Below are 96,628 nucleotides of genomic sequence, written 5' to 3'. Positions count from 1 at the left end.
AAACGGAATGGATACCAGAGATCGGCTATCCCGATGTCGCTGCGGCGAAGCGATCTGTCACTGATTATATGATCGGTTACTACAGCAGCCTCAGGCCGCACAAGCATAACGATGGGATACCGCCGAACTTGGCAGAAAAGAACTACTGGAATGCTCAAAGCTCGGTGGCCAAAAACACTTGACCACTACACACGCTTGATTTCAGATGATCGACCGTAAACGCGTGCAAAAAATTCGGTGCAAGGGATGAGCAGATGTTTGCCATCTGGGAGGTCAAATTCAATCAGGTACGATTTGTGTTTTCTGTCCAGCGGTAAATAGCTTGCCTCATGAAAGGAGGTATAGAGGCTGCGCCCTGCTTTGTGCAAGTCGTCTAAGGAGACAATCCGCCAGCCGCCCGGAGAGAACGAAACAGGGAATGTTTTCTCCTCAAATGCGATGCGGGAGTTGCTCACGCCCTTTTCCCAGACGGAGCCGATTCTCAATAGTCCGACATGCGTTAAGACCGTCGTTCGCTTAATCACGTCTCCTAATTTGTTCTCCTGATCAATAGGTCTTAAAAATACATAAATTTTAGGGACGCTTTGTGAGCGGATATTTTTGAAGATAGGCCCGTACCACCAAACGACCAAGCGCTCAGTTTCGTCTTTAAGGGTGCCATCTTGAAAGCTAAAGGTTCTGGATTGTTTGAGAGAAACGGTCACAAGGGCGTGCTCTATGTAAACTCAACATAGAGATTGTCGCAGCAATTATTGTTTAGTCGCAACAATTGTTGAAAATGACAGCCACCGCCCACCAGCGCGACCCCACTGGCCGTGTGGTGCGGGGCGCGGAATGGCCGCTGCCCCCAGCGCTCCATGATCGGCAGACCACATACCGAGCGCACCGCCGCGACTTCCAGCGCCTCACCTTCGCCCAGTGGTGGCAAGATGCCGGACAGGCGACTGGCCAGCATCGTCTTGCCGGTGCCCGGCGGACCAGCAAATAGCAGGTTGTGGCCGCCGGCCGCGGCGATCTCCAATGCCCTGCGTGCCTGATGCTGGCCACGCACCTCACTCAGGTCGGGCTCCGGCAGGCGCGCCTGGGGAATGATCGAACACACATGCGGCGTGAGGCGCTCGCGCCCCAGCAGGTGAGCCACCAGCTCCAGCAGATGGCCCACCGCCAGTACTTCCAACTCCTCGGCGAGTGCCGCCTCGTCGGCATTGCCGCGCGGCACCACCAGCGTCCGCCCCGCCTTGCGACAGCAGAGCGCGGCTGGCAGCACACCAGTGACGGCACGGATGCTGCCATCCAGCGCCAGCTCGCCGAGGCACTCCATCGCTGCCACGGCCTCTTCCGGTATCTGCCCTGAGGCGACCAGAATCCCCAGCGCGATGGGCAGATCGAAGCGTCCGCCTTCCTTGGGGAGGTCCGCTGGCGCCAGATTGAGGGTGATGCGCCGCGCCGGAAACTCGAACCCGGCATTGAGCAGCGCACTGCGCACCCGCTCGCGACTCTCCTTCACCGCCGCTTCCGGCAAGCCGACGATGGACAGCCCCGGCAAGCCGTTGGAAAGGTGTACCTCCACCTGAACTTCCGGTGCCTCGAGACCAAGTGACGCGCGCGTGCGCAACATTGCCAATGACATGAGCCTTCCCTGCGTGATGCCGCCTCTCAGTTGCACGGCGCAATCGGAGCAGGCACTGGCCTGCCATGAGCACGAAGGCACACACCGCTGCCAACCCTCCCAGCATGGCAAACCTCATACTCCCCAGAAGGCGAGCGCCTCAACGCTCGGGCGCTCGACAATTGCCGCAAGGCTTCGCATACCCCCACGACACTGCCATGCGCCGCCTGGAAATCGTGTTCAGGTGACGATTCTGTTGCCTATAACGTAAATTTCTTTACGCCTCAGGCTCACGCAATTACTGGATACGTAACAAACAGACAGGCTGTGGATAATATTACATAATCATTGCGTGTGGACATTTTTTGAGCGCTCAAAACTTCATCATTCAAGGCACTGATACCATCGATGATCAAGCGAGCCAACGTCGGACCAGGACGCCCATAGCCCGATCTCAACCCACAAACACCAACCAACAGAAATTAAACCCAATAACTGCAGGCAGGGTGCTTGGACGATCGACTCAGTCGAGTGTTGAAAGCCATGTCAGAGATCAGATTGAGCCAGAGGAGCTCATGAGGCGCCTGGCGGAGAGGAATCAGAGAAGGCGCATGCGCTGCGTTCGAGGACTTTGCACGAGCATCGCGTCGTTGATGCCCGGGGATTGGCGCCTGAGGGCCTGGCGCTGGGTGACGGCTTACTGCTGCCTGGAGATTGAGAGCGTCTGGTGCCCTGCATCTGTGACTGCGGCTGCCATTTCAGCTTCACCCACCGCGACGCGCCCGGGGGCTGACGATGTGGGTCACTTGCCGGCATGACACTTACGCTGCCAGCATTGCCGACAAACGCTCGCGGCGAGTTAAAAGTAGCGATTTTGGCAGCATTTTCCACGCAAAAGCGCCTGTTTTGGCGCATTTCAGCGCCACCATTCGTCACATGGGCAAGGTGTGAGACCAGCTCGAGACCTGCCTGCACCAAGAAAGTGCTCATACAGGGGCGATAGCGCCCTCGAGAGAGCCACAAGAGTGCCGCCGGACGGGGACTGCTGTATATTTGATCGGTTGTCCCGGCCTCGCCGGGATGACCGCCAAGCTGTCTCACGGAACGCCGCCGATGCGCGGCAGAGAATCGTCCAACCCACGGAAAGGGCCAGCCATTCAGGACGACTTCGGCTTGTTTCAGGAGCACTACCCATGCAAGACATGCTTGCCCCGCTGGCATCCCTGGCGGATGTGATCGGCATGCTAGGCACCACTCTGGTCGTCGGCGCCTTCTTCCTGCTGCAGATCGGCAGACTCGATGCCCGCAGCCTGACCTACAACCTGATGAATCTGAGCGGGGCGATCCTGCTGTTGATCAGCCTGTGCATCAATTTCAACCTCGCCAGCTTCGTGATCGAGATCTTCTGGATCATCGCCTCAGTGGTAGGTCTGGTGCGCTGGATGCTGGGCACTCGCCCCCAGACAGCCTGAGGCCGCCCCTCAGAATCAGCGGCGCCCATGACGCAAAAAACCGCCACGCCCCGAAAGGGCGTGGCGGTTTTGGTTCAGCCGTCACCTGACGGAATCAGGCGTCGCGCTGGCGCTCGATTTCCGCGGCGTGACTGGCGGCTTCACGCTTCGCTACCGCGGCTTCCCCCTCGTCATCCACTGGCGTGGCGGGCTCGGCAGCCGGTGCATTGGCCGCTACCAGCCCCTGCTTCTCCAGCAGTGCCTCGAGGGCGATGACCTGCTTTTCCAGCGACTCGACGCGGCTGCGCGTACGCGTCAGCACATCCATCATGATGTCGAAGTCTTCACGCGAGACCAGTTCCATGCGGTCGAAGGCACCGCGCATCACCCCTTGCACGGACTTCTGCAGCTCTTCCGGGCCATGCGAGGCATCCTGCAGGCGCTCACCGATCTGCTGGGCCATACGCCCGATGACGTCATTCTTGAACATGCTGCACCTCAGCCGTTGCGGGCCGGCGGCCGCGTCGTGCGGACTGCCGGTCAGAAAATGATGACACCCCTGTACATGGGGCCGTCGTGTCCTGCTGCAAGGATACGCAACCCTGGAGTCGGGTGCATGCCCCGCATCGTCCTGCACCAGACAATCCTCATCGGCAGGCACACACCTGCACCACATTAGCACTTGCCCCCACACCCAAAGGCGCAGAAACAGCACCATTACGGTGCATGCCAGGTGACCTTCGGATTCAGCCATCTTTGCACGGGCCGAAAGACTGTCAGCCATCCTGCGATAACCAGATGAGTTACAAGGATTTTCAGCCGCATGGCACATCTCGTGCGATGCACTTGTCAGGAACAGGCCGCCAGCTCATCTAACTGGCCATGCTTAACAAGAATGATCATTCCGGTAGCGAACGGGGGCAGCACATGAAACTGATCACCGCCATCATCAAACCCTTCAAGTTGGACGACGTGCGAGAAGCACTGGCCGACAACGGCGTGCAGGGGATTACCGTCACCGAAGTGAAGGGCTTCGGACGTCAGAAGGGGCACACCGAGCTGTATCGCGGTGCCGAGTACGTCGTCGACTTCCTTCCCAAGGTCAAGATTGAAGTGGCTGTCGATGACAGCAGTGTGGAATCGGTACTGGACGCCATCACCCAGGCGGCCAACAGCGGCAAGATCGGCGACGGCAAGCTGTTCGTCACTCCGCTGGACGATGTCATCCGTATCCGCACCGGTGAACGCGGCGCCGACGCTGTCTGAGCCCCGCGCACAATAACAAGGAGAACCCCGCATGAACGAGATCATCGAGGTCAAGTACGCACTTGATACCTTCTACTTCCTGGTATGTGGCGCCCTGGTGCTATGGATGGCAGCCGGCTTTGCCATGCTCGAGGCCGGTCTGGTCCGCGCCAAGAACACCACCGAGATCCTGACCAAGAACGTGGCGCTGTTCGCCATCGCCTGCACCATGTACATGGTCGTCGGTTACCACATCATGTACTCGAGCGCCGAAGGCGGCTTCCTGCCGAGCCTGGGCTTCCTGATCGGTGCCGAGAATACCGCTGAGGAAGCGCTCGCTTCCGGTGGCGACATCTACTACAGCGCACGTTCCGACTTCTTCTTCCAGGTGGTGTTCGTGGCTACCGCCATGTCCATCGTCTCCGGTGCGGTCGCCGAGCGCATGAAGCTGTGGGCCTTCCTGGCCTTCGCCGTGGTCATGACCGGCGTCATCTATCCGGTGCAGGGTTACTGGACCTGGGGTGGCGGCTTCCTGAGCGCAGCGGGCTTCAGCGACTTCGCCGGCTCCGGCATCGTGCACATGGCCGGCGCTTCCGCCGCACTGGCAGGCGTGCTGCTGCTGGGTGCTCGCAAGGGCAAGTACGGCAAGAATGGCGAGATCAATGCCATCCCGGGCGCCAACCTGCCGCTGGCCACGCTGGGTACCTTCATCCTGTGGCTGGGATGGTTGGGCTTCAACGGCGGCTCCGAGCTGGTGCTGTCCAACATCGATGAGGCCAACGCGGTCGCTCAGGTCTTCGTCAACACCAATGCCGCTGCCTGTGGTGGTGTCATCGCCGCGCTGATCCTCGCCCGTCTGTGGTTCCGCAAGGCTGACCTGACCATGGCCCTCAACGGCGCACTGGCTGGCCTGGTCGCCATCACTGCGGGTCCGCTGGCACCGAGCGTCGGTGCTGCCACCCTGATCGGTGCCGTCGGCGGTCTGCTGGTCGTGTTCTCCATCGTCGGTCTCGACAAGCTGAAGATCGATGATCCGGTCGGCGCCATCTCCGTGCACGGTGTGGTCGGTCTCTGGGGTCTGCTGGCCGTGCCGCTGACCAATGACGATGCCACCTTCTCCGCACAGCTGCTGGGCGCCGCCTCCATCTTCGCCTGGGTGTTCATCGCAAGCTTCGTGGTGTGGCTGATCATCAAGGCCATCATGGGGATTCGCGTCAGCGAGGAAGAAGAGTACGAAGGTGTGGATCTGGCCGAATGTGGTATGGAGGCCTATCCGGAATTCACCTCCAGCCGCAAGTAAGCCTGGACGCGACAGCACCTGCAGCATCAAGACTCCCGCCACCTGGCGGGAGTCTTTTTTCCTGACTGGATAAGCGGTGTATGCTTGAGTCAGAGACCGGCGTGACGAGCAGGCCTCGTTACCCGCACCATCACCCAAGGAGAGACACGATGAAACTGGTCACTGCCATCATCAAGCCATTCAAGCTCGACGACGTGCGCGAATCCCTGTCGGAGATTGGCGTGCAGGGTATCACCGTGACCGAGGTCAAGGGATTCGGCCGCCAGAAGGGCCACACCGAGCTGTATCGGGGTGCCGAGTACGTGGTCGACTTCCTTCCCAAGGTGAAGCTGGAAGTTGCGGTGGATGACGCCATGATCGATTCCGTGATCGAGGCGATCACCAATGTCGCCAACACCGGCAAGATCGGCGACGGCAAGATCTTCGTCTCGCCGCTGGAGCAGGTCATTCGCATCCGTACCGGCGAGACCGGCAAGGACGCCGTCTGAGCCTCTGGCGCAAGCCCCTGGCACTGACGTGCTGCCCCGACGGGTGACATGAGCACACAAAAAAACCGCAGGCCATCGGCCTGCGGTTTTTTCGTTTCAGCACTTGCCGTTCATGCGTGATGCTCGCGGATCATGCTCTGCTGAGCCTCACTGCTCGACAAGCTTACTTCTCGACGAAGGCACGCTCGATCACGTAGTCACCCGGCACGCCCATCTTCGGCGAGATGGCGAAGCCGCGCGCATCCAGCATGGCGCTGATGTCGTCGAGCATCGCCGGGCTGCCACAGATCATGGCGCGGTCACGCTTCGGGTCCAGCGGCGGCAGACCGATATCCTCGAACAGCTTGCCGTTCTCGACCAGATCCGTGATGCGGCCCTGGTTGCGGAACTCCTCGCGCGTCACGGTCGGGTAGTAGATCAGCTTCTCGGCGATCTCTTCGCCCAGATACTCGTGCTTGGGCAGCTCTTCCGCGATCATGTCGGCATAGGCCAGCTCGGAGACATGGCGCACGCCGTGCATCAGGATGATCTTGTCATAGCGCTCATAGGTTTCCGGATCCTGGATGACGCTCAGGAACGGCGCCAGACCGGTGCCGGTGGAGAACAGGTAAAGGTTCTCGCCCGGCAGCAGGTCATCCAGTACCAGCGTGCCTGTCGGCTTGCGAGAGACCATGATCTGGTCGCCCGGCTGCAGGTGCTGCAGGCGTGAGGTCAGCGGGCCGTCCTGCACCTTGATGGAGAAGAACTCGAGGTGCTCCTCGTAGTTCGGGCTGGCGATCGAGTAGGCGCGCATCAGCGGCTTGCCTTCGACTTCCAGGCCGATCATCACGAACTGGCCGTTCTTGAAGCGCAGGCTGTCTTCACGCTGAGTGCGAAAGCTGAACAGCGAATCGTTCCAGTGATGGACGTCGATGACTTCGGTTGTGGTCAGACTGCTCACCTGATGGCCTCCCGGGGCGTGGCCCCTCGAATTCGATATTCTCTATTGGCATAAACAAATAACAGCTTATGACCCAATGAACTATGCAGCGATTGTAGTCACTGCAGGGTTATGCGTTAAATGGTTTATCTGGATATAGGTTATCTAGTTTACCAATATTGGTTGCGAATGAATCGCATTTCAACCTTGATCGTGCAGGGTCCGCCCGCTCTGACGGCGAATCCTGCGTTGCGTTCACTTTCGCCTCCTCATCTCTGCCCCTTCACTGCAGCATGCCCCAGGAGGTCGAATGCGCTACAGCCTTCGCCAGCTGGCCGTCTTCGTGGCGGTCGCGCGGCATGACAATGTCTCGCTGGCCGCCGACAGTCTGGCCATGTCGCAATCAGCGGCCAGTACGGCACTGGCCGAGCTGGAGCGTCAGTTCGATTGCCGGCTGTTCGATCGCCATGGCAAGCGCCTGCGGCTCAATGGTCTGGGGCGTGAGCTGCTGCCCAAGGCAATCGCGCTGCTGGACCAGGCCGAGGAACTGGAGCAGCTGCTCGGTCAGCAGGACGCCACCGGCTCGCTGGAGATCGGCGCGACGCTGACCATCGGCAACTATCTGGCGCCTCAGATCATCGGTGACTTTCTGCATCATCACCCCGCCAGTCGCGTCGAGCTGCACGTGCACAACACCCATCAGCTGATCGACAAGCTGGTGCACTTCGAACTGGACATCGGGCTGGTGGAAGGCGAGGTGGAGCATCCGCTGCTGGAGGCGACCCACTGGGTCAGTGATCGGCTGAGCATCTTCTGTGCGCCGTCACACCCGCTGGCACAGGGCGAGGTCACGCTTGAGCGCCTGCTGGCGGCACGCTGGATCATGCGCGAGCGTGGCTCCGGCACACGCGGCACCTTCGAGCAGGCATTGCGCCCACATCTGGACGGGCCTTCGACCAGCGTTTCCCAGCGCCTCGACATCATGCTGGAGCTGGAACATACCGAAGCCATCAAGCGTGCCGTGGAAGCGGGGCTCGGCATCGGCTGCATCTCGCGCCTCGCGCTGAGAGATGCCTTTCGGCGCGGCAGCCTCGTCGAGCTGCCCACTCCATGGCTGGAGCTGACCCGCGCCTACCGCTTCGTCCACCATCGTGATCGCTTCATCACCCAGGCGATGCGCGAATTCGTCGCCGGTTGCCGCAACCTGAGCGGCAGCGCCTCACGCAGTGACGAGATCATCCTGCCGCAGGTACCGTGATTCGCACATGCACGGCCTTCAGCAACCGAGCCTGCTGACACTACCACCTCACGTCATGAGGCTCACAACAATAGTGACTGCTCACACACAGACGCCGCCAGCGTTTCCGCTGGCGGCGTCCTGGTCTCTGGATGACGGGGGAGTGATCAGTGAGTCAGGCCGGTGAAACGTGCCTTGATCTCATCAGCGCTCTCGTGGGAGAGGTCCTTGTCGACGGTTTCCGTCACCAGCTTGGCAACCGGCTTGTCGAGCTTGTCGCGCAGCGCCCCCAGGAACTTGGGAGCAGCGGCGATGATCAGCTGATCGAACTTGCCGTCATTGGCCGTCTGCTTGAGGTATTGCGCGACTTCCTTGGCGAAGAAGTCCTGATGCTTGTCAGAGGTCGCGCCATCATCGCCAGTCTGATGCAGGCTGCCGTGCCCGCCGCTGGATTCACCCTTGCCACCGGTTCTCAGGTCACCGGTATGCTGGCGGCTTTCAGGATGTACGAGGCTTTCCACTTCGGTGACCTTGCCAGCGGCACGGGCAAAGATACGTGCACGTGCGGCGTCGGCAGCAACGATGTAAGTAACCATTTACACACTCCCTGTCTCTCGTGAGGCGTCGTTGATGAAGAATGACGATCATCGCTTCGCTTTCAATTGACTACATGCTGGCACCCTTGCGCACATTCAACCCTTGCCGCTCATTTCCCGCACACTGCCCCGCCAGCCCGCCCCCTGAAGGTCGACAGGCAAGCAGATAACCAAAAACGCCAGGGCCGCCCCGAAGGGCGGCCCTGGCGTCTGATGCCTGTCACTGGCGACTAACAGGCTCGCATGCTGACGGCCTTACCAGGCTTGCCAATCCAGCTCCTCCGATGCGACGGGGCTGGCAGCGCGGGGACGGGAGCCCTGTGCGGACAGGGTGCCTGCGCTGCGCGGCGCCATTGCGGGCGGCTGTGCAGGGCCATCCAGACGGAAGCGGCCCACCATCTCGGCCAGACGCGCCGACTGCTCGGAGAGCGCATCCGCTGCCGCGGCAGATTCCTCCACCAGCGCCGCATTCTGCTGTGTCACCTGGTCCAGCTCGGCCACGGCGCTGGAGACCTGTCCGACACCGTGATTCTGCTCCTGGGTGGCATGGCTGATCTCGCCGATCACCTCACTGACACGCATGACGCTGGCGACGATCTCGTTCATGGTGCTGCCGGCCACCCTGACCTGTTCGGCACCATTGCGCGTGCGCTCATTGGCGGAGCTGATCAGCGTGGCGATTTCCCGCGAGGCCTCGGAAGAGCGCTGGGCGAGGGTACGTACCTCACCGGCCACCACCGCGAAGCCACGCCCCTGCTCGCCGGCGCGGGCCGCCTCGACGGAGGCATTCAATGCCAGCAGGTTGGTCTGGAAGGCGATGGAGTCCATGACACTGACGATCTCGGTGATCTTGCGCGAGTCGTCATCGATGCCCTGCATGGTGGTGACGACCTCTCCGATCACCTCACCCCCGCGACGCGCGACCTCACTGGCCGACTTGGCCAGCCCGTCAGCTTCATGTGCGGAGTCCGCGGACTGGGCGACGGTGCCGGAAATCTGCTCCATCGAGGCCGAGGTTTCCTGCAGATTGGCCGCCGCCTGCTCGGTACGTGACGACAGATCCTGACTGCCCTGGCTGATCTCGGCGGCGGCGGTCTGTACCGCGCCGCTGGCGAGGCGAATCTCGCTGAGCACGCCATTGAGGGTCGAGACGAAGCGATTGAAGGCATTGCCGATCTCGGCGACTTCATCACGCCCGCTGACCTGAATGCGCCGCGTGAGATCGCCCTCGCCCGCGGCGATATCCACCAGTGCATCACGCACCAGCGCCAGGCCGCGCAGACTGCGGCTGGCGATCCACGACATCACGGCGGCCGCCCCCAGCAACACCAGCAGCGTCATGGCCAGCGTGGTCCACAGCTGGGCATAAAGCGGTGCATCCGAGTCGGCCACATCCAGGGCCAGCGCCAGACGCCAGCCGGTATCTCCCAGCCCTGCCGAATCCAGCTCGGCACTGAACATGCGGTAGTCACGCTGCTGGATATCGACCACCAGTGCCGACTGGCCGGCGGCCACCAGGCGATTGCTGCTGGCCAGGGTCTCGGGCGTCAGCGCCGATGCGAGTGAACTCATCGGCTTGAGCACCAGGGCATCATCCGGGTGGGCGATCAGCGTGCCGGTATCGTCGATCAGGAAGGCGAAGCTGTTGGGCGTCGGCGAGAGTTCGGCGACCGTGCGGGTGATGAACGCCAGCGGCAGATCACCACTGACCACGGCGACCAGCCGTGAGCCGCGATAGACCGGCGCCGCCACGCTGATTTCCAGTTCGCCACTGGTGGCACCGACATAGGGCGCCGTGATGACGGGCTTGCCGGTCGCCACCGCCGCCTGATACCAGCCACGTTGGCGCGGGTCATAACCTGCCCGCCCCGGGCGCCCATCGAAGTAGCGGAAACGACCATCCGGGAAGCCGACATAGGTCTTGCTGAAGTCGCCCTGCTTCATCGCCTGGGTCAAGGCGGCATCGGGGAAGTTCTCGAGGCTACTGGCCGCGATGCCGCTCACCGCATTGATATGCACGCTGAACCACTGACTCAGCTGGGCGGCGTTCGATCTCAGCAACTGTTGCTGGTAGTCGCTCTCATCGGCATGCGTATTGCGGAACGTGGTCCAGGCATTCAGGCTGCTGACGACCACCAGCGCCACCAGCACTATCGCCACACAGGCTAACGTGATGCGCGCACGTAACGAGGCAAACATCGCCACTCCTTGGTTCAAATCCATCGGGAAGGGGGCCGGGGGCCGCCAGCGCAGAGCACGGCGGTCTGCCCCTCGGTGGCAAGGCATGCAGGCATGCGGTGTACCGGCGTCATCATCGGTACGTGCCGCCCTCTGTATCGGCATGCCCGGCCTTTCCTTTACCCCGCCAGCCGCATGCAACGCTCCTCCATCGTTGCCGGAACCGACACTGGCGTCGCGACTCCCGGACATGACGTCGATGGCGAAGTGCGTGCTAACATCCGCCCAACGCGGGGTGCCGCCTGCCCGTCTGCCACCGCTCCCCTCATCCTGTGGTCTTTTCTCGGAGAAGTTTCGATGCGCAATCTGCTCCTGATGCGCCGCCCGCTGCCCCGGCGCGTGCTGGTCACCGCTCACCTGATGCTGCAGCTGGGATTGCTGGCGGCTGCCTGCGGCTGGACGCTGCAGCACTTGACGCCCATCGGGCCTGACAACTCGCTGGTCGCGCAGTGGCCGGTACTGGCACAGGGTGTCGGCGGCTTCCTGCTGGCCTTCGTGATGACGCGCCTGCTGTTCGAGTTGCTGATGGCGCCGCATCACCTGCTGAGCATTCGCGGGGCCAATCACACCCTGGATGCCGCGGCGCTGGTGACGCGCTCCATCTCGCGCCGCCCGGCGGTGCACGACAATGACGACAGCTGGGTCGGCAAGCCGCGCAGCGTCACCTGGCCGCGCGAAGGCGAAGAAGCCCCCGCTGCCACAGCGGCGGCAACGACATCTGCCGATACACCTGCCGCTGCATCGCCCAAGGCCGCGGCCAAGCCGCAGGAGCCAAGCCTGGGCAGCGATGAAGAGCTGCCAGACACCAGCAGCAGCGAAGTACGCCGCACCGAGCCCAGCCTCTAAACGAGCCTCTTTATCCAGAGGTGCGAGATGACAGTGAGCGCCCACTGACTTCCTTTCGGCTCACACACGAAAACGCCCCGCGTGATGGAAATCACGCGGGGCGTTTTCTTTTTACGGCTTATAGCATCCGATCGGTCCGTGGCCTCAATGCCCCAGAATCTGGCTGAGGAACAGCTGGGTCCGCTCGGACTGCGGGTTGTTGAAGAACGGCTCCGGCGCGTTCTCTTCAATGATCTGGCCCTGATCCATGAAGATGACGCGGTCGGCGACGGTCTTGGCGAAGCCCATCTCGTGGGTCACGCACAGCATGGTCATGCCTTCATTGGCCAGTTCGACCATGACATCCAGCACTTCCTTGATCATCTCCGGGTCCAGCGCCGAGGTCGGCTCATCGAACAGCATCACCTCCGGGCTCAGACACAGCGAGCGCGCGATCGCGACACGCTGCTGCTGGCCACCGGACAGCTGACCGGGGAACTTGTGGGCCTGATCAGCGATGCGCACGCGCTCCAGGTACTTCATGGCTTCGGCTTCCGCCTCGCGGCGCGGCCGCTTCTGCACCCAGATCGGCGCCAGACAGCAGTTCTCGAGCACCGTCAGGTGCGGGAACAGGTTGAAGTGCTGGAACACCATGCCGACGTTGCGACGGATCGCCTCGATCTGCTTGATGTCCTGGGTCAGCGGCATGCCGTTGACCACGATATCGCCTTCCTGATGCTCCTCGAGATGATTGATGCAGCGGATCATCGTCGACTTGCCGGACCCCGAAGGGCCACAGATGACGATACGTTCGCCCTTGCGCACGCTCAGGTTGATGTCGCGCAGCACGTGGAAGTCGCCGTACCACTTGTTGAGGCCCTTGAGCTCGATCATCGGGCGCTCATCGGCGCCGGTGTTGCCCTGCGAGGCGGATGTTGTCGTTGTCATGATGAAGATTCCTTGGCGCCGTGATCAGCGCTTCTTGTGACCGGTATGCAGCAGGCGCTCGAGATACTGGCTGTAGCGCGACATGCTGAAGCAGAAGACCCAGAAGACCAGCGCCACGAAGGCGTAGCCCTCGATGGAGTAGCCCAGCCATTTGGGGTCGGCGAGACCGGCCTGCACGATGGCGAGCAGATCGAAGAGCCCGATGATCAGTACCAGCGAGGTGTCCTTGAACAGGGCGATGAAGGTATTCACGATGCCGGGAATCATCAGCTTGAGCGCCTGGGGCAGCACGATCAGCCCCATGTTGCGCCAGTAGCCCAGCCCCAGCGCCATGCCGGCCTCGGTCTGTCCCTTCGGGATCGCCTGCAGGCCACCACGCACCACTTCCGCCATGTAGGCACTCTGGAACAGGGTGATGCCGATCAGCGCGCGCACCAGCTTGTCGAGATTGACCTCACCGGGCACGAACAGCGGCAGCATCACCGAGGCCATGAACAGCACCGTGATGAGCGGCACGCCGCGCCAGAACTCGATGAACACCACACAGATGCTTTTCACGATCGGCATCTCGGAGCGACGCCCCAGCGCCAGCAGGATCCCCAGCGGCAGTGCCGCCACGATACCCACCACCGCCAGCACCAGTGTCAGCATCAGGCCGCCCCACTCGTGGGTACCGACGATCTCGAGGCCGAAGCTGCCGCCATGCAGCAGGAAGTAGGCGATGAAGGGGAACACCGCCAGGCTGACGATGGCGACCCAGCCCTTGGCCGGCAGCTTCGGAATCGCCAGCCAGGCGATCAGAGCCGCAAAGACGGCGAAGACGATATCGACCCGCCAGGTTTCCTCACTCGGGTAGAAGCCGTAGATGAACTGATCGAGACGCGCACTGATGAATACCCAGCAGGCGCCCTCCCCCGTGCAGTCCTCTCGTGAGGTGCCGCTCCAGCTGGCATCGATCAGCGCCCATTGCAGGCTGGGCACCACCAGCAGATAGACCAGATACAGCGCGAACAGCGTGAACAGCGTATTGATCGGTCCGGCGAACAGATTGCTGCGCAACCAGGCCACCGCGCCGATGCTGTCGCTCGGCGCCGGACGGGAATCGATCATCTTCTCGGTGACCCGTGACAGGGTCTTTTCAATCGACATGGGCAGACCCTCAGCGCTCGACCAACGCCATGCGGGCGTTGAACCAGTTCATGAACATGGAGACCAGCAGACTGATGGTCAGATAGACCAGCATCGTCATGGCGATCACCTCGATGGCCTGACCGGTCTGGTTGAGCGTGGTACCCGCGAAGACCGAGACCAGATCGGGATAGCCGATGGCCGTGGCCAGCGACGAGTTCTTGATCAGGTTCAGGTACTGGCTGGTCAGCGGCGGGATGATGACGCGCAGCGCCTGCGGCACCACCACCAGACGCAGTGTCATGCCACCGGACAGCGACAGCGCCCGTGACGCTTCGGTCTGGCCGTGCGGTACCGCTTCGATGCCGGAACGCACGATCTCGGCGATGAAGGCAGCGGTATAGACCGACAACGCGACCCACAGGGCGAGGAACTCGGGGACGACCGTGATACCGCCACGGAAGTTGAAGCCCTTGAGTTCCGGCAGCTCCCAGCTCAGCGGCATGCCCATCGCGAAGTAGGCCAGCAGCGGCGCCACGATGATCAGGCCGAGCGAGATCCAGCCCGCCGGCAGGCGCTGTCCGGTACGTGCCTGACGCTGGCGGTTCCAGTAGCTGAAGATGCCGCTGGCGACGACGGCCAGCACGAACACGGCAATCACCACCGAGAAACCGCTGGAGGTGATGGGCGCCGGCACGAACAGGCCGCGAACATTGAGGAAGAACGCCTCGCCCAGCGACAGCGAGCCACGCGGACTCGGCAGGGTTCTCAGGACGGCGAAATACCAGAAGAAGATCTGCAGCAGCAGCGGGATATTGCGGAAGACTTCGATATAGACCGCCGCCAGTCGTGAGATCAGCCAGTTGGGGGACAGGCGCGCGACCCCCATGACGAAGCCGATCACGGTCGCGGCGATGACACCCAGTGCGGATATCAACAAGGTATTGAGCAGGCCGACGATGAAGGTATCGCCATAGGTGGATTGCTCGGAATAGTCGATCAGGCTCTGCAGGATGCCAAAGCCTGCGGTGTTGTCCAGAAAGGCAAAGCCGGTGGTGATGCCACGGCTTTCGAGGTTGGTCAGGGTATTGCTGACGATGATCGCCAACACACCGAACACGCCTGCCAGCATCAATAGCTGGAAGATCAGTGCCCGCTTGGCCGGGTCACGCCAGAATGGCGGCTTGACCGTGGCCGGCGGGCGAGAAGCAGGTTGTGTCATACAGGCAATCTCCGCCGGAAAGCTATGCGACTTCCGCCTGCCGTCCTATCGAACGGCAGATCAGTTATCTCTCGGCACTCGATGAATGGGTCACGAGGAACAGGCTGGGCCTCACAGGCCGGGGCTCATGTGGGGCCTCTTGTTGCCGGGCCCCACATGACGCTGGCCAGAGGAAGTGGAGCAAGACGCTCACTTCCCCTGGCCAGCGTCCTTGCTCAGCCTGTCATGAGGGGCAAGGCCCACCCGCAGTACAGGGCGAGCCCGCGCATCAGCGAACCGGCGGGGCGTACTGGACGCCGCCATCGGTCCACAGTGCGTTCAAGCCGCGCTCGATACCCAGTGCGGAGCCGGTACCGACGTTGCGCTCGAACATCTGGCCGTAGTTACCGACCTGCTTGATGACCTGGTAGGCCCAGTCAGCCGGCAGCCCCATGGCTTCCCCGTAGTTGCCATCGGCACCGACCAGGCGCGCGACGTTCGGGTTGGTGTCCGACTTCTTCTCTTCGATGTTGTCGGAGCTCAGCCCCATCTCTTCGGCGTTGATCTGGGCGAACAGGGTCCATTTGACGATGTTGAACCACTGGTCATCACCCTGACGGACGACGGGGCCCAGCGGTTCCTTGGAGATGACTTCCGGCAACACCATCGCGGAGGCCGGATCGGAGAGCTTGATACGCAGCGCGTAGAGCTGGGATTGGTCGGAGGTCAGGACGTCACAACGACCGGCTTCGAAGCCCTTGACGGTCTGGTCGGAGGTATCGAAGACGACCGGCTCGAAGGACATGTCGTTCATGCGGAAATAGTCCGCCAGGTTGAGCTCGGTGGTGGTACCGGACTGGATGCAGACGGCTGCCCCGTCCAGCTCCTTGGCACTGGAGACGCCCAGGTCCTTGCTTACCATGAAGCCCTGGCCGTCGTAATAGTTCACGCCAGCGAAGTTGAGGCCCAGTGAGGTGTCACGGGTCGCCGTCCAGGTGGTGTTGCGGGACAGGACATCAATCTCGCCGGACTGCAGCGCGGTGAAACGCTCCTTGGCCGTCAGCGGTACATAGCGCACCTTGCTGGCATCGCCCAGCACGGCTGCCGCGACGCCGCGGCAGACGTCGACATCAAGGCCCTGCCAGTTACCGGCGTCATCCGGTGCCGAGAAGCCCGGCAAGCCGGTGCTGACGCCACACTGGACAAAGCCCTTTTCCTTGACGCTATCCAGGGTCGCGGCACTGGCGCCTGTCGCCATGGAGGCGGCCAGGACAGCGGCGCTAGCGATCAGCAGTGGCTTCTTGTTGTTATGCATCGTGATTCCCTCGCGAAAGTCTGGAGTCCGCTCGATCAGCCTCGAGTCAGAAGTGGTGCAATGCATTGCATGGCACCTATCGACAATAGCAAGCCGCGTTCCAATTTCCGCCTATCGCGTGATCCGCTGCGTTCAACGCTGAAAAAAGCGCTAAAACCCAGTGTTATAGGCCAAAGCCTCGGGGTGGGGCGGCGGATCATTCCGCGCGATTGCCGCGCAGTTAGGCTCATGGCGAGACCAGTTCGCCTCATATCGGTGCAAAATAAAAACGGCCGTTTCATTGCGAAACGGCCGTTGGCGGTGCAGCGATGTGGCGCGAGTGGCAGATTGCGACCAATGTCTCGGTCTGACTGACTCAACGCTTGTTCATCCCATCAGGCACGTTTTCGTGCCTGATGGGGCTTGCTTGCCACCGCAAGGTGCATGCAGATCACTTCTCCAGCAGGCGCTGCATGAAGGGCGGCAGCACCAGGGCAGCGCGATGGCCTTCGACGGTATAGAAGTCACGCGCGAAGGTGGCGGCAGCAGCATCTTCCTCGCGGAAGGACTTCACGTCACAGCCCTTGCCCGCCAGGGTGCAGCTCCACCAGCCGGACGGATACACCGGCTGCGGGAACGGCAGGGTCGCGACGCTATCAAAGCCCGCTTCGCCCATGTCGTTGCGCAGGTCCTTGATGATGGAATCGGTGTGATAGAGCGGGGACTCGCTCTGCTGCACCATCAGGCCGCCCTGCTTGAGGATACGATGGCAGCGCTTGAGGAAGTCGGTCTTGAACAGACCTTCCGCCGGGCCGACCGGGTCGGTGGAATCGACGATCAGCACGTCGATGCTCTCATCCGGGCAGTTGTCGACCCACTTGACGCCATCCTCGAACAGCAGCTCGGCGCGCGGGTCGTCATTGGACTCGACCAGCGCCGGGAAGAATTGCTCGGAGGCACGCGTGACCGCCGGATCGATATCGATCTGGGTGACCTTCTCCACGCCCGGGTGCTTGAGCACCTCACGCAGGGTGCCGCAATCGCCACCGCCGATGATGACGACACGCTTGGGGTCTGCATGAGCGAACAGCGCCGGATGCGACATCATCTCGTGATAGAGGAAGTTGTCACGGTCAGTCAGCATCACGCAGCCGTCCAGCACCATCAGGTTGCCGTAGGTCTCGGTGGCATAGACTTCGAGGTGCTGATAAGGAGTCTGCTCGTCATGCAGCTTGTGGCTGACCTTGAGCGAGAAGGCGCTGCCGTGGCGATCGAAGATTTCGGTAAACCAGGAGCCATCGAGACGTTCGGTCATGGGGGACCCTCGCATTGGATATCACAGACGGGATATCAAGGTATGGATAGAGACGGCACGATGGCCATCGGAAATTGCGCCAATCAGCACTGCGCCAGCGTCAGGCCGGCAGTTCACGGTCCGCATGACGACCACGCAGCGTGATGTCGTGATACGCGACATGCCGGGCAAGCGCCAACATGGCGCAGGCGCTGCACCATAGCCAAAGACGGGCGGAGTGGAAAGTGTTGATGCATGACAATTTCAGACAGGCCGCGTATCGATGACACACGGCCCGGGGGAGAGGCTCAGCGAGAGGCCGGCCCGAGGCGGACCAGATGCAGAATCAGTCGGACACACTGGAACACTCCCAGCCCGATGAGGATGCCGGCGAGGTCCGCCAGCGCATCCAGCACCTCAGCGCCGCGATAGGGAATCGCCAGCTGCAGACATTCGATGGCGACGCCCAGCAGCAGCAGGACCGGCAGGATGATCAGGCTGGTCAAGCCCGCCAGCCGTGTGGTCAGCGCCAGCAACGCGAAGGCGGAGAAATGCTGCAGCTTGTCCCAGGGAAAGGTCTGCTCCGGATGCGGCACGCCCGGGGAGAGCGTGCCGAACAGGATCAGCAACAGGCACAGCAGCGCCACGAATGCCCAACCGCGGCGCGGGATGAGACGCTGCTCGACCGGCGTCATGCTGACTCCCCCGCTGGCCGGCACCCTGCTGCTTGCCGCCTTCTATAGGCAGCAACAGGGGTGGCAGCAGAGAAGACCATGACGGGCTCTCCCATCAGCCGCGGGCAACCGGTGTCGCATTGGCGGCGTCATCCTGATGGTAGGCCGGGCTCAGCTCGTGCAGCGCGTCCATCAGGGCATTGACGTTACCCGGGTCGGTGAACTGGCTGATGCCGTGACCGAGGTTGAAGATGTGGCCCGGGCCCTGGCCGTAGCTGTCGAGGATACGCCCGACTTCGGCACGAATGGCGGCCGGCGTGCCGAACAGCGCATTCGGGTCCAGGTTGCCCTGCAGGGCCACACGATGGCCGACACGCTCACGCGCATTGGACATCTCGGTGGTCCAGTCGAGGCCGACGGCATCACAGCCGGTGGCGGCGATGTGTTCGAGCCATTGGCCACCATTCTTGGTGAACAGGATCACCGGTACACGGTTGCCTTCGCTGTCCGGCTTGAGGCCAGCGACGATCTGCTCCATGTAGCGCAGCGAGAACTCGAGATAGGCCGGCGTGGACAGGGTGCCGCCCCAGGTATCGAAGATCTGCACCGCCTGAGCACCCGCGGTAATCTGGGCGTTCAGGTAGTCGGTGACGGCCTGCGCCAGGGTGTCGAGCAACTGATGCATGGCTTCCGGATTGGAATACATCAGGCCTTTCACGTGACGGAAGTCCTTGCTGGAACCGCCCTCGACCATATAAGTGGCCAATGTCCACGGGCTGCCGGAGAAACCGATCAGCGGCACGCGGCCGTTCAGCTCACGGCGGATGGTGGACACGGCACGCATGACGTAATCGAGATCACGCTCGACATTCGGCACGCTCAGCGCCGCGATTTCCTCGGCAGTCCGCACTGTCTTGCGGAATTTCGGGCCTTCGCCAGTCTCGAAGTAAAGGCCCAGCCCCATGGCATCCGGGATGGTCAGGATGTCGGAGAACAGGATGGCGGCATCCAGCGGGAAGCGTTCCAGCGGCTGCAGCGTCACCTCGCAGGCACGCGCGGTGTCCATGCACAGGTCCATGAAGCCACCGGCCTGACCGCGGACTTCGCGATATTCCGGCAGATAGCGGCCAGCCTGGCGCATCATCCAGACGGGAGTACGGTCGACCGGCTGACGGGCCAGCGCGCGCAGGAAGCGATCATTCTTCAAGGTCATCGGAATCACACATCAGCTCGGGGAATGTCTCGGCATTCTATCAGAGCCTGAGAAAAATCCCGCCCATCGTGGTGATGCAACAAATGCATTGGCAAATCGCCCCGCCTTTATAGTTCCTTTGCTGGCGTCATCCGACCATTGTGGTGGTGGCGGCAACAACGCTTTTCCATACAGAGCGATGAGTCATCGGCCACAGACTGGTAAACTCGCCACATGACTGCATGCTGGCCGCCGGTATCTCGAGCGACTCATCGAGACATTGCCGGACCACCGCATGCCCGCGCTTTTTCAGCCCGGCGATTGTCCGGGCGTTCGAGGTGAACAGTGACCATTCGATTCATCGCCGCCTCGCGGCTGCCAACGCCCTGGGCGACCTTCACCATGCACGGTTTCGAGGATGAGACCACCGGCAAGGACCACATCGCCCTGACCCTGGGTGACATCGATGACGGCGCGCCGGTGCTGGGCCGCGTGCATTCCGAGTGCCTGACCGGCGACGCCCTCTTCTCGATGCGCTGTGACTGCGGCTATCAGCTGCAGGAAGCGCTCAAGCGCATTGCCGCCGAAGGTCGCGGCGTGCTGCTCTATCTGCGTCAGGAAGGCCGCGGCATCGGCCTGCTCAACAAGATTCGCGCCTATGAGCTGCAGGATGGCGGTGCCGATACCGTCGAAGCCAATGAGCGCCTAGGCTTCGGGGCTGACATGCGCCGCTACGATATCTGTGTGCCGATGCTGGAGCATCTCGGCGTCAGCACTCTCAAGCTGATGACCAACAACCCGCGCAAGGTCGATGCCCTGACGCGTGATGGTGTCACCATCAGTGAGCGCCAGCCGATCACCACCGGCCTGAATCCGCACAACGAGCACTATCTCTCGACCAAGGCGGGCAAGCTGGGCCACATGATGGCACTGGATGATTTCACCCAGGCAAGCGACGTGGATATCGAGCGCAGCGAGTAGCCGCGCGCAGGGGGGCCCTGATGGGTTCCCCCTTCCTTTATAGGCAAATTGACTGGCTGGCACAGCGAGCGTGACATGACGACGTCACCCGCCAGAGAGTAGGCTGGAGTCGAACCCGCGCCGGAGACATCGTCATGCGCAAAGACTCAACGGCTGCATCATCACAGCCTTCTTCATCGCAACCTCAGTCATCACAGCCTTCGTCAACACGGCCCGCCTCGACACCTCCTCAGGCATCACCCTCTTCCAGCGCATCGCCTGCCGATGACGCAGATTCACGCGACACCGCCGCGACGCCTGCTCTCTATACCCGGCTGGAGGAATGGCTGCACAGCGCCAGCCACGGCATCGGCGCCGTCATGGGCCTCGTCGGCATGATCGTGCTGATCGTGATGGCCAGCCTAGCCGCCGAAGTCGACCCCTGGAAGATCGTCAGCGTCAGCCTCTACGGCCTGACCCTGGTGGTGCTGTATGCGGCCTCGACGCTCTATCACGGTATCCGTCATCCGCGCCTGAAATATGCCTTCCAGCTGCTGGATCACTGCGCCATCTATCTACTGATCGCCGGCACCTATACGCCCTTCCTGCTGGTCAATCTTCGCGGCCCGACCGGCTGGACGCTGTTCGCCATCATCTGGTCGCTCGCGCTGGGCGGCATCTTCCTCAAGCTGCGCTGGCCTGAACGCTTCAGCGCCCTGCGCGTGAGCGTCTATCTGCTGATGGGCTGGTTGATCGTGTTCGCCTCGCCGATGCTGGTCGAGAAGCTCTCCGAGACAGGGCTCATCCTGCTGGTCGCCGGCGGCATCACCTATACCCTGGGCGTGATCTTCTTTCTGATGACGCGCCTGCGCTATCACCACGCCATCTGGCACCTGTTCGTGCTTGGCGGCAGTACCTGCCACTTCTTCGCCATCTATACCGCAGTGCTGCCGTATTCCGTATGACGTGATCGGGGCCGCCACGCTGGCCGGCGCTCTTGAGCACACCGGCTTGAGAACACGGCACTGAGAACAAGGAACTGAGAACACCGGCAAGCCACCTCAAAAAAGCGGGAAGGGTCGTCATGACCCTTCCCGCTTTTTTTTCGCGATTTTTTTGGCGCTTCAGGGCTCGTCTCTCACAGGGCTATCTCCCTGAGGGGCGAAGACCGGCAAGCGATACCGGGTACCGCGCCCGACACCGTAACTTTCCAGTACCTGCTTGGCGGTCAGGTCGGCGAGATCGCGGGCGGCGGTAGGGTCGGATGTGTCGACCAGGGCGCGATATTCGGCGCGCCCCACGCCCTCTTCGTCATCTCGCTCCAACAATGTCAGTACCAGCTCGCGCTGGCGGGCATTCAGCGGCGTACGCGCGTGCTCCAGCCACAGACGCTCGGCGCGCTGGACGCGCTGATAATGGAAGGCCGTCCGACGACCGGCGTCGCGCAGTCGCAAAAGCCACCACTCGGCCCAGACATTCATGTCACCGGGCGCTGCATCCTCCACCTCACCATTGAGCGCGCGGTCCAGCTGCGGCGGCAGCGGATGTCCACTGGCCGAAGTCTGAGGCTTGCCGAGATAACGCTGCTCCAGCTCGCGCAATTCATCCTGATGCTCGAGCACCACCGAGAACAGCGCCTGGCGGCGCCAGCAGAGTTGCTCCAGCGCTTCCGGCTCCCAGCGCTCGGCGACCTTGCCGACAAACTCGCCCTGCTGCTGCAACGCGGCCAGGGCATCGATTCGTGTCAGCCAGCGCATCAGCAGCAAGCGCCCGATCAAGCCGTTGCCCAAGGCCAGCGGTGCGAGCGCCTGCCAGTGCGCATGCAGCTGCAGGGCATTCAACACCCCTGAGTTATCCACATCCGGTTCTTCCGTCGCCAGACGCTGCCAGAAGACATCCAGCTCCCGGTCCAGCGCATCGGGATTCTCCGCCGGGGCGCGATAGCGCAAGCGCTTGAGACCGTAACGACCGCTGACCGCTTCGTAGCGCGCCTCGCGCCATGCACCGAGTGGCTGACCACTGCTGCGCGGCAGGAAAGGCCCCAGACGCCGATGCCACTCGAGCACCTGTTGGCGGGTCAGCGGCTGGAATGCCGTGCGCACGACTTCCAGCGTCACATCCACGAAGACGTCGGCGCCAGGCGCGGGCCCGCGCGGTGACTCCTGATGGCCGGACTCCAGCCCCAGCGCCTGATACAGCGCATCACGCAACGCCGCCCGCCCGAGCACCACGCCAGACAGCTGGGCACTGGCTTCCATCTCTTCGCTGAGGAGCGTCGCCTCGAGACGCAGGCGTTGTCGGGGATAGAGATTCTGTCCCTGAGCGACTAGCGGCGACATCACCGCCTGGGTCGCCGCCAACTGCCCCATCAAGGGCATGACCTCCAACCGCCCCCGTGGCCAGTCAGGCTGCTGCCAGATCCACATAAGTTGTTATTCCCATTGAGGTTTTCAACAACATCTTATCAAAAAGATCCGCAATAAACCACATATCGAATCAATTAATGATGCGCAAAGCAGGCAGGATGCGATCATCGCTCTCAATTTGATCAACATCATGTCATGAAAATCTAATAAACCTCTCAACCCCATGATTTTCATCGGATATGTCGCCACTCACATCGCATGAGTGCTGCCCTCGCCCTCATCACGATCAAAGCTTGACCACTATGACGAAAACAACCAATTACCGAATCAATAATAGATACGCAAAAGATTCAACAGCGCATCATTCTCCACCGGATGCCTGAAACCCGCCCTCGATCGAGGGCCTGCCTCGCGCCGCCCTGCCTCGAACTGACCTGCCTCGAACTGACCTGCCTCGAACTGACCTGCCTCGAACTGACCTGCCTCGAACTGACCTGCCTCGAACTGACCTGTCTCGAACTGGCCTGCCTCTAACCGACCTGAGTCAGCCCGCCACCAGCAGCCTGGGACGCGCCCCAGACAGTTGACGCCGCTGAACGAGCAGGGCGCCCCCTCAACCTCGTCAGGCGTCCTGCAAGCGCCTCTAAGGCCCAGAAACGCAAAAGGCGCCATCCTGATATCAGGATGGCGCCTCGTGGCGTGTGCGCGCTCTCAGAGCGCTCTCATGGCTTCACTACAGATATGCAGGACAGGTCAGCCCGTCAGCGTGGCCTGTGGCGGCGTTCGATGACGTTTCCGGCAACAGGGCTCAGTGTTGCTGACGCTCCTCGGCGGCCTGTTGCTCGCGCTGGCGGGCCCGCTCGCAGGCAGGACGCGCTCGCACCTCTTCGCCCCATTGCTCAAGCACGGTAGGCAGAGGTTGCCCGGCCATCTGCGCCCAGCTGAGGGTCTGGGCGAGGAAGATATCGGCGACACTGAATTCATCGGCCACCAGCCAGCCCTGGCCACCGAAGCGGCGCTGAAGTGCCTTGAGAGCACGCTGGAATTCCCATTGGGCTGTCTGCTTGATGGCATCACAGCGTTGGTCCTCCGGCAGGGCGAAGGTGTGCTTGGCCAATGTCCACAGCGGCTGCTCAAGCTCGGTGGTCAGGAAACTGAGCCATTGATCCATCTGTGCCTGCCCGGCCAGCGATTGTGGCAGCAGGCGCCCTTCTCGCGCCGCCAGGTAGCGACAGATGGCACTGGACTCGAACAGGGCCAGCTCACCATCCACCAGGGCTGGTGCCTTGCCATCGGGATGAATGGCCAGATATTCAAGGCTGTGCCCCTCACCGGTCTTCAGATCCAGACTATGAATCCGGTAATCGAGCCCCAGTTCCTCGAGCGTCCAGGCGACCCGCAGCGAGCGGGAATTCGGATAGCTGTAGAGAGTCAACATGGTCGGGCGCACTCCGTGGCGTTGCGGTGGTGACTGGCGCAGGTGAAGGCTTTCGCGCCAGCCAGGCCCTGGCTGCTTGAGCAGAGGGCTTGATGGTCATCCAGCATGGGCGGGAAGTCGCGGAGTTTCCATGCATCCTTCGCCGTCTCGCCGCAGGCAGTCACGCAACGAAAAACGCCTGTGGACAACTCGAACTCTCGAGTCATCCACAGGCGTTTCGGTATTGCATGTCGCCAGGATCAGCTGCCGAGGCGAGTCTCGATACTGGCGCGGATGCCGGCGGCATCCAGACCGCAATCACGCAGCAGCTCGACCGGCTTGCCATGCTCGACGAAGCCATCCGGCAGCCCCAGCAGCAACATGGGTTGAGCCAGTCCCGCGTTCAGGTAGAGCTCGGCCACGCCGGCTCCCGCGCCACCCGCGATGGCATTCTCTTCGACGGTCACGACCAGGTCGTGCTCCGCGGCGATCTCGAGCAGTGCCTCGCGGTCCAGCGGCTTGATGGAGCGCAGATTGAAGTGGGTCGCGTCCAGCGCCTCGGCGACCTCGGCCACCGGCATGTTCATGCTGCCCACGGCGACGATGGCGACACGCACCTCGGGGCTGCCACTGATACGACGACGATATTCCCCCTGACCGATCGCCATTGGCGTCAGGTCGGCATCGGTGGCCACCCCCGGCCCGGTACCACGCGGATAGCGCACCGCGGCCGGCCCGGGGTGGGCCAGCGCCGCGCTCAGCATGCCACGGCACTCGGCTTCATCGGCCGGCGCCATCAGCACCAGCTCCGGCACGCAGCGCAGGAACGACATGTCCAGGCTACCGTGATGCGTCGGGCCGTCTTCGCCGACCAGACCGGCGCGGTCGATGGCAAAGGTCACGTCCAGTTTCTGCACCGCGACATCGTGGATCAGCTGATCATAGCCACGCTGCAGGAAAGTGGAATAGATCGCCACCACCGGCTTCATGCCTTCACAGGCCATGCCCGCTGCCACTGTCACCGCGTGCTGCTCCGCGATGGCGACATCGTAGTAGCGATCAGGATATTCCTTCGAGAAGCGCACCAGATCCGAGCCTTCCCGCATGGCCGGCGTGATGCCGATGACGCGCGCATCCGCGGCGGCGGCATCACACAGCCAGTTGCCGAAGACACTGCAGTATTTCTGCGGCTTGGGAGCCGGCGCGTCGGTGACGGCAGGCGCCTGCTCGGCTGCCTGAGGCGCTGCCTTCTCGAGCTTGGTGATGGCGTGATAGCCGATCGGATCACGCTCCGCCGGCAGGAAGCCCTTGCCCTTGCGCGTCACCACATGCAGGAACTGCGGGCCATCCAGATCACGCATGTTGCGCAACGTCTGCACCAGCGCCGGCAGGTCATGGCCGTCGATGGGGCCGATGTAGTTGAAGCCCATCTCCTCGAACAGCGTCGCCGGGCTGATGAAGCCCTTCATGTGCTCTTCGGTACGCTTGGCAAGCTCCAGCGCACCCGGCAAGGGCGACAGCAGTCGCTTGCCGTTGGCGCGCATCTGGGTATACGGCTTGCTGGCCAGAATACGTGCCAGATAGCTTGCCAGGCCGCCGACGTTCTCGGAGATCGACATCTCGTTGTCGTTGAGCACGACCAGCATATTGGCCTTCACGTGCCCGGCATGCGCCAGTGCCTCGAACGCCATGCCAGCCGTCAGAGCACCATCGCCGATCACCGCACAGGCGCGCCGTGACTCACCCGCCGTGCGGGCGCCGAGCGCCATGCCCAGCGCCGCACTGATCGAGGTGCTGGAATGGCCCACCCCGAAGGTGTCGAAATCGCTCTCGGCACGCTTGGGGAAGGCAGACAGGCCGTTGTACTGGCGCATGCTGTACATGGCTTCACGACGGCCGGTCAGAATCTTGTGCGGATAGGCCTGATGACCCACGTCCCACACCAGACGGTCATGGGGCGTTTCCAGCGCATGATGGAGGGCCACGGTCAGCTCGACCACACCGAGCCCGGCACCGAAGTGCCCGCCGGTACAGCCGACGCTGTAAAGCAGGTAGGCGCGCAGTTCGTCAGCCAATTGGCGCAGCTGTGCCGCGCTCATGGCGCGCAGCGCTTGAGGTGTCTCGACCGCATCGAGCAGTGGCGTCGCGGGGCGCGCCTGAGGTATCTCGTCAAACAGCTTCATAGGCGTCAGGAATCAGTGGTCTCGCTCGATCATGTAGCGCGCCAGCACCGCGAGTGGCTCTGCGGCCTCTCCCAACGGTGCCAGGGCATCCAGGGCCTCTTGCAGTAGCTGACCTGCTCGCTCTTGAGCACCTTCGAGTCCAAGCAGCGAGGGATAGGTCGGCTTGTCGCGCGCAGCGTCAGCACCGGCCGTCTTGCCAAGCGTTGCGGTGTCGCCCGTCACGTCCAGGATGTCATCCTGGATCTGGAAGGCCAGGCCGATAGCCGAAGCGTAGCGCTCCAGGGCAGCAAGACGCGAATCCTGCTCGTCGACTGCCACCAATCCGCCCAGACGGACCGCGGCGCGAATCAGAGCGCCGGTCTTGTAGGCATGCATGCGTGACAGCGCCTCTACCTCGCGGAACTGGCCGACCGCCTCGAGATCCAGCGCCTGACCGGCCACCATGCCGCGCCGCCCGGAGGCCTCGGCCAGGGTACGCACCAGGGCAGGTGTCCGTACATGGCCGGTCGTCGCCATCACTTCGAAGGAGAGCGTCAGCAGGGCATCGCCCGCGAGAATGGCGGTCGCCTCATCGAAGGCGCGATGCACGGTGGGACGGCCGCGCCGCAGGTCGTCATCGTCCATGGCCGGCAGGTCATCATGGACCAGCGAATAGGCATGCACCAATTCGAGCGCCGCTGCCGCCGCGTCCAGCGCAGCGCGGTCAGCGGCCTCTTCATCGCAGCCCAGGGCACGACCCACCGCATACAGCAGCACGGGGCGCAGACGCTTGCCGCCACCCAGCACGCTGTAGCGCATGGCGTCCTCGAGACGCTCACTCACCGCCGCACTGCCGGGAGTCAACAACGCCTCAAGCACGGCCTCACTGCGCGCCTGTCCAGAGCGGATCAGCTCGCTGGCCTGCGATGCAGTCGGCGTGACTTGCGTATTCAATCCACCTGACATCACCAGTCCTTCTCCTCGTCCGCTTCACCCGCCATGCTGCCTGCGGCATCGGGCGCCGTAAACGCCGTGGGCGTCAGCGCTCCCTCCGGGCCTTCCACCAATGCCTGCAAGCGCAACTCGGCGCTGTCGAGCCGCTGCTGCGCCTCGCGCGCCAGGCTCACGCCCTCTTCAAAAGCGCCCAGTGACGCTTCCAGCGACATGTCGCCAGCCTCGAGCCGCGTCACCAACCCTTCAAGACGGGCCAGGGTGGCGGCGAAATCCTGTGGCACTTCCTTTTCGGCCATGGGTGCTCTCGCTCATCCGACCGGGCGGGCCCGGTGTCTCTGTGTGGAGCGCCAGTATAACCCGAAGGGCTTCACGACGCTGCCCACCCCCTGCGCACGAAGGAAGAGTCACATCAAACGGCTGTGCTGTGAATTTTTCATGCCCGGCACGCGGACATTTCATCCGGAGGCCCCGTCTGCTGTGATATTCTTTGCTCCCCTGTTGACAGCACGCCCCGCTGTTTCTCTGGCATTTTCTTGAGGTGTGACACGCCAGCAGGTCATGAAAAAGACCAAACGAACAGAAACGCCGGCATGACCGGCGAGAGGGTTGATCCGACAATGGCCAAGACGTCCCTGGACAAGAGCAAGATCAAGATTCTATTGCTCGAGGGTGTCCACCAATCCGCCGTGGATAATTTCCTCAACGCGGGTTACACCAACATCGAACTGCTTCAGACCTCGCTGGCCGAGGAAGAACTGATCGAGAAGATCCGCGATGTGCACTTCATCGGCATTCGTTCCCGCACTCAGCTCAACGAGCGCGTGATCTCCGCTGCCGAGAAGCTCACCGCCATCGGCTGCTTCTGTATCGGCACCAACCAGGTCGACCTGGAAGCCGCACTGAAGCGCGGTATTCCCGTGTTCAACGCACCCTACTCCAACACTCGCTCGGTCGCCGAGCTGGTACTGGCCGAAGCCATCATGCTGATGCGCGGCGTGCCGGAGAAGAGCGCCAAGGCACATCGTGGCCAGTGGATGAAATCCGCCAAGAACAGCCATGAAGTCCGCGGCAAGACGCTGGGCATCGTGGGCTACGGCAGCATCGGTTCCCAGCTGTCCGTGCTCAGCGAATCCCTGGGCCTGGACGTCATCTACTACGATGCCGTCACCAAGCTCGGCATGGGCAATGCCCGTCAGGTGGCAAGCCTGGAAGAGCTGCTGGCGCGCGCTGACATCGTCACCCTGCATGTGCCGGAAATCCCCTCCACCAAGTGGATGATGGGCAAGCAGCAGTTCGCATTGATGAAGCAGAACAGCGTCTTCATCAATGCGGCACGCGGCACCACCGTTGTCATCGAAGACCTGGCCGAAGCCCTCTCCAGCGGCAAGCTGCTGGGCGCCGCCATTGACGTCTTCCCGGTAGAGCCGAAAGGCAACGGCGAAGAGTTCGTGTCTCCGCTGCGCGAGTTCGACAATGTCATCCTGACGCCGCACGTCGGTGGCTCCACCATGGAAGCCCAGGAAAACATCGGTGTCGAAGTCGCCGAGAAGCTGGTGACCTACTCCGACAACGGTACCACCATCGGCTCGGTCAACTTCCCGGAAGTCGCCCTGCCGGCGCACCCGGAAAAGCACCGTCTGCTGCATATCCACGACAACGTCCCGGGCGTGCTGTCACGCATCAACCAGGTGCTGTCCGAGGAAGGCATCAACATCTCTGGCCAGTACCTGCAGACCAACAACACGGTCGGCTATGTGGTCATCGATGTCGACAAGGCCTACGGCAAGAAAGCGCTCGAAGCGCTCAAGACCGTCGACCATACCCTGCGTATCCGGACTCTCTACTCGGAAGCTGATTTCGAGAACTGAGTCCGTGCTCTGCTTCATGGCCGTGGAGCAGAGGGCAGGCAAATGAAAACGCCGCAGCCAGAAATGGCTGCGGCGTTTTTTGTTCCGGATTACCGAGCGCGTTGCTCGCCGCGCATTGCTTCCCACTCCCCTCTGACATGCCTCTGTCATGCCTCAGCCGGTTTCCCATAGACTGGCAATGCCGGGCCAAGACCAAGGGCGTGTTTCACGTGGAACATCTTGATTCCTCGTAAAACACCCTCTGAATCAGATAGTTGAGAACAGGCACCCAGTTGAAACTTCTTCTCTCAGCGCTCTGACAATGGCGTGCCAGCGACGGCCCAGTTTTCCGGCTCCACTTCCTGCAGCACCACCCAGACGGACTGCTCACGCACACCCAACACGCGAGCCGTCTCGCGCGTCAACGCCTCCACCAGCTCCCGCTTCTGTTCCTGTGTCTTGCCAGTCAGAAATTCCGCACGAATCATCGGCATGGTTTTCTCTCCTTGTTGTTCAAATCTCTATTTTCTGCATGCCAGATCAGCCTGGCCAGCCGCCTTGCTCGCTATTGCCACAGCCGCTTTAAGGCGCTGTGGCCAATGGGCTCTCGCACATCGCTCCTGAAGCCATTGTTCCACGTGAAACATCTGCCGGCAGCAAAGAGCGCAGCCCAGCGATGTCACTCTGCGCCATAGGCTGGTAAAGAAATTGGCTGCTTTACGATAAAGCAGCCAATTTCTCTCCATACGTCATCCAAAAAATCGCTTGGCTATCAGTCTATTGGCGCGCTTTAGCCAAATATCTCAAGCATCATGTTCCACGTGAAACTCTGCTTAGGCGTAGCAGGAATCACCCAGCAGCACCTCTTCGACGCGACCGTTCAACAGCATGCCAAGCAGCGGCGTGTTATGGCCGGCACTGACCAGCGTCTCGCTTGAGACACGCCATTCCTGTTCCATATCGATCACCGCCAGATCACAATACTCGCCCACTTCCAGCATGCCGCCCTTGAGTCCGAAGCGTCTGGCACTGAACGTCAATGTCTCGATCAGGCGAGGCAGGCTGAGCAGCTCGGCCTCCACCAGCGCCAGCCCCAGCGGCAGCATGGTTTCCAGGCTGGTCATGCCGGGCTCGGATACTGCAAAGGGTGCGCTCTTGGCTGCGGCTTCATGGGGCAGATGATCACTGACGATGGCGTCGATGGTGCCATCGACCACACCGGCCCGCAGTGCATCACGGTCTGCCGCGCTGCGCAGTGGCGGCTCCAGATGGAAGTTGGCGTTGAAGCCTTCCAGCTGCTCATCGGTCCAGTGCAGTTGCGCCATCGACACATCCGCGCTGATATCCAGCCCTCTGGCCTTGGCATCACGTACCAGCTCGACGGCCCGTGCACTGGAGAGCAGCGACACATGCGCCCGTACGCCGGTCTGCTCGATCAACAGCAGCCACTGGGTCAGGGCGACCGTTTCGGCAGATTCCGGAATGCCGGCCAATCCGAGACGCGAGGCAATGGCGCCCTCATGGGCGCAGCCCTGCCCGGCCAAGGCGGCCTCCTGGGCCTGGAACACGACGGTGATATCAAAGGTCCGCGCGTACTCCAGACAGCGTCGCAGTACGCCGAGATCGCGTATCGGCTGGCGCAGGTTGGTCAGTGCCACACAGCCTGCGGACTTGAGCGCGGCCATATTGGCGAGCAGATCACCTTCCAGCCCCTGCGTCAGTGCCCCCAGCGGCGCAAGGCGCACCCCCGCCACATCACGCGCGCGGTCCAGCAGCGTACGAATATGCGAGGCGCTGTCGAGCACCGGGCTGGTGTCGGGCCGCGGCAGGATGGTCGCGTAGCCACCCGCCAGTGCGGCAGCCGACTCACTGACCAGGCTGCCCTTGTAGCGCGGGCCCGGGTCACGCAGGTGCGCGCCAAGATCGATGAAGGCCGGCGTGACCAGCTTGCCCGCCAGGTCATCGCGCTGCTCGGCGCTGAAGTCCGCCGGCGCTTCGCCGATCGCGATCAGGCGACCGCCGTCGAGGTGGAGGTCGTACTGGCCATCGCGGCCGTTGGTCGGGTCGATCACCCGTGCATTGATCAGGCTGCGTTTCATGCGCCAGCTCCTCGTGAACGTTCACCCCTGCGCTCGGCGCGCGCCTTCATCTGTCCGGAGACCGCCATCGACAGCACCGCCATGCGCACCGCGATACCGTTGGTGACCTGATCGAGTATCAGAGAACGCGGGCCATCCGCGACGGCGGATTCGATCTCGACACCGCGGTTGATCGGCCCCGGATGCATCACCACGGCATCAGGATGCGCGTGTGCCAGGCTTTCGCGGGTCAGACCATAGCGGCGGTAGTATTCCGATTCCGAGGGCAGCAGTGCGCCATCCATGCGCTCCTTCTGCAGGCGCAGCATGATGACGACATCGACATCCTTCAGCCCTGCTGCCAGCTCAGTGAAGACCTGGCAGCCCAGCGTCTCGACCCCGATAGGCAGCAACGTCTGCGGTGCGACCACCCGCACCTCCGCTGCGCCTAGCGTATTGAGCGCCTGAATCTGCGAGCGAGCGACGCGTGAATGCAGGATGTCACCGACGATCGCGACGCGCAGATTGGCGAACTCGCCCTTGTGGCGGCGGATGGTCAGCATGTCGAGCATCGCCTGGGTCGGGTGCGCATGGCGACCGTCACCGGCATTGATGATCGCCACATGCGGCGTGATCTGGCTGGCGATGAAGTGCGCCGCACCGGAGTCGCCATGACGCACCACGAAAGCATCCGCCTGCATGGCCTCGAGATTGACCAGGGTATCCATCAGCGACTCGCCCTTGGCGGCCGACGAGGTCTTGATGTCCAGATTGAGCACATCCGCCGACAGGCGCTTGGCGGCCAGCTCGAAGGTGGCACGCGTGCGGGTCGAGTTCTCGAAGAACAGGTTGGCCACCGTGCGCCCGCGCAGCAACGGCACCTTCTTGACCTCGGCATCGCCGATACCACGGAAGTGATCGGCGGTGTCGAGAATCTCGGTCAGTACGCTGCGCGGCAGGCCTTCGATATCCAGAAAGTGGCGCAGCCGGCCCTGCTCATCCAGCTGGACCTGTGCCGGCGAGGCAGCCCGCACATCCGCACTGGCCTGCGAGAGATCAAACAGGTTCATGCCGTCACCTCGCCGGTATCGACCAGTGTCAGGCGCAGGTTGTCGGGGCCTTCCAACTTGATGCGCTTGCCGGGCGCCAGCGCCAGGTTGGCGCCCAGGGCGTCCGGCTGCACCGGCAGCTCACGCCCCGGCAGCTCTACCAGGCAGGCCAGCAGCACGCGGCGCGGACGGCCATAATCGAACAGCTCATTGAGCGCCGCGCGCACGGTACGTCCGCTCATCAGCACGTCGTCCACCAGCAGCAGATCGCGATTCTCGATATCCGGCAGCTGTGACCCCTGGCCGCCATCCGGCAGGCCCTTGTGGCCGAAGTCGTCGCGCCAGAAACCGATATCCAGTGTCGCGAGGGGCTCTTCCAGCCCCAGCCGCTCACGCACTGCCTGGGCGACCCAGACACCGCCGGTATGAATGCCGACCGGAATCAGACGTTCACGATCGAGTTCACGGCGCTCGAACAGCAATTCGAGCTCCTCGGTCATGGCCTCGAGCAGTGCCTCGACCTCTGGCAGTGCCTCATGTTCTTCGTGCATCTCAGACTCTTGCATGGATATCGCTTCCTATCTTCCCTGCCGGATGGCGGCAAACAGACAAAAAAAACCCGCTTCCGGAAAGGAAGCGGGTGGAGTATTCAGTAACCGACAAGGTCGCCCTCGCCTCGCTGGCTTGCAAACCAGCTCTCGAGAATCAGCTGAGCGGCGAGGCCGTCCACGCCATCATCGCGATAATTGCCGCGGTGGCCTCGCTCGCGCGCCAAGCCCTTGGCCGCCTTGGTGGAGCCACGCTCGTCCCACATTTCCAGCGGCTTGCCGTAGCGGCCATACAGGCGCTTGCCGAACTTGCGGGCTCGGCTGCACATCAGTGTCTCGCTGCCGTCCAGCTCGAGTGGCAGGCCGACCACGAACAGGTCGGGCTGCCATTCCTCGATCAGGCGATTGACGACATTCCAGTCCGGAATGCCGTCCCGCACATGCAGCGGCACCAGGGGCGTCGCGGTGCCGAGCATCTCGGTGCCCACCGCTACGCCGATGCGGCGCGTGCCGAAATCGAACGCCAGCGCCGTACGGCTGACTTGCCGCTCAGCCATGCCCGATCTCCCGCGACATCAGATTCATGTCGACGCCCAGCTTGCTGGCAGCCGCTTCGAGACGGGACTCGCTGTCGGCATCGAAGAGGATGCCGCTGTCGCCTTCGACGATCAGCCAGCTGTTTTCCTTCAGCTCGTTGGTGAGCTGGTCCGGCTCCCAGCCAGCGCAGCCGAGGCAGACCATGAAATCATCAGGGCCTTTGTTGCCGGCTATCGCCTTCAGGATGTCCAACGAGGTGGTCAGCGCCAGCTCGTCGGTCACCTGCAGGCTGGAATCCCACTCGCTGGCCTTGCCGCGATGCAGGATGAAGCCGCGGTCCTTGTGGACGGGACCACCGTAATAGACCACCTCATCGAGGCGTTCACAGCTGTCGGCAGCGATCTCGAGCTGCTCGAACAGACCGCGCATGGTCAGCTTGATCGGCTTGTTGACGATGACACCGAGGGTGCCCTTGTCATCATGATCACAGAGGTAACTGAGCGAGCCGGAAAAATTGTCATCATCGAGATGCGGCATCGCCAGCAGGAAATAGTCTCGCAGACTTTGCATGGTCCTCCCGAGGCGTCAGGGCGCGCCAGAATCGTTGCCGGGGCCGAATCGCCAGATGCGGGTGATGGTCAGCTGGCTCATCCCCTTGAGACTTTCATCAAAGGGCGCATAAGGAGCCGCGCCGTAGACCGTATCCAGAGCCGCCTGGTCGAGTTCAGCATGTCCCGAGGATTGTAACACTTCCGCGAACTCAAGCTGACCGCTGGGCAGCACGACGGCGCGAATCCGCAGCTCGCCGCTCAGATGAGCAGGCGCCGGATAGTGCTGATTGCCGAACGCTTGCACCGTGCCGGTCCAGTCATTGATATAGCGCGCGCGGGCCGAGGCACGCGCCGCCTTGCGTGAGGCGGTGTCACCCACCACCTCACGCGACTGGCCGGAGGCCTGGATTCGCTGAACGTCCTGCTCGCTGGCCTGCTGTTCGTTGTCCGGCGTATCCGGCAGCAGTTCGGATCGCGTCACCTGCTGTGACGACGCCTGCTGGGTCGCGATGACCTCGGGGATGCGCTCCGGCAGTACCAGTGCCTGCGTGGCCGGAGCCTGGGCTTCCGCCACGGCCGGCTCGCTGGCCTCGGACGCACTCTGCTCGCCCGGCTGCGGTGGCGCCTGATTGACTGGCCCGGCCTGCACCGCCGCCTCGCGCCCGCTGCCACTGGCCTGCTGGTCCTGCTCGGCCACCACCTGCGAGTCGACGGCAGTGGTGCTGGCCTGACTGACCAGCGTCACATCGAGCATCACCGGCTTGGGCATCGGCGGCACCTCGGGCGGCGTCAGCAGGCCGCTGCCCAGCAACCACCAGCCGATGACGGCATGGACGGCCAGTGCCGCCCCCCATGCCACCACACGGCGATGCACCCGCGTCACCGGAACATAGGTGATCGGGTCGGTGACGCTATGATTGCCTGCCCACCATTCGACGGGTGCTGCCATACCCCACTCCCTGTCCACGGAACCTCATTGGCAGCTTCGGCTTCCCTGCCGTTTACTGCGAATCCATCGCGGGTCAGCCAACTGGTGCCGACCTCATCGCGATGTTGATCAGGCGGGCGTCTGCGCCGCCAGACGCGCTTCGATGGCATCCATCAACAGACCGGCGATATCAGTGCCACGCTGGGTATCGATCTCGCGCACGCAGGTCGGGCTGGTGACGTTGATCTCGGTGATGTAGTCGCCGATCACGTCCAGGCCGACGAACATCAGCCCCAATGATTTCACCACCGGCTTGACCTGCTCGATCAGCCAGTAATCGCGGTCGGTCAGCTCACGCGATTCGCCACGTCCGCCAGCCGCCAGGTTGCCGCGCGTCTCGCCGGCGCTCGGGATGCGCGCCAGGCCGAACGGCACCGGCTCGCCATCCACCAGCAGAATGCGCGTATCGCCGGCACTGATTTCCGGCACATAACGCTGGGCCATGATCTGACGGGTGCCCCGCAGCGTCAGCTGCTCGATCACCGAGCCGAGATTGCGGCCATCTTCGGCGACGTGGAAGATGCCACTGCCACCCATGCCATCCAGCGGCTTGAAGATCACGTTGCCATGCTCGGCGTGGAAGGCGCGCAGCACCTTGTCGTTGGCCGACACGGTGGTCGGCGGGATGCACTGCGGGAACTGCTGAGCGAAGAGCTTCTCGTTGCAGGTCTGCAGCGCGGCCGTCGGATTGACCACCAGCACGCCTTCCCGCTCGGCAAAGCCCAGCAGATGAACGGCATTCAGGAAGTGTTCGTCGACGGGCGGATCCTTGCGCATCAGGATCACGTCAAGCTCGGCCAGCGGAGTCGCGACGACCTCGCCCAGCTGATAGAAGTTGTCCGGGTCGTGGTAGACCTCCAGATCACGCATCCGGCCCATGGCGCGACCATTCTCGAGATAGAGGTCTTCCTGCTCGAGATAGTGCAGCGACCAGCCACGCTGGCTGGCGGCCCACAACATGGCCAGAGTGGTGTCCTTCTTGTAGGCGACGCTGGACATCGGGTCCATCACCACGCCGATCTTGAGCTTGCGAGCAGTCATTGAGGCAACCTTGTGACGACACTGCCAGCCCGGAACGCGGCCGGCAGCGGGGATAACGGAGACTCCCGTCGCAACATGACACCATGGCGCGGGAGCGATGGGACAAGTATGCAGCAGCGCCGTGCTGCTCACCACTGGCGAAACGCCCTTGCCGGCTCACGCTGTGTTGCCGGCAGATCAACAATTCCGCTCGGGTGCCAGATGATGGGAGATCAGCGCGGCAGGTCACCAAATCGCTGCTGCAGCAAGGTCAGCGCCACCACTGGCGCCGTCTCGGTGCGCAGGATACGCGGCCCCAGGCCGAGCACTTCACAACCGGCGGCGGCGGCTTCTGCCACCTCTTCCTGCGTGAAGCCGCCTTCCGGGCCGATCAGCAGGCTGGCACGGGTCACGCCGCCCTCGGCCTCGGCCACGTTCAGCGCCTCGGCGCCGCCCGGCTGCAGAATCAGGCGCAGCGGCTCATCACGCTCGGCCAGCCACTGCGTCATCGCCACCGGGGCATGCACGACCGGCACGACACTTCTTCCGCACTGCTCGCAGGCGCTGGCCGCCACGCCCTGCCAGTGCGCCAGCTTCTTGTCGGCGCGCTCGCCCTTGAGCTTGACGTCGCCACGCGCGGTATAGAGTGGCGTGATGGCAGCCACGCCCATCTCACAGGCCTTCTGAATGGCGTAATCCATGCGATCGCCCTTGGAGATCGCTTGCCCAAGATGCACCGCCAGCGGCGCCTCGCGGTCATTGGGCACCGCCTCGATCACCTGCACGCTGACGCCCTTGCGGGTCACCTCCTCCAGCAGCACGCGCACCTCCTGCCCCCGGCCATCGAACAGCTGCGCCTCACTGCCGACCTTGGCGCGCAGCACCAGCCCGAGGTGGCGTGCAGGCCCCTCGGGGAGCGCGAAGGACGCCCCGGCGCTGACATTGAGATCAAGATCGGGGCAGTGCAGACGGATGGCCATGGACGGGGTCTCGCGGACTAAGAAGCAATGAAAGTGAACCGCGATGAGTCGATGCAGCATCGCAGGCAAGGCGGCGGCCATTGTCGCCCAAAAACGCAGCGACGGGCCACTGGGGCCCGTCGCTGGTCGTACCTGTCATGTGGCCAATCAAGGCCGGCTCACTGATCAGTGAGCGGTCGCCTCGGCGGTGCCCTGGGCTTCACGCTGCTTGCGCTGCGCGTACATGGCCTCGAAGTTGACCGGAGCCAGCATCAGCGGAGGGAAGCTGCCACGGTTGACCAGGTTGTCGATGGCTTCACGCGCATACGGGAACAGCACGTTCGGGCAGAAGGCGCCCAGGGTGTGGTCCAGCTGCTCGGCAGACAGGCCAGCGATACGGAACAGGCCAGCCTGCTCGACTTCCGCCAGGAAGGCAGTGGTCTTGTCTTCGCCATTGGTGACCTGAGCGGTGACCTTGATGGAGACTTCGAACAGCTCCTCACCGACCTGCTGGTGCTCGGTATCCAGCTCCAGCGCGACCTTCGGCTGGAACGGCTGGGAGAAGACCGCCGGGGAATTCGGGGCTTCGAAGGACACGTCCTTCACGTAGATGCGCTGCAGGGCAAACTGGAGCTGATCCTGAGCCTGTTCTGCGCCTGCTGCAGCCTGTGCGTTCTGTTCTTCAGCCATGAGACATATCCTTGAGGGTTCGGAGATTTATTCTTGGTTGCGAGCCGGCCTCCAGCAGACCCGCAAACTTGCCCAGCCAGCGGGGCAATGACAGCTGGCAGACACGCGACACGCGAGTCCGCGACTCAGCGAGTCACGACCGGCAGGCTGTCGGCTTCCCACTGGCCCATGCCGCCCTTGAGCTTGACGGCCTGCTTGAAGCCATCCTTCTCGAGGCGCGCCACCAGCGGTCCCGCCGTCTGGCCGTGCTTGCAGACGATGATCACCGGGCGTTCCTTGTACTTGGCCAGCGGAGTGGTCTCGCTGGTCAGCTGACTGCTGGGAACGTTGACGGCACCGGCGATATGACCGGCCTTGAATTCCTTGCTGTCGCGGATGTCGATGAAGACACCCTCTTCGCGATTGACCAGTCGCGTGGCCTCGCTGACGCTGACGCCGTGGTTGCCACGCATGGTTTCCATGACAATGAGGGCGACCAGCAGGGCGACGAAGGCGCCGACCAGCAAGGGATGATTCTGCGCGAACTGAAGCAGCTGTTCGATCATGAGACGGGCTAACTCCGCTGTGACGTGCATGCCGACGCGTACGCGGCAAAGGAAATAGACCGCTACCTGAGGTAACGGAGCCAGCATTATACATGACAGGCCCAAGCATGAATGCCGCTGCATGGCATCAAAAAGGCGTAGCCGGGCGATGCGCCGGCCGCTGTCAGCTCAGCCGGGTCGGGGCGATCAACCGATAGCGCAACCCAATCCCGGCGATACACTTGCGGCACTTGCACTCGGCACCTTACCACCCCTCTAATAGAGGGCAGAACGAGCAGGTAGTTTTATCACTACATGCCGTATCCGCCGAGGGTTCTGCCCCACGGATGCGCCACAGCATGGCCGCAGGACATGACAGCTGCATGATGCGTCACCCGTCGAACATCATCCTGTCATCCCGGCCCCTGCTCACCCCAGATCATTCGTCATCACAGCGAGGAAGTCATGGCAGCTCAAGCACAAGGTCCGCGTCCCGTCGCCCTAATCATCCTGGACGGCTACGGTCACAGCGAAGAGGAGAAGGACAACGCCATCCTCGCCGCCGACACGCCGGTGATGGACCGCCTGCGTCGTGAATATCCCAGCGAACTGATTCACACCGATGGTGGCTTCGTCGGCCTGCCGGACGGCCAGATGGGCAACTCCGAAGTCGGCCACATGAACCTCGGTGCCGGTCGCATCGTCTATCAGGACTTCACGCGCATCACCAAGGCGGTGCGTGAGAATGCCCTCAAGGACAATGACATCCTGACCGCGCCCATCGATGCCGCCGTCAAGGCCGGGCGTGCCGTGCACCTGATCGGCCTGCTGTCTCCGGGTGGCGTCCACTCCCACGAAGACCACACCCTGGCCATGGCTGACCTGGCCGCCGAGCGGGGCGCCAAGCGCATCTATATCCACGCCATCACCGATGGCCGCGACACCGCGCCCAAGAGCGCCGAGGCCTCCATCGCGCGTGCCGATGAGCACCTCGCGGGCCTGGGCCTGGAAGACGGGCGTGTCGCCACGCTGGTCGGTCGCTACTTCGCACTGGACCGCGACAACCGCTGGGACCGCGTCGAGCAGGCCTACCGCCTGATCGCCAACGGCGAAGCCGAGCATGAAGCCGCCACCGGGGTCGCCGGTCTGGCTGCCGCCTACGAGCGCGACGAGACCGATGAATTCGTCACCGCCACCCGCATCGGCGATTCCGTCGCCATGCAGGAAGGCGATGCGGCCATCTTCATGAACTTCCGCGCTGACCGTGCCCGCGAGCTGACCCGCGCCTTCGTCGAGCCGGACTTCGCAGGCTTCGAGCGTACGCCGCCCAAGCTGGCCCACGACGGCCTGGTGATGATGACCCAGTACGCCGCCGACATCCCGGCGCCGGCAGCCTTCCCGCCGTCCGAACTGCACAACACCCTGGGCGAGGTCGTGTCCGACCGTGGCCTGACCCAGCTGCGCATCGCCGAGACCGAGAAGTACGCGCACGTCACCTTCTTCTTCTCCGGTGGCCGCGAGGAGGAATACCCCGGCGAGACGCGCATCCTCGTGCCCTCCCCGCAGGACGTGAAGACCTACGACGAGAAGCCGGAAATGAGCGCAGGGGAAGTCACCGACAAGCTGGTGGAAGCCATCGAGTCCGGCGGCTACGACCTCATCGTCTGCAACTACGCCAACGGCGACATGGTCGGCCACACCGGCAAGTTCGACGCCGCCGTCCAGGCCGTCGAGTTCCTCGACAAGTGCGTGGCACGCGTGGTCGAGGCGCTGGAGAAGGTCGGAGGCGAATGCCTGATCACCGCCGACCACGGTAACGCCGAGCAGATGGTGCACCCGGAAACCGGCAATCCGCAGACCGCGCACACCACCTTCGAGGTGCCGCTGATCTACGTGACGCAGCGCGATGCCAAGCTGGCCGCCGACGGGCGACTGTGCGATCTCGCCCCGACCCTGCTGACCATGATGGGCCAGTCGGTGCCGGAAGAGATGGATGGCAAGGTGCTGGTCGATTATGCCGAGGCCTGATAGCAGGCTGCATGGCGCACCCTTCGGTGCGTCGTGCCTCTCGCCCTGCCCGAGCAAGCCGCTCGGGCAGGGCGACCGCCCCCGAATCTTCAAGCGCCGGAGCCGAGTCTCCGGCGTTGTGCTGTCTGCCTGGCTGCTGAGTCTCGCCCCGCTGGCACTCGGCCCCGTGGTGGTGGCGACCGCGCAGGCCGCTGACGACACCGCCACCCTGACCCAGAAGAAGCAGGCCTCCCAGGAAGACCTCAAGCGCCTCAAGCGCGAGATCCAGGCGATGCAGGGCGAGCTCAAGGCCACGGCAGCGCGGCGCAGCGACACGCGCAACGGGCTGGAGAAGATCGAGCGCCAGCTCAACGCCACGCGCCAGCAGACCGGCAAGCTCGAGGATGAGCGCGATGACATCAAGCAGCAGCTGGTGGCACTGACGCGCAAGCGTGTAGCCCTCAGTCAGCAGCAGACGGCCCAGAAGGCGGCGGTCGCCGAAGAGATGGCCGCCCTCTATCGCCTCGGTCGTCAGCCTGAACTGAAATTGCTGCTCAATCAGGATGATCCCGCACGTCTTGAGCGCCTGCAGGTCTACCTGAACCATCTGAGCGAATCACGGCGTGCGGCGCTGGAGCGCCTGGCCGAGCTGAACCAGTCACTGGCCGACACCCGCGCACAACTGCTGGCCCGCCAGACACGCCTGGATGATGTGCAGGCAGGACTCAAGCGGCAGGCCAGTCAGCTGATCGCGCAACAGAATGAACGCGCCGCCCTGCTGCGCAAGCTGGATGCACGCTATGCCAGCCATGAGGCGAAGATCGCCGAACTGGACCAGGACCGCGCACATGCCAATCAGCTGATCCAGACCCTCGAGAAGCGCCTCAAGTCGATCAAGAGCGCGCCGCCACCCAAGACCCGCATCACGCGTGCGATGGGCAAGATGGATTGGCCGGCGCCGGGCAAGGTGATCTCCGCCTATGGGCGTGGCGAGGGCGTCAACCGTGATGGCGTGTTGATTCGCGCGACTCAGGGCACCGCCATCACGGCGCCGCACGCCGGTCGCGTGGTCTTCGCGGACTGGATGCGTGGCTATGGCAACCTGCTGATACTCGACCACGGTGACAACGTGCTGACGCTCTACGCCCACCTGGCAAGCTTCAGCGTGGGCCCGGGCGACAGCCTGTCACGCGGCCAGCAGCTGGGCAGTGTCGGCAGCAGCGGCGGGCGTGATGGCCCGGCGCTCTATTTCGAAGTGCGCCGCAGCGGTCAGCCGACAGACCCGAGTCGCTGGCTCTCGCGCCGCTGAAGTGCCTGGCAGCGGCACCTCGCGCATGGTCTGATTGTCAGTCAGCGCTGAACGCCACCGCTAGCCAGCGGGCTAGTCGCCAGGCACTCGCGCGGGATATGCTCGCAGTAGCCTGTGACTGCGAGCATGCTGGGCGGTGTTCCCCCCTGCCATGCCTCGACATCCGGCCCCGGCGCTCAGCGCATTTCGGTACCAGTCGAGTCAGTATCCGTCGAGAAGGAAATCGCATGTCTGCAATGTCGCCGTTCCGTCCTGCCCCGCGCCGCCTGCGTCAGCTGGCGGTCAGCGTGCCGCTGAGCCTTGCCCTGCTGGGCGGCGGACTGCCGGCCAGTGCAGAAGATGTCATCTCGCCATCCGACAGCGCTCAGGATGCCCGTCAGGGCACGGACCTGCCGCTGGATGAGCTGCGCACCTTCGCCGAGGTCTTCGAGCGCATCAAGCGCACCTACGTCGATCAGGTCGATGACCGCACGCTGCTCAAGAATGCCATGCGCGGCATGCTCGAAGGGCTGGACCCGCACTCCGCCTATCTGGATCAGGAAGACTGGCAGGACCTGCGCGAGAATACCGATGGCGAGTTTGGCGGCATCGGTATCGAGGTCGGCACCGGCGACGATGGCCAGCTGACCGTCATCGCCCCCATCGACGACACCCCGGCGGCGCGCGCGGGCCTGCAACCGCGAGACGTCATCCTCAAGATCGACAATACACCGCTGGACGGCCTGTCGATGTCGGAGTCGGTCAAGTTGATGCGCGGTGAGGCAGGCTCTCGCATTCGGCTGCTGATTCTGTCCGAGGGCGCCGACATGCCGCGCGAAGTGGTGCTGGAGCGGGCCATCATCAAGAGCAGCAGCGTCAGTCAGCGCCTGCTGGACCCGGGCTATGGCTATCTGCGCATCAGCCAGTTCCAGAGCGCGACCGGTGACGAGGCCCACACGGCGCTGGCCAGACTGCGGGAAGACAATGATGGCGAGCCGCTCAAGGGGCTGGTGCTGGATCTGCGCAACAACCCCGGCGGGCTTCTCTCGGCCGCCGTCGAGATCAGTGACCTGTTCCTGTCCAGCGGCCGCATCGTCTACACCGAAGGCCGCCTGCCCGACAGCGAGCTGTCCTTCTCGGCCAAGCCCGATACCCCGGCGGGCGATACCCCGCTGGTGGTGCTGATCAATGGCGGCACGGCCTCGGCCGCGGAAATCGTGTCCGGCGCGCTGCAGGATCAACACCGCGCCATCATCATGGGCACCGACAGCTTCGGCAAGGGCTCGGTCCAGACGGTGATGCCGCTGGGCAATGGCGATGGGCTCAAGCTGACCACCGCGCTCTACTTCACGCCCAGCGGCCGTTCGATCCAGGCCGAGGGCATTCGCCCGGATGTCGAGGTCGTGCGAGGCCGCCTCGAGCGCGACACGCGACGTGACTTCAGTGTGCGCGAGGCAGATCTCGACGGGCGCCTCGACAATGCCAACGCCGCCAGCGAGTCCGCCAGCAGCAAGGCGCCCGACAGCCCGGTGGTGGCGGAAAGCGACTACCAGCTGGGTGAGGCGCTCAATCTGCTCAAGGGCATGAACGTGCTGGGGCGCAGTGCGGCACTCAAGGCCACCGTGCCCACAAGCGACGAGTAAGCATCATGCCATGATCGCCAGATCATCAGGCCACAACGACAAGGCCCCGCCAGATGGCGGGGCCTTGTCGTTGCAGGGGGCATGACATGCGCACTTGCATGGAGGCATATAGCGGTATGTGTGACAGCGGTCGGCCATCCTGTGACCACCTGTGCCCAAGCCATGATAGTAGGCGCTCACATACCCGATGGCGCAGGAATTACACCAACTTCACTCTTGTTACGGCTTGCAGCTGGCGGGCAACTCACCCCGCTGCCCCATCGCCTGACGCATCAGGATACGCTTCAACTCGCCCTGGCCGTCGACGAAACCAAGCCCGAAGTTGCGCAGCAGACGCACGCCCGGCTGACGGCTGCCGAACAACAGGCGGAAGCCATCCATCATCTTGAGCATCATGGCATTGTCGCTGCGACGCCGACGGCGATAGCGCGCCAGCCAGCGCTCGTCGCCAAGCGCCACCCCGCGGCGATGTCCTGCCAGCAGCTCGTCTGCCAACACCGCCACATCCATCAAGCCCAGATTGACGCCCTGGCCTGCCAGCGGATGAATGGCATGCGCAGCATCCCCCACCAGCGCCAGCCCCGGCAGCACATAGTCTTCGGCGTGGCGCTGATGCAGCGGGAAACTGAATCGCTCACTCGCCCATTCGATGGCGCCGAGCTGACCTTCAAAGGCGTCTTCCAGCTCACTACAGAATGCCGCCGGTGACAGTGCCAGCAGGCGCTCGGCCTCCTCTGGCGTGGTCGACCACACGATGGAGCAATGCCGCTCTGCAGCCGAGGCTCCCTCAGCCGGCTGAGCCAGGGCGTCATTGACGGCCAGCGGCAGGAAGGCCAGCGGCCCGGTCGGCAGGAAGCGCTGACGCGCGACGGCCTGATGCGCGAGTTCGGTGCGCACCGTGGCCACCAGCGCGACCTGCCCGGTGTCGTGTTCCCGCGTGACGATCCCGGCCAGCTCGCGCAGCCGTGAGCGCGCACCATCCGCCGCGACCACCAGCGCCGCGGTGACTGTCCGGCCATCGGTCAGCGTCAGGCTGGTCGCTTCCGCCGCATCGAGTTGGTAAGCATTCACTACCGATGTAGCACCTGAGCGTGGCAGTGCCATGCCTGCCACACGCGCCCCGAAGCAGCGCGTGATCGCCGGGCAGGCATCGATGGCCTGCTCCAGCGCGGCGAGCGTGACCCGGTTCTCGACGATATGCCCCAGCACCGGCACGCCGCTGTCCTCGGCGCTGAACTGGATCTCGCCATTGCCCTCCGCGTCCCACACCTGCATGCCGGTATAGGGCATCAGGCGACTGGCGGCGATCGTCGGCCACACGCCCAGACCGCTCAACAGCTGCTGAGAGACCGGCGTCAATGCACTCACCCGTGGCTCGGGGGCGCTATCTGGCTGCCAGCGGGTCGTGGACTCACGCCCCTCGACCAGCATGACCCGCAGTCCCGCCTGCCCCAGCAGCAGTGCCAGGGTGGCACCGACGATACCGGCACCGACGATGGCGACATCGGCGTCATGTGCGCTACCTGCTGATCGACCGTCCTTCATGCCTGCTCCCTGTCTCGAAGTTCTGTCTCGTAGTTCTGTCTCCGTGGCCTGATCTCGAAGACCAATCTCGTGCCCTGATTTCGAAGCCCCGTCGCGTGGCTCGACACCAAGGCGCTGTCAGTGAGGCCCTGTCAGTGACGCCCTGTCAGTGACGCCCTGCCTGCGAGGCTCTGCCCACGAGCCAAGTCAGCGAGCCAAGTCAGCGAGTGTTTACCAACCTCAGCGCTCAATGCCCATCGAGCGCCTGGCCAACAGGCGCTTGAGCGGCGAGACCAGATTGAGCCCGATCAGGCCCGCTGCTCGTGCATGCCCCAGCCAGCGACTCTCGACCCCGAACAGGCGGATCAAGCCATCGCTGAACAGCACCACATTGTCGCGATCCGCGCCGCGCCGCTCCTCGAAGTCACTCAGCACGCTGGTGGCCCCCGGCGACTCGCCACGCGTCATACCCGCCTCGATGGCCGCGACCAGGTCGGTCACGCCGCGCAGCGCCAGATTGAAGCCCTGCCCTGCCACCGGGTGCAGGGCGTGGGCGGCGTTGCCGAGCACCGCAAGGCCGGGGCGCGTGCCTTCGCTGGCACGCACCAACGACAGCGGATAGGCGTGGCGTTGCCCGACGCGGCGAAAGCGTCCGGCGCGTTCACCGAAGGCGCGCTGCAGCGCCTGCAGGAAGTCGCTGTCGGGCAGCGTCATCAGGCTTTCCGTGTCAGCGGGGGAGCGCGTCCACACCAGCTCCATGCGCTTGCCGGCCAGCGGCAGCAGCGCCATCGGGCCTTCACTGGTGAAGCGCTCGTAGGCGACTCCCTGGTGAGGCTGGCTCATCTCCACCGTGGCGATCAAGGCATGCTGCTCATAGTCCTGCGCCGCACTGTGGATGCCGAGGCGCTCCTTGAGTCCGGAGCGACCGCCATCCGCCAGCACGGTCAGCTCAGCCTCGATCAGACGGCCATCCTCGAGCGTGAGGCGATGGCCTTCCGCCGTGACAGCGATTTCTGCCACGCGCGCCGGGCAATACCAGGCCAGCGGCAGCTCAGCCAGCTGGCGATGCAGTACCTGGCCCATCCAGGCATTGGGAATCACATGGCCGAGCGCGGCTACCTCAAGTTCGGAGGCCCGCATGCGTGTCGCCCCCAGGTGGCCGCGCTCACTGACATGGATGGTGCGAATCGGCGTGGCGTGCTCGCACATCGCCTCCCAGACCCCGAAGGCGGTGAACCGCTGGCGTGAGCCCGCCGCGATGGCGCTGGCACGTGCATCGAAACTGGGCTGGAAGCGCCGGGCATCTGCCGTCGCCGCGGGCAGCTCATTGGCCTCGATCACGGCGACACGCAACGCTGCAGCCTCACGGCCCTTCTCGTCGGCCACACGTTCCATCAGCGGCGCCAGCGCACAGGCCAGGCTGGCACCCACCAGACCGCCGCCGATGATCACGATGTCGAAGTGTTCGGCATCACGCCCGCTCATGGCTTCAGGCTCACTCATGGCGTCAGGCCTCCGCGCGCATCAGCGCCTCGATGGCCTCGACGGACTTGGGCACGCCATGACTCAACACCTCGTGGCCCGCGGCAGTCACCGCGACGTCGTCCTCGATGCGAATGCCGATCCCGCGATATTCGACGGGAATGTCGCCGTCCTGCGGAATGTAGAGACCCGGCTCGATGGTCAGCACCATGCCCGGCACCAGCGGACGCGGCTCACCCGCTTCGCGATAGCTGCCCACATCGTGCACATCCAGCCCCAGCCAGTGCGAGGTGGAGTGCAGATAGAAGCGACGGTAGGCATCGCTGCTGATCAATTCCTCGACCTCACCCTGCAACAGGCCCAGCTCGACCAGCCCCGTGGTCAGGTCATGCACCACCTGTTGGTGAATACCCACCAACGTTGCACCCGGCACCACGGCGGCCACCGCTCGTTCCTGAGCCTTGAGCACGATCTCGTACAGACGGCGCTGCGGCTCACTGAAGCGGCCATTGACCGGGAAGGTACGCGTGATGTCGCCGGCATACAGGGCGTACTCGGCGCCGGCATCGATCAGCACCAGCTGACCATCTTCCAGCGGCGCGCGATTCTCGATGTAGTGGAGTACACAGGCATTCACACCCGCCCCGACGATACTGGTGTAGGCCGGAGCCGGCGCCCCCTGCCACTGGAATTCATGCTCGATCTCGGCCTGCAGATGATACTCGTGCAGGCCGGGACGGCTGATCTGCATCGCACGCACATGCGCGCGCGCGGAAATCTCGGCGGCGTGACGCATCAGTGCCAGTTCACGCTCATCCTTGATCAGGCGCTGCTCATGCAGCAACGGCGCGAGATCCTCGAAGGCGGCCGGCGGCCGTGCCCCGCGACGCACCGCGGCGGCCAGCTCATCGCGCAGCGCTTGAGCCAGCGCCAGAGCTTCATCATCCTCGAACAGCACATAGAGACGCTCGCAGCCATCCAGCAGGCTGGCCATCACCTCATCACGGGCCTCATTGGTGAAGGCCTGATCGAAGCCTGCCGTGGCGACGGCACCCTCGGCGCCGATGCGGATGCCGGTCCAGGCTTCGGCCAGCGGGTCCTTCTCCTGACAGAACAGCACGCTCTCGCCTTCGGCGCGCCCGGGCAGCAACAGCAAGGCGGCCTCGGATTCCGGCCAGCCGGTCAGATAGTGGAAGTCGCTGTTCTGACGGAAGCTGTATTCACTGTCGCGGTTGCGCTGGGCCAGGCCCGACGAGACCACCAATGCGGCAGCCCCCTGCGGCAGCTGCGCGATCAGGCGCTGGCGGCGTGCACGAAAATCCTCTGCCGTCAGGGCAGCAGGTGCGGGCAGGATGGCTGGGGCAGTCATGGCAATCTCCGTCGAGAACCCGCCGGGCATGGCGCGTTCGAGTGACAAACAGGCGTGATGCTGTAGATGGGGTCACCCGCCCTCTTGTACCAGCCTTGCATCAGACGCGGCGCAAGCGGTGGGTGACCATCGTTTCAGTGGGTATCGGTACGCGAGCTGACGCCGAGGCTGCCCTCGAGACCGCCTTCCGGCAGCTGGTCATCGCTGGGCTTCTCAACGTCCGGGTTGCCCGGGTGCTGCTCGGTATACAGCAGCAAGGCCGCCATGCGCACATGGTCAGCCAGCGCGAACAGGTCGGCCTCGTCCTCGGCGTTGTCGTCGTCGAGGTCTTCGGCATTGGCGAGGCCGCTCGAGATGGCTTCGACATCGCTCAGCGCATCCTTGAGCGCCTGACTCCAGCCACTGCGGACATCGTCATCGGCACCGGCCAGCTCTTCCTGGAAGCCCAGCGTCCATTCGCGCAGGCTCTGCCCGCGTTCGGCCAGCGAGAACATGTCATCCGGCAGCAGCGGCTCGAAGCTCATCTCGCTGGCGGCCAGACGCTCCTGATTGCGCGTGCGCCAGGTGAGGAAGACTTCACCGGCCTCACGCGTGGCCGGTTGCTCGACCCCCAGCGAGGCGCAGACGCGCGCCAGCCAATCCTCGGCACTGATGTCATCCAGCGCCAGTGCGGCCACCAGCTGACCATCGAGGAAGGAGGGATTGTTGAGGCTGCCGTGAGCCAGGAAGTGATCTGCGACGAGCGAGAAGTCGAAGGTATCGTTGATGATCGCCATGATGCGGCCCCATTGAGTCAGTGAGAAGTGGTTCTGTAGCGGGAGAATGGCATCTGAAGGATGTGCTGCAGCACAAGGCAGCCGCGCCGCGCGGCGCGTTGACCCTCCAGAAGCGGCTCTCTATAGTGGCTCGAGAATGCCCCCATCTTACCGCACTGGCCCTCCTTCTGGCTTGCCGTCCTGACTGCGACGGTGACGCACTGACAGCAGGACGTCGGCATCAATCTGGATGACGCCGGACAAGGCCCGAGAGGATCTACATGAGCGATTCCGCCACCCCACGCAATACCACCGAGATCAGCCTGCTCGGCCGCAGCTATACCGTCAGCTGTCAGCCCGGCGAGGAAGATGGCCTGACCCGTGCGGCGGCTTATCTGGATCTCGCCATGCAAGGCATCCAGCAGCGCGGCAACACCATCAGCGCCGACAAGGTCGCCCTGATGGCAGCGCTCAATATCTCGCATGAGTTGATCAACAGCCGTGACAGCGAGCGCGCCCTGCAGCGCGACTTCGAGACTCGCCTCACCGCGCTGGACCGTCAACTGGATGCCGCGCTCAGTCAGCTGCCAGCCGACTATGCTGATCAGGCGAAGGCGCGCGCTGCTGAGCGTAAAAACGCTTCAGAATCAAACAACTGATACATTCAGGCAACAGATTGTTCCCGACAGGATTAGCCCTTGGGCAGGCAGGCGGGGTTTGGTAGACTGAATGAGTTCTCTGGGGTGTACGACAGTTGCCGATGTCCCTCGAGCTTATAAGCTATTCCCAGGGAGTCCACTGCGCAGTGCTGTGTGCATGTCCGTGCGTCGGAACGCCTGATGCGCTGCGCGGGACTACCCACCTTGAACCGCTGGGTTCAAGGGCCCCCGGTAACACCGGCACCTTGGAGAACCCTGTCTGACGGAGATTGTCAGACATGCACAAGCCCCCCGCGGTCTATGCCGCACCCGCGAGCCCACGCTCGCCACTCCCTTCTGCAGCACTCGATACCACGCTCTGGGCACTGCCCAGCGAGCTCGATCACCCTCAGGCCGACCGCCGTGCGCTTCGCCGTCTGCTGCGCCAACGCCGCCGTCAGCTACCACCTGCCATTCGCCTGCAAGCCGAAGATGCGCTCCTGCGTCAGCTGAAACGACTGCCGGAACTGTTGCGCGCCCGCCACGTCGCCCTGTATCTGCCCTACGATGGCGAGATCGATGCCACGCGCCTGTGCGATTGGCTGCAGCGACGGGGGGCGAAGGTCTATCTGCCGGTACTGCGTCCGTTCGCGGCCAATTCGCTATGGTTCGTGCGCTATGACGATCAGACACCCCTGGTCAGCAATCGCTTCGGCATCGCCGAACCGGACACCCGTCACGGTGCTTCCAAGGCGCGGCGCCTGCCTGCCTGGGCGCTGGATGTCGTCTTGATGCCATTGGTCGGCTTCGATGGGCACGGGGCGCGCATCGGCATGGGCGGCGGCTTCTACGATCGCAGCTTCGCCTTTACCCGCCGTCCCGGCCCACGGCCACTGTTGATCGGTCTCGCCCACCACTGTCAGAAGGTCCCCGCCCTGCCGGTACAGCCCTGGGATGTCCCGCTGGACGCCATCGTCAGTGATCGCGAAGTCGTGCGCCCTGCCCGTGCCGAATGAGGCGACAGGCTTTATGACGAGATCGATGGCACGACCGCGAGATGTCGAGGGTGAAAGCAGGCAGAAAGGGGCTATCTGTGAGGAGGCGAAGCAGCAACGCAGTGAAGCCAGACGAGGGTCAAGCTTAAGGGGAGTCGGGGAGCTGGAAAGCGGGGAGCAGAAACGCTGGAAAGCCTGGCAGGAGGGTCATGGCATGGGTGCGTGGCGCCAGAGAGACTGACGCCAGCAGCACCGCTACCGCCGGTGAGGGCAGCAGCGCAGGATTCAGGAACCCATTACGGTCTGGGCGTAGCCGGTTGCCACTACACCAATCCCGAAGATGAATACCAGGGCCATGACCAGATCGGGCTTACGTTTCATGAGAGCGGGCTTCTTCTTATATCGTCAGTGGCTTTCGCGTGACGGTTGTCGATGACTGTCTTCCTGACAGTGACCAGATGATAGGCATCTGACTTCTGTATGACAATCACCATGCAATCGTTTGAATGGACGCTTTTCCACGCAGCTTTTGATGTCTGGTCACCCCAGCCGACAAGGGCTTTCGTCAAAAACACCGTTCTTTTTCGCGCTCGGCATGAAATGTGGAATTTCCTGCGGCATGCTCGCCGGATACGCATGAAAAAGCCCCGGCCTTCCACACGAAGGCCGGGGCTTTTCTATCCACGAATATGACCAATGAAGCATGATGAGCTGCGCCTCAGCTCGCCGCCTTCAACGCAAATGACTCATATAGCCATCATCGCCCCATCGCTTGCCTCGCTCAGGACAGAAACAGGCGATAGGCGGGATTGTCGCTCTCTTTCCAGAAGCGATAGCCGATCTCATTGAAATATTCCTCGACCCGCGCGCGGTCGCTATTGGGAATCTGCATGCCGATCAACACCCGCCCATGCGACGCGCCGTGGTTACGGTAGTGGAACAGCGAGATGTTCCAGTCCGCCGGCAGGTGGGTGAGGAAATTCATCAGGGCGCCCGGGCGCTCCGGGAATTCGAAACGATAGACCTCTTCCTCGAGATCGCTGGTCGTGCGCCCACCGACCAGATGACGCGTGTGCAGCTTGGCCAGTTCGTTGTCGGTCAGGTCTTCCACCGCATAGCCCGCCTCACGCAGCTTCTCGACCACAGCGGCGCGGTCTTCACCGCCCGGCTTGACCTGCACGCCGACGAAGACATGCGCTTCCTCCGGATTGGCATAGCGATAGTTGAACTCGGTGACCATGCGCTTGCCGATCACCTTGCAGAACTGCTTGTAGGCCCCCGGGCGCTCCGGCAGCGTCACGGCCAGAATCGCCTCACGCTGCTCGCCCAGCTCGGTGCGCTCGGCAATGTGCTGCAGGCGATCGAAGTTGGTGTTGGCACCGGAGTTGATGCACACCAGCGTCTCCCCTTCCGCACCTGACTGCTGGACGTATTTCTTGAGGCCCGCCAGTGACAGTGCGCCACTGGTTTCGGAAACGGCGCGCGTATCCTCGAAGATATCCTTGACCGCCGCACACATCTCGTCGGTATTGACGGTGATGACCTCATCGACGGTGTGCTGGATGAGCTCGAACGGTGCCGCGCCGATCTGCGCGACCGCCACGCCCTCGGCGAACACGCCGACCTGGTCCAGCACCACGCGTTCGCCGGCTTCCATGGCGGCCTTGAGGCAGGCGGCATCTTCCGCCTCGACCCCGATGACGCGGATCTCGGGGCGCAGGTACTTCACGTAGGCCGCGACACCGGCGATCAGACCACCACCCCCGACCGGCACGAAGATCGCATCGATCTTGCCGGGGTGCTGACGCAGGATTTCCATGCCGACGGTGCCCTGGCCGGCAATGACATCCGGGTCGTCATAGGGCGGGATGAAGGTATAGCCGTGCTCGTCCATCAGGGTACGCGCGTGGGCCAGCGCCTCGGGGAAGGCGTCGCCCTTGAGAATCACCCGCGCGCCGCGCTCGCGCACGGCCTGCACCTTGATTTCCGGCGTAATGCGCGGCATCACGATCACTGCTTTGACGCCCATCAGCTTGGCCGCCATCGCCAGGCCCTGCGCATGATTGCCGGCCGAGGCCGCAATCACGCCACACGCCTTCTGTTCATCCGTCAGCTGGGCCATCTTGTTGTAGGCGCCGCGAATCTTGAAGGAATAGACAGGCTGCAGGTCTTCACGCTTGATGAAGATGTGATTGCCGAAACGACGCGACAACAAGGGTGCCGGCGAGAGCGGAGTTTCATGGGCGGCTTCGTAGACACGAGCCGACAGGATTTTCTTGACGTAATGTTCGAGCATTATAGGAATGTCCTGATGTGTCACAGCGCGGGCCGCATGAGCGCGACCGAACCCCCATTGTTATCAGACCGCTGGCGAGAGCGTCCAGCGCCATCGCCGGGTTTGCCGTTATAATGTGGCGTTTTCCGGCGTTGCGCTTCACGTCAAGCCGTTTTCCAGTGCCTGTCGGCGGTAAACTGCTGGCCACGCGGGAAAGACCGCGCCAATGCCCACTTTCATCACCGCCCCACCGACCCGAGGTATCACATGACCCAGGATGAGCTGAAGCAGGCCGTGGCCCGCGCCGCCCTTGACGAGATTCGCCCACTGCTGAGCCGCGACACCATCATCGGCGTCGGCACCGGCTCGACGGCCAATCTGTTCATCGATGCGCTGGCGGAAGTGCGCCACGACTTCGCCGGCGCCGTCGCCAGCTCCGAAGCCACTGCCGAGCGCCTCAAGGGCCATGGCATCGACGTCTTCGAACTCAACCATGTCGGCACCGTGCCGGTCTACGTGGATGGTGCCGACGAGATCGACCCGCGCCTGGCGATGATCAAGGGCGGCGGCGCCGCGCTGACCCGCGAGAAGATCGTCGCGGCCTGCGCCGAGCGCTTCGTGTGCATCGCCGATGGCTCCAAGCAGGTGGATATTCTCGGCGGCTTCCCGCTGCCGGTGGAAGTCATCCCGATGGCGCGCTCCTATGTCGCGCGTGAGCTGGTCAAGCTGGGCGCAGACCCGGTCTACCGCGATGGCGTGCTGACCGACAACGGCAACCGCATCCTCGACTGCTACAACTTCCTGATCGAGGACCCGATCGCCATGGAAGCGCGCATCAATGCCATCGTCGGTGTCGTCACCAATGGCCTGTTCGCGGCACGCGGTGCCGATGTACTGCTGGTGGGACGCGAAAGTGGCGTCGAACGCATCACTGCTTGAGGAGCTGGCATGACGATGAATCTGCGCCCACGACTGCGCCTGGCGACCGCACTGCGCCTGGCGACCGCACTGCTGCTGGCAGCCAGCGCAAGTCCGCTGGCGCTGGCCGATAGCCTGCCGATCAGCCAGCCAGTCACCGTGACGCTCGACAGTGGCGTCAAGATCCTGCTCAAGCCGGACCACAGCTGGGAATATCAGCTGGATGAGGTGCAGGCCGCTTCCGCCCCGGCCACACAGCCCTCAGTGAAGGCTGGCAGCGCGCTGGTGCCGACCTCGACGGCCGTGCCGGTGACGGCGGCGGTCGCTCCGGCTGGCGACTCGGCCTCACCATCAGCCAGTGCAGCCTCTGCCAGCGCCAGCAACACAGCGCCTGACAGCGCGTCACGCCTCAACAGCAGCGCGCTGGCCAATCCGCGGCTGTTGAGTGAAGGCCACCGCGATGGTCTGGTCGCGCGTCTGTCCTCGGTGAGCGAAGAGGATGACGAGGCGCTTCTGCAGTTCAGTCTCGACAACACGGCCGGCCAGAGTGTCATCGGCGTGCAGGCCAGACTGCGCCTGTATGCCGATGATGGCCATCTGCTCGCGACGCGTGAAGTGCCGCTGTGGGTCGGTGAATATCGCCTGCCCCAGACCTACCTGCGCCCCGGCCAGACACGCGATAGCCGCGAGGTACGCATCTCGCTGCCGGAGGGCGAGTGGTCACGCCAGCTGGTGCGCGTGGAAGTCACCGAGGTGGAGTTCCGCTGATCATCAGATGCCGGATGCCAGGTGTCAGATGCCACAGCAGCCAGACGAAAAACGGGAAGCCCTGAGGGGCTTCCCGTTTCTATTTTAGCGCCGGTCGCTCAGCGAGAGCGAAGCGGTGATCAGAACTTGTAGTTGATGCTGAAGTAGTTGCCGAAGCCGGTGGTGTCCTGGCGAACGCCGGTGGCAGTAGAGCCATCGGTGAAGAATGCCATGTTGTTGTAGTACTTCAGGCCGTAACCAAGTGCAATACGCTGGGTGTGGTAGTAGATGCCATTGAACCACTCCATGCTGTTGACGCTACGGCCATCTGCACCGCCCACCTCATCAGCCTTAAACTTGTAGTCCAGGTAGCCCTGATAGGCGATGAAGCTGCCATCTTCGAAGTTGACGAACGGCTTGAACCAGTTGGTGGAGGCCATGTAGCCATCCCATTTCTTCTCGTCTTCACCGCCGTAATTCTCACGCACGTAACGCGCGTAGAGGTTGAAGCCCATCTTGCCGAACCACGGCACCTGCACATCGCTGCCCAGGCCGACGTAGTGCTCCCACAGGCCACTACCAACACCGTTCTCATCTCTCGCATTATCACCAATGTTGGTGACGGTGGCGATGTAGAGCTCCTCCACCGGGCCGAAGGACAGGTCGTAACCGGTCATGGCGTCCAGCGAGAAACGCGGCGCCAGCTTGGCGAAGAAGTTGTCATTACCGCTCTGATCATCCGATCCATCATCAAAGATATCGAAGAAATCGACATACCCGTAGAGATCGACGATGCCCGAGCGGCCGCCGAACTCCATCTCCAGGTAGGTATCTTCGCTGTTGCGGTACGGCAGGCGGTTGTCTTCACTGCGCATCAGGTTGAAGGTCAGCCACTTGTAATCATTGGCGTGGATATCGCCATTGAAGTCAGTAGCCTGCGCCGGTGCTGCAGCGGTCAGCAGCGTGGTGGCAGCCAGAGTGCTGGCCGCGAGGGTCTTGAGCATGGTCATCGCGTAACGATCCTGTCCTGAATGTTGAGACTGTTCGAATTCTTGTGGTCTTGCCCGCTGAGCGGGTCTTGTCGCTATGAAGTCCGACGAAGGCGCGGGAGTGAAACTCGCACGGGGCCCAGTCTGGAAAGGCGGCGATGTTAGCACTTCCTCGCAAAAACGACAGAGCGACATTTCGGGGGTGATCAACGTGCCTTCGACGACAATGTGAACCTTTTCACACTCTCGCCAGGCACCTTGTCACCCTCGGCTTCCCCGAGCTGACATCCCGATGTTTCCTCGCTTGCTCCCCGGCGTATGCCGGCAGGATGGCTCCCGTCGACTGACCGGGCGGAGAGCGAGGAATGCATCAGGCCGCCAGCGCCAGGAAGAAACCGGCAATCGCCGCCGACATCAGATTGGACAGCGTGCCGGCGAGTACCGCCTTGAGCCCCAGGCTTGCGATCTCATGACGGCGTGTCGGTGCCAGACTGCCCAGCCCCCCCAGCAGGATGGCGATCGACGACAGATTGGCGAAGCCACACAGCGCGAAGGACAGCACTGCCATGGTGTAGGGCGTCATCACCGCGCCGGTGGCCGCGACGATGCTGTCACCGCTGAGGTAGGGCGCCAGATTGATGTAGGCGACGAACTCGTTCACCACCAGCTTCTGGCCGATGAAGGAACCCGCGAGGGTCGCCTCGCTCCACGGCACCCCCAGCAGGAAGGCCAGCGGCGCGAACAACCAGCCGAGAATCATGTCGAGACTCAGCGTGTCCATGCCGAACCAGCCACCCACGCCGCCGAGAATGCCGTTGATCAGGCCGATCAGCGCGATGAAGGCCAGCAGCATCGCCCCGACATTGGCCGCCAGCTTGAGGCCGGAAGACGCACCGGAGGCCGCAGCGTCCAGCACATTGGAGGGCGCATCATCATCCTTGAGGGCAGCATCGGCGAGGGCGATCGAGTCGTCCGGCTTCTCCGTCTCCGGGAACAGCAGCTTGGCGAACAGCAGCCCGCCGGGCGCTGCCATGAACGATGCCGCCACCAGGTACTCCATCGGAATGCCCAGCGCCGCATAGCCGCCCAGCACCGAACCGGCGACGGAGGCCAGGCCACCGCACATCACCGCGAACAGCTCGGAGCGCGTCATGCTGGCCAGATACGGCTTGACCACCAGCGGTGCCTCGGTCTGACCGACGAAGATGTTGGCCGTGGCCGAGAGCGACTCGGTACGCGACGTGCCCAGCACACGCTGCAGGCCGCCACCCAGCAGGCGAATCACCCACTGCATGATGCCGAGATAGTAGAGCACCGCGATCAGCGACGAGAAGAAGATGATGATCGGTAACACCTTGACCGCGAAGATGAAGCCGACACCACTGCCCGGATTGGCTAGGCTGCCAAACAGGAAGTTGATGCCCTGATCGGCATAGTTGACCACCTGACTGACGGCACCAGAGACACCGGCCAGCACTCCCTGGCCGAAGGAGGTGTAGAGCACGAAGGCGCCGATGGCCAACTGGATGGCAAAGGCACCACCCACGGTGCGCAGGCGAATGGCGCGTCGATTCGACGACAGCGCCACGGCAATGAGGATGAGCGAAGCCATCCCGACGAGACTCATGAGGGGATTCATTGGGAAGATCCTGAGGGTTCTTGTGGTTGTTATGGGTGCTGCGTGCAGGGCTGCGACGACCCGTTCTCAACGTCGTGCAGTGTTATCCTGCATTCTCACCATGTTCAAAAAGTCACAGCCTGACCAAATAGTCAATACGTCCGTTTTACCTCACGCCCACTTGTCTTCCAGTGCCAGACTGGCGATGTCAGGGGCATTTTTGAGGTTCTCCCTGTGTGTCAGTGGTTTATCATCTGCTTCTGACGTGGGACGTGGCGCTTCAGCCCAGTTTTTCGCCAACGCTCCCTCATCGGAACCGGCACCAAAGGACAAAAGCCGCATGAACAATCACAGCGCCGCCCGACTCGACCGCCTGCAGGCCATTCTGCGCGAAGGCAGCCCTCTGCAACTGAGCGACGCCGCACAGCTATGCGCCGTCTCGGAGATGACCATTCGTCGCGACGTGGCGCACAGCAACGGACTGCTGGAAATTCTGGGTGGCCGCCTGTTGCTGGTCGATTCATCCGCCGGCAGCGTCTATCGCCTGGATCGCGAGATCGACGCCAGCGCCCCGATCAAGCAAGCGCTGTGCCAGCAACTGGCCAGTCATATCGAGGACGGCGACACCCTGTACGTGGATTGCGGCACCACGCTGGTCCATCTGGCGGCCGCCATCGACCGCCAGCAGACGCTGACCCTGGTGACCTGCGCCCTGAATGTGGCCAATGCGGTCGGCCATCTGCCCGGAGTGCGGCTGGTGATGCTGGGGGGGCTGTTTCACCCGGCCACCCAGTCATTCACCGCCACCGACATGCCGGAGGCCATCCGCCGCCTCGGCATCAACAAGGCCTTTCTCTCGGCGGGCGGAGTGCATGCCGAGCGAGGCGTCAGCTGCTTCCATTTTCATGAGGTCGCGGCCAAGCAGGCCGCTCTGGAAAGCGCGATGCAGCGCTTCTTGATCGTCGATGCGCGCAAGTTCGAGATGGTGCGCCCCGCCTTCATCGCCCCGCTGAGCGACTTTGATGTGGTGATCAGCAATGCCAGCCCCGCCGCACGTGATCGTCTGGGGGCGCTGGAGGCAGAAATGGGCGTGACGGCCGAGCTTGTCGACTGCTGAGCCTGTCGATTGCTTTGCTGGAAAGAGCCAGGCCGCTCGCAGCGCCAGACCACTGACAAACAGAAAACGCCGCACGATTGTGCGGCGTTTTCTGTCTGACCAGACAGTCAATGCACATTTTGCGTGCGCGGGGACGTCACAGCGGCAGGTGGTGCTCGAGCATCGCCAAGGTGCCACTCAGCGCGCCGCGATTGCGCTCCACGACCTGGCTGGCCGCCTGGCCTGCCTTCTGCTGCGCGGCCTGATCCGAGAACAGCGCATTCACCGCCTCGGCCAATGCCGCGTCATCCGCGACGACCTGAAGCGCGCCTTCCGCGGTCATCACCTCGGCGATCTCGCTGAAGTTGTCCAGCGATGGGCCACTCAGCAGTGGCAGCCCCAACGCAGCGGGCTCGAGCAGGTTGTGCCCGCCGATGGGCACCAGGCTGCCGCCGATGAAAGCGATATCACTGGCCGCATACAGCGTCAGCAATTCCCCGAGACTGTCACCGACCAGCACCGAGACGGCGTCAGCCACCTCGGTGCCGCTCTCTGACATGGCACTGCGCCGCAGGCTGCTCTCACCGCGCGCCTGACACCACTGTGCCGCCTGAGCGGCCACTGCCTCGAAGCGCTGCGGATGGCGCGGCACCAACAGCAGCAAGGCCTGAGGATGCTGGTCACGCACCGCGGCATGCGCCGCGAGTATCTGGTCATCCTCGCCGTCATGCGTCGAGGCGGCGATCCATACCGGCCGCTGCGCGAATGATTGGCGCAGCGCCTGGCCATCGGCAATGACCTGTTCAGCAATCTCCAGTTCGAACTTGAGCGAGCCGACGGCCGCGCCGCGCGCTGGCGGCAGGCCAAGCGCCATGAAGCGCTCCAGATCCTGCTGCGACTTGGCCGACAGGCCACTGACGTGGGCGAGGCTATCGCGCATCAGGGCGCCGATCCTGCGATAGCGCTGGAAGGCGCGCGGTGACAGGCGGCCATTGATGACACACAGCGCAATGTCATCCCGCGCGCAGGCGGCCATCAGGTTGGGCCACAGCTCGGTTTCCACCATGATCGCCAGCACCGGACGCAGCCGACGCACGAAGCGCCGCGCGCTCAGCGGGAAATCCAGCGGCAGGTAATGGTGGCGGGCCGGGGCCAGCCCTGACGAGCCCTGCGGGGTATGCAGCAGACGTGCGGCCTGTGCAGCGCCGGTGGCTGTCATGGTCGTCAGCACCAGCGGGCGCCATGGGTAACGCTGACGCAGTGCCTCGACGAGACTCCCCACCATCACCACCTCGCCCAGCGAGGCGGCGTGCAGCCAGATGGGGCGTTCACTGTCGGGCGTGGTGTTCGGCGTGGGCGGGATGATGCCCAGCCGCTCCAGGCGCGGGTGCTGGGCATCGTGCTCGCGCCAGACCCGCTGCCAGATGAGGGGCGACAGCAGGGTCAGCGCGGTGCTGTAGAGGCCGCGGGCAAGGCTCACGCCTAGTCCTCGCGATCGAGGATGGTGGCGATCATCGCGGTGGTGGACACGCCGTCCTCGAAACCGAGCACGCGGACTTCACCGCCATTGGCGATCACTGCCTCTCCCCCGGCGATCTCTTCGGGGCGATAGTCGCCGCCCTTGACCAGCACATCCGGCAGCACGGCCTCGATCAGGCGTGCCGGGGTGTCTTCGCTGAAGGGCACCACCCAGGCGACCGCACCGAGGCCCGCCAGCACCTGCATGCGGCGCAGCACCGGGTTGATCGGGCGTGTCGGCCCCTTGAGGCGTGCCACCGAGTCGTCGTCGTTGACGGCCACGATCAGGCGATCACCGTGGCGTGCCGCTTCCTGCAGGTAGGCCACGTGACCGGCGTGCAGGATGTCGAAGCAGCCATTGGTCATCACCACACGCTCGCCGCGTGCCTGGGCGGCCTTGACTGCCGGGATGAGCGCGGACTCCTGGATCACGCCGAATTCCGCCAGCTTGTCGCCGTGCAGCGCGGTGTAGAGCTCCGCCACCGACAGGGTCGCGGTACCCGGCTTGGCAACCACCAGACCCGCGGCCAGGTTGGCCAGCATCACGGCTTCCGGGAAGGCGTGACCGGCCGCCAGCGCCAGACCCAGCACACCGATCACGGTATCGCCGGCGCCGGTGACGTCGTAGACCTCACGCGCATGCGTCGGCAGGTGCAGCGGCTGATAGCCCTCGCGGATCAGGGTCATGCCCTTCTCGCTGCGCGTCACCAGCAGGGCTTCCAGCTCGAGCTCGGCACGCAGTGCCTCGCCCTTCTCGGCCAGTTCCTCATCGCTGCGGCATGGCCCGACGATGGTCTCGAATTCGGTCAGGTTGGGGGTGATGATGCTGGCGCCGCGATAGCGCGAGAAATCACTGCCCTTGGGGTCGACCAGCACACGCTTGCCCGCCGCACGCGCGGCGGCGATCAGCGCCTCGACCTGATTCAGCGAGCCCTTGCCGTAGTCGGAGAGAATCATCACGCCACTGGCGCCCAGCTCGGCCTCGACCTGGCTCACCAGCGCGCTGGTATCCACCTCGTGCAGCGGCTCCTCGAAATCGAGGCGCAGCAGCTGCTGATTGCGGCTCATCACGCGCAGCTTGGTGATGGTCGGCACGCTGTCACTGGCCTGGAAGCGCGTGATGACATTGGCGTTTTCCAGCGCGCGGGTGAGGATGGCGGCGTTGTCATCCTCACCGACGACACCCGCGAGGGTGGCGTGTGCGCCGAGCGAGGCGATGTTGAGCGCGACGTTGGCGGCACCGCCGGGGCGGTCTTCGCTCTCGCCGACTCGTACCACCGGTACCGGCGCTTCCGGCGAGATGCGTGAGGTGCCGCCGTGCCAGTAGCGGTCGAGCATCACATCACCCACGACCAGCAGGCGAGCCTGTTCAAGCGCAGTCAGATCAAGCTTCATCAGGCGTCTCCGCGTGCAGAGGGGGATTGGGAAGAAGAGGTATCCGTAGAGGAGACAGCCGCGACCGGCAGACGTTCGCAGCTCTGGCCGCGAATGACGCCATCGGTGTCCGCCAGCAGCTCAGCGAGGCGCGCGATGACATCCTCGGCGCGAATCAGGCTCATGGCGTCCTGATGGCGCACGCGCTGACCCCAGTTGATCTCGTCCATCTGCTTGTGAAGATAGGTCTTCACGGCGTCCGGATAGCGATTGACCACCAGATGCTGCCAGCAGTACGGCGCCGCGCGCTCGGGATTGGTGGTGGCGTACAGACCGATCACCGGGGTATTGAGCGCATTGCCCATATGCACCGGGCCGGAGTCCGGCGCAATCACCGCCACGGCGCGATCGATCATCGCCAGCAGGCCCTTGAGCGAGGTGCCACCGATGGCATCGATGACCGCGCCTTCGCTGACCAGCGCCTTGATGCGCGCACCCATTTCACGTTCCTGCGGGCTGCCGCCACCGGTCATCACGCTGCGGATGCCATATTGCTGCCAGGCATGATCGACGACCGCCGCATAGCCTTCCGGCGACCAGTTGCGGAAGTTGCGCAGTCGCGGATTGGCACACGGGCTGATGATCAGATACGGCGCCTCACCGGTGACGCGTGCGGCTTCGGTGTAGGCCTCGGACGGCACGTCGAGTCGCCAGTCGAGGCGGCAGTCCTCGACACCCAACGTACGCGCGAAGTCCATGAACGACTCCAGCACGTGGGCGCGCTCTCGCGGGGCCAGCTGATGGGAGGTAAAGAGGTACTGCCAGTCCTTGGCGCGCGCACGGTCATAACCGATGCGCACCTTGGCCTTGAGACCCAGCGACAGCGCACTGGCGCGCAGTGCCTGCTGCATGTGCAGCAGCACATCGAAGTGCGTGTCCTTGAGCTGTCGCCAGATGGCGCGCATGCCCGCAAGACCGGTGGACTTGTCATAGACCACGAACTCGACCCCGGTCAGGCCGGACAGTAGACTGTGCTCCCCCTTGCCGACGATCCAGGTAATGCGGGCCTCAGGCCACTGACGCTGCAAGGCGCGTACCGTTGGCACAAGATTGCAGACATCGCCGAGAGCGGAGAGCCGGAGCACGCAGATATGTGCGGGCTGGGCAGGGAGAGGATGCTTCATGCGGATGGCAGTTTTCCGAAATGAGAATGCCCACATTCTATATGATGGCGAAACAGCGCCACAAATGACGCCGGACTGGTTCATGCCATCGTTCTGGCGTGAACACGACGCCGTGACCGGCGAAGCGCCGGGGCGCGGGGCGAGTCTCTTCCTCGATGTCTGTCGTTTGCCCGCCGAACTGCAACCCGCCAATACCACCGCGACACCGGCTCGCCGCTGGGCACTGCGCCCCTATCGTCGCGGCGGCCTGATCGCGAAGCTCGCCAGTCAGCGCTATCTCTACACCGGCCTTGAGCGCACCCGCGCCTTCGCTGAACTGCGCCTGACGGAGCGTCTGTATCGCCAGGGGCTGCCGGTGCCAGAGCCCGTCGGTGCCTGCGTGTGGCGGCATGGCCTGACCTACGAGGCCGCCCTGATCACGGTGCTGATTCCCGGCGCACGCGCCTTCGCCGATGACCTGATCGCCCTCGAAGCACAGCACCTGCCTGCCGGGGCCGAGCTGCCCGAAGCCCTGCTCCGCCTGCTCGACGCGACAGGTCACGCCATTCGCGCCGTGCATGACGCCGGGCTCGAGCATGTCGACCTTAACGCACGCAACCTGCTGATCGATGAAAGCGAACGCGTCTACGTGATCGATCTCGATCGCTGCCAGCTGCATGCCGAGGCTCCTAGGGGTGCATGCTGGCGCGAGAGCAATCTCTCCCGCCTGGGCCGTTCGTTGGCCCGCTTCACCCCGACACATCATGCGGCGTGCCTGGCCCGCATCCGCAGCGCCTATCAAGGGTAGGCGCCCGCTCCGTTCCACTCTTTGCTGACGCTCCGTTCAACTCTATTACTGACAAAGTGGTCATCCGGCGCGCAAAACAAGATATCATGCTAACAATATATTATGCATGGTAACTATCTTGCCGCTCCCCACGCTTGATGGGTTATCGCGCTTTTTCCTATCCGCCGGATATGACCGATGACCGCAAAGACCCCTGACTCGCCTGCGCCCGCCAACGCCCGACCTCGTGACAGCCGCCGCCGCTATCTTCGCGACAGCGCCACCTTCTCTCTCGCCATCCTGGTGTTGATCTGGCTGGTCGCGACCCGCTATATGCCCTTTACCCCACTCCCGCAAGGAGTGAGTGCCGCCAGCCTGAGCGGTTGGGCCTACCTGGCCACCACCTGGCTGGGTCACTACGGACTGCTTGCCCAACTACTGTGGCTGCCACTTGGCCTGCTCGGCATGATATTGCCCGCGCGCAGCGCTCGCCGCTGGCTGTGGCTCCCTGCGGGCATTCTGGCCGGCAGTGCATTGAGCGCACTCATCATCGACAGCCTCGTCTATGCCCAGTACCGCTTCCATCTCAACGGCTTCATGCTGTCGATGTTCCTCAATGACAGCAACGGTGAAATCTTCGAGTTCGATGCCACGACCTGGTTACTGGGTGCCTGCACCCTGCTCGGCTTGATCGCGCTCTGCTGCGGGCTGGCTTATCGACTGAGTGGGCCTGCGGCAGTCAAGCGCGCTCACCGTTTGCCGACAGGCAAGCTGCATGCCTTGCTGTTCCTCATGCTGCTGGCAAGCCACATCCAGCACATAGTGTCGGATGCCCATCACAACCTGCAGGTGACACGCGAAGCGCCAGCCTTCCCGCTGCTGTTCCCCGCCACAGCGCGCGACTTCATGGAAGACCACGGGTGGCTGGATGCCCGGACTGCAGAAGCGGCCAAGGTGCATATCCAGAATTTCGGGGCGGGTTCGCTGGCCTATCCTGCCGTACCGCTTAAACAGGATGACGATGTCATCACCAGCAGAGGTGTCGACGGCCAGCCTGCCAACATCCTGTTTCTGGTGATCGACTCCTGGCGCGCCGATAGCTTCACTGCCGAGACGATGCCCCACTTGCACGCCGCCCTGGCGGATGGTCTGCACTTTCCGGATCACATCTCCGGCGGCAACAGCACCCGCACCGGTTTCTTCAGCCTGCTATCTGGCCTGACCGCCAATTACGTCACCCCGATGGAGAATGACGGCCTGGGCAGCGTGCTGGTCAATCAGGCACTGCAGCGCCAGTGGCCGCTGGGGCTATTCTCCTCGGCAAGCTTCAATGGTGTCGGCCTGGACCGCAGCCTCTTCCCGAAAGTGCCAGATCTGCGCTTGCGCACCCTGGGCGATAGCCCCGCCATGCGGGACCGCGTGATGACGACCGACTGGCTCGCCTGGCAGGCCCAGCGCCGCCAGACAGCGCTGCAGCAGGACGCTCATGCGCTGAAACCGTGGCTGGGCGTACTGTTCTACGATGCTCCGCATGGTTACTCGCTGCCCAGAGGTGCCAGCACTCCCTTCCAGCCCAGCGCCACCGGCATGGACTATCTGACACTGGGTCCCGACACCGACCCGACGCCTGTGCGCAACCTGTATCTGAACTCGCTGTATCATCTGGACAGGCAATTGGCGCGCGTGATTCAGGACCTGAAAGAACACGGCGAGTGGGACAATACGGTGCTGGTCGTCACCGGTGACCATGCTCAGGAGTTCAATGACAGCGGCAAGAATTTCTGGGGACACAATGGCAACTTCACTCGCTACCAGACCCAGGTACCGCTGATTCTGCGCGGCCCCGGCATTCCTGCCGGCCACTATGGAAGCCAGCTGCCCTTGCCTCCCGTCACCGCGCATTATGATGTCGTCCCGACACTGCTACGCCATGTGATGGGCATCAGCAATCCCCCCAGCGACTACAGCATGGGGCATGACCTGCTGCGCACTCTCGACCATCAGCCAGAGGTCGACAATGAATGGGTGCTCTCCGGTAGCTATCAGGACTTCGGTATCATTCAGCGCGATCGCATCTACGCACTGGAAGGCACCGGCGGCTATGCAGTGTACGATGGCGACATGAATCGTCGGCAGGCGCTCGGCGAAGGCGCCAACCCCGTCATGAAAGTGATGGAGACCATGCGCCGCTTCTACCCGAACTGAGCCTGCCACTGAGTCCCATCGGCGCCTGCCACACCCCGTCGTGCTGCAGGCGCTCTTCAGACAGAGACCGTCATGAACACGAGCGACGAGGCCTCGGCCGCCCCTTCACCCGATGGCAAGCTGCGCACCGCGGTGCCCATCACCGGCTGTGTCATCACCCTCAATGAAGCCCACAACATCGAGGACTGCCTGCGCTCGCTGGCCCAGGTCTGCGATGAGCTGATCGTGGTCGATTCCGGCTCCACCGATGCCACCTGCGAGCTGGCGCGCAATATGGGCGCCGTGGTGATCGATCAACCCTACCTGGGCGACGGGCCGCAGAAGAATGTCGGGCCGAGCCATGCCAGCCACCGCTGGGTGCTGTCTCTGGATGCCGATGAGCGCCTGACCGACGGTGCCGTCAGCGCCATCCGGGAACTGGCACTCGACAGCACGCCCCACGATGGTTTCGCGCTGCGCCGTCGCAACTTCATCGGCTCGCGCTGGGTGCGACATGCCGGCTGGTACCCCGATTACTGCCTGCGTCTGTATGACCGCGAGAAACTCGCCTTCCGCGATTCACGTCAGCACAGCTCGGTGCAGGCCAACCATCCCTGCGAGCTGGACGCCGATCTCGAGCATTACAGCTTTGCCAATCTTGGTGAACTGTTCGTCAAGGCCAGTGGCCGTTTCTCGAACCGCGCCGCCAAGATCATGTATCAGAAGGGAAAACGCGCCAACGCCTTCACTCCCTTCCTGCATGCCAGCAATGCCTTCATGCGCAAGTTCGTCTTCCAGGCTGGCTTCCGTGATGGCGTCGATGGCTTCTCGGTGGCGCTGTCGGCCAGCGTCAATGCCTACCTGAAATACGCCAAGCTGCTGGAATTCCAGCGCGACGCCAAGGTGCGTGAGGCCGAAGATTTCAACAAGGTATGGTGACCATGACCTCTAGCTGTGAGCCGACTGCCGCACGAGGTGTGACGCGCCCGCTTCACGTACGCCATGTCAATCTGGCACGCGGCTTTCGCGGCGGTGAGCGCCAGACGCTCAACCTGATCGCGGACCTGGCGCGACGCGCAAGCCCGGGGGAGAACGGCGAAGCCGGCGCGCCGATCCGCCAGTCACTGGTGTGCCTGCAGGGCTCGCCCTTGATCAGCGAACTGGCGGCGCTCGAGCTTGCCGCCACGGTGGATGTGATCGAGATCAGCGGACGCTTCAAGGGCCATCTCGGTCAGCCCCGCGCCGATATCGTGCATGCTCACGAAGCCAAGGCCGTGCACTGGGCATGGCTGCATCAGCGCCTCACCGGCACGCCCTACCTGCTGACACGCCGGGTGCCCCAGCCGGTGAAGGACAAGCCGTTCAATCGCCTGACCTATCGCGCGGCCGCCTGCCGGGTAGCAATTTCGTCGGTGATCGAATCTCACCTGCGGGAGCGCCAATGGGGCGAGACGGCGTTGATCCCCAGCACCCTCGCCCATCTGCCCAGCGACAAGCAAGCCGTGGCCGAGCTACGCCAGCGCTTCGGCAATACGTCCGCAGGGGATCGCATCGTCATCGGGCATGTCGGCGCCCTGGTGGACCGCCACAAGGGCCAGCGAGTGCTGATCGAGGCGGCCCGCAGGCTGCGCGACAGCCACCCGCAGCTGCTGTTCGTCTGCCTGGGCGCCGGCGAGGACGAAGCGGCCTTCAAGGCGGAAAGTGCCGATCTCGACAATCTGGTCTGGGAAGGCTTCCACACCAATGTCGGCGACTATCTGGAAGCCTTCGATCTGTTCGCCTTCCCGTCACACAACGAGGGTCTCGGCTCGATTCTGCTCGACGTGATGGATCACGGCGTACCGATCATCGCAAGCGATGTGGATGGCATCCCCGATATCGTGCATGACGATAGCACCGGCGTGCTGGTGCCCACCGGCGATGCACAGGCACTGGCTGCCGCCATCGTGGCACTCGTCGCTGATGCACCACGTCGGGAGCGGCTGGTCGCGGGGGCACGTGCGCATCTGGCACGCTTCACTCCCAGCGCCATGGGCGAGGCCTATCTGGGGCTTTATCAGCGGCTGGCACGCTAGTCCGCTTTCCTCTCGGACGCTTATCGCCCCAGTACTTGGCCCACAAGCACCTATCGTCCAGGTACCTATCGCTCGGCTAAAGAACGAAAAAAGCCCTGTTTCATGTGAAACATCACAATGAAACAGGGCTTTTTCGTTTTTCCAAACAGCAGGTCAGCAGCTCAGGCGCGCGAATCAACGTCCTCCAGGCCGCGCAGATCCGGCCAGCCCTCGTCCACACCCAACACGGGATATGTCCGGGGATCCAGCGGGCCTGGTTCGCTTTCAGGGCGACACTCACGCAGCGCAGCCTGCAGCCGCTGCAGGGCCTCATCGCCTTCGGCACCGGCGGTCACCCTGTCCCAGAACTCACGATGTACCGCCTTGATGACGACGGGCACGCTGGGCACACCGACCTGTTGCGCCATGGCCAGACGATGCAGGCCACGGTTGATCTTGAGCAGGTGCCCCTCACGCGTCACCGCGACGCCCATCTCATCCTTGGTGACCCCCTGACGAAAGCCATTGCTGGCCATGTCCTGCAGATAACCGCGATAACAGCGCAGATAGCCGAGAATCTGCTCCTCGCTGTCCATCAACAGCCCATCACGCGGCGACGACCACGGCTTGCCCGATTCCAGCAAGGCCTTCAAGTGCTGATAGCGCTCCGTCACCGTCAGGTCATCGCCATGCTCGATCAGGTCCCGCATCAGCCGCGAGCGTGAACCGAAGCGGAAGGCGCCGCGCCGCAGGTCCCAGTCGCCATCCCAGATGAAGGCGTTGGAGGAAGGCCGGTTGCGCTTGTCACGCCCGAAGTTGACGTCGCGCACCAGCTCACGCGGATTGACCCAGACCGTCAACGCCTCCTGCCCCATCACGTCTTCCAGCGCATGACGCGGCAGGCCACGGCGCTCAAGGGACTGATGGCGTGCACGCTGGCGCTTCCAGCGCATCAACCAGCAACGACTGAACGGCAGTATCAGGTGGTGCTCGCACCAGGCACGCAGCGCCTCGATCCGCTGAGCACGCTGCATGGCCCCGCGCATGCGCGGGTGGATCAGATCATCCGTCGTACGGTTTCTCGGCAGGTTCACCGCGCATCCTCATCCAGCGAGATCGCCGTCAACAATCGCTCGGGAGCAATATGGTTCAGACAATTGGTATGCCCCAGCGGGCAGACGCGCTTGAAGCAGGGTGAGCACTCCAGCGCCAGCCAGTGGATCTCGCGATTGGCCGTCAGCGGCGGCGTGTAATGCGGCGACGAGGAACCGTAGATGCCCTGGATACGGGCCCCTAACGCGGCCGCCACATGCATCAGGCCGGAGTCATTGCTGACCACTTCCCGACACTCGGCGATCAGGTCCACCGCATCCGCCAGCCGCGTCTTGCCACACAGGTTGTGAACGCCCGCAAGCCCCTGGGCGATCTCCTCCCCCGCCGCGACATCCTTGGGGCCACCGAAGATACGCACCTCGGCCCCCTGGCGAGTCAATGACTCGGCAAGCGCGCGAAAGTGCGCCAGCGGCCACTGCTTGGCCGGGCCATATTCCGCCCCGGGCATCATGCCGATGATGGGCGCCGGCGGCGCCACCAGTCCCAACTCGCCGCGCAAGCGCAGCTGATTGGCGCTGTCAGTGACCAGAGCGGGCTCCGGGATGCCCGCCGGCGGATTGGCCTCCTCAACGGGCAGGCCCAGCGACGTGAAGCGCTTGACGGTCTGATCGAGCACCGACTTGTCGAGCTTGCGACAATCGGTGAGCAGACCGTAGCGCTGCTCACCGGTGAAGCCGACGCGCACCGGAATGCGCGCGAAGAACGGCACCAGCGCTGCCTTCCACGAGCGTGGCAACACGATGGCGCGGTCGAAGCGCCCTCGCAGCGAACGCCCGAGCTGCCAGCGCGCCTTGAGGGCGAAGTCACCATGCCCCGCCGGCAACGCCAGTGCCTCCTCGACCTCGGGCATGCGCTCGATGATCGGCTGCGACCAGGCGGGCGCCAGCACACTGATCCGGCAGCCGGGCGAGCGCTGCTTCAGCGTCATGAACAGGCTCTGCGCCATCACCATGTCGCCGACCCAGCTGGGCCCGACCACCAGAATGCGCTCACTCATGCCTTGCTCCTCTTCACGGCCAATCCTCCTTGCGGGTGCGCTTGCCCTGCCCCATCGCCCTTGCGAGGCAGGCGCTCACCCTCAATCCACACGCGCTCAGTCCCCACGTGCTCGGACTCAGCGATTCAGCCATTCGAGATAGGCGCGCGTGCCCTGGGCAACGGTCTTGAATTCGACGTTGCAGCCGGCCTTGCGCAGCTTGCCGATATCGGCACGCGTGAAGCTCTGGTAGCGGCCCTTGAGGTTTTCCGGGAAGTCGATGTACTCGATCTCGCCCTTCTCGTAGTACTCGATGACGGTCTCGGCGATCGCCTTGAACGGCTCGGCGCGACCGGTACCCAGATTGAAGATGCCGGAGGCTTCCGGGTGATCGAGGAACCACAGGTTCACGTCGACCACATCGCCGACATAGACGAAGTCACGGCTCTGCATGCCGGCATCGTAGCCATCGTAGGCGCCGAACAGCTTGGGGTTCTCGCCCGCCTTCACCTGGGTGTGATGGTGATAGGCAACGCTGGCCATCTTGCCCTTGTGCTGCTCACGCGGGCCGTAGACATTGAAATAGCGGAAACCGACGACCTGGGTGGTCAGGCTGTCCCAGCGCTGGCGCACGTGCTGATCGAACAGCAGCTTGGAGTAGCCGTAGACGTTGAGCGGACCTTCGAACTCCGGCGTTTCCTTGAAGACCTGGCTGTCGCCGTAGGTCGCCGCGGAGCTCGCGTAGAGGAAGGGAATCCGGTTCGCTTCGCAGAAGTTGAGCAGCACCTTGGAGTACTCGAAGTTGTTCTCGAGCATGAACTGGCCGTCCCACTCGGTGGTGTCCGAGCAGGCGCCTTCGTGGAAGATCGCCTCGATCTTCGGCAACTCGGCATACTCGCCCATCAGGCTCGACTGGACGCGAATCAGGAAGTCGTCCTTGTCGAGGTAATCGGCGATGGTCAGGTCCGCCAGATTGACGAACTTGGTGCCGTCACTCAGGTCATCCACCACCAGGATATCGGTACGGCCGCGGTCATTGAGTGCCTTGACGATATTGGCACCGATGAAACCGGCGCCTCCGGTAACGACGATCATTTGAGCTCCCAGAGCCTCTAGAGGCTTGTAGGCAACGCGCGCGTTCAGTAACGCGACACATCAGAATTTGGAAATGGCACGCACTCGGTTTCGTCTGCGGCCTATAACCCGATAAGCGGGGATTGTATACTCGGCAGTTCTCGAATTCATGGGCCAACGGGCTTCACCAATGACACAGCCAGACGTGAAAACCTTCCAGGGCCTGATTCTGGCCCTGCAGCAATACTGGGCCGAACAGGGTTGCATCATCCTGCAACCATTGGATATGGAGGTTGGCGCGGGGACTTTCCACCCGGCGACCTTCCTGCGCTCCATCGGTCCTGAAACCTGGAACGCTGCCTACGTGCAGCCTTCCCGCCGTCCCACCGACGGCCGCTACGGCGAAAACCCCAATCGCCTGCAGCACTATTATCAGTTCCAGGTGGTGATGAAGCCGTCACCGGCCAACCTGCAGGAGCTCTATCTGGGCTCGCTGGAGCGTCTGGGCATCGACCCGCTGGTCCACGACATCCGTTTCGTCGAGGACAACTGGGAATCTCCGACGCTGGGCGCCTGGGGCCTCGGCTGGGAAATGTGGCTCAACGGCATGGAAGTGACCCAGTTCACCTACTTCCAGCAGGCAGGTGGCATCGAATGCTTCCCGGTCACCGGCGAGCTGACCTACGGCCTCGAGCGCATCGCGATGTACCTGCAGGACGTGGACAGCGTCTACGACCTGATCTGGACCACCGCGCCGGACGGCTCCGTCGTGACCTATGGCGACGTCTTCCTGCAGAACGAGAAGGAGCAGTCGGCCTACAACTTCGAGCACGCTGCCGTGCCGGAGCTGTTCGCTGCCTTCGATCACTGCGAGAGCGAGTGCCAGAAGCTGCTGACCGCCAACCTGCCGCTGCCGGCCTACGAGCAGGTACTGAAGGCATCACATACCTTCAACCTGCTGGATGCGCGTCACGCCATCTCCGTCACCGAGCGTCAGCGCTACATCCTGCGCGTGCGCACTCTCGCCCGTGATGTGGCCCACGCCTATTACGATTCGCGCAAGGCCGCCGGCTTCCCGCTGGCCCCGCAGGCGCTGCGTGATGAGCTGCTCGCCGCCGATGACACCACTACCGAGGGAGACGCGTAAGCATGGCCTCCGTGAATACCCTGCTGATCGAACTGGGCTGCGAAGAACTGCCGCCGGGCGCCATCGACGCACTCGCTGACAGCCTCGCCAACGGCCTCGCCGATGGCCTGCGCGACGCCGAAGTCGCCTTCGGTCAGGTACGCGCCTACGCCACACCGCGTCGTCTGGCGGTGATGATCGAATCCCTGGCCGAGCGCCAGCCGGACCGCGAGATCGAGAAGCGCGGGCCGGCCAAGGCCGCCGCCTTCAAGGATGGCGAACCGACCCGTGCGGTGCAGGGCTTCGCCCGCTCCTGCGGTGTCGAAGTCAGTGATCTGATCGAGCTGGAAACCGACAAGGGCACCTGGCTCGGCTATCGTCACACCCAGCCGGGCGAGCATCTCTCCGCCCTGCTGCCGACCATGCTGGAGCAGGTCGTGGCTCGCCTGCCGGTGCCGAAGAACATGCGCTGGGGTGCCTCACGCATCGAGTTCTCGCGTCCGGTGCATTGGCTGGTCGCGCTCTACGGCAGCGAAGTGATCGAGGCCAGCGTGCTCGGCCTCGACTCCGGTCGCACCACCTTCGGCCACCGCTTCCATGCGCCGCAGGCCATCACGCTGGCGCACGCCGAGGACTATCTCGACGCGCTGGAGGATGCCCGCGTGCTGGCCAACCGTGAGGTGCGCCGTGAGCGTATCCGCGAACAGGTCCAGGCCGAAGCGGAAGTCTATGGTGCCAACGCCGTCATCGAGGAAGCCCTGCTCAACGAGGTCAACGGCCTCGTGGAATGGCCGGTGGCACTGACGGGCACCTTCGACGAGCGCTTCCTGGAAGTGCCGGCGGAATGTCTGATCTCCTCCATGAAGGCCAACCAGAAGTACTTCCACCTGCTGGACAACGACGGCAAGCTCAAGCCGGCCTTCATCACCGTCTCCAATATCGAGAGCAAGGACCCGCAACAGGTCATCTCCGGTAACGAGAAGGTGATTCGTCCGCGTCTGGGCGATGCCGCCTTCTTCTACGAGACCGACCTGCGCAGCACGCTGGAATCGCGTCGCGAGAAGCTCGAGAGCGTCGTCTTCCAGCAGAAGCTGGGCAGCATGGCCGAGAAGGCCCGTCGCAGCGAAGCCGTGGCACGCCACATCGCGGAACGCATCGGTGCCGATGTCGACCACGCCGCACGTGCCGCACAGCTGGCCAAGACCGACCTGGTCACCGAGATGGTGCTGGAGTTCCCGGAACTGCAGGGCATCATGGGCCACTACTACGCCCGTCACGATGGCGAAGATGCCACCGTCGCCCTCGCGCAGGAAGAACAGTATCTGCCGCGCTTCGCCGGCGATGCGATCCCCACGACCAAGGCCGGCATGGCGATTGCCCTGGCCGATCGTCTCGACACCCTGACCGGCATCTTCGGCATCGGTCAGCGTCCAACCGGCGCCAAGGACCCGTTCGCACTGCGTCGCGCCACCATCGGGGTGCTCAACATCCTGATCAAGGGTGAGCTGGACCTCGACCTGCGCGAGCTGCTGACCGTCAGCGCCGAGCAGCATCGTGATCTGCCCAAGGCCGAAGGACTGGTCGAGGACGTGCTCGAGTACATGCTCGATCGCTTCCGCGCCTGGGCCAGCGATGAAGGCATGGGTGCCGAGCTGTACCTGGCCGTGCGTACCCTGAAGATCAGCAATCCGCTGGACTTCGCACGTCGTCTGCGTGCCGTGCACGCCTTCGGCGAACGTCCGGAAGCCGCTGCCCTGGCTGCAGCCAACAAGCGCGTCTCCAACATCCTCGCCAAGGCCGAGCACGATGGTCGCACCGAGGTGGATGCGAGCTTGTTGAGCGAGCCGGCCGAGCAGGCTCTGGCAGACGCCCTGACGGCACGTGGCGCGGAAGTGGCACCGCTGTTCGCCGCGGCGCGCTACCAGGAGGCCCTCGATGCACTGGCCAGCCTGCGCGAGCCGGTCGATGCCTTCTTCGATCAGGTGATGGTCAACGCCGACGATGCCGCCGTGCGCGCCAATCGTCTGGCGATGCTGGCCAGTCTGCAAGGCCTGTTCATGGGTGTGGCCGACATCAGTCTGCTGACCCAATAAGAACTGCCGATCCACGCTGTCCCTGACATCGGTAAATCGCAGTCTCTGCAAAAGAACCCCGCCACGGCGGGGTTCTTTTGCATCCGGGGTCCCGAAATGCCGTGTTGCGTGACAGGATTTCACGCAACACGGCAGCGATGTCACAATTTCTGCCTTGATCCCCTACCTAGGTCGCACTAGTATTCCAGTATAGAAACAGTGTTCGAAAAGCGCGGCAGCCTGTCGCACCACGCACTTCGACCACTCGGCGCCATTTGCCCATCCCCACGTGCGAGCGTCATCTTGTGACTCGGCTCACAATTTTCCAGGCAAAGCGGCGACCCCTGACAAGCAGCCCGGCTGACGCCCCTGACTGCCCTGAAGTGAAGAGTTGACCATGCAAAAACTGATCGTGCTCGACCGTGATGGTGTCATCAATGAAGACTCCGATGCCTTCGTCAAGAACGCCGAGGAGTGGATCGAATACCCCACTTCCATCCAGGCCATTGCCCGTCTGACCCGCGCAGGCTATACCGTGGCCGTGGCGACCAATCAGTCCGGCATCGCCCGAGGCCATTTCGGCCACCGCGAACTCGACCAGATGCACACCAAGATGATGCAACTGGTGAAGGAAGCCGGTGGCGATATCGCTCACATTGCCTACTGCCCGCATGGCCCGGACGACGGCTGCGATTGCCGCAAGCCCGAACCCGGTCTGCTCCACCAGATCCAGGATGCCCTGAAGATTCCCGACTTCGAAGGTGCCTGGATGCTGGGTGACAGCCTGCGTGACCTCATCGCGGGCCAGAAGGCCGGCTGTCGCGCCGCGCTGGTGATGACCGGCAAGGGCCAGAAGACGCTGGCAGATGGCGAGGGGCTCAAGGACGTGCTGGTAGTGGCCAACCTGGCCGACTTCACCAACCGCCTGCTCGATGGTGAGCTCAATCACCCCATATCGGATGGTGAGCCGGGAAAGTCCCAGCGCCGCTGCGTGAGCTGTGAAGCCGCTGCCGAAAGCTATCTGTGAGGCGCGCCTGCCCAGCGAGAACCCTGCGCACGGCGCGCTTGCCTCTCTAATCAGTAGCGGCGATATGCTACCCTTCAGACATGAATCCGGGTGGGCGACTGCCTGCCTGTCTCACTTCCTCATGCTGGAGGCTTCACATGCCACTGCTGGATAGCTTCACTGTCGATCACACCATCATGAAGGCGCCTGCCGTGCGCGTGGCCAAGAAGATGGGCACCCCGAAAGGCGACAACATCACCGTCTTCGACCTGCGCTTCTGCGTGCCGAATGAAGAGATTCTCTCCGAGAAAGGCATTCACACCCTCGAGCACCTGTTCGCCGGCTTCATGCGCGAGCACCTCAACGGTGATGACGTCGAGATCATCGATATCTCACCGATGGGTTGCCGTACCGGCTTCTACATGAGCCTGATCGGTGAACCGGAAGAAGCTCGCGTTGCCGCAGCCTGGTCTGCTGCCATGCAGGACGTGCTCAACGTGGCGCGTCAGGAAGAGATTCCGGAGCTCAACGTCTATCAGTGCGGCACCGCACAGATGCACTCTCTGGAAGAAGCCAAGCAGATCGCCAGCAACATCCTGTCCCGCGATATCGGCGTCAACCGCAATGACGAGCTGAAGCTGGATGAAGGCTTCCTCAATCAGGCGCACTGAGTCTTGAGGCAGCAAGCCTTGAGACATCGAGCCTTGAGGCACCGGGCTTGATCAGCCTGTCGAGTGCGCCGAGCACTTGAACGAAAAAGCCCGCTATCTGACCGGATCAGATAGCGGGCTTTTTTCATGACGTGACATCCGAGCGAGTGTAGCCAATGCCAGATTCCAGCAGCCATGCCTTTGATTTCACGACCTTCCTGGCAGACAAGGAAGCGTGGTCAGCGCCGAATGAACTCGTCCCCTACCGCTGCCGCGATGACAGCAGCCTGGGCTGTCGCCATTATCCCGCAGCAGGCATGTCAGGGGGCCGCTCACACCTCATCCTGCTGCATGGCTCCAGCGCTGACAGCCGTTATCTCGCATCGCTGGCAACGCGCCTGGCTGAGGCCGGTCATCATGTGCATACGCCGGACTTGCGCGGCCACGGCCCAGCCCCGCAGCGACGTGGCGACATCGACCACCTGCTTCAGCTCGAGGAAGATCTCGAGGACCTGATCCTGTCGCTCGAGCTCCCAGCCGATGCCAGAGTCATTGTCGCTGGCCACTCTGCCGGAGGCGGCCTGGCACTGCGCTTCTCGGCCGCTGTCTGTCAGCGCCAGCGTGCCAACATTCCGCTGCACGGCGTCATACTGCTGGCACCGTACCTGCATCATCTCGCGCCCAACATGCGACGTGATTCACGCTGGGCACAGCCACGCATCGCGCGAATGCTGGCCTGCGCGCTGCTGAATCGGCTCGGCATCCATCGCCTGGATCATATTGAGGTCCTTGGCTTCAATATCCCGCCAGAGTACCGCGATGCACATACCACCGACGCCTACTCGTGGCGCTTGATGACGGGCCTCAATCCTCGCGACTATCAGGGTGACCTCAAGGCGCTCGCCCATCATCAGCTGCCAGTGCTGGCGCTGATCGGCGAGCATGACGAGGCGTTTCATGCCGAGCGCCTTGCTCAATGTCTGCAACCCCACCACCCCGCGGCGCAGGTGGAAGTCCTCGAGACAATTGATCACCTGGGGCTTGCGACGTCCTCCATCACGGCAGAGCGAATCACCGCCTGGCTGACCAAGCAACGCACCGATCAGGGCGGCACGCCCGGCTGAGACGACACGCTCGGCCGTGACCGAGCCCTGCCCCTCGCGGTTATCCTTGCTCTAGACTGCGGCAACACGCACATGCAAAAACGGCCCCTGATCGAAGATCAGGGGCCGTTTTTCTAGCCCGGCTTGGCAAGACATCCGCCAAGCGCTAGCTCAACGCCATCAGACGTCGAGGTTGGCCACCAGCGCGAAGCGCTCGATGAAGTCACGGCGCGGTTCGACTTCATCACCCATCAGGGTATTGAACATCTGATCGGCACCGATCGCATCCTCAACGGTCACACGCAGCATGCGACGGGACTCAGGATCCATGGTGGTTTCCCACAGCTGATCCGGGTTCATCTCGCCCAGCCCCTTGTAGCGCTGGATGCTGAAGCCACGTGCCGCTTCCTTCATCAGCCAGTCGAGGGCTTCGTAGAAGGTGACGACTTCCTTCTTGCGCTCACCGCGCGAGACGTAGCTGCCAGCTTCCAGCAGGCCTTCCAGCATGTTGCCCAGCTCACTCATCTCGCGGTAGTCGGCGGACTTGAAGAAGTCGACATCCCACAGGTAATCGCTGCTGACACCATGTGCCGTCAGCGTCACCGCCGGGAGATAGAGATTGCGTTCGCCGTCGTGGCTGAGAGTGAAGCTGTAGTGCGGGCCACCCTCATAGGCAATCAGGTCATCCATTTCCTTCTGGAGACCATCGATCCAGCCTTGCACCTGAGACTGGTCCGCGAGAGCGGCCTCATCCAGATGCGGAGCGTGCACGATCTTGCGCAGCACGGCAGACGGATAGACACGCGCCAGACGATCGATGCGCTTCATCACGCCACGATACTGGTTGACCAGCGCTTCCAGCTGAGCGCCGGCGATGCCCGGGGCATCGGCGTTGACGTGCAGCTTGCCGCCGTCCAGCGCCGTGGCGGTCAGATAGTCCTGCAGCGCCTGCTCGTCCTTCAGATACTGCTCATGCTTGCCACGCTTGATCTTGTAGAGCGGCGGCTGGGCAATGAAGATATGACCGCGCTCGATCAGCTCCGGCATCTGACGGAAGAAGAAGGTCAGCAGCAACGTACGGATGTGCGACCCATCGACGTCGGCATCCGTCATGATGATGACGGAGTGATAGCGCAGCTTGTCGGGGTTGAACTCTTCACGACCGATACCGCAACCCAGCGCGGTGATCAGCGTGCCAACCTCGGCAGACGACAGCATCTTGTCGAAGCGCGCCTTCTCGACGTTGAGGATCTTGCCCTTCAGCGGCAGGATCGCCTGGGTACGACGATCACGCCCCTGCTTGGCGGAGCCACCAGCGGAATCACCCTCGACCAGGTACAGTTCGGAGAGGCTCGGGTCCTTCTCCTGACAGTCAGCCAGCTTGCCCGGCAGGCCTGCGATATCCAGGGCGCCCTTGCGACGCGTCATATCACGCGCCTTGCGCGCAGCTTCACGCGCCCGCGCCGCATCCAGCATCTTGTTGACGATGCCCTTGGCTTCGTTGGGCTTCTCGATCAGATACTCGGAGAACAGACGGCCCATTTCCTGCTCGACGGCTGTCTTGACCTCGGAAGAGACCAGCTTGTCCTTGGTCTGCGAAGAGAACTTCGGGTCAGGTACCTTGACCGAGATGATCGCGGTCAGGCCTTCACGGGCATCATCCCCGGTCGTACCGACCTTGGATTTCTTGAGCAGACCTTCCGCCTCAATATAGCTATTGAGCGTACGCGTCAGTGCCGCACGGAAGCCGGCCAGGTGCGTCCCGCCATCGCGCTGAGGAATATTGTTGGTGTAGCAGAAGATATTCTCGGCGAAGCCTTCATTCCACTGCATCGCCACTTCGACGGCAATGCCATCCTCGCGCTCCATCTCGAAATGGAACACCGGATTCAAGGGCGCCTTGTTGGTGTTGATATGGTCAACAAACGCCTTGAGGCCACCTTCGTAATGGAACAGCTCTTCCTTGCCGCTGCGCTCGTCAATCAGACGGATGGCGACACCGGAGTTCAGGAAGGACAGCTCGCGCAGACGCTTGGCCAGAATCTCGTAGTGGAATTCGATATTGGCAAAGGTCAGCGGGGAAGGCTTGAAGCGTACCAGGGTACCGGTCTTCTCGGTCTGGCCCACGATGCCCAGCGGCGACTGCGGCTCGCCATGGCGATAGATCTGCTCGTGGACATTGCCCTGACGCCAGATGGTCAGCTTGAGCTCTTCGGATAGCGCGTTGACGACCGAGACACCCACACCGTGCAGACCGCCGGAGACCTTGTAGGAGTTGTCATCGAACTTACCGCCAGCGTGTAGCACGGTCATGATGACTTCCGCTGCGCTGACGCCTTCCTCTTCATGGATCTCGGTCGGCACACCACGACCGTTGTCGCTGACGGAAACTGACTCGTCGGCATGAATAACGACCCGGACTTCGCTACAGTGACCGGCCAGCGCCTCGTCGATGGAGTTATCCACCAGCTCGAACACCATATGATGCAGCCCCGTGCCGTCATCGGTATCACCGATATACATGCCGGGGCGCTTGCGTACGGCATCCAGGCCCTTGAGGACCTTGATGCTTGATGAGTCGTAAGCCTGTTCGCTCATTGGCTTCTCCGTCGTGAAATCATTCCGTGTGCAGTCGCCCGTGTTCCACGTGAAACATCCTGACATCAGTGTTCGGCAACCATACCCGATCCAATGTTTCGGGTTCGACGCAGGTCACGAAGACCTGGCACTCGAGGCCTGCCAACAGCTGGCAGAACAGACGGCGATGCTCGCCATCCAGTTCCGCCGGCAGATCGTCGATCAGGTAGACACAGGTACGTCCGTTCATTTCTTCGAGCAAGCGACCCTGAGCCAGCTTGAGAGCGCTGACCACCAGCTTCTGCTGGCCGCGAGACAACACCTCGACTGCAGGGCGTCGCCCCAGGCGAATACGCAAGTCGGCGCGTTGTGGGCCAGTCTGGGTAAAGCCCATATGGCTATCACTGTCGCGCCCTGCTGCCAGCACGTCGCCCAGAGGGCGCTTGGCATCCCAACCGCGCTGATAGCGCAGAGTCAGCTCGGGTAAATCAATCAGCTCGGCAAGCGTGGCTTGAAACAGAGGCGCCAGCGCCTGCATATATTCCATGCGCAGGGCATCAAGACGCTCGCTCCAGTGAGCAAACTCTCGATCCCAGACGTTAAGTGCCTGAACGTCCATCTTACCATGCCTGAGCAGTGCGTTCCGATGTTTGAGCGCCCGACGCACGCGGCGCCAGACGTCGAAGAAGTCGTGTTTCACGTGAAACACACCCCAATCGAGGAACTCACGTCGGGCAGAGGGCGACCCCTCCAGCAACCGGAAGGCATCCGGATTGATCAGCTGCAACGGCAAGGCCTGAGCCAGTTGGGCGACTCGCTCTACCTTCTCGCCATCCAGCCGCATCTCCAGCCCATCTGCCGCCTGATCACGCCTTACCCCCAGGGGGCGCGGCGGATCGCCTGCCAGGCGGCCAAACAGCGTCATTCCCGCCGTGTCATGCGCAATGGCATGCTTGAGCTTGTGCGTGCGGAAAGAGCGCGCCAGCCCCAGCACATGGATACCTTCCAGCAGGCTCGACTTGCCACTGCCATTGGCACCACTGACCAGATTCACCCCTTTTCCCGGCGCCATATCGACTGTCGCCAGGTTGCGCAGATTCTGGAATTGGAGTCGTTCAAGCGCCATGACGGCCTCATTCGATAGAGAAAAAGAGCCATGGCCGCCTTCGGGGCTCAAATACGACAACACCCGCCATTCAGGAGTGAAAATGGCGGGTGTTGTCGAGGCTCATTCTGCGATTGCGCGCGTCAACTGCGTCACAATTACGATTCAAGATACTGATTTAAATAGAAATTACGATATTACAGGCGCATCGGCATCACTACGTAACGTGCATCGCCACCACCCGGCTCTTCCAGCAGCGCTGAGCTGTTGGCATCGGAAAGCGTCAGCTGCACACGATCGGCATCCAGCACTCCCAGCACATCGATCAGGTAACCGACGTTGAAGCCGATCTCGAGGCCAGCCCCTTGATAATCAAGGGCAATATTCTCTTCGGCCTCTTCCTGCTCGGGGTTGTTGGCCAGCACACGCAGGTTGCCGGCCTCCAGATAGAGGCGCACGCCACGGTACTTCTCGTTGGAGAGGATCGCGGTGCGCGACAGTACCTGACGCAGCTCGGCACGCTCGGCCACGATGACCTTGTCACCGCCACGCGGGACAACACGCTCATAATCCGGGAACTTGCCGTCCACCAGTTTGGAGGTGAAGGTGAAGTCGCCGGTCTGGGCACGCACGTGCGTCCCGCTGACCGTCAATGTCATCAGCTCATTGCTGCCATCGAGCAGGCGCGTCAGCTCAAGGATACCCTTGCGCGGGATGATCAGCTTCTGCGCTTCCGGCACGCTGATGTCAGCGGCCTGCTCACAGACGGCCAGGCGGTGACCATCGGTCGCCACGGTACGCACCAGATTGCTGGTCAGCTCCAGCAGCATGCCGTTGAGGTAATACCGGACATCCTGTTGCGCCATCGCGAAGGAGGTCGCGTCGATCAGATGCTTGAGGGTGCCGCGCGGCAGGCTGACGGTGATATCGCCCTGACCATCATCGATGTTCGGGAACTCGGCCACCGGCAAGGTCGACAGGGTGAAGCGTGAACGGCCGCTGCGCAGAATGGCACGCCCTTCTTCCAGCGCGAGAATGATCTCGCTGCCTTCGGGCAGTGACTTGCAGATATCCATCAGCTTGCGCGCCGGCACCGTCGCGGAACCCGGCTCATCGACACGGCTGGGCTCGACGCGCCCGATCAGCTCGACCTCAAGGTCAGTCCCGGTCAGCGACAGCTGCTGATCGGACACTTCAAGCAGCACATTGGACAGCACCGGCAGTGTCTGGCGACGCTCGACGACACCCGCCACCAGGGACAGCGGGCGCAGCAGGGCTTCACGCGAAATGGCAAATTTCATGGAGACTCCACTCTCTGGAAACGGGGCAATGCTCGCTGACAGGCAGCGCGCACGCAAAAGAAATTCGGGGCCGCGACAGGCAAGCCCGGAGCACAGCAGGCCGATAGCGTGATTGTCGCCAACCCGACCTGCCGCTGCAATTCGATCAGCTGGTCAACAGACGCAGCAGATTCTTGTAGTCCTCGCGGATATCGGCGTTCTCTTCTCGCAGCGAGGCCACCTTGCGACAGGCATGCAGCACCGTGGTGTGGTCTCGCCCGCCGAAGGCATCGCCGATTTCCGGCAGGCTGTGGTTGGTCAGCTCCTTGGCGAGCGCCATCGCGACCTGACGCGGACGGGCGACGGAGCGCGAACGACGCTTGGAGTGAAGATCGGAAATCTTGATCTTGTAGTACTCGGCCACGGTACGCTGGATATTGTCCACACCCACCTGCTTGTCCTGCAGTGCCAGCAGGTCCTTCAGGGATTCACGGATGAAGTCCTGATTGATCGCGCGCCCCATGAAGTGGGAGTCGGCGATGACCTTCTTCAAGGCCCCCTCGAGCTCGCGCACGTTGGAGCGGATCTTCTGCGCGATGAAGAAGGCGGCATCGTGAGGCAGATCGACCTTGGCCTGATCGGCCTTCTTCATCAGGATCGCGACGCGCGTCTCGAGCTCCGGCGGCTCGATGGCGACGGTCAGCCCCCAGCCGAAGCGTGACTTGAGACGCTCCTCGACCCCATTGATCTCCTTCGGATAGCGGTCCGAGGTCAGAATCATCTGCTGACCACCCTCGAGCAACGCATTGAAGGTGTGGAAGAACTCCTCCTGGGAGCGCTCCTTGCCAGCGAAGAACTGGATGTCATCGATCAGCAGCGCATCCACCGAACGGTAGAAACGCTTGAAGTCATTGATGGCATTGAGCTGCAGTGCCTTGACCATATCCGCCACGAAGCGCTCGGAATGCAGGTAGACCACCTTGGCATTCTCGCCGCCCTGCTTGGCCAGATGATTGCCCACCGCGTGCATCAGGTGGGTCTTGCCCAGACCCACGCCGCCATACAGGAACAGCGGGTTGTAGGCGCCGCCGGGATTCTCGGAGACCTGACGCGAAGCCGCGCGAGCCAGCTGGTTGGACTTGCCTTCGACAAAGGTTTCGAAGGTGAAGTTCGGATTCAGCCCACTGGAATGCTTGAGGCTACCTTCTACCTGCACCTGGCGCGTGTTGCGACGCGGTGCCTGTTCCCGGGCGCCATCGCCGGCCATCTCACGCTCTTCCGCGAAATTGCCCCGCGGTGGCGTATGCACGGAAGGGGCACGCGGGCTCGGCATCTGGCCCGGCGCTTGCGCCTGGGCAGATACCGGCGACGCAGCCGCGCCTTCTGGACGCGGGTTCGAGACGGTCCGGCGGCTACCGACGCTCAGCTCGACCTTGGGCGGCTTGCCCGGTGCCAGCTCACGCAGCAGCTCGTGAATTCGTTTGAGGTACTTGTCATTGACCCAATCACGCACGAAGCGGTTGGGGGCGAGCAGGCACAGCTCTCCGCTGTCGCCTTCCTCAGCCTGCAGGGGACGAACCCAGGTATTGAACTGCTGTGAATTCAGCTCGTCTTGCAGGGCGTCAAGACATTGTTGCCAAAGTGCGAGCGACACGCGACCTCACATCCAGTTGTCGAAGGGGCGGCCATTGTATAGGCCAAGCCACGAGTTATCCACACGACATCTGCCGCAAAAAGCACTGTGGACAACATCGGTATTTTTCAAGTATCCGCATCGGGACAGGCTGGGGAGCATCCGCGCACAAGATTTCCATTGTGGACAAGACGACAGTTATGCACATGGCCATGCACAGGCTGAACTCAGTTTGCCCACCACTTATCGCCAGAGCTGTCCTATCGACATGCAATTGAGCAAGATAGGAAAAAACAGGTTATCCACAGCAACTGCCTTCCTTAATAGTTATTGGTTATTCAGAACTACTTCTCTGTAGTAATGACAGCAGCCCCGCGATCTTCGAATCACGCGAGGTGCGAGGGGCTGTGATCGCGCCGACAGAAACCCGGGTTATCCACTGCGACTTTTCGGCACGCCTGACACGCCAGGGTCGGGAGTGCTCAACCACTCGCCAGAAACGCGAATCCTTGAGGCTCACGACCGAACACAGGACTTGCACCCTTCCTGCGCATCGCCATGGCGGGCGATGCCAATCACTCAGCCCCACTGAGCGCTGAAAAAGCGCTGATCGCTTGCCTGGCGATCGGTGCCTGTAGGCTCAAGGACGCCAAATCGATTTTTTTTGTGCCCGAAGGCCTGTCTTGCGCGTGATCCGCGTGAGACACGAAGCGCCATATGGCGGGCGGCGTAGACGATATCTGTCGTCAAATGCCGCGAACGGGCTGTGGACAACTTCCAACGCGACATTGCAAGCCACTTGCAGATTCACTAGAATCCCTGCCCCTGACCAATCTGCCCTGTCCTCATGTGGATACAGGGCAACATTCGTTGACCTTTTCCAAACAACCACGTGGGAAGAAGCAGCTATGAAACGCACATTTCAGCCGAGCGTCCTGAAGCGCAAGCGCACACACGGTTTCCGTGCTCGTATGGCGACCAAAGGTGGCCGTGAGGTCATCCAGCGTCGTCGTGCGAAAGGCCGTAAGCGTCTGAGCGCCTGATCGAGGCCCGGATGTCCCGTCAGGGATTTCCCCGGCAGCTTCGCTTGCTGACTGCCGGGGATTACCGGCACGTCTTCGATCACACCACCCTCAAGGTACACGGCAAGGGGCTTCTGGCCCTGGCGTGTCCGAATGACCTGGGACATGCCCGCCTGGGGTTGGTGTTCAGCAAGAAGAACGTGCGCCGTGCCGTAGATCGCAACCGCCTCAAACGTCTGACGCGCGAATCCATTCGCCTCCGCCAGCAGCGCCTTCCGGCCGTCGACATCGTCGTACTGGCCAAGCGAGGCGTGACCGAGCTGGACAACGAGACTCTGCATCGCCAGCTGGACGGCATGTGGGCTCGTCTGGAGAAGGACGCCAGACGCCAGAAAGCGGCCAAGTCAACGCCACCTGCCTGACGCGACACCTGCCCGGTGCGTCCGGCATGTGGCGTTTTTTTCGTTATACGCCCTACCGTTCGTGACCGGACTCATCTGACTCCCCGCCAGATTGATTCACCCTCCAACGGGTATACACCATGGACGTCAAACGATTACTCCTCGTGATTCCGCTTGCGGTTGTCGCCTATCTGATGGTGGTCCAGTGGAACAAGGACTACGACCAGCCGGCTGCGGAAACACAGGCTCCCCAGGTTGCCTCTCAGGCCGCCAATGCCACTGCGCAAGGCCTTGAAGCCCCAAGCAGCAGCACGACTGCCAATGGCGATACCGGCCTCTCCACGCCGGATAGCGCAGCAAGCACCCCGAGCAACAACCTGATTGAAGTCAAGACTGACGTGCTGGACCTGCGTATCGATCCGCAGGGCGGTGACGTGGTCTATGCAGCGCTGCTCGAGCACAAGCAGAACAACGCTTCCGAGTCGCCCTTCGTGCTGCTGTCCGACAATCAGTCACGCAGCTACGTGGCCAAGTCCGGCCTGCAGCTGGATGGCCACAAGGGCCGTATCGCCTTCTCTGCCGACAGCAACAGCTACACCCTTGCCGAGGGTGACAACAGCCTGCAAGTGGACCTGAAGGCCGACATCAATGGTGTTGCGGTCATCAAGCGCTTCACCGTCAGCCAGGACAGCTACCAGATCAAGGTCGACTACCTGCTGGACAACCAGTCACAGCAGCCGGTCAATGCTCGCTTCATCGGTCAGCTGGCCCGTGACAACAGCGCGGACCCGACCTCCGGTGGCGGCATGGGCATGAAGTCCTATCTGGGTGCAGCGTTCTCTTCTGAAGAGAACCACTACCAGAAGGTCGATTTCGAAGACATCCAGGACGGCAGCTTCAAGAATGTCGACGTCCAGGGTGGCTGGGTGTCCATGATCCAGCACTACTTCGTGTCTGCCTGGGTGCCGGCTGACAACCAGAAGAACCTCTACTACGCCAACGTCGACAAGCAGAACCGCAATGTCGCCGCCTTCGCGAGCCCGACGACCCAGATCGCCGCGGGTCAGCAGGCTGAGCTCGGCGCGACCCTGTTCGTCGGCCCGAAGGATCAGGACCAGCTGGAAGCGACCGCTCCCTACCTGGAACTGGTCGTCGACTTCGGCTGGCTGTGGTTCCTGGCCAACCCGCTGTTCTGGCTGCTGGAGCACATCCACGCGCTGGTCGGCAACTGGGGTGCCTCCATCATCCTGCTGACCGTTCTGGTCAAGGTCGTGCTGTTCCCGCTGTCCGCGACCGCGTATCGCTCGATGGCCAAGATGCGCAAGATGGGCCCCGAGATGCAGCGCATCAAGGAGAAGTACGGCAGCGACCGCCAGAAGGTCTCCCAGGAGATGATGAAGTTCTACCAGACGGAGAAGATCAATCCGCTGGGGGGCTGTCTGCCGATCGTGATCCAGATGCCAGTCTTCATCGCCCTGTACTGGATGCTGATGGAATCCGTCGAACTGCGCCACGCGCCGTTCATGCTGTGGATCCAGGATCTGTCAGTGAAGGACCCGCTGTTCATCCTGCCGATCATCATGGGCCTGACGATGTTCATCCAGCAGCAGCTGAACCCGACTCCTCCGGACCCCACCCAGGCGAAGATCATGAAGATGCTGCCGATCGTCTTCACCTTCTTCTTCCTGTGGTTCCCGGCAGGTCTGGTGCTGTACTGGATCGTCAACAACACGCTGTCGATCGCTCAGCAGTACGTCATCACCCGTCAGATCGAGAATGCCGAGCCAGCCAAGAAAGGCGCATGATGCCTTTCAGGTTCGCCTGACATGACTCACCCACGACCCTCGCCTCGGCGGGGGTCGTGGCGTTTCAGGGCTCTGATTCCGGGGGCTGCGCCGACACTCCCGCCGCAAGGCGCCTTCCCCCATCACCCCGCTTGCTGTCACGGGCCTCCAGCCGCGACAATAGCGGCCATCTCCTTCATCTTCATTCCGGCTTCGCGCCCGAGGTTTGTGCATGTCTACCGCCTACCAGCCTGACTCCATCGCGGCCCTGGCCACTCCGCCCGGCCGTGGTGGCGTCGGCATCATCCGTGTCTCCGGTCCGGCCTGTCAGGCCATCGCCCAGGCCATGCTGGGCCAATGCCCGCCGGCACGCCGCGCCCACTATGGCCCCTTCATGGGACTCGATACCCAGGGCAACCCCATCGCCCTCGACGAAGGCATCGCGCTCTACTTCCAGGGCCCGAATTCCTTCACCGGCGAGGACGTGCTGGAGCTGCAAGGGCACGGCGGCCCGGTGATCATGGACCTGCTGCTGGAGCGCTGCGTACAGCTGGGCGCACGCCTGGCACGCCCCGGTGAATTCAGCGAGCGCGCCTTCCTGAACGACAAGCTGGATCTCGCCCAGGCCGAAGCCATCGCCGACCTGATCGACGCCAGCTCACGCGCGGCGGCCGAGAATGCGCTGCGCTCGCTCAAGGGCGAGTTCTCGACGCGCGTCAGCGCGCTGGTACAGCGCCTGATCGAGCTGCGCATCTACGTCGAGGCCGCCATCGATTTCCCCGAAGAGGAAATCGACTTCCTGGCCGACGGCCATGTCGCGGCGCGCCTCGATGAGGTCAAGGCCGAGCTGGTGGGCGTGCGAGCCGCTGCCAACCAGGGCGCTCTGATGCGCGAGGGGATGACGGTGGTGATCGCCGGCCGCCCGAATGCCGGCAAGTCGAGCCTGCTCAATGCGCTGACCGAGCAGGACACCGCCATCGTCACCGATATCGAAGGCACCACCCGCGACGTGCTGCGTGAGCACATCCATCTCGACGGCATGCCGCTGCATATCATCGATACCGCCGGGCTGCGCGACACGCCGGACGCCGTCGAGCGCATCGGCGTGCAGCGCGCCTGGGACGAGATCGAGAAGGCGGACCGCGTCCTGCTGCTGGTCGATGCCGCGACCACCTCGGCGACGGACCCGATGGAGATCTGGCCGGAATTCGTCGCGCGCCTGCCGGACCCATCCCGCCTGACGCTGGTCCGCAACAAGATCGACACCAGCGGCGAGACGCCGGGGCTGACCGCCATCACCGCAACGCAGGATGGCGATGCCGAGCTGGCACGCCACCAGGCCAGCGTGGTGCGCATCTCGGCACGCGACAATCAGGGCCTCGATGCGCTGCGCGATCACCTCAAGGACATCATGGGCTTCACCGGCACGGCAGAGGGGCGCTTCAGCGCCCGCCGCCGCCACCTGGATGCGCTGGAGCGCGCTGGCGAATCTCTCGACAACGGCGAGGCCCAGCTGCATGGCGCCGGCGCCGGCGAGCTGCTGGCCGAAGACCTGCGCGCCGCCCAGATGGCGCTGTCCGAGATCACCGGCGAATTCTCCGCCGATGATCTGCTCGGGGAAATCTTCGGCAGCTTCTGCATCGGCAAGTGATCGCGCCGAGCTGACTCCCGCCCACAGGCGGGCTCTCTTGCCGACAGTGCTTGCGTCTGGCTGTCTCCCTCTCGTTATACTGCCTCTGCCGACCCCTCCGAGTGGCGGAGGCGGGCAGGGGCAGACCGGGAGCCGACATGGCGGGACGCGCGACATCGAACAGACCGCAGGATGCCCATCGCGAGTCCCGTGACTCCAGTGCCTCTCCCCCGCCGGCCCCCGCCGCCGAGCTGACTACCGGGCCTCTCCCCGAGGCCCCGTTGCGCCACCTGCTGCTCGACTTCTTCACCCGCCATTGGCCCCGCTATCTGCTGGCCATCGCGTTCCTGATCGGGGTCGCGGGGCTGAATCTGCTGTTGCCGTGGGCGATCGGCGCCACCATCGATGCGTTGCGTGACGGCAGCCTCGACCACGAGGCCTTGCTGAGCCGCCTGTTGTGGCTGGTAGGCGCGGGGCTCGCGCTCTATGCACTGCGCTATGCCTGGCGCGTGACGCTGTTCGGCACCGCCTATCAGCTGGGGACGGAGCAGCGTGATGCCTTCCATGCCAAGCTGACGCGCCTGGACCCCGGCTTCTATCAGCGCCACCGCACCGGAGACCTGATGGCGCACGCCAGTCAGGACATCGATGCCGTGGAGATGGCCGCCGCGGAAGGTGTGCTGTCCAGCGTCGATGGCGCCATGACCTTCGTGCTGGTGCTCGGCATCATGCTGATCGCCATCGATGTGCCACTGACGCTGCTCGCCTTGTTGCCCTTCCCCTTCATGGCCTGGGCCTTCGCACGTATCTCACGACGGATCGGAGAGCGTTTCCGCGAATCGCTGGAGCGCTTCTCGGACCTGAATGACCAGACCCAGGAAGCCTTCGCCGGCATTCGCATGCTCAGAAGCCATGCCTTGCTGGAGGATGAAGGCGCAAGATTCTCGCAGCGTGCCGCCGCCGCCGAAACCGTCGATTATCGCGTCCAGAAGCTGGAGGCGGCCTTTGATCCGGTGGTGTTCATTGCACTCTCGGCGGCGACGCTGCTGACGCTGGGCGTGGGCAGCTGGCGCTATCTGGATGACGCCATCACCCTGGGCCAACTGACCAGCTTCACGCTCTATCTGGCGCAGCTGATCTGGCCGATGTTCGCGCTTGGCTGGTGCCTGAATATATTGCAGCGCGGCGCGGCAGCCGCACGGCGGCTGGCCACCTTCCACGCCGCGCCACAAGCCCTTGAGGACAGCGGCACCCTGGACGAGGTCAGTGACCATTCACTACGCCTTGAGATCAATGAATTCCACTATCCGGGTAGCCAGCAACGTGCCATTGGCCCCCTCTCCCTGCAGGTGGCGGCAGGGGGGAGTCTGGGGATCGTCGGCGCGACCGGCAGCGGCAAGTCCACCTTGCTGCGTCTGCTGTCGCGCAGCTGGCCTCTGACGCCTGAGCAAGGGGTCTTGACGCTCGGCGGCAGAGAAGCGAGTGAGTACACACTATCGGCTTGGCGCCAGCAGTTCTCACTGGTCCCCCAGGATCCGTTCCTGTTTGCGCTCTCGGTAGCCGACAATGTCGCCCTCGCCTGCCCCGAGGCCTCCGACGAGCGAATTCGAGAGGCGCTGCGCGCCGCAGCCTTCGAGGAAGATCTGCGCCGCCTCCCCCAGGGGCTGGAGACGCTGGTGGGTGAGCGAGGCATCACACTCTCCGGCGGCCAGCGTCAGCGGCTGGCATTGGCACGCAGCCTGCTCAGCGAGGCGCCGATCCTGCTGCTGGACGATACCCTGTCGGCGGTCGACCAGGTCACCGAACGCACCCTGCTGAAGACTCTCGCGCGCCTGCAGCAACCCGATCACCACGGCCTCAAGCGCACGCTGATCATCAACTCCCATCGTCTGTCTGCCGTACAGGCCTGCCAGCAGATTCTGGTGCTCGAGGACGGGTGTATCCTGGAACAGGGCGATCACGCCAGTCTGCTGGCCGCGCGCGGCGCTTACTGGCGACTATGGCAGGCCCAGCAGGTCAACCGCGAAGACGATGCCAAGGCAGAGCGCTCATGAGCCACGATGCCGCGACACGCCCCGACACCCTCAGCGGCACTCGCCTGCTCAGCCGACGGCGCCTGGCATTGCTCTGGCAACCGCTGGGCAGGCGCCGTGCAGAGGTCCTGCGCGCGCTGTTGATCCTAATCGCGGCGACCGTACTGGATGTTCTCGGCCCGTGGCTGACTCAGCGCTATCTGGATGACTACCTGATTCCCGGCAACCTCGCCCCCGAGGCCCTGGCCGGATTGGTGGCCATCTACGTGATCACCCAGCTGGGCGCCGCCGCCGGGCGCTATTTCCAGCAGCTGCGCTTTTCCCGTCTGGCCCTCGCCAGCGTGCGCGATATCCGTGAGCGAGTCTTCACACACCTGCTGAATCAGCCCTTATCGACCCTCGACAATATCGCCGCCGGTGAATTGGTGGCCCGTGTGACCAACGACACCGAGTCGCTCAAGGAGCTGTATATCGGGGTGCTGGCGACACTGATCGGCAATGTGGTGCTGTTGATCGGCATCCTGTCGGCGATGGCCCTGATGGATGGCACCCTGGCGATGATCGCGACGGCGCTGGTGCCGCTCTCCATCGGCATGATCTGGCTGTATCAGCGCTTCTCCGGGCGCGCTGCACGCGAGGTGCGCCGCCTGCGTGCCTTGCAGAATGCCAGAATCGCCGAGGCGATCGGCGGCATGAGTGTGCTGCAGGCAAGCGACCAGACCGAACGCTTCAGTCAGCGCTATCACCACCTCAACGTCTCCCAGTATCAGGCGCGCATGCGCACGGTGCGTGTGTCGGGGCTGCTGTTGCGTTCGGCCATCGACCTGATGGCGATGCTGATCACGCTCTCGCTGGTCGCCGTGTTCGGGCTGCGCGAACTGGGGGGCGGTGCGGAACTGGGAGTGCTCTACGCGTTCATCGCCTGGTTGGGGCGCATCAGCGAGCCCCTGATCCAGATCACGCAGCGACTGCAGGTCTTCCAGTCGGCGCTGGTGGCGACTGGCCGGCTGGAAGAGGTGCTGGACCGGCCACGCGAGACGCCTGAGCCAGACACGCGCGCCGCGAGGAAAGCCACGCGTGGGCACACGGACAATGCCGTGATAGCGAGTGGTCACTATCAACTCGAGCAGCTGACGTTTCGCCATCAGGGTGCGGAGGGCCCGGCCCTCAATGGACTGACGCTTGCCATCGAGAGCGGTGAGTTTCTCGGCGTGGTCGGCCCGACGGGCAGCGGCAAGTCCACCCTGCTCGACCTGCTCAGCGGGCAGCGCCCTGCCCCGGCATCTCAGCTGCTGCTGGATGGTCGTCCGCTGATGGAGTGGTCGGCTCAACAACGCGCTACCGCGATAGCCGTCGTCCCGCAGGAGCCCTTCATCCGCGCCACGACACTGCGCGACAACCTGCTGCTGGGGCGTGAGATCAGCCAGCAGCACCTGTCACGGGTCCTGCACAAAGCGCATCTGGCGCCGCTGGTCGATAGTCTGCCGCTGGGGCTCGACACCTTGCTGGGCGAGCGCGGCCTCAGTCTCTCCACGGGCGAGCGCCAATTGCTGGCGCTCGGACGCGCACTGGTCACGACACCACGCGTGCTGTTGCTGGATGAGGCCACCGCCAGCATCGATAGCCATACCGAAGCCCTGTTGCAGCAGGCACTGCATGAGCTGCGTGGCGAAGTGACCTTGATCGTGGTGGCACACCGGCTTGCCACGGTGCGCGATGCGGACCGCCTGCTGGTGCTGGAACAGGGCCGCATCACCCAGCTGGGGAGCCATGATGCTCTGATGGCAGAACCCGGCCTCTATCGGCGGTTATGGCGAGAAGACATCGCGCACTGATCAGGCAGGCCAACATCCTCGACAATACAAACGCCCCACGATGCAAGCGGCCCCGCGATCTAGACGCCCCACAATCTAGACGCCCCACAATGCAAACGCCCCCACAGGCATGGCCTATGGGGGCGTTGTCAATCCGAGCTCATGATATGGCACTCAGCGTTCTGCATTCACACCTGTCATCACGGCTTGCGCGGGCCGCGTGGCTTGGTGCCCTGAGTCTTGCCAGAGCTGTCTTTGCCAGGCGCTGACTTGCCAGAGCTGTCCTTGCCTGGGGCTGCCTTGCCTCTCATGGCATTGCTTTCCTGCTTCTCACGCAGGGCACGCGCTTCACGCGCATCCAGCGGCTTGCCGACATCCTTATTGTCTTCAGGTCGCTGCTTGGCCGCGTACTTTCTGGGCAGTTTGGTCGTGCTGTTCGGGTTGACCTGACCATCACGACCGATCGCCGGCGTGCTGCGCATGCTGACCCGCGTGGAGCCTTCGCGGCGGCCCTTGCCCGGCACGCTGGAGGACCAGTCGCTCCAGCTGGCAGAGTCCTTGCCCGCTCCCTTGCCTGCCGTCTCGCCCTTGCCACGCGGACGAGTCGGCTCGACAGCGGCCGTCGACTTGCGCTCGGCAGGCTTCTCGCTGACGCGCTTCTGGCTCGGCGCGGAATGCCCATGCACCTCATCCTTGACCTGCGCCTTGATGCTGGTCTTGGGCTTGGCAGTCGCGGAATGACGCTTGCCCTTGGCCTTGGGCGTCGCACTGTCATTGCGCACGCGAGGCTTGGCCCAGCCTTCACCGCGCTTGAGCTTCTCGCGCTTGGGCTTGGCCTGGGTCACCTCGACATCGCTGTCGCGCTTGACCTTCTGGTTGAGCTTGCGCAGTGACAGCAGGCGCTCACGCGGCATCGGCTTGGGCTCGCTGCGTTCGCGGGCGACCTCCTCCGACAACCACCACAGGCCTTTGTGCTCGACGGCAACCGACTGCGGAGCCGGCAGCGCGCCCTTGAGCACCTCGACCACTTCCTGCATGGCGGTGGAGAACTGACGATCGAACTGCCACGGCGGATTGATCACCAGCATGCCGGAGCCGTACATGCCGTGCTCGCCTTCCGGCGAATCGATCGTCAGCTCACTGCGCCACATCGGTGCCGGCGAATGCTTCTTGAGACGCTCGAGCAGATCATGCTGACGACCCGCCGGCAGCAGCGGATACCAGATCATGATGGTGGCATGACGTGACTTGCGCAGGGTCTCGACCACGACCTCGGCGACATCACGATAATCATTCTTCAGCTCATAGCTGGGGTCGATCAGCACGGCGACGCGCGGCGTGGTGACCGGCACGGCCGCCAACAGACCGGACAGACCATCCTGCTGACGACGCATGACCTTGCCGAGGCTGTCACGCTGCACCGGCGCCTGATCGAAGTGGTAGATCTCGCCCGGATGCAGCTCATAGGCCAACAGGCGATCGCCGCGACGCAGCGACTGGCTCAGCCACCAGGGCGAACCGGGATAGACGCTCAGCTCGCTGGCGCTGCCCTTGGCGGCATCCGGCTGCATGTCCGCCAGCCGTGCCAGCCAGCGAGCCAGCGGCTTGTCAGCTGACGGGGATTTCGGCTCACCCGCATCGGTCAACCAGCGATCACGCACCTGCCACAACGGCAGAACGCCCTGCTCGTATTCGCGCAGCTGTTCCGTCTCGCGGGCCGCCAGCGGATACCAGCCACGACCGGCGTGAGTGTCGATAAACGTAACGGGGGATTCTTTACGTAATAGCTGCTCGGCCAGGGTGGTGGCGAGCAGGTGCTTGTGCAGGTCGGCAAAATTGCCAGCGTGATAGGCGTGCTGATAGGCGAGCAAGAGCGCCTCCTTGATACGGCGATATCTGCCACATCCAGCGAGGCAGCAGATAGAAATCGGGGGGCGGCGACGAGAGGAAAACCAGACAAGGCCGCCGAAGGGGCTGAAGGATAGCAGAGATGATCACTTGTCACCCCAAAAGCCGTGCTTGCCAAGCAACGAGGCCCACGCAAATGCGCAGGCCTCGTGGTCATTCACCATCATGTCGCCATGACAGCTGATGGGTCTCAGCTTTCCATCGGCGTCAGCGTGATCTCGACGCGACGGTTCTGGGCGCGCCCGGAGGCGGTGTCGTTGGATGCCACCGGGCTGGCTTCACCATAACCGAGCATGTTCAGACGGTTGAAGGCGATGCCACCACTGGCCAGATAGTTGCCGACGGCCTGAGCACGCAGCTCGGACAGATTCTGGTTGTAGTTGCTGGCACCGGTGGAATCGGTATAGCCCGCGATGTTGACGCGAGTCTCGTCGTATTCCTTGAGCACGGTGATGACACCATCCATGACCGGCTGAATCTGGCCGGACAGGGTGCTGGAGTCGGAGCCGAAGGTGACGTTGGACGGCATGTTGAGGATGATCTGGTCGCCCACACGAGTCACGCTGACACCGGTGCCCTGCAGCTGATCGCGCAGCTTGGCTTCCTGAACATCCATGTAATAGCCGATACCACCGCCCGCGGCGGCACCCGCAGCGGCGCCGATCAGCGCCTTGTCGAGACGATGGTTACCACTCTTGGTCGCCCCGGCGATTGCGCCGACGACCGCGCCGATGCCGGCACCCTTCGCCGCACTGGAGGTCTGCTGCTCATTGGTATACGGGTTGGTCGTGGAACAACCCGCCATCGCGACGGCGGCTGCCAACGGCAGGGCCAGGAGTACAGACTTCTTCATGGTAACGCTCCCTATCTACACACTCATTAAAGGCAAGACGACAATTGCGCAAATAATCGTCATACCTCCGATAATGCCTGATCAATCAGGTGTCGAACATGGCCAGCAGGTCATTGAGGAACAATAAGCCCTGGGGCGTGGCGCGCAACAGCACGTCATCCTCAACGATGAGCCCGCGCGCGCGCGCCTGGCTCAGGCCCGGCTCCAATGCCTCGCGATCCAGCCCGGTCGTGCGGCGCAGATCCTCGAAGCTGACACCCCCGGTCAAGCGCAGTGCATTCATCATGAACTCCAGCGCCAGCTCATCGCGGTCAATTTCCTGCTGACCCGCCACGAACCCGCGAGGGTCCTGCATCCTGCGCAAGTACGCTTCAGGCTGACGACTTTTCCAATGGCGTTGGAGTTGCAACTCGCCGTTCAAGTTCCCTGCCGAGTCGGTCTTCAACAACGTCAACTTGCCATGCGCGCCCGCTCCGATGCCCAGGTAATCACCGAATTTCCAGTAATTGAGGTTATGACGCGCGCTGCGCCCTTCAAGGGCATAGGCGGAAATCTCGTAACGACGGAAACCGGCAGCCTCCAGCTCGGCGTGACCGTGATCCTGGATATCCCACAGCAGATCATCTTCCGGCAGTACCGGCGGGCGCGAATAGAACTCGGTATTCGGCTCCAGCGTCAATTGATACCAGGACAGATGGGTCGGCTTGAGTGCCAAGGCACGCCGGATATCATCCAGCGCGGTCTCCAATGTCTGGCCCGGCAGGCCATGCATCAGATCGATATTGAAATTGTCGAAGCCCGCCGCCCGTGCGCTGGCCACCGCGCGCCCGGCTTCTTCAGCGGAGTGGATGCGCCCCAGCACCTCGAGCTGCTCCGGCTGGAAGGTCTGCACGCCCAATGACAAGCGATTGATGCCGGCGGCGCGATAGGCGGCAAAGCGGCCCTGCTCCAGCGTGCCGGGATTGGCCTCCAGCGTGACCTCGCAGTCGGCAGAGAACGTCATGCGCGCCCGCAGGCCATCGAACAGTCGCTGGTAAGCCGCCCCGCTCAGCAGACTCGGCGTGCCGCCGCCAATGAAGATGCTTTGCAATTCACGCTCGGGCTGACCCTGCAACAACTGCAGGTCCTGATCGAGATCGGCCAGCAGCGCCGTGATGTACTCCTCTTCAGGCAAGCCGGCATCACGCCCGACCCCGTGGGAGTTGAAGTCACAGTAGGGGCACTTGCGCACGCACCACGGCACGTGAATATAGAGCGACAGAGGCGGCAGGTTCGCGGCGGACATCACGCCTGACCGCTCTGCGCGGCAAGCGCCTCGAGCAACTGCTGCATCGCACGTCCCCGGTGGCTGAGACGGTTCTTGGTCTCGGCATCCAGGGCCGCGGCGGTCATGCCATGCTCCGGCAGCCAGAAAAGCGGGTCATAGCCGAAGCCACCCTCGCCTTGTGGCGCGTCAAGGACACGTCCCTCCCAACTGGCCTGAACGATGATCGGCACCGGGTCTGCCGCATGGCGCAGATAGACGAGCACGCACCAGTAGCGCGCCGTACGCGCTTGCTCAGGCACGCCCTCAAGCGCTGCCAACAGGGCGGCGTTGTTGTCACCATCACCGCTACCTTGCTGACGCCGCGCGGCAAAGCGTGCGGAATAGATGCCCGGCTCCCCGCCCAGCGCATCGACTTCGATCCCGGAATCATCTGCCAGCGCCGGCAGGCCGGTGACCTCTGCGGCGTGGCGCGCCTTGATCAACGCATTCTCGACGAAGGTCAGCCCTGTCTCTTCGGCGTCACTCACTCCCAGCTGCCCTTGAGGCATCGGTTCGATCCCCAGCGGTGCGAGCAAGTGGGAAAATTCACGTAGCTTGCCGGCATTGCCACTGGCCAGTACGAGAGAAGAAGCGGACATGTGAATCTCCGGGGTAGGAACAACGAGAATGCGGCCGCGTGTGAGTCACACGGGCGAGGCGCTTGCAGCACCCCATTCTAGCGCGTGAGTCCGGTGCGTACACGCGAGGGGTCTGCGCCAGGCACGACTGAGATCCATGATGTCATGGGCCGATGTCACTCATGTGCTCAACTTGAAGACTGACAGGCCGATACAGGCTATCTGCCTCAGCGCGGGCTAATGCCTGTGCAGGATTTGTCTGTGCCTCGCGGCTCAAGCAAGTAAACATCAACCGAAAAAAACCCGTAACTCGATGTTTTGTATAGCCTTTAAGTGGGAAATAAAAGAAATGGGCGTTATGCCATCTAACACTATGCGCAGCGCCAGCCCCCAGGTGTCACTCGACTAGACTTCAAGACAACCATCGAATCACCGTGGATTCATGTCTCCGCCTCAGCCTGCTGATGATGAGCCCCCCAAAACGCTTGCGACAGGAGCGCCCCATGACTGCTACCAGAGTCCTGTTCGTGACAAGCCCTTCACCGCAGACCGAACTGTTCGTCGAGTACCTGCAAGAGACACTGAAATGTGTCGTCGAGGCCTGCCACCATGAAGCCCCACTGCCGTCATCTCCCTGCCTGGTGCTGATCGACAGCACCCAGTGCAGTCTGGCCCAGATGATGCGATGGAGCCATATCGACAAGATCGCTGCCTTCAATGTCGAACATGAAGACGATGCCATCTCCCCGCCTTATTCACGAGTGCCCTGATCAGGCGGCTTGAAGTGGCTGGCCGTTGGGTTCTCGCACCAGGGGCGCTATCTACGCCGTAACGGCCCGCTGAATCATGCCCAAATGCTGCTCTTCTGTCG

83 protein-coding genes, 1 other RNA gene and 2 pseudogenes are annotated in these 96,628 nt (G+C 63.1%); 36 read left to right on the top strand and 50 right to left on the bottom strand.

Features of this window, described 5'->3' with window-relative positions; all coding sequences use genetic code 11:
- A pseudogene (locus tag IZU87_RS09815) lies at positions 1-182 on the top strand (IS3 family transposase); the annotation flags it as partial.
- 3 nt (positions 183-185) lie between these two features.
- On the opposite strand, the gene IZU87_RS09810 reads toward IZU87_RS09815, so the two are convergent.
- A complete protein-coding gene (locus IZU87_RS09810; RefSeq protein WP_213114378.1) occupies positions 186-704 on the bottom strand; it encodes a hypothetical protein in 519 nt (172 codons plus the stop codon).
- 80 nt (positions 705-784) lie between these two features.
- Positions 785-1,630: pseudogene (locus tag IZU87_RS09805) on the bottom strand (YifB family Mg chelatase-like AAA ATPase); the annotation flags it as partial.
- Positions 1,631-2,802: 1,172 nt separating this feature from the next.
- On the opposite strand from IZU87_RS09805, the gene IZU87_RS09800 reads away from it, so the two are divergent.
- The gene (locus IZU87_RS09800; RefSeq protein ID WP_043331581.1) at positions 2,803-3,081 is read left to right on the top strand and encodes a CBU_0592 family membrane protein; all 279 of its coding nucleotides are present in this window, start codon (positions 2,803-2,805) and stop codon (positions 3,079-3,081) included.
- Positions 3,082-3,175: 94 nt separating this feature from the next.
- Here the strand turns inward: IZU87_RS09800 and IZU87_RS09795 are convergent, their stop codons facing one another.
- Complete coding sequence (locus IZU87_RS09795) at positions 3,176-3,550, bottom strand: accessory factor UbiK family protein (protein ID WP_052384297.1); 375 nt, start codon at positions 3,548-3,550, stop codon at positions 3,176-3,178.
- Between the two features lie 437 nt (positions 3,551-3,987).
- Between IZU87_RS09795 and IZU87_RS09790 the strand changes: the two genes are divergently transcribed.
- The 3 genes from IZU87_RS09790 to glnK all read left to right on the top strand — a co-directional run bounded on the left by IZU87_RS09790 (position 3,988) and on the right by glnK (position 6,093).
- Positions 3,988-4,326, top strand: coding sequence for a P-II family nitrogen regulator (locus IZU87_RS09790; protein ID WP_043331582.1), 339 nt, complete (start codon positions 3,988-3,990; stop codon positions 4,324-4,326).
- Between the two features lie 31 nt (positions 4,327-4,357).
- Positions 4,358-5,605, top strand: a complete 1,248-nt coding sequence (locus IZU87_RS09785; protein ID WP_043331583.1) for an ammonium transporter AmtB — start codon at positions 4,358-4,360, stop codon at positions 5,603-5,605.
- A 149-nt stretch (positions 5,606-5,754) separates the two neighbouring features.
- A complete protein-coding gene (gene glnK / locus IZU87_RS09780; protein ID WP_024951507.1) occupies positions 5,755-6,093 on the top strand; it encodes a P-II family nitrogen regulator in 339 nt (112 codons plus the stop codon).
- A 163-nt stretch (positions 6,094-6,256) separates the two neighbouring features.
- Here the strand turns inward: glnK and IZU87_RS09775 are convergent, their stop codons facing one another.
- Positions 6,257-7,033, bottom strand: a complete 777-nt coding sequence (locus IZU87_RS09775) for a ferredoxin--NADP reductase (protein WP_043331585.1) — start codon at positions 7,031-7,033, stop codon at positions 6,257-6,259.
- Between the two features lie 289 nt (positions 7,034-7,322).
- Here IZU87_RS09775 and IZU87_RS09770 point away from each other — a divergent pair, with 289 nt between their 5' ends.
- Positions 7,323-8,270 (top strand): LysR family transcriptional regulator, encoded by a 948-nt coding sequence (locus IZU87_RS09770; RefSeq protein ID WP_107335730.1) that lies wholly within the window; start codon positions 7,323-7,325, stop codon positions 8,268-8,270.
- A gap of 146 nt (positions 8,271-8,416) precedes the next feature.
- Here IZU87_RS09770 and IZU87_RS09765 read toward each other — a convergent pair whose 3' ends face one another.
- On the bottom strand, positions 8,417-8,845 hold the full coding sequence (locus IZU87_RS09765) for a host attachment protein (RefSeq protein ID WP_043331587.1): 429 nt from the start codon (positions 8,843-8,845) through the stop codon (positions 8,417-8,419).
- Between the two features lie 255 nt (positions 8,846-9,100).
- Positions 9,101-11,044 carry a methyl-accepting chemotaxis protein gene (locus IZU87_RS17700; RefSeq protein ID WP_249330518.1) on the bottom strand — a complete coding sequence of 648 codons (1,944 nt, stop codon included), beginning with the start codon at positions 11,042-11,044 and terminating at the stop codon, positions 9,101-9,103.
- Positions 11,045-11,380: 336 nt separating this feature from the next.
- Between IZU87_RS17700 and IZU87_RS09755 the strand changes: the two genes are divergently transcribed.
- Positions 11,381-11,929 carry a hypothetical protein gene (locus IZU87_RS09755; RefSeq protein WP_213114377.1) on the top strand — a complete coding sequence of 183 codons (549 nt, stop codon included), beginning with the start codon at positions 11,381-11,383 and terminating at the stop codon, positions 11,927-11,929.
- 144 nt (positions 11,930-12,073) lie between these two features.
- On the opposite strand, the gene IZU87_RS09750 is transcribed toward IZU87_RS09755, so the two are convergent.
- The 7 genes from IZU87_RS09750 to hemE form a co-directional block, all read right to left on the bottom strand.
- Positions 12,074-12,802 carry an amino acid ABC transporter ATP-binding protein gene (locus IZU87_RS09750; protein WP_043331784.1) on the bottom strand — a complete coding sequence of 243 codons (729 nt, stop codon included), beginning with the start codon at positions 12,800-12,802 and terminating at the stop codon, positions 12,074-12,076.
- A gap of 78 nt (positions 12,803-12,880) precedes the next feature.
- Entirely contained in the window at positions 12,881-14,005 is a 1,125-nt protein-coding gene (locus IZU87_RS09745) for an amino acid ABC transporter permease (protein WP_043331588.1), read from the bottom strand.
- Positions 14,006-14,015: 10 nt separating this feature from the next.
- The gene (locus IZU87_RS09740; protein ID WP_043331589.1) at positions 14,016-15,206 is read right to left on the bottom strand and encodes an amino acid ABC transporter permease; all 1,191 of its coding nucleotides are present in this window, start codon (positions 15,204-15,206) and stop codon (positions 14,016-14,018) included.
- A gap of 268 nt (positions 15,207-15,474) precedes the next feature.
- On the bottom strand, positions 15,475-16,500 hold the full coding sequence (locus IZU87_RS09735; protein WP_054556406.1) for an amino acid ABC transporter substrate-binding protein: 1,026 nt from the start codon (positions 16,498-16,500) through the stop codon (positions 15,475-15,477).
- Positions 16,501-16,930: 430 nt separating this feature from the next.
- A complete protein-coding gene (gene speE / locus IZU87_RS09730; RefSeq protein ID WP_043331591.1) occupies positions 16,931-17,794 on the bottom strand; it encodes a polyamine aminopropyltransferase in 864 nt (287 codons plus the stop codon).
- Between the two features lie 287 nt (positions 17,795-18,081).
- Positions 18,082-18,468: a VanZ family protein gene (locus IZU87_RS09725; protein WP_052384300.1), complete on the bottom strand. Its 387-nt coding sequence runs from the start codon at positions 18,466-18,468 to the stop codon at positions 18,082-18,084.
- 94 nt (positions 18,469-18,562) lie between these two features.
- The gene (gene hemE, locus IZU87_RS09720) at positions 18,563-19,660 is read right to left on the bottom strand and encodes a uroporphyrinogen decarboxylase (RefSeq protein WP_213114376.1); all 1,098 of its coding nucleotides are present in this window, start codon (positions 19,658-19,660) and stop codon (positions 18,563-18,565) included.
- 324 nt (positions 19,661-19,984) lie between these two features.
- Between hemE and ribA the strand changes: the two genes are divergently transcribed.
- Positions 19,985-20,620 carry a GTP cyclohydrolase II gene (ribA, locus tag IZU87_RS09715; protein WP_043331593.1) on the top strand — a complete coding sequence of 212 codons (636 nt, stop codon included), beginning with the start codon at positions 19,985-19,987 and terminating at the stop codon, positions 20,618-20,620.
- A 134-nt stretch (positions 20,621-20,754) separates the two neighbouring features.
- On the top strand, positions 20,755-21,564 hold the full coding sequence (trhA, locus tag IZU87_RS09710) for a PAQR family membrane homeostasis protein TrhA (RefSeq protein ID WP_213114375.1): 810 nt from the start codon (positions 20,755-20,757) through the stop codon (positions 21,562-21,564).
- A gap of 159 nt (positions 21,565-21,723) precedes the next feature.
- On the opposite strand, the gene IZU87_RS09705 is transcribed toward trhA, so the two are convergent.
- Complete coding sequence (locus tag IZU87_RS09705) at positions 21,724-23,025, bottom strand: DUF4172 domain-containing protein (RefSeq protein WP_213114374.1); 1,302 nt, start codon at positions 23,023-23,025, stop codon at positions 21,724-21,726.
- A gap of 335 nt (positions 23,026-23,360) precedes the next feature.
- On the opposite strand from IZU87_RS09705, the gene IZU87_RS18140 reads away from it, so the two are divergent.
- Positions 23,361-23,552: a pentapeptide repeat-containing protein gene (locus tag IZU87_RS18140; RefSeq protein WP_502711606.1), complete on the top strand. Its 192-nt coding sequence runs from the start codon at positions 23,361-23,363 to the stop codon at positions 23,550-23,552.
- 221 nt (positions 23,553-23,773) lie between these two features.
- Here IZU87_RS18140 and IZU87_RS09700 read toward each other — a convergent pair whose 3' ends face one another.
- The 4 genes from IZU87_RS09700 to xseB all read right to left on the bottom strand — a co-directional run bounded on the left by IZU87_RS09700 (position 23,774) and on the right by xseB (position 27,794).
- On the bottom strand, positions 23,774-24,403 hold the full coding sequence (locus IZU87_RS09700) for a glutathione S-transferase family protein (protein WP_213114373.1): 630 nt from the start codon (positions 24,401-24,403) through the stop codon (positions 23,774-23,776).
- 239 nt (positions 24,404-24,642) lie between these two features.
- Entirely contained in the window at positions 24,643-26,565 is a 1,923-nt protein-coding gene (dxs, locus tag IZU87_RS09695; protein ID WP_213114372.1) for a 1-deoxy-D-xylulose-5-phosphate synthase, read from the bottom strand.
- A gap of 12 nt (positions 26,566-26,577) precedes the next feature.
- Positions 26,578-27,510, bottom strand: a complete 933-nt coding sequence (locus IZU87_RS09690; protein WP_054556401.1) for a polyprenyl synthetase family protein — start codon at positions 27,508-27,510, stop codon at positions 26,578-26,580.
- The gene (xseB, locus tag IZU87_RS09685; protein ID WP_043331600.1) at positions 27,510-27,794 is read right to left on the bottom strand and encodes an exodeoxyribonuclease VII small subunit; all 285 of its coding nucleotides are present in this window, start codon (positions 27,792-27,794) and stop codon (positions 27,510-27,512) included. The genes IZU87_RS09690 and xseB overlap by 1 nt, the downstream gene beginning before the upstream one ends.
- A 321-nt stretch (positions 27,795-28,115) precedes the next feature.
- Here xseB and serA point away from each other — a divergent pair, with 321 nt between their 5' ends.
- The gene (gene serA / locus IZU87_RS09680; RefSeq protein WP_043331602.1) at positions 28,116-29,366 is read left to right on the top strand and encodes a phosphoglycerate dehydrogenase; all 1,251 of its coding nucleotides are present in this window, start codon (positions 28,116-28,118) and stop codon (positions 29,364-29,366) included.
- Positions 29,367-29,653: 287 nt separating this feature from the next.
- Here serA and IZU87_RS09675 read toward each other — a convergent pair whose 3' ends face one another.
- The 11 genes from IZU87_RS09675 to IZU87_RS09625 all read right to left on the bottom strand — a co-directional run bounded on the left by IZU87_RS09675 (position 29,654) and on the right by IZU87_RS09625 (position 38,310).
- Positions 29,654-29,839, bottom strand: a complete 186-nt coding sequence (locus tag IZU87_RS09675; protein ID WP_043331603.1) for a tautomerase family protein — start codon at positions 29,837-29,839, stop codon at positions 29,654-29,656.
- Between the two features lie 339 nt (positions 29,840-30,178).
- On the bottom strand, positions 30,179-31,444 hold the full coding sequence (locus tag IZU87_RS09670; RefSeq protein ID WP_054556399.1) for a dihydroorotase: 1,266 nt from the start codon (positions 31,442-31,444) through the stop codon (positions 30,179-30,181).
- Entirely contained in the window at positions 31,441-32,493 is a 1,053-nt protein-coding gene (locus tag IZU87_RS09665) for an aspartate carbamoyltransferase catalytic subunit (RefSeq protein ID WP_052384301.1), read from the bottom strand. The genes IZU87_RS09670 and IZU87_RS09665 overlap by 4 nt, the downstream gene beginning before the upstream one ends.
- On the bottom strand, positions 32,490-33,023 hold the full coding sequence (gene pyrR / locus IZU87_RS09660) for a bifunctional pyr operon transcriptional regulator/uracil phosphoribosyltransferase PyrR (RefSeq protein WP_213114371.1): 534 nt from the start codon (positions 33,021-33,023) through the stop codon (positions 32,490-32,492). The genes IZU87_RS09665 and pyrR overlap by 4 nt, the downstream gene beginning before the upstream one ends.
- A 98-nt stretch (positions 33,024-33,121) precedes the next feature.
- On the bottom strand, positions 33,122-33,577 hold the full coding sequence (gene ruvX / locus IZU87_RS09655) for a Holliday junction resolvase RuvX (protein WP_054556397.1): 456 nt from the start codon (positions 33,575-33,577) through the stop codon (positions 33,122-33,124).
- Positions 33,570-34,127 carry a YqgE/AlgH family protein gene (locus IZU87_RS09650; RefSeq protein WP_213114370.1) on the bottom strand — a complete coding sequence of 186 codons (558 nt, stop codon included), beginning with the start codon at positions 34,125-34,127 and terminating at the stop codon, positions 33,570-33,572. Before IZU87_RS09650 ends, ruvX begins: the two co-directional genes overlap by 8 nt.
- Before the next feature lie 15 nt (positions 34,128-34,142).
- Positions 34,143-35,057, bottom strand: a complete 915-nt coding sequence (locus IZU87_RS09645; protein WP_213114369.1) for an energy transducer TonB — start codon at positions 35,055-35,057, stop codon at positions 34,143-34,145.
- A 108-nt stretch (positions 35,058-35,165) separates the two neighbouring features.
- On the bottom strand, positions 35,166-36,137 hold the full coding sequence (gshB, locus tag IZU87_RS09640) for a glutathione synthase (protein WP_043331619.1): 972 nt from the start codon (positions 36,135-36,137) through the stop codon (positions 35,166-35,168).
- 212 nt (positions 36,138-36,349) lie between these two features.
- Positions 36,350-37,096 carry a 16S rRNA (uracil(1498)-N(3))-methyltransferase gene (locus IZU87_RS09635; RefSeq protein ID WP_084589228.1) on the bottom strand — a complete coding sequence of 249 codons (747 nt, stop codon included), beginning with the start codon at positions 37,094-37,096 and terminating at the stop codon, positions 36,350-36,352.
- A 165-nt stretch (positions 37,097-37,261) separates the two neighbouring features.
- The gene (secB, locus tag IZU87_RS09630; RefSeq protein WP_213114368.1) at positions 37,262-37,765 is read right to left on the bottom strand and encodes a protein-export chaperone SecB; all 504 of its coding nucleotides are present in this window, start codon (positions 37,763-37,765) and stop codon (positions 37,262-37,264) included.
- Between the two features lie 125 nt (positions 37,766-37,890).
- On the bottom strand, positions 37,891-38,310 hold the full coding sequence (locus IZU87_RS09625; RefSeq protein ID WP_043331622.1) for a rhodanese-like domain-containing protein: 420 nt from the start codon (positions 38,308-38,310) through the stop codon (positions 37,891-37,893).
- Positions 38,311-38,754: 444 nt separating this feature from the next.
- On the opposite strand from IZU87_RS09625, the gene gpmI reads away from it, so the two are divergent.
- The 3 genes from gpmI to IZU87_RS09610 all read left to right on the top strand — a co-directional run bounded on the left by gpmI (position 38,755) and on the right by IZU87_RS09610 (position 43,227).
- Positions 38,755-40,317 carry a 2,3-bisphosphoglycerate-independent phosphoglycerate mutase gene (gene gpmI, locus IZU87_RS09620; RefSeq protein WP_043331623.1) on the top strand — a complete coding sequence of 521 codons (1,563 nt, stop codon included), beginning with the start codon at positions 38,755-38,757 and terminating at the stop codon, positions 40,315-40,317.
- A gap of 118 nt (positions 40,318-40,435) precedes the next feature.
- Positions 40,436-41,605 carry a murein hydrolase activator EnvC family protein gene (locus tag IZU87_RS09615; protein WP_213114367.1) on the top strand — a complete coding sequence of 390 codons (1,170 nt, stop codon included), beginning with the start codon at positions 40,436-40,438 and terminating at the stop codon, positions 41,603-41,605.
- 236 nt (positions 41,606-41,841) lie between these two features.
- Positions 41,842-43,227, top strand: a complete 1,386-nt coding sequence (locus tag IZU87_RS09610) for a S41 family peptidase (RefSeq protein WP_213114380.1) — start codon at positions 41,842-41,844, stop codon at positions 43,225-43,227.
- A gap of 219 nt (positions 43,228-43,446) precedes the next feature.
- On the opposite strand, the gene IZU87_RS09605 is transcribed toward IZU87_RS09610, so the two are convergent.
- The 4 genes from IZU87_RS09605 to IZU87_RS09590 form a co-directional block, all read right to left on the bottom strand.
- Positions 43,447-44,772: a UbiH/UbiF/VisC/COQ6 family ubiquinone biosynthesis hydroxylase gene (locus IZU87_RS09605; RefSeq protein ID WP_213114366.1), complete on the bottom strand. Its 1,326-nt coding sequence runs from the start codon at positions 44,770-44,772 to the stop codon at positions 43,447-43,449.
- A gap of 219 nt (positions 44,773-44,991) precedes the next feature.
- A complete protein-coding gene (ubiH, locus tag IZU87_RS09600; RefSeq protein WP_213114365.1) occupies positions 44,992-46,254 on the bottom strand; it encodes a 2-octaprenyl-6-methoxyphenyl hydroxylase in 1,263 nt (420 codons plus the stop codon).
- A 4-nt stretch (positions 46,255-46,258) separates the two neighbouring features.
- Positions 46,259-47,602 (bottom strand): Xaa-Pro aminopeptidase, encoded by a 1,344-nt coding sequence (pepP, locus tag IZU87_RS09595; protein ID WP_213114364.1) that lies wholly within the window; start codon positions 47,600-47,602, stop codon positions 46,259-46,261.
- Positions 47,603-47,736: 134 nt separating this feature from the next.
- Positions 47,737-48,378 carry a UPF0149 family protein gene (locus IZU87_RS09590; protein ID WP_064503223.1) on the bottom strand — a complete coding sequence of 214 codons (642 nt, stop codon included), beginning with the start codon at positions 48,376-48,378 and terminating at the stop codon, positions 47,737-47,739.
- Positions 48,379-48,638: 260 nt separating this feature from the next.
- Here IZU87_RS09590 and IZU87_RS09585 point away from each other — a divergent pair, with 260 nt between their 5' ends.
- From IZU87_RS09585 to IZU87_RS09575, 3 genes are all read left to right on the top strand, one after another.
- Positions 48,639-49,016, top strand: a complete 378-nt coding sequence (locus IZU87_RS09585; RefSeq protein ID WP_064503224.1) for a cell division protein ZapA — start codon at positions 48,639-48,641, stop codon at positions 49,014-49,016.
- Positions 49,017-49,089: 73 nt separating this feature from the next.
- Positions 49,090-49,272: non-coding RNA, 6S RNA (gene ssrS / locus IZU87_RS09580), on the top strand.
- Between the two features lie 22 nt (positions 49,273-49,294).
- On the top strand, positions 49,295-50,011 hold the full coding sequence (locus IZU87_RS09575) for a 5-formyltetrahydrofolate cyclo-ligase (protein WP_213114363.1): 717 nt from the start codon (positions 49,295-49,297) through the stop codon (positions 50,009-50,011).
- A gap of 760 nt (positions 50,012-50,771) precedes the next feature.
- Here the strand turns inward: IZU87_RS09575 and ilvA are convergent.
- Positions 50,772-52,295, bottom strand: coding sequence for a threonine ammonia-lyase, biosynthetic (ilvA, locus tag IZU87_RS09570; protein WP_349305176.1), 1,524 nt, complete (start codon positions 52,293-52,295; stop codon positions 50,772-50,774).
- A gap of 237 nt (positions 52,296-52,532) precedes the next feature.
- Here ilvA and rpiA point away from each other — a divergent pair, with 237 nt between their 5' ends.
- Positions 52,533-53,204: a ribose-5-phosphate isomerase RpiA gene (gene rpiA, locus IZU87_RS09565; RefSeq protein ID WP_054556388.1), complete on the top strand. Its 672-nt coding sequence runs from the start codon at positions 52,533-52,535 to the stop codon at positions 53,202-53,204.
- 9 nt (positions 53,205-53,213) lie between these two features.
- Complete coding sequence (locus IZU87_RS09560) at positions 53,214-53,951, top strand: DUF3157 family protein (RefSeq protein ID WP_213114361.1); 738 nt, start codon at positions 53,214-53,216, stop codon at positions 53,949-53,951.
- Positions 53,952-54,070: 119 nt separating this feature from the next.
- Here the strand turns inward: IZU87_RS09560 and IZU87_RS09555 are convergent, their stop codons facing one another.
- Entirely contained in the window at positions 54,071-54,940 is an 870-nt protein-coding gene (locus tag IZU87_RS09555) for an outer membrane protein OmpK (RefSeq protein WP_213114360.1), read from the bottom strand.
- A gap of 349 nt (positions 54,941-55,289) precedes the next feature.
- A complete protein-coding gene (locus IZU87_RS09550) occupies positions 55,290-56,558 on the bottom strand; it encodes a NupC/NupG family nucleoside CNT transporter (protein ID WP_043331634.1) in 1,269 nt (422 codons plus the stop codon).
- Positions 56,559-56,877: 319 nt separating this feature from the next.
- Here IZU87_RS09550 and IZU87_RS09545 point away from each other — a divergent pair, with 319 nt between their 5' ends.
- Complete coding sequence (locus IZU87_RS09545; protein ID WP_213114359.1) at positions 56,878-57,654, top strand: DeoR/GlpR family DNA-binding transcription regulator; 777 nt, start codon at positions 56,878-56,880, stop codon at positions 57,652-57,654.
- A 136-nt stretch (positions 57,655-57,790) separates the two neighbouring features.
- On the opposite strand, the gene waaA is transcribed toward IZU87_RS09545, so the two are convergent.
- Genes waaA through IZU87_RS09530 form a run of 3 tightly spaced genes read right to left on the bottom strand, consistent with a single transcriptional unit; the run spans position 57,791 to position 61,709 of the window.
- Positions 57,791-59,113 carry a lipid IV(A) 3-deoxy-D-manno-octulosonic acid transferase gene (waaA, locus tag IZU87_RS09540; protein WP_213114358.1) on the bottom strand — a complete coding sequence of 441 codons (1,323 nt, stop codon included), beginning with the start codon at positions 59,111-59,113 and terminating at the stop codon, positions 57,791-57,793.
- Positions 59,114-59,115: 2 nt separating this feature from the next.
- On the bottom strand, positions 59,116-60,546 hold the full coding sequence (hldE, locus tag IZU87_RS09535) for a bifunctional D-glycero-beta-D-manno-heptose-7-phosphate kinase/D-glycero-beta-D-manno-heptose 1-phosphate adenylyltransferase HldE (protein WP_043331637.1): 1,431 nt from the start codon (positions 60,544-60,546) through the stop codon (positions 59,116-59,118).
- Positions 60,546-61,709 (bottom strand): glycosyltransferase family 9 protein, encoded by a 1,164-nt coding sequence (locus IZU87_RS09530; protein WP_213114357.1) that lies wholly within the window; start codon positions 61,707-61,709, stop codon positions 60,546-60,548. Before IZU87_RS09530 ends, hldE begins: the two co-directional genes overlap by 1 nt.
- Here IZU87_RS09530 and IZU87_RS09525 point away from each other — a divergent pair.
- The 4 genes from IZU87_RS09525 (at position 61,708) to IZU87_RS09510 (ending at position 66,734) form a co-directional block, all read left to right on the top strand.
- Positions 61,708-62,496: a 3-deoxy-D-manno-octulosonic acid kinase gene (locus tag IZU87_RS09525; RefSeq protein WP_213114356.1), complete on the top strand. Its 789-nt coding sequence runs from the start codon at positions 61,708-61,710 to the stop codon at positions 62,494-62,496. The genes IZU87_RS09530 and IZU87_RS09525 overlap by 2 nt on opposite strands.
- Positions 62,497-62,673: 177 nt before the next feature.
- Entirely contained in the window at positions 62,674-64,680 is a 2,007-nt protein-coding gene (locus IZU87_RS09520; protein ID WP_213114355.1) for a DUF3413 domain-containing protein, read from the top strand.
- A gap of 72 nt (positions 64,681-64,752) precedes the next feature.
- Entirely contained in the window at positions 64,753-65,598 is an 846-nt protein-coding gene (locus IZU87_RS09515) for a glycosyltransferase family 2 protein (RefSeq protein ID WP_082388690.1), read from the top strand.
- A 2-nt stretch (positions 65,599-65,600) separates the two neighbouring features.
- Positions 65,601-66,734, top strand: coding sequence for a glycosyltransferase family 4 protein (locus IZU87_RS09510; RefSeq protein WP_213114354.1), 1,134 nt, complete (start codon positions 65,601-65,603; stop codon positions 66,732-66,734).
- A 161-nt stretch (positions 66,735-66,895) separates the two neighbouring features.
- Here the strand turns inward: IZU87_RS09510 and IZU87_RS09505 are convergent, their stop codons facing one another.
- The 3 genes from IZU87_RS09505 to rfaD all read right to left on the bottom strand — a co-directional run bounded on the left by IZU87_RS09505 (position 66,896) and on the right by rfaD (position 69,897).
- Positions 66,896-67,807: a hypothetical protein gene (locus IZU87_RS09505; protein ID WP_213114353.1), complete on the bottom strand. Its 912-nt coding sequence runs from the start codon at positions 67,805-67,807 to the stop codon at positions 66,896-66,898.
- Positions 67,804-68,823 carry a lipopolysaccharide heptosyltransferase II gene (gene waaF / locus IZU87_RS09500; protein ID WP_213114352.1) on the bottom strand — a complete coding sequence of 340 codons (1,020 nt, stop codon included), beginning with the start codon at positions 68,821-68,823 and terminating at the stop codon, positions 67,804-67,806. The genes IZU87_RS09505 and waaF overlap by 4 nt, the downstream gene beginning before the upstream one ends.
- A 117-nt stretch (positions 68,824-68,940) precedes the next feature.
- Complete coding sequence (gene rfaD / locus IZU87_RS09495; RefSeq protein WP_131431083.1) at positions 68,941-69,897, bottom strand: ADP-glyceromanno-heptose 6-epimerase; 957 nt, start codon at positions 69,895-69,897, stop codon at positions 68,941-68,943.
- Between the two features lie 169 nt (positions 69,898-70,066).
- Here rfaD and glyQ point away from each other — a divergent pair, with 169 nt between their 5' ends.
- The 5 genes from glyQ (at position 70,067) to IZU87_RS09470 (ending at position 75,854) form a co-directional block, all read left to right on the top strand.
- Positions 70,067-71,023: a glycine--tRNA ligase subunit alpha gene (glyQ, locus tag IZU87_RS09490; protein ID WP_107335756.1), complete on the top strand. Its 957-nt coding sequence runs from the start codon at positions 70,067-70,069 to the stop codon at positions 71,021-71,023.
- 2 nt (positions 71,024-71,025) lie between these two features.
- On the top strand, positions 71,026-73,095 hold the full coding sequence (gene glyS, locus IZU87_RS09485; RefSeq protein ID WP_213114351.1) for a glycine--tRNA ligase subunit beta: 2,070 nt from the start codon (positions 71,026-71,028) through the stop codon (positions 73,093-73,095).
- A gap of 376 nt (positions 73,096-73,471) precedes the next feature.
- Entirely contained in the window at positions 73,472-74,101 is a 630-nt protein-coding gene (gmhB, locus tag IZU87_RS09480) for a D-glycero-beta-D-manno-heptose 1,7-bisphosphate 7-phosphatase (protein WP_213114350.1), read from the top strand.
- Between the two features lie 137 nt (positions 74,102-74,238).
- Entirely contained in the window at positions 74,239-74,751 is a 513-nt protein-coding gene (luxS, locus tag IZU87_RS09475; RefSeq protein WP_043331647.1) for an S-ribosylhomocysteine lyase, read from the top strand.
- Between the two features lie 155 nt (positions 74,752-74,906).
- Complete coding sequence (locus tag IZU87_RS09470) at positions 74,907-75,854, top strand: alpha/beta hydrolase (protein WP_213114349.1); 948 nt, start codon at positions 74,907-74,909, stop codon at positions 75,852-75,854.
- 159 nt (positions 75,855-76,013) lie between these two features.
- On the opposite strand, the gene gyrB is transcribed toward IZU87_RS09470, so the two are convergent.
- From gyrB to dnaA, 4 genes are all read right to left on the bottom strand, one after another.
- Entirely contained in the window at positions 76,014-78,431 is a 2,418-nt protein-coding gene (gyrB, locus tag IZU87_RS09465) for a DNA topoisomerase (ATP-hydrolyzing) subunit B (protein ID WP_153634997.1), read from the bottom strand.
- Between the two features lie 19 nt (positions 78,432-78,450).
- On the bottom strand, positions 78,451-79,536 hold the full coding sequence (gene recF, locus IZU87_RS09460) for a DNA replication/repair protein RecF (protein WP_153636738.1): 1,086 nt from the start codon (positions 79,534-79,536) through the stop codon (positions 78,451-78,453).
- A 176-nt stretch (positions 79,537-79,712) separates the two neighbouring features.
- Positions 79,713-80,816 carry a DNA polymerase III subunit beta gene (gene dnaN, locus IZU87_RS09455; protein WP_043331653.1) on the bottom strand — a complete coding sequence of 368 codons (1,104 nt, stop codon included), beginning with the start codon at positions 80,814-80,816 and terminating at the stop codon, positions 79,713-79,715.
- A 145-nt stretch (positions 80,817-80,961) separates the two neighbouring features.
- The gene (gene dnaA / locus IZU87_RS09450; RefSeq protein ID WP_043331654.1) at positions 80,962-82,449 is read right to left on the bottom strand and encodes a chromosomal replication initiator protein DnaA; all 1,488 of its coding nucleotides are present in this window, start codon (positions 82,447-82,449) and stop codon (positions 80,962-80,964) included.
- Positions 82,450-83,336: 887 nt separating this feature from the next.
- Between dnaA and rpmH the strand changes: the two genes are divergently transcribed.
- From rpmH to IZU87_RS09420, 6 genes are all read left to right on the top strand, one after another.
- Positions 83,337-83,471, top strand: coding sequence for a 50S ribosomal protein L34 (rpmH, locus tag IZU87_RS09445; protein ID WP_043331656.1), 135 nt, complete (start codon positions 83,337-83,339; stop codon positions 83,469-83,471).
- 11 nt (positions 83,472-83,482) lie between these two features.
- A complete protein-coding gene (gene rnpA, locus IZU87_RS09440; RefSeq protein ID WP_052384306.1) occupies positions 83,483-83,872 on the top strand; it encodes a ribonuclease P protein component in 390 nt (129 codons plus the stop codon).
- Between the two features lie 119 nt (positions 83,873-83,991).
- Positions 83,992-85,656, top strand: coding sequence for a membrane protein insertase YidC (gene yidC, locus IZU87_RS09435; RefSeq protein WP_213114348.1), 1,665 nt, complete (start codon positions 83,992-83,994; stop codon positions 85,654-85,656).
- Positions 85,657-85,867: 211 nt separating this feature from the next.
- The gene (gene mnmE, locus IZU87_RS09430; RefSeq protein ID WP_131431077.1) at positions 85,868-87,286 is read left to right on the top strand and encodes a tRNA uridine-5-carboxymethylaminomethyl(34) synthesis GTPase MnmE; all 1,419 of its coding nucleotides are present in this window, start codon (positions 85,868-85,870) and stop codon (positions 87,284-87,286) included.
- Positions 87,287-87,423: 137 nt separating this feature from the next.
- A complete protein-coding gene (locus IZU87_RS09425; RefSeq protein WP_213114347.1) occupies positions 87,424-89,319 on the top strand; it encodes an ABC transporter ATP-binding protein in 1,896 nt (631 codons plus the stop codon).
- Positions 89,316-91,133 carry an ABC transporter ATP-binding protein gene (locus IZU87_RS09420; protein ID WP_249330516.1) on the top strand — a complete coding sequence of 606 codons (1,818 nt, stop codon included), beginning with the start codon at positions 89,316-89,318 and terminating at the stop codon, positions 91,131-91,133. The genes IZU87_RS09425 and IZU87_RS09420 overlap by 4 nt, the downstream gene beginning before the upstream one ends.
- Positions 91,134-91,312: 179 nt before the next feature.
- Here the strand turns inward: IZU87_RS09420 and IZU87_RS09415 are convergent, their stop codons facing one another.
- From IZU87_RS09415 to rdgB, 4 genes are all read right to left on the bottom strand, one after another.
- Positions 91,313-92,983: a 23S rRNA (adenine(2030)-N(6))-methyltransferase RlmJ gene (locus IZU87_RS09415; protein ID WP_213114346.1), complete on the bottom strand. Its 1,671-nt coding sequence runs from the start codon at positions 92,981-92,983 to the stop codon at positions 91,313-91,315.
- Between the two features lie 227 nt (positions 92,984-93,210).
- The gene (locus IZU87_RS09410) at positions 93,211-93,873 is read right to left on the bottom strand and encodes a YiaD family glycine zipper/OmpA-like lipoprotein (protein WP_213114345.1); all 663 of its coding nucleotides are present in this window, start codon (positions 93,871-93,873) and stop codon (positions 93,211-93,213) included.
- An 85-nt stretch (positions 93,874-93,958) separates the two neighbouring features.
- Complete coding sequence (gene hemW, locus IZU87_RS09405) at positions 93,959-95,158, bottom strand: radical SAM family heme chaperone HemW (RefSeq protein ID WP_213114344.1); 1,200 nt, start codon at positions 95,156-95,158, stop codon at positions 93,959-93,961.
- On the bottom strand, positions 95,158-95,778 hold the full coding sequence (gene rdgB, locus IZU87_RS09400) for an RdgB/HAM1 family non-canonical purine NTP pyrophosphatase (protein ID WP_131431073.1): 621 nt from the start codon (positions 95,776-95,778) through the stop codon (positions 95,158-95,160). Before rdgB ends, hemW begins: the two co-directional genes overlap by 1 nt.
- A 482-nt stretch (positions 95,779-96,260) precedes the next feature.
- Between rdgB and IZU87_RS09395 the strand changes: the two genes are divergently transcribed.
- The gene (locus tag IZU87_RS09395) at positions 96,261-96,527 is read left to right on the top strand and encodes a hypothetical protein (RefSeq protein ID WP_213114343.1); all 267 of its coding nucleotides are present in this window, start codon (positions 96,261-96,263) and stop codon (positions 96,525-96,527) included.
- Positions 96,528-96,628 lie beyond the last annotated feature (101 nt).

Origin of the sequence: Cobetia sp. MC34 (genome assembly GCF_018340035.1) — a bacterium.
Taxonomy (GTDB): Bacteria; Pseudomonadota; Gammaproteobacteria; order Pseudomonadales; family Halomonadaceae; genus Cobetia; species Cobetia amphilecti.
Note: the sequence above shows the minus strand (reverse complement) of the source record. Positions and strands in the feature narration are given on the sequence as shown.

Bases quoted from the DNA above. Each gene is read 5' to 3' on its own strand.
- IZU87_RS09800 (WP_043331581.1), top strand. From the start codon at position 2,803: ATGCAAGACATGCTTGCCCCGCTGGCATCCCTGGCGGATGTGATCGGC.
- IZU87_RS09795 (WP_052384297.1), bottom strand. From the start codon at position 3,550: ATGTTCAAGAATGACGTCATCGGGCGTATGGCCCAGCAGATCGGTGAG.
- IZU87_RS09790 (WP_043331582.1), top strand. From the start codon at position 3,988: ATGAAACTGATCACCGCCATCATCAAACCCTTCAAGTTGGACGACGTG.
- IZU87_RS09785 (WP_043331583.1), top strand. From the start codon at position 4,358: ATGAACGAGATCATCGAGGTCAAGTACGCACTTGATACCTTCTACTTC.
- glnK (WP_024951507.1), top strand. From the start codon at position 5,755: ATGAAACTGGTCACTGCCATCATCAAGCCATTCAAGCTCGACGACGTG.
- IZU87_RS09770 (WP_107335730.1), top strand. From the start codon at position 7,323: ATGCGCTACAGCCTTCGCCAGCTGGCCGTCTTCGTGGCGGTCGCGCGG.
- IZU87_RS09765 (WP_043331587.1), bottom strand. From the start codon at position 8,845: ATGGTTACTTACATCGTTGCTGCCGACGCCGCACGTGCACGTATCTTT.
- IZU87_RS17700 (WP_249330518.1), bottom strand. From the start codon at position 11,044: ATGTTTGCCTCGTTACGTGCGCGCATCACGTTAGCCTGTGTGGCGATA.
- IZU87_RS09755 (WP_213114377.1), top strand. From the start codon at position 11,381: ATGCGCAATCTGCTCCTGATGCGCCGCCCGCTGCCCCGGCGCGTGCTG.
- IZU87_RS09750 (WP_043331784.1), bottom strand. From the start codon at position 12,802: ATGATCGAGCTCAAGGGCCTCAACAAGTGGTACGGCGACTTCCACGTG.
- IZU87_RS09745 (WP_043331588.1), bottom strand. From the start codon at position 14,005: ATGTCGATTGAAAAGACCCTGTCACGGGTCACCGAGAAGATGATCGAT.
- IZU87_RS09740 (WP_043331589.1), bottom strand. From the start codon at position 15,206: ATGACACAACCTGCTTCTCGCCCGCCGGCCACGGTCAAGCCGCCATTC.
- IZU87_RS09735 (WP_054556406.1), bottom strand. From the start codon at position 16,500: ATGCATAACAACAAGAAGCCACTGCTGATCGCTAGCGCCGCTGTCCTG.
- speE (WP_043331591.1), bottom strand. From the start codon at position 17,794: ATGACCGAACGTCTCGATGGCTCCTGGTTTACCGAAATCTTCGATCGC.
- IZU87_RS09725 (WP_052384300.1), bottom strand. From the start codon at position 18,468: ATGACGCCGGTCGAGCAGCGTCTCATCCCGCGCCGCGGTTGGGCATTC.
- hemE (WP_213114376.1), bottom strand. From the start codon at position 19,660: ATGACCTTGAAGAATGATCGCTTCCTGCGCGCGCTGGCCCGTCAGCCG.
- trhA (WP_213114375.1), top strand. From the start codon at position 20,755: ATGCGCAAAGACTCAACGGCTGCATCATCACAGCCTTCTTCATCGCAA.
- IZU87_RS09705 (WP_213114374.1), bottom strand. From the start codon at position 23,025: ATGTGGATCTGGCAGCAGCCTGACTGGCCACGGGGGCGGTTGGAGGTC.
- IZU87_RS09700 (WP_213114373.1), bottom strand. From the start codon at position 24,403: ATGTTGACTCTCTACAGCTATCCGAATTCCCGCTCGCTGCGGGTCGCC.
- dxs (WP_213114372.1), bottom strand. From the start codon at position 26,565: ATGAAGCTGTTTGACGAGATACCTCAGGCGCGCCCCGCGACGCCACTG.
- IZU87_RS09690 (WP_054556401.1), bottom strand. From the start codon at position 27,510: ATGTCAGGTGGATTGAATACGCAAGTCACGCCGACTGCATCGCAGGCC.
- xseB (WP_043331600.1), bottom strand. From the start codon at position 27,794: ATGGCCGAAAAGGAAGTGCCACAGGATTTCGCCGCCACCCTGGCCCGT.
- serA (WP_043331602.1), top strand. From the start codon at position 28,116: ATGGCCAAGACGTCCCTGGACAAGAGCAAGATCAAGATTCTATTGCTC.
- IZU87_RS09675 (WP_043331603.1), bottom strand. From the start codon at position 29,839: ATGCCGATGATTCGTGCGGAATTTCTGACTGGCAAGACACAGGAACAG.
- IZU87_RS09670 (WP_054556399.1), bottom strand. From the start codon at position 31,444: ATGAAACGCAGCCTGATCAATGCACGGGTGATCGACCCGACCAACGGC.
- IZU87_RS09665 (WP_052384301.1), bottom strand. From the start codon at position 32,493: ATGAACCTGTTTGATCTCTCGCAGGCCAGTGCGGATGTGCGGGCTGCC.
- pyrR (WP_213114371.1), bottom strand. From the start codon at position 33,023: ATGCACGAAGAACATGAGGCACTGCCAGAGGTCGAGGCACTGCTCGAG.
- ruvX (WP_054556397.1), bottom strand. From the start codon at position 33,577: ATGGCTGAGCGGCAAGTCAGCCGTACGGCGCTGGCGTTCGATTTCGGC.
- IZU87_RS09650 (WP_213114370.1), bottom strand. From the start codon at position 34,127: ATGCAAAGTCTGCGAGACTATTTCCTGCTGGCGATGCCGCATCTCGAT.
- IZU87_RS09645 (WP_213114369.1), bottom strand. From the start codon at position 35,057: ATGGCAGCACCCGTCGAATGGTGGGCAGGCAATCATAGCGTCACCGAC.
- gshB (WP_043331619.1), bottom strand. From the start codon at position 36,137: ATGACTGCTCGCAAGCTCAAGATCGGCGTGGTGATGGACCCGATGTCC.
- IZU87_RS09635 (WP_084589228.1), bottom strand. From the start codon at position 37,096: ATGGCCATCCGTCTGCACTGCCCCGATCTTGATCTCAATGTCAGCGCC.
- secB (WP_213114368.1), bottom strand. From the start codon at position 37,765: ATGGCTGAAGAACAGAACGCACAGGCTGCAGCAGGCGCAGAACAGGCT.
- IZU87_RS09625 (WP_043331622.1), bottom strand. From the start codon at position 38,310: ATGATCGAACAGCTGCTTCAGTTCGCGCAGAATCATCCCTTGCTGGTC.
- gpmI (WP_043331623.1), top strand. From the start codon at position 38,755: ATGGCAGCTCAAGCACAAGGTCCGCGTCCCGTCGCCCTAATCATCCTG.
- IZU87_RS09610 (WP_213114380.1), top strand. From the start codon at position 41,842: ATGTCGCCGTTCCGTCCTGCCCCGCGCCGCCTGCGTCAGCTGGCGGTC.
- IZU87_RS09605 (WP_213114366.1), bottom strand. From the start codon at position 44,772: ATGAAGGACGGTCGATCAGCAGGTAGCGCACATGACGCCGATGTCGCC.
- ubiH (WP_213114365.1), bottom strand. From the start codon at position 46,254: ATGAGTGAGCCTGAAGCCATGAGCGGGCGTGATGCCGAACACTTCGAC.
- pepP (WP_213114364.1), bottom strand. From the start codon at position 47,602: ATGACTGCCCCAGCCATCCTGCCCGCACCTGCTGCCCTGACGGCAGAG.
- IZU87_RS09590 (WP_064503223.1), bottom strand. From the start codon at position 48,378: ATGGCGATCATCAACGATACCTTCGACTTCTCGCTCGTCGCAGATCAC.
- IZU87_RS09585 (WP_064503224.1), top strand. From the start codon at position 48,639: ATGAGCGATTCCGCCACCCCACGCAATACCACCGAGATCAGCCTGCTC.
- IZU87_RS09575 (WP_213114363.1), top strand. From the start codon at position 49,295: ATGCACAAGCCCCCCGCGGTCTATGCCGCACCCGCGAGCCCACGCTCG.
- rpiA (WP_054556388.1), top strand. From the start codon at position 52,533: ATGACCCAGGATGAGCTGAAGCAGGCCGTGGCCCGCGCCGCCCTTGAC.
- IZU87_RS09560 (WP_213114361.1), top strand. From the start codon at position 53,214: ATGACGATGAATCTGCGCCCACGACTGCGCCTGGCGACCGCACTGCGC.
- IZU87_RS09555 (WP_213114360.1), bottom strand. From the start codon at position 54,940: ATGACCATGCTCAAGACCCTCGCGGCCAGCACTCTGGCTGCCACCACG.
- IZU87_RS09550 (WP_043331634.1), bottom strand. From the start codon at position 56,558: ATGAATCCCCTCATGAGTCTCGTCGGGATGGCTTCGCTCATCCTCATT.
- IZU87_RS09545 (WP_213114359.1), top strand. From the start codon at position 56,878: ATGAACAATCACAGCGCCGCCCGACTCGACCGCCTGCAGGCCATTCTG.
- hldE (WP_043331637.1), bottom strand. From the start codon at position 60,546: ATGAAGCTTGATCTGACTGCGCTTGAACAGGCTCGCCTGCTGGTCGTG.
- IZU87_RS09525 (WP_213114356.1), top strand. From the start codon at position 61,708: ATGCGGATGGCAGTTTTCCGAAATGAGAATGCCCACATTCTATATGAT.
- IZU87_RS09530 (WP_213114357.1), bottom strand. From the start codon at position 61,709: ATGAAGCATCCTCTCCCTGCCCAGCCCGCACATATCTGCGTGCTCCGG.
- IZU87_RS09520 (WP_213114355.1), top strand. From the start codon at position 62,674: ATGACCGCAAAGACCCCTGACTCGCCTGCGCCCGCCAACGCCCGACCT.
- IZU87_RS09515 (WP_082388690.1), top strand. From the start codon at position 64,753: ATGAACACGAGCGACGAGGCCTCGGCCGCCCCTTCACCCGATGGCAAG.
- IZU87_RS09510 (WP_213114354.1), top strand. From the start codon at position 65,601: ATGACCTCTAGCTGTGAGCCGACTGCCGCACGAGGTGTGACGCGCCCG.
- waaF (WP_213114352.1), bottom strand. From the start codon at position 68,823: ATGAGTGAGCGCATTCTGGTGGTCGGGCCCAGCTGGGTCGGCGACATG.
- rfaD (WP_131431083.1), bottom strand. From the start codon at position 69,897: ATGATCGTCGTTACCGGAGGCGCCGGTTTCATCGGTGCCAATATCGTC.
- glyQ (WP_107335756.1), top strand. From the start codon at position 70,067: ATGACACAGCCAGACGTGAAAACCTTCCAGGGCCTGATTCTGGCCCTG.
- glyS (WP_213114351.1), top strand. From the start codon at position 71,026: ATGGCCTCCGTGAATACCCTGCTGATCGAACTGGGCTGCGAAGAACTG.
- gmhB (WP_213114350.1), top strand. From the start codon at position 73,472: ATGCAAAAACTGATCGTGCTCGACCGTGATGGTGTCATCAATGAAGAC.
- luxS (WP_043331647.1), top strand. From the start codon at position 74,239: ATGCCACTGCTGGATAGCTTCACTGTCGATCACACCATCATGAAGGCG.
- IZU87_RS09470 (WP_213114349.1), top strand. From the start codon at position 74,907: ATGCCAGATTCCAGCAGCCATGCCTTTGATTTCACGACCTTCCTGGCA.
- gyrB (WP_153634997.1), bottom strand. From the start codon at position 78,431: ATGAGCGAACAGGCTTACGACTCATCAAGCATCAAGGTCCTCAAGGGC.
- recF (WP_153636738.1), bottom strand. From the start codon at position 79,536: ATGGCGCTTGAACGACTCCAATTCCAGAATCTGCGCAACCTGGCGACA.
- dnaN (WP_043331653.1), bottom strand. From the start codon at position 80,816: ATGAAATTTGCCATTTCGCGTGAAGCCCTGCTGCGCCCGCTGTCCCTG.
- rpmH (WP_043331656.1), top strand. From the start codon at position 83,337: ATGAAACGCACATTTCAGCCGAGCGTCCTGAAGCGCAAGCGCACACAC.
- rnpA (WP_052384306.1), top strand. From the start codon at position 83,483: ATGTCCCGTCAGGGATTTCCCCGGCAGCTTCGCTTGCTGACTGCCGGG.
- yidC (WP_213114348.1), top strand. From the start codon at position 83,992: ATGGACGTCAAACGATTACTCCTCGTGATTCCGCTTGCGGTTGTCGCC.
- mnmE (WP_131431077.1), top strand. From the start codon at position 85,868: ATGTCTACCGCCTACCAGCCTGACTCCATCGCGGCCCTGGCCACTCCG.
- IZU87_RS09425 (WP_213114347.1), top strand. From the start codon at position 87,424: ATGGCGGGACGCGCGACATCGAACAGACCGCAGGATGCCCATCGCGAG.
- IZU87_RS09420 (WP_249330516.1), top strand. From the start codon at position 89,316: ATGAGCCACGATGCCGCGACACGCCCCGACACCCTCAGCGGCACTCGC.
- IZU87_RS09410 (WP_213114345.1), bottom strand. From the start codon at position 93,873: ATGAAGAAGTCTGTACTCCTGGCCCTGCCGTTGGCAGCCGCCGTCGCG.
- hemW (WP_213114344.1), bottom strand. From the start codon at position 95,158: ATGTCCGCCGCGAACCTGCCGCCTCTGTCGCTCTATATTCACGTGCCG.
- rdgB (WP_131431073.1), bottom strand. From the start codon at position 95,778: ATGTCCGCTTCTTCTCTCGTACTGGCCAGTGGCAATGCCGGCAAGCTA.
- IZU87_RS09395 (WP_213114343.1), top strand. From the start codon at position 96,261: ATGACTGCTACCAGAGTCCTGTTCGTGACAAGCCCTTCACCGCAGACC.